Genomic DNA, 111,293 nt, shown 5'->3' on the forward strand with positions numbered 1-111,293 from the left:
GCATGACATCGCCATGATCAGGTTCCGGCGGGTGCGACGGCTGGCGCGGCGGTTCGGCTTTGCCCGCGCGCTGTGCGTCGCGCTGCTGATCGCTCTGGCGCTGGCGCGGATCGCCGACCTCCCGGTGACCGAGGAGCTGCGGCTGCGCACCTTCGACACCTACCAGCTCATCGCCCCGCGCGTGAAGACCGCCCGGCCCGTGGTCATCGTCGATATCGACGAGGCGAGCCTCAGGAAATACGGCCAGTTTCCCTGGCCGCGCACCCGCATCGCCGATCTCGTCACCAACCTGACCCGGCTGAAAGCCGTAGTCATCGCCTTCGACATCGCGTTTCCGGAGCCGGACCGGACCAATCCCGCCATTGCCGCCGACGCCATTGCCGGGCTCGACGACGCCACCCGCGCCATGCTCCGCGCATTGCCGAGCAACGACCGGCTGTTCGCCGACGCCGTGCAGCGCTCACGCGTCGTGCTCGGCGAATCCGGACTGGCGATGGCGGGTCCGGCACTCGACGCGTCGCGGCCGGCGACCGGGCTGGCGATGCTCGGCGGCGATCCGCAGCCGTTTCTCGTAAGTTTTCCGGGACTGCTGCGCAACGTGCCGGAGCTTGAAAAAGCCGCCTCCGGCCGCGGGCTGTTCAGCATCCGCAACGAGCGCGACGGCATCGTGCGCCGCGTGCCCATGATGATGCAGGCGCAGGGCGTCACCATGCCGTCCCTGACCTTCGAGATGCTGCGGGTGGCGACCGGCACCGACACCATCTTCATCAAGTCCGACCGCGCCGGTATCAAGAGCATTGCGGTCAAGGGCTTCGAAATCCCCACCGACCGCAACGGGCAGTTGTGGGTGCATTTCGCGAAAAGCGACCCGGCCATCTACGTCTCCGCCGCCGACGTGCTGGACGGCACGGTGCCGCCGGAGCGCATTGCCGGCAGGCTGGTGCTGATCGGCACTTCGTCGGTCGGGCTGCTCGACACCAAGACCACGCCGATCGATCCGGTGCTGCCCGGCGTCGAGATCCACGCCCAAGTGCTGGAAAGCGCGCTGACCCGCACGGTGCTGTCGCAGCCGAATTACGCGATCGGCGCGGAGTTGTGCACAGCGCTGCTGCTCGGCATTCTCGTCATCTGGCTGGCGCCGATGTTCGGCCCTGTCACCCTGATCGCGGTCGGCGCCCTGATCGCCACATTGCTGGTCGGCACGTCCTGGTATTTCTATTCGCAACACCGTCTGCTGCTCGACTTCACCTATCCGCTGCTGTCGACCACGCTGATCTACCTGACGCTGATCTTCAGCAACTTCGTCCGCGAACAGCGCCAGCGCCGCCGCATCCGCTCGGCGTTCAGCCAATATCTCTCGCCGGCGCTGGTCGAGCAGCTCGCGCAATCGCCGGAGAAGCTGGTGCTCGGCGGCGAGGAGCGCGAGATGACCATCATGTTCTCGGACGTGCGCGGCTTCACCGCGATCTCGGAATCCTACAAGCACGACCCGCACGGCCTGACGACGCTGATGAACCGCTTCCTGACGCCGCTGACCAACGCCATCCTCGACCGCAAGGGCACCATCGACAAGTACATGGGCGACGCCATCATGGCGTTCTGGAACGCGCCGCTCGACGACGCCGAACACGAAATCAATTCCTGCGCCGCCGCCCTCGACATGCTGGAGCGCATCGACGCCCTCAACCGCGAACGCGAGATCGAGGCGCAGCAGGGCGGCCACGTCTATATCCCCATGCAGGTCGGCATCGGCCTCAACACCGGCACCTGCGTGGTCGGCAATATGGGCTCCGACCTGCGGTTCGACTATTCCGTGCTCGGCGACAGCGTCAACCTCGCCTCGCGACTGGAGGGCCAGTCCAAGGAGTACGGCTTTCCCATCATCGTCGGCTCAAAGACGGCGCTGGCTGCGAAAGACAGGTTCGCGATCCTCGAGCTCGATTTCATCATGGTGAAGGGCAAGAAGGAGCCGGAAGTGATCTATGCCGTCGCCGGCCGCGAGGACATGGCGCAGTCGGAACGCTTCCAGCGGCTGCGCAAGCTGACCATCGAGATGCTGGCCTGCTATCGCAGCCGCGACTGGGACGGCGCGCTGTTCGCCATCGAGCGCGGCCGCAAGTCCGACGTCGGTCATCTGCTGGAGCTGCTGTATAACCTGTATGAGAAGCGGCTTCACGCTTACAGGCAGTCGCCGCCGCCGGATGACTGGAACGGGGCTTATGCGCTGCTGACGAAATGACGTGCATCATTCCGGGGCGTGAGCGGCGAAAGCCGACCGGCCACGGGATGACAGGACCATCAGATCTCCCGCAGCCCGCGCGAGTTGGGCAGACTGACCTGAGCCAGCCGCAGCGCGTCCTCGTTCTGGTCGACGGCCACATACTGGCCGTCCCAATAAGTCAGCGCCGAGGTCGGCACCGAGGTCAGCACGTCCCTGACGCGGCCGATGACAATGGCGTGGGAATGTCGCTCGATCACTTCCTCGACCTCGCAATCGATCGAGGCGAGGCCGCCGACCAGCAGCGGCACCCCGGTGGCGCGCGTCACCCATTGCGCGCCGTTGAAGCGGGCAGCGCCTTTCAGGCCGTCCTTGCCGGAAAAGCGTTCGGCAATGTCGAGCTGTTCCGCCGTGAGGATGTTGACGCCGAACGCGCCGTAGCGCTGCAGCAGCGGCCACGACGACGACTGCCGGTTGACGCTGACCATCAAGGTCGGCGGTTCCACCGACAGCGACGACACCGAGGTGACCGTCATACCGGAGATGTCGCTGCCGCGGCCCACGGTGATGACGCTGACGCCGCAGGCCAGCGCGCGCATGGCGCCACGGAATTCGCCGGAGGAAATATCGCGGCCGGTTTTGATGTTGCGCACGACGCAGTTCATGGTGTCCTCACAAATCCGTTGAATCGTCGCCCTTGAGAAGGTCGCGCAGGATGCCGCCTTCAAGGGCGGCGAGGTCAGCCGAGCCGCGCTGCCGTGGTCGCGGCACGTCGACATGGATATCATGAGCGATGCGACCGTCCTCGATCACGAGTACGCGGTCGGCCAGCGCCACGGCTTCCGAAACATCATGCGTGACGAGGATCGCCGTAAATGCCTGATCGTGCCAGACCCGGCCGAGCAGCCGCTGCATCGAGATCCGCGTCAGCGCGTCCAGCGCGCCGAGCGGCTCGTCGAAGGCCAGCACCTTGGGCTGGCTGACCAGCGCCCGCGCCAAGGCCACGCGCTGCTTCTGGCCGCCGGACAGCACCGCCGGCCACTGATCACGCTTGTCCGCAAGACCGACCTCACCGAGCGCGCGTTCGGCGCGCGCTTTCGCATCCGCCGAGGTGCGGTCGCGGCCAAGACCGACTTCCACATTGGACAGCACGCGGGCCCACGGCAGCAGCCGCGGCTCCTGGAACATGACGCGAATGTCTTCGGCGCGCGCCTCTTCGCCGAAGCTGATACTGCCGGCGCTGGGCTTGTCGAGTCCGGCGATCAATCGCAGCAGGGTGCTCTTGCCGCAGCCGCTGCGGCCGACAATGGCGACGAACTGTCCGGCGGGGATGTGCAGGTCGATGCCGCGCAGCACCTCGTTGTCGCCGAAGGATTTTCGCAGGCCGCGGATGGTCAGGCCGAGGCCACGCGACGGTGCCTGCGAGGCGCGGCGCGTGTCACGCGCCTGCCCGACATAATCCTGCGGGTCGGCCAATTCGGCGTCCACGGGAACAAAACGAAGGGGCTGCTGCATGTTCACTCTCAAGCTCTTGCTCACTGTGAGCCCTGCTCACTGTTTCTGGAACGCCGGATGCCAGGACAGCGTCAGCCGCTCCAGCAGGCGCGAGGCGCTGTCGGCGACCTTGCCGAGCAGGGCGTAGATCAGGATGCTCAGCACGACGACGTCGATCTGCATGAATTCGCGGGCCTGCATCGCCATGTAGCCGAGCCCCGACGACGCCGCGATGGTCTCCGCCACGATCAGAGTCAGCCACATGATGCCGAGCGCGAATCGCACGCCGACGAAGATCGACGGCAGCGCGCCGGGGAAGATCACCCGGCGGAACAGCTCGCCATTGCTCATGCCGTAGATGCGGCCCATCTCGATGAGCTGCGGGTCGACGGTGCGGATGCCGTGCAGCGTGTTGAGGTAGATCGGAAAGAACACGCCGAGCGCCACCAGGAACAGTTTTGCGGATTCGTCGATGCCGAACCACAGGATCACCAGCGGGATCAGCGCCAGATGCGGCACGTTGCGCACCATCTGCAGCGTCGTGTCGGTCAGCTTGCTGCTCAGCTGCGAGAGGCCGTTGGCGAGGCCGAAGGCAAAGCCGATGCTGCCGCCGATGAGGAAGCCGACACTGGCACGCCAGAACGACACCCAGATATTCTGCGCCAATTCGCCCGACAGCAGCAATTTCCAGCCGGCCAGCGCCACATCGCTCGGCGCCGGCATCACCCGCGCCGGCATGAAGCCGGTCACCGATGCCGGCTGCCAGACCAGAATGAGGGCCAGTGGCACGATCCACTGGGTTAGACCGTCGACCCGCGGCAGCCTGAACGCACGAACGCGGGGGAGAATTTCAACGATGCTCATGACTGCGAGACCTGCTTGACCAGCGGCTCGTGGCCGTTGGCAATGACTTCACCGATCTGGCTGCGCGAGCGCAGCTCCGTGACATTGTCGCTCTGCCGCAGCGACAGCAGCGGGAACACCAGCTCGGCGAAGCGGTAGGCCTCTTCGAGATGCGGATAGCCGGACATGATGAAGGTATCGACCCCGACGTCCTGATATTCCTTGATGCGCGCAGCCACCGTTTGCGGGTCGCCGACCAGTGCGGTGCCGGCACCGCCGCGCACCAGGCCGACGCCGGCCCACAGGTTGGGGCTGATCTCGAGCTTGTCGCGTCGCCCGCCATGTAGCTGCGCCATGCGTTGCTGGCCGACCGAATCCATGCGCGCAAAACTCTTCTGCGCGGCCGCCACCGTCTCGTCGGTCACGTACTGGATCAATTCTTCCGCCGCCTTCCAGGCGGCCTCGTTGGTCTCGCGCACAATCACATGCAGGCGGATGCCGAATGACAGCTTGCGTCCGCGCTTGTCGGCCACCGCCCTGACGCGCCGGATCTTGTCGGCGACATCCGCCGGCGGCTCGCCCCAGGTGAGATACTTGTCGACGGTGTCGACGGCGACGTCGATGCCCGCATCGGACGAGCCGCCGAAATACAGCGGCGGGCGCGGCGACTGTACGGGTGGGAACAGCAGGCGCCCGTCCTCGATGCTGATATGCTTGCCCTGCACGTTGACCGTCTTGCCCGCGAGCAGGTCGCTGTAGACGTTGAGGAACTCGCGCGTCACCGCATAGCGCTCGTCATGGGCGAGGAACACGCCGTCGCCCTTGTTCTCCACGGGATCGCCACCGGTGACGACGTTGATCAGCAGCCGCCCGTTGGTGACGCGATCGAGCGTCGCGGTCATGCGCGCCGCCACCGTCGGCGACTGCAGGCCGGGCCGGACCGCCACCAGATAGCGCAACCGCTCGGTCCACGGCGCCACCGCCGAAGCCACCACCCAGGAATCCTCGCAGGAGCGCCCGGTCGGCAGCAGCACGCCGTAATAGCCGAGCTGGTCGGCGGCCTGGGCGATCTGCCGGAGATAGTTGAAGTTGACTTCGCGGCCGCCGGTGGTTGTCGCGAGATAGCGGCCGTCGCCGTGGGTCGGCAGGAACCAGAGGACATTGGCGCTGGACGATGCGTTACTCATTGGAATGCCTTTTCAAGATTCGGATTGTCAGGTCTGCGTCGGCTTCCACACGGCGTCGCGCACGACGACCGGCTTCGGAATCAGGCCGAGCTTGAAGAACCGGTCGGCAACACCCTGCTGGGTGGCGACGATGTCGTCGGTCATCGGGCCGACCGCGAAAGACGAGCGCCTGGCGGCGATGGTCTGGATATCCAGCGGAATGCCGGTCACGGCGCTCAGCGATTTTGCCACGTCGTCACGATGGGCTTCCGCCCATTTCGCCGCCTGCGCCGTGACATCGACGATCTGCTGCAGCACCGCGCCATGGTTCTTCGCGAAATCGCGATTGGCGATGTAGAAGGAGTTGGTCTTGGTAATGTCGGAAGCGTTGACCAGGATGCGGCCGTTCTGCTTGGTCTCAGCGATGGCGAAATACGGATCCCAGATCGCCCAGGCATCGATGCTGCCGTTGGCAAAGGCCGGGCCGGCGTCGGGCGGCGTCAGATAGACTGGGGTGATGTCGGCATAGGTCAGGCCGGCTTTCTCGAGCGTCTGCACCACGATGTTGTGCGCGCTCGATCCCTTGGTGAAGCCGATCCGCTTGCCCTTGAGATCGGCAATGCTGCGGATGGCCGATTGCGCCGGCACCAGAATGCCCTGCCCGTTGGTGACCGGCTGGCCGGCGGCGTAGACGATGGCAGCGCCTGCGGACTGCGCGAACACCGGCGGCGAATCGCCGACCGCGCCGTAGTCGACGCTGCCGACGTTCATCGCTTCCAGCATCGGCGGCCCGGATGAGAACTCGACCCATTTGACGGCGACGCCCTGCGGGGCAAAATGCTGCTCCAGCACGGCGCGCTGCCGCGCGATCACCAGCACGCCGTTCTTCTGGTAGCCGATCCGGATCTCCTTCACGGTAACTTGCGCGCGTGCATCCGACCATGCGGCCACGGCGGCGGCGCCAAGCGACAGCTGCAGAAATTCTCGGCGCTTCATTCCATCGCTCCTGCCATGACGTCGCACAATTCCTCGACTGCGAAGATGATGGGAGCGGCCACAGGGAGTGTCGAGAGCTCTGAAAAAATAGCGATGCGCGCACTGCCGGCATGCCGATCGGCGCTGGGTTTGTTTCAGCGATGGGCGTTCAAGAGGCGCATTTTTCTCTGCGGCAATCCCGAGGGAACCATCGATTGCGACGCTCTCCGCGCCGGAGGCGCCGTATCGCATCGTCGCCGCGGCTCCGGGAACTTGCTCTCTGCCCGGCCAGGCATCGTGTCGGCCTGCCCAGATCACAATCGGGATTTCAAACCCGGAATACATCGCCCGGCAACAGCGGATGGCCCCGGGCATACGGCAGCGCCCCATCGAGGTCAGCTTTAGTCCGCCGTATTGACGATCTGTTAAGGACGATTGCCCGCATTTGCAGCAACCCGGTCTTGTATAGCTGGATACCGCAATTTCCGCGATCCGCTTAACCAAACCTACAACGGACTTTGCGAGGGTCCCTCCTTATGCAGGGGCGCGCAAATCATCATCGATCGGACCTCACTCTGGCAGGTGATCCGTTGAGCCGTGGCGACGCCGAATCGCTGACCGCGCTGGCGGGCGATGCGCAGGCGGCGCTGGCATTGCTGAGCGAAATCGTCAGGTTGATGCCTGCGTCGGTCACCGTTCAGGACGGCGACGGTCGTTTCCTGCTGGTCAATGACGCGGCAGCCGCCCAGTTCAACGCGCCTGCGGAAGAATTCAACGCGGACACCTCGCACAGCGATTTCCTGGCGCGGGCTCTCAACCACCGCCGCGACACCGCAGTCGACCTGCTGAACACCGGGCGCTCGGCCGTTTTCGAAGAGCGCGTCAGCGACGGCCAGAACAAGCGGGTGTTCCTCACCAGCCACCGCCCGGTGCAGGTCGGCGACCGGATGCTGCTGCTGTCCAGCGCCAGCGACGTCAGCCAGCAGAAGGCCGTCGAGGACGACCTGTTCCGCCGCGCCTATTTCGATAAACTGACCGGGCTGCCGTCGCGGCGGGTGATCGAGAATCGGGTCTGCGACATCATCGCCAGCAACGCCGCGCCGGAACGCTTCGCGCTGGCCTTTCTCGACATCGATCATTTCAAGCACATCAATGACTATTACGGCCACGCCATCGGCGATTCGCTGCTGGTCGAATTCTCCCGGCGGCTGTCCCTCGACCTGCGCGGCTCCGATATGCTGTCGCGGATATCCGGCGACGAATTCCTGCTGCTGCTGCATCCGATCCAGAGCGACGCGGAAGTGGCGGAGTATATCGACTTCGTCCTGACGCGCCTGCGCGCGCCGTTCTTCATCGACGGCTCGGAACTGTTCGCCTCCGCCTCGATCGGCGTCAGCCTGTATCCCGAGCATGGCCGCAGTTACGACGTTCTGAGCCAGAACGCCGATATCGCGATGTATCGCATCAAGAACGAGACCAAGGGCGCGGCGGCGTTCTTCGATACCGGCATGGAGCGCGAGGCGCTGGCGCGCATGGCGACCGAGCAGGCGCTGCGGCTGGCGATCCTCGACCGCCGGTTCTGCTGCGCATTTCAGCCCAAGGTCGACATCAGGACCCACGAGATCAAGGGCATCGAGGCGCTGGTGCGGCTGCGCGACGACAACGGCGTGATCCAGGCGCCGGGCAGCTTCATCAATCTCGCGGTGGAGCTCGGGCTGATCGACGAACTCACCCATCTCGTCCTCGCCGAAATCATGAAATCGATCGATCTGATCGATGAGACCTTCGGGGCCAGCGCCAGCATCAGCATCAATGTCGCGGCCAAGCAGGCCGGCAATCCGGAATTCATGACGGCGTTTGCGCGGGAGATCGAGGAGACCGGCTGTCCGCAACGCTTCATCGTCGAAGTGACCGAAGATGCCTTCGTCGCCAAGTCGCATTTCCAGGACGACATCCTGCCGCTGTTCCGCAAGCTTGGCATCGGCATCTCGATCGACGATTTCGGCATCGGCTACTCGTCGCTGTCGGCGCTGGCGGACATCACCGCCGACGAAATCAAGATCGACCGTTCGTTCATTACCGATATTCATAAGCGCCCGCGCAGCCAGGGCATCCTCAAGGCGATCGAGTCGCTCAGCGAGGCGCTCGGCATGACGGTGATCGCGGAGGGCGTCGAGACGTTCGAGGAACTTGCCTATCTGCAGGCCGCCACCAAGATCCGCTACGCGCAGGGCTATTACTTTTCCAAGCCGATCTTCCTCGACGAGATGAAGCCGCAGTCCCGCGCGGCCGGCGACACCCGCGGCGGGCCTGCCAGCCGCCCGGTCCCCGAGGCCCGCCCGGCCTATTCGCGTGCCGGCCGCCGCAGCTTCTGATCGCTCCGGTTGACGGTGTCGCAACGGTCCGGCCTCTGCTATGGAAGGCGAGCGCCAAACCCGGGCGCCCTGCTCCTGCGATCGAATGGAATGTCATGCCGCCGGTCTCGCTGTTTCTGAATATCCTCTGGATCCTGTTCGGCGGCCTGTGGATGGCTGCGGCCTGGATGATTGCGGCCATTGTCATGGCCATCACCATTGTCGGCCTGCCCTGGGCACGGGCGGCATTTAACATCGCCGCCTATACGCTGCTGCCGTTCGGCCAGCGCGCCGTGCGCCGCGACCTCGTCACCGGCCAGCGCGACATCGGCACCGGTCTGCTGGGCGTGATCGGCAACCTGATCTGGCTGGTCCTGGCCGGCTGGTGGCTGGCGATCGGACATCTGATCACGGCCGTCCTGCTCGCCGTCACCATCATCGGGATTCCCTTCGCCTGGGCCCATGTGAAGCTGGCGGGCATTGCGCTGTGGCCGATCGGCAAGGTCATCATTCCCGCCTGACGTCAACGCGCCGCCGATCGCTTTTGGGGTCCGCCGGCAGACCGATATTGCGGGAAAGCTCCGCGCGGTATAGTGGCATTGACTGACCTGATCGATCAGCACTCTTGAAGGGAGCAACGTGTCGGCAGCAAAGAAGGCTTCCTCACGCGGCAGCAAAGCGGCGCCTGAACCACGACCGCGCGCCGCCGGAAATATCACGGAGGCAACCTACAAGCAGCTGCAGGACCTCATCGAGACCCGTCAGCTGGTGCCTGGCGAGGTGATCGAGGAGCGACGGCTGGCGCTTCGCCTGAAGGTTTCGAGAACCCCGCTGCGGGCCGGCATCAGCAGGCTGCTGGGCGAGGGCAAGCTCGAGCAGCTGTCCAACGGATCTGTCGTCGTTCGCAACATCGGCATCACCGAGCTGCTCGAACTCATTCACCTGCGCATTGTGCTGGAGAGCGAGGCCGCGTCCATCGCCGCGACCCGCATCGCCCTCGACACCCTGCAGCCGCTCAAGGCGCGGCTCGAGCAGATCATGAGCACGGCCAAGATCACCAAGAGCATGCACTGGAACCTGGACGACGAAATCCACGACCTGATTGCCAGCAACTGCGGCAACCGATCGCTGGAGCGGCTGATCGGCGAGACACGCCTGAAGAGCCGGTTGTGCAATGTGGAGCGGCGGCCGGAGCGCCTGCTCCCGGCCTGCCGCGAACATCTGGCGATCGTCGACGCCATTATCCAGCGCGACGCGCAAGGCGCCCGACAGGCAATGGTCCAGCACCTCGTCAATGTGCGGCAGGGCATGCTGGAGACGTTCGGGATTTTCCTGCCCGCGGGCCACGCCTGACGGCGGGCGCGCTGCCCGGAAGCTCCGCACGTTGCCCGAAATACGACCGCCCGGCGTCCACTATTGACGCAGATCCGGCGCCGCCCACGCTTGACGAACCGCGCGCCGTGCGTTCAACTGGTATACCACTGGAATATTGCATCACGCGCGACCTCACGTTCACGCAAGCTGAAGCTGTTATTGATGATCACAACCGAAGCCGCATCCTACACGATCAAGCTCGAGCCACTGGCGCCGGAGACCTTTGCGGACTTCGGCGACGTGGCCGCCCGTCCAAGCGGTATGCGCCGCCGCTATCTGCCGACTGCGCGGGACAATGCCGTGGACGCCAAAACCCTTTCGCTGTGGATCAGCAGCGCGGCGACCGTCGCCAGCCTGCCGCTGCGGCTGGCGAAGCTGGAGCGCCATCCTTATTCGGCACAGACCTTCGTCCCGCTCGACGCCGGCAGCTATCTGGTGGTGGTGTGCGGCGCGCGGGCCGACGGACGGCCCGACCTCGACAGCCTCCGCGCTTTCGTCGCCGGCTCGCATCAGACCGTCACCTTCGCACGCAACGTCTGGCATCACCCGATGACGGTGCTCGACCGCCACATGGAATTCGCCGTCGCCATGGGCATGACGGGACGCGACGATGACGACGTGTTCTGCAGCCTTGATGTCGCTGTCGACGTCCTTGCGCCACCGGCATTGTGAGGGATCGGCGCATGGCATCGCCGGACGATCATCTGCAACGCGATTTCGTCGGCTACGGCCGGACCCCGCCGCATCCGCGCTGGCCGGGCGATGCGCGCGTCGCCCTGAACTTCTGCATCAACTATGAAGAGGGATCGGAAGCCTCGTTCGGCGACGGTGACGGCGCCAGCGAAGCCGCGTTGACCGAGGGCGGCGCCGGCGGCTTCGACGGACGCGACCTCGCCGCCGAATCCATGTTCGAATACGGCAGTCGCGTCGGCTTCTGGCGGGTGCTGCGCCTGCTCTCCGAGCGCGGGATGACCGCGACGGTGATGGGATGCGCGCTGGCATTGGAGCGCAACGACGAGGCCGCCGCCGCTATTCGCGCCCACGGCTACGACGTCTGCGCCCATGGCTGGCGCTGGGAACGGCACCAGAATCTCAGCGAGGCCGACGAGCGCGAACGTATCGCCAGGACCGTCACAAGCCTTCAGCGCACCACCGGCGCCGCCCCGCTCGGCTGGTATTGTCGCTACGGCGCCGGAATCAATACCCGCCGGCTGATCGTCGAGCACGGCGGCTTTCTGTACGACTCGGACGCCTACAACGACGAACTGCCGTACTGGACCAGGGTGCTCGGCAAGCCGCATCTGGTGGTGCCCTACGGTCTCGCCAACAACGACGCCAAATTCATGCGCGGCGCCATGACCACCGGCAGCGACTTCTTCGACTATCTGCGTGACGCCTTCGACATGCTGTACGCCGAGGGCGCGACCGCGCCGAAGATGATGTCGGTGGGCCTGCATCTCCGGATCATCGGCCATCCCGGCCGCGCCGCCGGATTGCAGCGCTTCCTCGATTACGTGCAGAAGCACCAGCAGGTCTGGATCTGCCGCCGCGGCGATATCGCACGGCACTGGCACGCCACCCATCCACCGACTCCATGATCCCTCCCCACCCATCCCTGCATCGAAGGAGCCCTCGCATGAAGATCAGCATCCGGCACGCCGCACTGGCGCTGCTGTTCTCCACCAGCCTGCCCGGCGCCGCGCTGGCGCAGGAAGCCGACCACCCCTCCGACAAGCCGATGGTGGTGGCGTCGGATTTCGGCGTGGCGCCATGGATGGTGCGCGGCGCCAACGGACCGGAGGGCTTCGGCGTCGATCTGGTCAACGAGATCGGCAAGGACCTCGGCCGTCCCAGGGTCGAGATCGTCGACATCAACTTTTCCGGCCTGTTCGCGGCACTGTTTGCCAAGCGCGCCGAATTCCTCGTCAATCCGCTGAACCTGACTGCCGAACGCTCCGAGCGCATGCTCTACACCGAGCCGCTGTTCTCCACCGGCAACGGCTTCCTGATCCGCGCCGCCGACGAGATGAAGGGATTTGACGACCTCAAGGGCAAGTCGGTTGCGGTCAACAAGGGCACCATTTCCGATACCTGGGCGACGGCAAACGCCGAGAAGTACGGCTTCGAGGTGCAACGCTATGACAGCTTCCCGGATTCGGTGCAGGCGCTGCTGACCCGGCGCGCCTTCGCGTCGCTCAACGAAATCCCCACCACCGTGTTCGCCGCAAGCCAGAACAAGGCCGTCAAGGTCGGCTTCAAGGACTTCAACGGCCGCAACTTCGCCTATGCCTTCCGCCCGGAGGATACCGAATACCGCAACAAGGTCGAAGCGGTGATCGAGTGCATGAAGATGGACGGCCGGCTGCGCAAGCTGCACGAGAAATGGTATGGCGCGGCGCCGGATGCCGGCTCGGCCATCGAAACCGTGTATTTCGGCTTCGGGCCTCCCGGCTTCAAGGGTTTCGAGCCGAGCGCCCACGCGATGAAGTGCAAGTAACCTGAGCCACGCCTGACACCGGACCGGCCCAGCCGGCCCGGTGTCCCGGCAACGGAGCGCCGATGGACCGGATTGCCGAGTATTACTTCAACGCCAAGGTTCTCGCGATCGCCTGGCCGGATGTGCTGGCGGGATTCCGCGTGACCGTGATGGTATCGCTGCTGGTGATCGTCGTGGGCGTGGCGCTCGGCCTGCTGCTGGCGCTAGTGAAATGCGCCAACCTGCGCGCGGTCAACCTGCTCATCACCGCCTATGTCGACGTGTTCCGGACGTTGCCGCAGCTGGTCGTCATCATTTTCATCTATTTCGGCCTGCCCTATCTCGGCGTGACCATGTCGCCGTTCGTCACCACCGTGCTGGCGCTCGGCCTCGTGCTGTCGGCTTTTGCGACCGAGATCTTCTGGTCGGCCATCATGGCGCTGCCGCGCGGCCAGTGGGACGCCGCCAGCGCGCTCGGCTTCAGCCGAACTCGCACCCTGCTGTCGATCATCCTGCCGCAGGCGATCCGGCTGGCCGTGCCGCTGCTGACCAACCGGGCCATCTCCATCAGCAAGGGCACCGCGCTGGGCACCGCCGTCTCGCTGCCGGAAACCCTCGGACAGGCGCAGAGCGTGATGGCGCTGGTGGCCAATCCCTCGCCGCTGACGCTGGCCGCGGCATTCTACCTGTTGTTCTTCCTGCCGCTGGTGATCGCCAGCCGGTTCATCGAATACCGTTACAGCCACGGTCATTGAGCGCACGCCATGGAGCCGTTTCTCGAAAACTTCGCCAATCTCGAGTCGCTGCTGCGGATCTATCCGCTGCTGCTGCAGGGGCTGGTCTATACGCTGTGGCTCTCGGCAGTGGCGTTGCCGCTGGGCATGCTGCTCGGGCTGGCGATCGCCGTGGTCTACAGCTTCCGGTACCGCTGGCTGAATATCGCGCTGCTGATCTACATCGACCTGTTCAGGTCGTTCCCGGTGGTGGTCCTGCTGATCCTGATGTTCTACGGCCTGCCCTTCGTCGGCCTGCAGCTGGGTGGATTCACCGCAGCGGTGCTGGCCATCGCGCTGAACAATTCCGGCTATTACGGCGAGATCTTTCGCGCCGGCATCCTGTCGGTGCCGCCGGGCCAGAGCGACGCGGCGCGCGCGCTCGGGTTCAAGCCGTTGCACGTCGCCGTCTACATCATCCTGCCCCAGGCCATTCGCAATGTGCTGGCGCCGCTGGCCAGCAACTCGCTGGAGCTGGTCAAGACCACGTCCATCGCGGCGCTGGTATCGCTGCCGGAACTGCTGCGCTCGGCCCGGGTAGCACAGGAACAGACCTACAATCCCACTCCGCTGATGGCGGCGGCGGTGATTTTCTTCGTCCTGCTGTATCCGTTCGCGCGCTGGGTCGCGCGGCTGGAGCGCCAGGCCCTCAAGGTCCGCTGACAATGGCAACCCTGATCACCGGAGGCTGCGGCTTCATTGGCCTGGCGATCGCCGAGCGGCTGATTGCCGACGGCGAGATTGTCGTGCTGTTCGACCTCGCCGCGCCCGCCGGCGACGTCCTGTCGCGGCCGGAACTGGCCGGCGCCGAGTTCATCACCGGAGATATCCGGAGCATCGCGGATATCGACCGCGCCTTGGCCGCAGACGGCATCGATCGCGTGATCCATACGGCGGCCATGACTCCCAATGCAGCACGCGAGCGCGACGATCCCCGGGGGATCATCGAGGTCAACACGCTTGGCACCGTCAGCCTGCTCGACCGCGCCGCATCGATGCCCGCCATCCGGCGCGTCACCGTGCTCAGTTCGGTCGCGGTTTACGGTTTCCCGCCGCCGGCGCTGTCCGGATATCTGGAAGAAGACCTGTCGCCCCCCGCGCCCGCGGCGCTCTATGGCATATCCAAGCTGGCCGCCGAACAGGCGGCGCTGCGCATCGCGCAGTTGCGCGGCACCGATGTCCGCGTGGTCCGGCTCGGGCCGGTGTTCGGACCCTGGGAGTTGCCGAGCCGGGTCCGCGACGCCCTCAGCCCGCACCACCAGATCATCAAAATGGCGCGCGACGGTGTCGAAGTCGTCCTGCCGCGCATCATGGCCGGAGACTGGATCTATTCGCGCGACGCTGCCGACGGCATTGCACGTGTCAGCCGGAGCGCCGGTTTGCGCCACGAGCTCTACAATCTCGGCGGCGGCGTCATGACCGATCTGCCGCAATGGTGCGCCATCGTCGCAGGTTGCTTCGAGGGGTTCCGCTGGAGGATGGCCGATGAGGACGTCGGCAACATCGTCTACGGCCTGCCGAAAGACCGCGCCGCACTGAGCATCGCCCGCCTGCAACAGGACACCGGCTTCGCTCCGTCGCGCGATCTCGCCGCTGCCGCGCGCGACTATCTCGACTGGATCGCGGCAGGAGACGCCCAATGAGCCAGCGCCTCGCCCGCAAGTCCGTTCTCATCACCGGGGCTTCGTCCGGCATCGGCCGGGCGATCGCCCGTCGCTTCGCTGCCGAGGGCGCGCGGCTGGTCCTGGCCGATGTCACCGAAGACGTCCGCGAGGGCGGCGAACCCACCGCCGCGCTGCTGCGTGCCGCCGGGCATGAAGTGGCGTTCGTCGAGACCGATGTGTCGCAGGAACGCGATGCCGCTCGCGCGGTGGACCTGGCCATCAGCCGTTTCGGCCGCCTCGACGTGCTGGTCAATGACGCCGCCATCGGCGTCGGCAAGCGGCTGACCGACGTCAGCCTCGACGAGTGGAACAGAACACTGGCGGTGAACCTGACCGGCGTGTTCCTGATGGCCCGCGCGGCCGTGCGCCAGATGCTGACTCAGGACATTCGCAACGAGGCGCGCGGGCGCATCGTCAACATCTCGTCGCAGCACGGCATGATCGCCTGCCCGGAAGACATCGCCTACGGCACTTCGAAATCCGGCGTGGTCTACATGACCCGGCAGATCGCCGCCGATTATGCGGCCGACCACATCATCTGCAACGCGGTGGCGCCCGGCAAGATCGTGACCGGGAAGCCGGGACGCGCGACGGAGCCGCGGTGGATGAACTATTCGACCAGCCGCACGCCGATGCCGCGGCTGGGCCGGCCGGAGGACGTCGCCAATGCCGTGCTGTTCCTGGCCTCCGATGAAGCAACTTTTATCACCGGCGAGAACCTTCTCGTCGACGGCGGCTGGATGGCCGCATGACCTGGCAGGAGAGCGCCATGCCCGACAATACTGCGCGCGATGCAACGCTGGATGCGACGTCGCCCATCATCGAGATGACCGGCGTCAGCAAATGGTATGGCGCCGTCGAGGTGCTCAAGGGCATTGATTTTCGCGTCGCGCGTGGCGAACGGGTGGTGATCTGCGGTCCCTCGGGCTCCGGTAAATCCACATTGATCCGCTGCATCAACCGGCTTGAGGAACATCGCGACGGCCGGATTATCGTCAACGGCGTCGAACTGGATCACTCCACCAGGAATGTCGATGCCGTCCGGCGCGACGTCGGCATGGTCTTCCAGCAGTTCAACCTGTTCCCGCATCTCACTGTGCTGCAGAACCTGACCATCGCGCCGATGAAGATTCGCGGCACCTCAAAGTCCGCAGCCGAGGAACTGGCGCGTTATTTCCTGTCGCGTGTGCGGATTGCCGAACAGGCCGACAAATATCCCAGCCAGCTCTCCGGCGGACAGCAGCAGCGCGTGGCGATCGCGCGGGCTCTGTGCATGACGCCGAAGGTCATGCTGTTCGACGAACCGACCTCGGCGCTGGATCCGGAAATGATCCAGGAGGTGCTCGATGTCATGGTCGGCCTCGCGCGCGAGGGCATGACCATGGTCTGCGTGACCCATGAAATGGGCTTTGCCCGAACGGTCGCCGACCGTGTGGTATTCATGGATGCCGGCCGCATCATCGAGGAGGGCGAGCCGGAGCAATTCTTCGCCAATCCCGGCCATGACCGTACCCGGGCCTTTCTCAAGCAGATCATGCACCGGTAACCTGTGCCCGGACACATTGACCGGACACATTGAATCGACTCGTCGTCACGGCCACCTGGTCGACGACAGGCCCCAGCATCCGCGGTCGCGCCGCTTGATCTAGCGCAATGCCATGCCCCTCATTGCGGCAGATGCTTCACAGCATATTCCGAGAGCAGTGGGAGGGCGACATGACCCCCGAAACCAAACCATACCCCGTGGTCGATATGTTGATCGACATGTTCGGCAACTGGCTGCGCGCGCGACGCGACGTCAACGAACTACGCGAACTCGACAGCGGGGAGTTCGCCCGCGTCGCCCAGGAACTCGGCCTCTCGCCGGATAACCTCGATGCCTTCGTGCGTCAGGGCCCGCACGCCGCCGATGAACTTCCGCATCTGCTCACGGCGCTCGGCATCGACCGGGAAGCGATTGCCCGGACCCAGCCGATGATCTTGCGCGATATGGAACGGGTCTGCGCCATGTGTAAGCACAAGCGCGAGTGCGACGGCGATCTCCTCGCCGGGACGTCGCGGCAGCACTACGAAGAATATTGCTGCAATGCCCAGACCATCGATGGCTTGGCCGCAAGGCCGCACTGAACGACCGATTGCGCTATCGCACCGGCAATGAGGCAGCCGACATGTCGCGGACCATATGGATACGCGTCACTGCAACGGTGCTCATCATCGCTGCTGTGCTGTTCCTGATCCGCTTGCACAATGCGGCAGGCGAGGTCTCGTCGCTCGGCAGCGAGCCGACGGCCGGGCGTCGTCTGGCCCAGGCCATGTGCAGCGAATGCCACACGGTCGAGCCCAATGCCCGGCGCGCCGGTCGGACGGCGCCGGATTTCGTGGCGGTCGCCAACCTGCCCTCGACCACAACCCTGGCCCTGAACGTATTCCTGCGGTCGAGCCACCGGAACATGCCCAACTTCATTCTCGCGCCGGACGATGCCGACCGCATCGTCGCCTACATCATGAGCCTCAAGCGCAACTGATCGAACGGCGATACCAGGCCGTTGCGGGCTGCGCGTCAGCCGACCTGGACGACGCGCAAATTGTTGGTGGTGCCGGCTTCGGCGAACGGGATGCCGGCGACCACGACGATGGCGTCGCCCCGCTTGGCGAAGCCTTCCGCCAGCGCCGTCTGCGTCGCCTTGTCGACCATTTCCTCATAGGTATGGATGTCTTCCGACAGCACGCTGTGCGCGCCCCACAGCAGGCAGAGCTGGCGCGCGACCAGCTGTTCAGGCGTGATCGCAAGAATGGAGACCTTGGGTCGCTTGCGGGCGATGCGCGCCGCAGTGGTGCCGCTGGAGGTAAAGGCAACGATCGCAGACGCATGCAGCGCGGCGGCGAGATCCGCACCGGCAGCGGCCACGGCATGCGGCGGGGTTTCCTCTTCACCCGGCTGCGAGGCATCGAGGATGGGACGATACAGCTTGTGTCGTTCGGTGCTCTCGATGATGCGGCTCATCATCTCCACCGCCTCGCGCGGATAGGCGCCGCTGGCGGATTCGGCCGATAGCATCACCGCATCGGCGCCGTCATAGATTGCGGTGGCGACGTCGGAAGCTTCGGCGCGCGTCGGCGTCGGTGCAGCGACCATCGAATCCAGCATTTGCGTCGCGACGATCACTGGCTTGCCGGCGAGGCGGCAAGCCCTGACCAGCTCCTTCTGGCGCCCCGGCACATCCTCGTGTGGAATTTCCACGCCGAGATCGCCACGCGCCACCATGATGGCGCCGGACAGCCGGATGATGTCGTCGATGTGCTCCAGGGCCGCCGGCTTCTCGATCTTCGACATGATGCCGGCGCGATCGCCGACCAGCGCACGCGCCTCGATGACGTCGCCGGGCTTCTGCACGAAGGACAAAGCGACCCAGTCGACGCCGAGTTCGAGCCCGAAGGCGAGGTCGGCGCGGTCCTTGACCGTCAGCGGCGACAGGTTGAGCACCGCACTGGGCACGTTGACGCCCTTGCGGTTGGAGATGGTGCCGCCGGTGATGATCTTGGCATCGATGAAATCGCCGCCGATGCCGGTGACGCGGACGCGAATCCGGCCGTCGTCGATCAGCAGGTCGTCGCCCGGCGTGACGGCATCGAAGATTTCCGGATGCGGCAGCGGGATCGACATCTTGTCACCGTCGGACCCCGACAGCACGAAGCGCACCGCTTCGCCGGCAACGACCGCGAACTTGCCGTCCCTGATGGTGCCGACCCGGATCTTCGGACCCTGCAGGTCCTGCAGGATGCCAATTGGGCGGCCGACCTTGGTTTCCAGCGCCCGGATCGCGGCATGGACGTTGGCGTGGTCCGCATGGGTGCCGTGGCTGAAATTCAGCCGGAACGTATCGACCCCGGCGAGGAACAGTTGCTCCAGCATTTCCGGGGAGCCGCTCGCGGGCCCCACTGTGGCGACGATCTTGGCCCGGCGATTGCGGCGCATGCTATTTCGGCCGGTAGGCCGTCCCTGGTGACCGGATTGGGTCTGTTATTGTTGACACTGAGGCCATGCGGGCCGGTTAGAATCAGCCCGCCGGATACGATCACCAGATCATAGCCGTGTCGTGTGGCAAAGGCGTGCACAGGGGCCGCCTTTGCGGGTAAATGCCGCGCGCAGGCGCCGCGCGGCGCCCTCGCAGGACCGCAATGCCGGGCCCCAAGCCTTTGAAGTGGCGAGCGAATCATCGACAATGCGGCAGCAGGAGGCTGCTCGATCCCTGCGATCGACGACGCCACCCCGACCCAAGGAGCTTGACCGCGTGCGCTTCAGAGTGATCGACATCGAAACCACCGGCCTGATGCCGCCCGCAGAAGTCATCGAAATCGGTTGCGTGGATGTCGTCGCCGAGAATGGCGTCATCGCCATCGAACCGCCGCGGTCGCAACTGTTCAGGCCGCTGCACGGCATTTCGCCGGAAACCATGGCCGTCCATCACATCACCGAACGGGATTTCCAGCCGGATACCCTGACCTGCAGCGACGCCCTGCTGTTTGCGCTGGTCAATGCCTACCCCGCGCCGGACGTCCTGGTCGCGCATAATTGCGAATTCGAGCAGCGCTTCATTTCCGGCTTCGCCAGCAACGGGCTGCCGTGGATCTGCACCCACAAGGCCGCGCTGCGGGTCTGGCCGGATGCGCCGCGGCACTCCAACCAGGTACTGCGCTATTGGCGCGGGCTGGTGCTCGACGAAGCGATGGCCATGCCGCCGCACCGCGCCGGTCCCGACGCCTGGGTGACGGCGCATCTGCTGGCGGAAATGCTCGAAGACGCCTCCGCGGATGAGATGATCGAATGGGCGTCGCAGCCGGGCAAGCTGCCGAACATCACTTTCGGCAAGCACAAGGGCACCCGCTGGCCCGACGTGCCAACCGACTATCTGCACTGGATGACCCGACAGAAGGACATGAATGCCGATGCGGTGTTCTGCGCCAACGAGGAGATCGCGCGCCGTAACGCGGGCTAGATGCCCGGGCGTTCCCCGCGAAACTGGGACATTTGGGCTCTTCTTGGCATCTCTTGGCATCGAAGTAGCAAAATACCTCGATTTTCCCGCACGATGGCTCGCCTCGCCGGGCCTGCCCGCCTATGTTATCGTGACACCGAAAACTTGCCTGGATTTCCCATGACTGCCCTGAAAGCCGTTGACGCCGGAGCCGACCTGACGTCGCTGATGACCGACCTTGCCCGGGGCGCGCGCGCCGCGGCGCGAGTGCTGGCGCTCGCCCCGACCGCACAGAAGGACCGGGCGCTGGAGGCTATCGAGCGCGCTATCCGCGCCGGGGCGTCGGCAATCCTCGCGGCCAACGCCGAAGATGTCGCCGAGGCCCGCGCCAGCGGCGCCACCTCGGCCTTCATCGACCGGCTGACCCTGACCCAGGCCCGCGTCGACGCGATGGCCGACGGCGTCCGCACCATCCGTGACATTGCCGACCCCGTGGGCACCGTCACCGAGAGCTGGCAGCGGCCCAACGGCATGACCATCGAACGCGTCCGGGTGCCGCTCGGCGTCATTGCGGTGATTTTCGAGAGCCGCCCCAACGTCGCCGCCGACGCCGGCGTGCTGTGCCTGAAGTCCGGCAACGCCGTGATCCTGCGCGGCGGCTCCGACAGTTTCCGCTCCTGCCGCGCCATCCATGCCTGCCTGACGCAGGGCTTGCGCGAGGCCGGCCTGCCTGAGGCCGCGATCACTTTGGTGCCGACGCGCGATCGCGCCGCAGTGGGATTGCTGCTGACCGGATTGAACGGCGGTGTCGATGTGATAGTGCCGCGCGGCGGCAAGAGCCTCGTCGCCCGCGTCGAGGCCGAAGCGCGGGTGCCGGTGTTCGCCCATCTCGAAGGCGTCAACCACGTCTATGTCGACCATGCCGCCTCGCTGGAGATGGCCAGGTCGATCGTGCTGAATGCCAAGATGCGCCGCCCCGGCGTCTGCGGCGCGGCGGAAACGCTGCTGGTCGACCGCGCGGTGGCCGCGACCCATCTCAAGCCGCTCGTCGAGATGCTGATCGACGCCGGCTGCGAAGTGCGCGGCGACGCTTCTGTGCAAGGCATCGACGCACGCGTGAAGCCTGCGACCGACGAGGACTGGGACACCGAATATGAAGACGCAATCATCGCTGCCCGCGTTGTCGATGGCGTGAGCGGCGCGTTGCTGCATATCCAGCAGCACAGCTCGCATCACACCGACGCCATCGTCACCGAGGACGCCGCGACGGCCGAGAGATTTCTCAACGAGGTCGATTCGGCGATCGTGCTGCACAACGCCTCGACGCAGTTCGCCGACGGCGGCGAGTTCGGCTTTGGCGCCGAGATCGGCATCGCCACCGGGAAATTCCACGCCCGCGGCCCGGTCGGCGCCGAACAGCTCACCAGTTTCAAGTACCGGATTCACGGCACCGGACAGACCCGGCCGTGATCATTTCAGTTTGTGCGTTTGGAGACTGACTTGGCGCCACCTTCAGTCTCCGCCCACGGTATTCCGTTTCATACCGACGGCATGCGCATCGGCCTGCTCGGCGGCTCGTTCAACCCGCCGCACGCTGCGCATCGCGCCATCAGCCTGTTCGCCATGAAACGGCTGCAGCTCGATCGGGTCTGGTGGCTGGTGTCGCCGGGCAACCCGCTGAAGGATCCGGGCAACCTGCACGATCTCGCCGAACGCGCCGCCGCCGCGCGGCGGGTCGCCAACGATCCGCGCATCGACGTCACCTGCCTCGAATCGGTGATCGGCACGCGCTACACCGTCGACACCATCAACTACCTGCGCCGCCGCTGTTCGGGCGCGCGCTTCGTCTGGATCATGGGCGCCGACAATCTCGCGCAATTCCACAAATGGGAAAACTGGCAACGAATCGCTGCCGAAGTACCGTTCGCGGTGATCGACCGGCCGCCACAAAGTTTCCACGGGTTGGCCGCAACGGCGTCGCAAGCCCTGGCGCGCTACCGGATACCGGAAACCGCCGCCGCCACCCTCGCCGATCGCGCGCCCCCGGCCTGGGTCTTCCTGACCGGCATGAAACTGAATTTGTCGTCCACCCGGTTGCGGAACCCGGACGGCAGCTGGAAAACGTGATATAGTCGAGAAAATCGCGGTCTGGCTGGTTTCTTGAAACCGTCAAGACCACATGCCTAATATGAGCGGGCGCCCTCGATTCGGCGCTCGCGATACAGTGAAAGGAATGGTCCCTGGCCACATCTGTATTGTCCAAGTCTGTTTTGCCGAAGGCTGGCAAGGCATCGACTCGTAAGACACCCGCCCCGAAGACTTCAACGACCAAGACTTCGGATCTCAAGACTTCGGACCTGAAGGTCCTGGCGACCAAGGCTGCAAAGCCCAAGGCCGCTGCCAAGGCCCCGGCTTCCAAGACCTTGAAAGCCAAGGCTTTAAAGCCTGCAACGACAAAGCCGAAGATCGCCAAGAAGGGGTCCATCGCTCCCGCCGCTGTGGAAGCACAGTCGGAGGCCAGCAAGACCCTGAGCCTGATCCTCGCCCGCCTCGACGACATGAAGGCCGAGGAAACCGTGACCATCGACCTGCGCGGCAAATCGGCGTTCTCCGACTACATGGTCGTGACCTCCGGCCGGTCGAACCGCCACGTCGGCGCCGTCGCAGAAAACCTCGCCAAGGGCCTCAAGGAAACCGGCATCAAGAAGATCCATGTCGAGGGTCTGCCGAACTGCGACTGGGTGCTGATCGATTCCGGCGACGTGATCGTTCACGTTTTCCGGCCGGAAGTGCGCGAATTCTACAACCTGGAACGGCTGTGGTCGCAGACCCCGACGCCGCTTCAGGTGGTCTGAGCAACGGTTCGGGCCATCCTCGCCATGTGCAACGATGGCGCGCGTGATAGCGTGCGTCCATGCGTCTGATGTTGATTTCGATCGGCCGGCTGAAGCAGGGCCCTGAGCGCGAACTCGCGGAGCGCTATCGCGAGCGATTTGACGATATCGGCCGCAAGCTCGGCTTTCGCGGCCTCGATATTCATGAACTTGCGGAAAGCCGCGCCCGCGATGCCGCCACCCGGATCCATGAGGAAGCCGCGGCGATCGCGGCGCTGATCCCCGACAAGTCGGTTCTGGTCGCGCTCGACGAGCGCGGCAGCAATATCGACAGCCCGACTTTCGCCCGCAATCTCGGCCGCTGGCGCGACGAGTCGGTGTCACATAATGTTTTTGTCATCGGCGGTGCGGACGGACTTTCGCCCGATTTGCGGCGCAAAGCCAAGATTACCATGGCATTCGGCGCGGCGACCTGGCCGCACCAGATGGTGCGGGTCATGGTTCTTGAACAGATTTACCGGGCGGCGACGATTTTGGCCGGCCATCCCTATCACCGCGTTTAGCAAGGTCTGAACTCTCGATGCGGGCCCCGCGGCAATCCGATTGGTTTCCAAGCGCTGTCCGCCGCGGGCCGTCGTTTTCCGGCCGCTTTCCGCTGTCGCTGCTGCTGGCGTCGGCCAGCCTGGCGACAGCCGTGGCGGCACCGGCCGTGGCGCAGACCGCCCCGCCAACGGTGCAGCAGGTCAACGCGCCGCCGACGGAACTGATCCGACAGCGCGAACAGGAGCTTGCGGCCGCCCGCGCGCAGCAGCAGAGCGCCGCCGAATTGCGCGAAAAGCTCAAGGCCGACATCGCCGCGCTCGGCCAGGACCGCAGCAAGCTGACCCAGCAGGTGATCGACATCGCCGCACGCGTGCGCAGTGTTGAAACCCGGATCGAGGATGCCGAGACACGGCTGCGTCCGCTCGATGCGCGCGAGCAACAGATTCGCGCATCGCTAGACGCTCGCCGCGCCGAAATCGCCGAAGTGCTGGCCGCGCTGCAGCGCGCCGGACGGCGCGCACCGCCGGCGCTTCTGGTACGCCCCGAAGACGCGCTGAAATCGCTGCGCACTGCCATTCTGCTCGGATCCGTCGTGCCCGAGATGCGCGGACGCGCCGAAAAGCTGGTCGACGATCTCGGCGAGCTTGTGACTCTGCGCAAGGCTATCGGTAGCGAACGCGACCAACTGGCACTCGATCGCGACAAGCTCAAGGACGACCAGACCCGCCTCGCGTCCTATGTCGACGAACGCCAGAAGAAACAAAGCGTCGCAGAGAAGGATATGGAGGCGGAGGCTGCACGCGCGCTCACGCTCTCCAAGCAGGTAGACAGCCTGCAGGGCCTGATCGCGAAAATGGAGCTGGACGTCAAGAGCGCCGCGAAGGCCGCCGAGACAGCCAGCCTGCAGGGGGCACCGGCGGCGCTCGGCAATGGCAAACCGAATCTGGGCGGCCTCAAGGACGCCGGGCGACTCAGTCCGGCCATCGCTTTCGCCTCTGCCAAGGGACTGTTCGCGCTTCCGGTCAACGGCACCCGGATCCGCAATTTCGGCGGGTCCGACGGCGTCGGTGGCGTCGAAAAAGGCATGTCATTGTCCAGCCGGCCCGGTGCCCAGGTCACAACACCGTGTGACGGCTGGGTTGTCTATGCCGGCCCATTCCGCAGCTACGGACAACTCTTGATCCTCAACGCCGGTGGCGGGTATCATGTCCTGATCGCCGGGATGGAGCGAATTTCGGTGAACATCGGCCAGTTCGTGCTGACGGGGGAACCGGTGGCGGTCATGGGATCGACCTCCCGGGTAGCCTCCATTCTCGCGGCCGATGTCAGCCAGCCTGTGCTCTATATCGAGTTCCGTAAGGACGGTACTCCCATTGATCCTGGCCCATGGTGGGCCGCAAACGAAGGCGAAAAGGTTCGCGGATGATGCGCAAGACTTCAATAATCCTGCTGAGTGCTGCCACCGGCGCCGCCTTGACGCTGTTCGTGACCCAGCCGCGCGCTGTGTTCATGGGGACGAGCGCACGCGCTGCCACGTCCGATACCTATCGCCAGCTCAATCTGTTCGGCGATGTGTTCGAACGGGTGCGCAGCGACTATGTCGAGAAGCCCGATGACAGCAAGCTGGTGGAGTCGGCGATTTCCGGCATGCTCACCGGCCTCGATCCGCATTCGAGCTACATGGACGCCAAGAGCTTCCGCGACATGCAGGTGCAGACCCGCGGCGAATTCGGCGGCCTCGGCATCGAAGTCACCATGGAAGACGGCCTGATCAAGGTGGTGTCGCCGATCGACGATACGCCGGCGTCGAAGGCCGGCATCATGGCCAATGATATCATCACCAGCCTCGACGACGAAGCCGTGCAGGGCCTCACTTTGAACCAGGCCGTCGAGAAGATGCGCGGCCAGGTCAATACCAAGATCAAGCTGAAGATCGTCCGCAAGGGCAAGGACGATCCGCTCGACGTCACCCTGGTGCGTGACAACATCCGCGTCCGCTCGGTGCGCGCGCGCGTGGAAAGCGATGACATCGCCTATATCCGCATCACCACCTTCAACGAGCAGACCACTGAAGGCCTGAAGCGCGAGATCGCGGCGCTGACCACGCAGATCGGCGCCGACAAGATCAAGGGCTTCATCATCGATCTCCGCAACAATCCGGGCGGCTTGCTTGAAGAAGCCGTCACCGTCTCGGATGCGTTCCTGGAGCGCGGCGAGATCGTTTCGACCCGCGGTCGCAACGCCGAGGAAACCCAGCGCCGCACCGCGCACGCAGGCGATCTCACCAAGGGCAAGCCGGTGGTCGTGCTGATCAACGGCGGCTCCGCCTCGGCGTCGGAAATCGTCGCCGGCGCATTGCAGGACCATAAGCGCGCCACCACCATCGGCACGCGTTCGTTCGGCAAGGGATCGGTGCAGACCATCATCCCGCTCGGCTCCGGCAACGGCGCGCTCCGCCTCACCACGGCGCGCTACTTCACGCCGTCGGGCAAGTCGATCCAGGCCAAGGGCATCGTGCCCGACATCGAGATCACCCAGGATGTGCCCGACGAATTGAAGTCGCGCACTGATACCAAGGGCGAAGCCTCGCTGCGCGGCCACTTGAAGAACGACGGCGACGAGAAGACCGGCTCGCAGTCCTACGTGCCGCCGGACGTCAAGGACGACAAGGCGCTGAAGGCGGCGGCCGACCTGCTGCACGGCATCAAGGTCACCGCCAACACCACCGCGCCGGCAGCGGCCGATACGGCCAAGGCAGCCGACCCCAAGGCGAAGCCGGCCGACGATACGCCGGCCAGCAAGAAGAACTGAGTTCCCGGCATCGGTGGATTTGAATCGGGCGGCCTGCGGGCCGCCCTTTTTGTTGCCGCCAGCCATTGGGGATCCAGACGGTGCCGCCGGTTTGAATGGGCGTGGTATTGTCTCCCCGGCTGATTCGGGAGATTCATGGCATTGTCGACGGACGATCTGAGCACCCCGCTTGGACAAAAATCGACGCGCAAGCGGCGGTTCCGGCTGCCGTTCACGGCCACGCAGGCGCTCGCCGTGATCCTTGGCCTGTTTCTGGTCGGCTTCGTCGGCTTTGCCATTTTCAACGACGATCCGATGGGCGGCGAACCAAGCGTCCGCGTCGCGATCGCTCCGGGCAAACCGGCCGGCGAGAAAGCTGCTGCCGCTCCGCCGGCAAAGGCCGAAGCGAAGCATGACAGCGAGCCGGCCAAGGCAGCCGCCACCGCAGGGCAGAAGACCGTCACCATCATCGACGGGTCGAGCGGCGCCCGCCACGATGTCGTCCTGCCCGCCGACGGAAGCGGCAAAAGCGAGCCGGATGGCCCGCTCGCAGCGCCCACGGGAATCGTTCCCCGCCTGCTGGAGAAGACTCGCTACGGCATGGTCCCGGTGGCGGCAGATGGATTGAAGCCACTCACCGCCTATGCCGCCGGCTCCGATGCCGACCGCGCCAAGGGTGCGCAGGTTCCGAGCATTGCCATCGTGATCGGCGGTCTCGGCGTCGGCGCGGCGAAGACCACCGATGCGATCATGAAGCTGCCGGCAGCGGTCACGCTGGGCTTCACGCCCTACGGTTCGGACCCCGGCAAATTGGTGGAGCGCGCCCGCGCCCAGCACCACGAAGTGCTGCTGCAGGTGCCGATGGAGCCGTTCGACTATCCCGACAACGACCCCGGCCCGCAGACCCTGCTGGCCACCGCCAGCACCGAACAGAATCTCGACCGGCTGATGTGGCACATGAGCCGATTCCAGGGCTATGTCGGAATTGCCAATTTCATGGGCGCGCGTTTTGTCGCCACCGATACCGCGATGCAGCCCGTGATTGGCGACGCCGCCAAGCGCGGGCTCGGTTACTTCGATGACGGATCGACGCCCCGCAGCACCGCCGGGGTTGTCGCCGAGGCGCTGGCCATGCCGTTCGCGCGCGCCGACCTCACCATCGACGCGGTGCCGAGTTCGGCGGAGATCGACCGCGCGCTGGCCAAGCTCGAGACCCTGGCAAAAGAGCGCGGCACGGCGATCGGCGCCGCCTCGGCGCTGCCGATCTCCATCGAGCGCATCGGAGCCTGGGCCAAAGCGCTGGAGAGCCGCGGTGTGTTGCTTGTGCCATTGACAACAGCCATGCTGAAATCAAAATCAAGCTAGGGCGTTGATGGGCTAAGGTGAATTCGGCGCGGCCGAATCGCCTCATATATCCGGCTCGAACCAACGCGAGAGGCATTGACGGAATGGCGCGCTACGAAGACCTACCGTACCGAACTTGCGTTGGAATGATGCTGCTTAACCCGGAAGGCCTTGTTTTCATCGGCCGCCGCTCGGGCGGCATCGAGCACGTCGATGAAACCCACGTCTGGCAGATGCCGCAGGGCGGCGTCGATCCCGGGGAGGACACTTGGGAAGCCGCCAAGCGCGAGCTCTATGAGGAAACCAGCGTTCGTTCGGTGGAGAAACTGGGCGAGGTCCCGGACTGGCTGATCTACGACATCCCGCGCACTGTCGCCGGCCGCGCCTGGAAAGGCCGCTACCGCGGCCAGCGCCAGAAGTGGTTTGCCGTGCGCTTCACCGGCAATGACAGCGAGATCAACGTCACTCATCCGCCGGCCGGCCACAAGGCCGAGTTCGTGAACTGGCGATGGGAGCCGATGAAGAATCTGCCGGAGCTGATCGTGCCGTTCAAGCGTCCGGTTTACGAACGGGTGGTGAAGGAATTTTCCCGGTTGTCGGGTAAATAATCAGGCCATGACCGAGAAGCCCTATCGCCCCAATGTCGGGGTCGCGCTGTTTAATGCGGATGGTCTGGTCCTGATCGGGCGGCGCTTCAAGGACGATGGCCCCGAGATCATCCTGCCCGGGCTGGAATGGCAGATGCCCCAGGGCGGCATCGACGCCGGCGAGAATCCACGCGACGCGGCGATGCGCGAGTTGTGGGAAGAGACCGGCGTGGTCAACGCCGATTATCTCGATGAGACGGACTGGCTGACCTACGACTTCATCCCGTTCGACGATCCGACGCACCGCTTCGGAAAATTCCGCGGCCAGCGCCAGAAATGGTTCGCGCTGCGCTTCACCGGCCGCGACGACGAGGTCGACCCGCTGGCGACACGCAACGGCCAGCCGGCCGAGTTCGATTCATGGCGTTGGGAGAAACTCGACGGCGTCGCTGACTTGGTCGTTCCGTTCCGTCGCGAGGTGTATCGCGCGGTGGCGGAGCGATTTGCGAAATTTGTGTGAGCTGGGTGTTGTGAGCCACAAACTCTGCTGTCATCACCCGCCTTGACCGGGTGATCCAGTAGACGGAGCCGTCACGGCTTTATCTGCGATGCCGGTGATTACTGGGTCGCCCGGACAAGCCGCGCGACGACAGTCCGCGCTTAGTGCATCGCCGTCGAGTTGACGTGCATCTGGATGGTCTTGAAGTGGTCGAGGCGCTCGATGGCGCGGTCGAGCTGCGACCCTTCCTTCTCGGCCAGCTTGGCTTCCATGGCGGCGATCTGGTCGGCCAGCGCGGCGCGATCGAGATCCTGCATGGAGGTGGCGACGTCGGCCAGCACGTTGAGGCCCTTGTCGGACACTTCGGCGAGGCCGCCGAGCACGATGATCATCTGCTTGATGCCGCCCGACGTGATGGTCAGGATGCCCGGACGCAGCGCCGCAACCATCGGCGCCGCACCGGCCATCACGCCGAAATCGCCTTCGGCGCCGGGGATGTCGACCTGATCGACTTCACCCGAGAAGGCAAGCTTTTCAGGCGAAACAAGATCGAAGTGGAAGGTGGCCATGAGATACCTGCGTGCAGCAATAACAAACAATCAGAGAGGAAGCAGCGAACACGCCTGAGGTCGTTCGCTGCTTTCCGTTGGTCTCTTAAGCGGCTTCGGCAGCCAGCTTCTTGCCCTTTTCGACGGCCTCTTCGATGGCGCCGACCATGTAGAAGGCGGCCTCCGGGAGGTGGTCGTACTTGCCTTCGCAGATTGCGCGGAAACCCTTGATGGTATCGGCGAGGTCGACGAACTTGCCCGGCGAACCGGTGAAGATTTCAGCGACGAAGAACGGCTGCGACAGGAAGCGCTCGATCTTGCGGGCGCGGGCGACGGCGAGCTTGTCCTCTTCCGACAGTTCGTCCATGCCGAGAATGGCGATGATGTCCTGCAGCGACTTGTACTTCTGCAGCACCTGCTGGACCATGCGCGCGGTCTGGTAATGCTCCTCGCCGACGATCAGCGGCGAAAGCATGCGCGAGGTGGAGTCGAGCGGATCCACCGCGGGGTAGATGCCCTTTTCCGAAATCGCGCGGTTCAGCACGGTCGTTGCGTCCAAATGCGCGAACGAGGTTGCAGGTGCCGGATCGGTCAAGTCGTCGGCCGGCACGTAGATGGCCTGCACCGAAGTGATCGAACCCTTATGCGTGGTGGTGATGCGTTCCTGCAGCGCGCCCATGTCGGTCGCCAGGGTCGGCTGATAACCCACCGCCGAGGGGATGCGGCCGAGCAGAGCGGACACTTCCGAACCCGCCTGGGTGAAGCGGAAGATGTTGTCGATGAAGAACAGCACGTCCTGGCCCTGGTCGCGGAAATGTTCCGCGACGGTCAGGCCCGACAGCGCGACGCGCATGCGGGCGCCCGGGGGCTCGTTCATCTGGCCGAACACCAGCGCGCACTTCGACTTCACCGACGGATCGGGATTGTGCGGATCGGCGTTGACCTTGGACTCGATGAACTCGTGATAGAGATCGTTGCCTTCGCGGGTACGCTCGCCGACACCGGCGAACACCGAGTTGCCGCCGTGCGCCTTCGCGACGTTGTTGATCAGTTCCTGGATCAGCACGGTCTTGCCGACGCCGGCGCCGCCGAACAGGCCGATCTTGCCGCCCTTGGCGTAAGGCGCCAGGAGATCGACGACCTTGATGCCGGTGACGAGAATTTCAGCCTCGGTGGACTGCTCGGTGTACATTGGCGCTTCCTGATGGATCGCGCGCATGCCTTCCGAAGCGATCGGACCGCCTTCGTCGATCGGCTCGCCGATCACGTTCATGATGCGGCCGAGGGTGCCGACGCCGACCGGCACCATGATCGGGTTGCCGGTGTCGGTGACTTCCTGGCCGCGGACCAGACCCTCGGTGGTGTCCATCGCAATGGTGCGCACCGTGGATTCGCCGAGATGCTGGGCGACTTCGAGCACCAGCTTGTTCTTGCCGTTCATGGTGGTGACGGCGCTGAGAATCGCGGGGAGCGCGCCTTCGAACTGCACGTCGACGACGGCGCCGATGACCTGGGTGATGCGTCCGGTCTGGTTGGCGGGGGTAGCCATGAAAACTTCTCCTTGAAGTCCAAAACTTGAAACGACGGCCTTGCGACCGGAATGCTGTTGTTAGATCGCCTCGGCGCCGGAGATGATCTCGATCAGCTCCTTGGTAATCATCGCCTGGCGGGTGCGGTTGTAGATCAATGTCTGCTTGCGGATCATGTCGCCGGCGTTGCGCGTGGCGTTATCCATCGAGCTCATCTGCGCGCCATAGAACGACGCATTGTTCTCCAGCAACGCGCGGAAGATCTGCACCGCGAGATTGCGCGGCAACAGGCCGGTGAGGATCTCGTCTTCGGCGGGTTCGTATTCGTAGATCGGCTTCGGCGCATCGCTGGCCGCGGCCGGCGCCTGCACCACCAGCGGAATGATCTGCTGCGCGGTCGGGATCTGCGCGATCACCGTCTTGAAACGCGAGAAGAACAGGGTGCAGACATCGAACTCGCCATTGTCGAAGCGGGCGAGAACCTTCTTGGCGATGTCCTCGGCATTGACGAAGCCGAGCTGCTTCACCGAACGCAATTCGAGATGCTCGACGATCTGCTTGTCGAAGGTACGGCGCAGGCTGCTCGTAGCCCTTGCGGCCGACGCAGAAGAACTTGACCTCTTTGCCCTGATTCATCAGCGCCAGCGCGCGTTCGCGCGCGAGGCGTACGATCGAGGAGTTGAACGCGCCGGACAGGCCGCGCTCGCCGGTGCAGACCAGCAGCAGGTGAACCTGGTCACGACCGGTGCCGCCCAGCAGCGCCGGGCCGGTGCCGGATCCGGCGGCCGCGCCGGCAATGGAGGCGATGACCGCATCCATCCGCTCGGCGTAAGGCCGCGCAGCTTCGGCAGCCATCTGCGCGCGGCGCAGCTTCGACGCCGCCACCATCTGCATGGCCTTGGTAATCTTCTGCGTCGCCTTGGTGGAGGCGATGCGGACGCGCATGTCTTTAAGTGAAGCCATTCTCAGTCCACCCCGGCGATCAAGCCCTCGGCCCGATCGCAAACCTCTCGTTCGTGACGCGCAGCCTCGTGCCGCGCATCAAACGTGGATGGCCGGCACAAGGCCGGCCATTTCGGCAAGTTTAAGCAGCGTAAGTCTTCGCAAAGCCTTCGACGACGGCCTTGAGCTTGGCGGCGACGTCGTCCTTGAGATCACGGCTGTCGCGGATCGCTTCGAGAACGTCGACGTTCTTGCCGCGCAGCAGCGACAGCAGGCCGTCTTCGAAGCCGCGCACCTTGGCGATCGGCAGATTGTCGAGGTAGCCGTTGGTGCCGGCCCAGATCACGCAGACCTGCTCTTCCATCTTCAGCGGCGAGAACTGCGGCTGCTTCAGGAGTTCGGTCAGGCGGGCGCCGCGATTCAGCAGGCGCTGGGTCGAGGCGTCGAGATCGGAGCCGAACTGCGCGAACGCCGCCATTTCGCGGTACTGCGCGAGCTCGCCCTTGATCTTGCCGGCGACCTTCTTCATCGCCTTGGTCTGCGCGGCGGAGCCGACGCGCGACACGGACAGACCGACGTTCACGGCCGGACGGATGCCCTGGAAGAACAGGTCAGTCTCCAGGAAAATCTGGCCGTCGGTGATCGAAATCACGTTGGTCGGGATGTAGGCCGACACGTCGTTGGCCTGGGTTTCGATGATCGGCAGCGCCGTCAGCGAACCATTGCCCTGGGAATCGTTGAGCTTCGCAGCGCGCTCGAGCAGGCGCGAGTGAAGATAGAACACGTCGCCGGGATAAGCTTCGCGGCCCGGCGGACGGCGCAGCAACAGCGACATCTGGCGGTAGGCGACGGCCTGCTTCGACAAATCGTCATAGATGATGACGGCGTGCATGCCGTTGTCGCGGAAGAATTCGCCGATGGTGCAGCCGGTGAACGGCGCGATGTACTGCATCGGGGCCGGATCGGACGCGGTGGCGGCGATGACGACGGAATATTCCAGCGCGCCCTGCTCCTCGAGCACCTTCACGAACTGCGCGACGGTGGAGCGCTTCTGGCCGATCGCGACGTAGACGCAATACAGCTTCTGGCTTTCCGGAGCGCCGGCAACGTTCAGCGACTTCTGGTTCAGGATGGTGTCGAGGGCGATCGCGGTCTTGCCGGTCTGACGGTCACCGATGATCAGCTCGCGCTGGCCGCGGCCGACCGGGATCAAAGCGTCGACCGACTTCAGGCCGGTGGCCATCGGCTCGTTGACCGACTTGCGCGGGATGATGCCCGGCGCCTTGACGTCGACGCGCATGCGCTTGTCGGCCTGGATCGGGCCCTTGCCGTCGATGGGGTTGCCGAGCGCATCGACGACGCGGCCGAGCAGACCCTTGCCGACCGGCGCGTCCACGATGGCGCGGGTGCGCTTAACGGTCTGACCTTCCTTGATCTCGCGGTCAGCGCCGAAGATCACGATGCCGACGTTGTCGGTTTCGAGATTCAGCGCCATGCCGCGGGTGCCGTTTTCGAACTCGACCATTTCGCCCGCCTGGACGTTGTCGAGGCCGAAGACGCGGGCAATGCCGTCGCCGACGGACAGAACCTGTCCAACTTCGGAAACTTCAGCTTCCTGGCCGAAGTTCTTGATCTGATCCTTGAGGATCGCGGAAATTTCCGCGGCGCGGATGTCCATCAGCCTGCCTCTTTCATCGCGTGCTTAATCGAGTTGAGTTTGGTGCGGAGCGAAGAGTCCACCATGCGGCTGCCGAGCTTGACGACAAGCCCGCCGATGATGGCCGGATCGATCTTCACGTTGAGCGCGACATCCTTGCCCGTCACTGATTTCAGCGCGGTCTTGAGGGCGTCGAGATTCTTGTCACTGAGCGGCTCGGCGACGGTAACGTCTGCCGTGGCCTCGCCCTTGAACTTGGCCACCAGCGCACGGAAGGCGCGGATCACATCGCGGACCGCGAACAGCCGGCGATTGGCGGTGAGAAGCTTGAGGAACTTGGCGCTGATGCCGCCGATGCCGGCCTTGTCGAGAACGGCGGACAAAGCCTGGGACTGGACTTCGGCGCCGAAGACCGGGCTGCGCACCAGCCGGGTCAGGTCGGCGCTGTCGGCCAGCATGGCCTCGAACTTGGTGAGATCGGCCATCACCGCATCGACGGACTTTTCATCGCGCGCGAGGTCGAACAAGGCCGTCGCATAGCGACCGGACACTCCCGAAACTGACGGATCTTCTGCTGCCACTACTGCGCTCTTCAGGCTGTCAAATCCGCAAGGGAATAACTATCGCCAGAATACGGCGCCTAGCGATCCAAGTCCTTGGAATTCAAGCGGGACTTCGATTTTCGAGCCGCAGCGTCGTGCCCCGGCCCGTCCAAATCGCGGCTTTGCTAACATAGCGCGCGCGCGGGTGCAACGCGGCGAAGACGATTGGCGATGCCTTGTCGCAGCCTTGCGCAAGAATCGTTTCCCGAGGGCGGGCGGCCCCTGGGGCTTCGCCCTGCTCCGGATTGCAACGCAGCCGAAGCGCGTTGCCGGATGCCGGGATCCGGCACGCGACCTGAAAACCGGGATCGCCGACCGAGCACCGCCAGCGCGACGCCTTTGTCGCCCGGCCAGCGCCAAGGTTCACTCAACATGACATTTACTTGTCAAAGTCCGGCGATTCCACAGAACGACTTAGCTCTTCAGTAAAGCAAAGTAATAAAAAGTAATATCACCGACAATAATTCAGCAATCGATAGGTATCAACGTCCCGCCGATCGGTCAAAAGATGTTTCAGCTCGTAATGGAACGAATTGCCCGCCTAGATTACGCCTCATTAACCCTTCAACGGTGCAGCCATCAACGGGACGGGGGTTCCACTTGTCGCATTTGCGATAATACTGTCTGAGGATCGATTTAATATGCTGCAATATGGAATTTCAAAATTGGGCAAGCTGCCCCGGTCGCACTCCGCACTTGCCATGCTCGCCGCGACCCTTGTTCTGGGCGGGTCCATTTCGGAAGCTTCGGCCAAATCCCGGCACCATCACGGCCAGCGCCATCACGTTCATCACCGCCACCACGGCCACCATGTCAGCAAGGCTTCGCCGCTCGACGCCAATGCGTCGATCCCGTCGCTGTTCGAGAGCGCCGTGCAGGCGCCGGTCCGCGCTTTGGCCAGTGCCGGCCGCAGCTTTGCCGGCATGGCCTCGTATTACGGCAACGAAGCCGGCAGCCGCACCGCCTCGGGCCAGCGCTTCAACCAGGGCGCCATGACCGCCGCTCATCGCTCGCTGCCGTTCGGCACCAAGTTGCGTGTCACCCATGGCGGCCGCAGCGTCGTCGTCACCATCAACGACCGCGGCCCGTTCATCCGTGGGCGCGTGCTTGACCTCTCCAAGGGCGCTGCCAGCGCCATCGGCCTGACCAGCCGCGGCGTCGGCCGCGTCGTCGCCGAGGTCATGTAAGCAACATCACAGCAAGCCGGCTGATCTTTCGGGTTCAGTAAGCGTTGCGTTGAGTAACAAAGCCTGCCGTCAGCGATGACGACAGGCTTTGTTGATCGACGCACAACCGTCATTACAGAAAACTCTGCGGATCGACGTCAACTTCGAGCTTCAGATTGCCCGATGTCTTCGGCCCGGCCGCGAGCCACTGGCGCAGATAGCTGGACAGATCGACGTTGCGCGGCGACTTCACCAGAATGCGGAATCGATAGCGGCCCTTGATCACCGCCAGCGGCGCCTCCGCCGGTCCCAGCACCAGCACCCGTTCGTCGATCGGCGCGACGCTGACGAGTTTCCGCGCAAAACCTTCCGCGCTCGGGCGATCGCCGGCCGAGATGATCAGGCTGGCCAAGCGGCCGAACGGCGGATAGCCGGCGCGCTCGCGCGCCTCGATCTCGGTGGCGTAGAAGGCTTCGCGATCGGCGGCCACCAGCGCCTTCATCACCGGGTGTTCGGGCTGATGGGTCTGCAGATAGCCGACACCCCTGCCCTGCTCGCGGCCGGCGCGGCCGATCACCTGGTTGAGCATCTGGAAGGTGCGCTCGGCGGCGCGCGGATCGCCATTGCCGAGCCCGATATCGGCATCGATCACCCCGACCAGATTGAGCCGCGGAAAGTTGTGGCCCTTGGCCACCAGTTGGGTGCCGATGATGATATCGACGCGGCCCTCGGCGATCTCGGTCAGCTCGGCGCGCATGGCATCGATCGAGGTGACGAGGTCGCTCGACAGCACCATGGTGCGCGCCTCGGGAAACAGCTTTGACGCCTCTTCCTGCAGCCGCTCGACGCCGGGGCCGATCGCCGCCAGGGATTCCTCGACGCCGCAATGCGGGCAGAGATGCGGACGCGGCGTCGAGAAGCCGCAGTGATGGCAGACCAGCCGCTGGCGAAACCGGTGATCGACCAGCCAGGCATCGCAAATGTTGCAGGAGAAGCGGTGGCCGCAACTGCGGCACAGGGTCAGCGGCGCGTAGCCGCGGCGATTGAGGAACAACAGCGCCTGTTCCTTGCGCTCAATGGCAAAGCCGACCTGCTCGGCGAGTTGCTGCGAGATGAAGTGGCCGCGCATCGGCCCCTGACTGCGCAGATCGATCGCCTCGATGTGCGGCATGTGCTGGCCGCCGAACCGCGACGGCAGCGCGACGCGCTGGTAGCGGCCCTTGCGCGCATTGACCTCGCTTTCGACGGAGGGCGTCGCGGAGGCCAGAATGATCGGGATTTTGGCCAGGTTGGCACGCACCACCGCCATGTCGCGGGCGTGATAGTGGGCGCCCTCGCTCTGCTTGTAGGCTTGGTCGTGCTCCTCATCGACGATGATCAGGCCGAGTTTGGCATAGGGCAGGAACAGCGCCGAGCGCGCGCCGACCACCACATGGGCCTCGCCGCTGGCGATGGCCGCAAAGTTTCGCGCCCGGGTGCGCGGCGTCAGTTCGGAATGCCATTCCAGCGGGCGAACACCGAAGCGCAGTGCAAAGCGATCGAGAAATTGACCGGTGAGCGCGATCTCCGGCATCAGGATCATCACCTGCTCGCCACGGCGGATGGTCTCCGCCACCGCCTCGAAATAGACTTCGGTCTTGCCGGAGCCGGTGACACCGTCGAGCAATGCCACATGAAACGCGCCGCTGGCGGCCAGCGTCTGCAGTGCGGTGGCGGCGGCGCGCTGTTCCGGCGAAAAATCCGGCTCGCAAAACAGGGGATCCGGTGCCGGCGGCGCCGATGGTCGCGCCATCGCCTCGACCACCAGCGTGCCCTCATCGACCAGCCCGTCGATGACGCCGCTGCCGCAGCCGGCTTCCTTCACCAGATCCGACTTGGCGTGCAGCAGCCCGTCGGACAGGATCTCGATCAGGCGCTGGCGCGCCGGGGTCATGCGCTTTGGCGCCTCGCCCACCAGCCGCACGCCGAGCCTCACCCTTTCGGGGCCGAGTTCGCCCATGCGCAGCGTCATCCGCAGCACCATGCCCCGTGCGGAGAGCGTGTAATTGGCGACCCAGTCGACCAGGTCGCGCAATTCCTGCCGAAAGCGCGGCACGTCGAGTTTCTCGCCGACATCCTTCAGCCGGTTGTGCAGCCGCGGATCGGGATTGGGGTTTTCCGCCCACACCACGCCGACCACGTCGCGGGCGCCGAGCGGCACGGTAACGACATCGCCGGGCTGCAGGTCGACGCCCCGGGGCACCCGATAGGAATAGGCCTGGTTCAGCGCCACCGGCACCAGCACGTCGACCACGCGCGGCGCCAAAGACGGGAACAGACTGGGCGCGGAATCGTCCATGGAAGAATCGGGCTCTGCGGGAGGTGGGGCTAACTTAAGGACTGGCGGGGGCAAATAGAAGCCGCGCCTTTTCCCTCTCCCCGCCCGCCTAGCGAAGCTTCGCTAGGCGGGGAGAGGGTGGATCGAACACGCGGAGCGGGTTCGAGACGGGTGAGGGGGACTATCGAGTAAAACACCGGCTCCCCCTCACCCGGAGTCCTTCGCTTCGCTCAGGACTCCGACCTCTCCCCGCAAGCGGGGCGAGGTAAGGAAGCGCGACCGGTTCACCAAAGTGAAACGCGGTCTGTGTGTTAATATGCCCCTGTTCGCGCATCGCGCCTTGCAAGGCAAACTCATGGCCAAGCCGATTTCTGCCAAGCCGATCTCGCCCGCCCCCATCGAAATGGCCTGCGCCGACGAGAGCACGTCGCTGCAGATGACGCGCTGGCTGTCGCATCTGCGCGCCGAGCGGCGGCTGTCGCCGAAGACGCTGGAGGCCTATGCCCGCGATGTCCGGCAATTCCTGGGCTTCCTCGCCGAACATTGGGGCACGCGCGTCACCCTGTCACGCTTCGCCGCGCTCGAAGCCAGCGATGTCCGTGCCTTCATGGCCTCGCGCAGGGCCGACGACATCGGCGGTCGTTCGCTGATGCGGGCTTTGGCCGGAATGCGTTCGTTCGGGCGTTTCCTGGAACGCGAAGGCCAGGGCAGCGTCGGCGCCCTTTCCGGCATTCGCGCGCCGAAGATCGGCAAGAGCCTGCCGAAGCCGATCCAGATGGCCGCCGCCCGCCGGCTCACCGACGCCGACGAACGCGCCGGGGAGAATCGCGAACCGTGGATCTGGGCCCGCGACGCCGCCGTGATGGCTCTCTTATATGGCTCCGGCCTGCGCATTTCCGAAGCGCTCGGCCTGAAGCGCCGCGAGGTGCCGGCGCCGGGCGCCGGCGACGTGCTGATCGTCAACGGCAAGGGCAACAAGACCCGCATGGTACCGGTACTGCAGAACGTGCTGGCGCTGATCGCCGACTACGCGAAAATGTGCCCGCATCCGCTGGCGCCGGAAGGCCCAATGTTCGTCGGCGCCCGTGGCGGCCCGCTCTCGCCGCGCATCATCCAGCTCACCATGGAGCGGCTGCGCGGCGCCTTGGGGCTGCCCGACAGCGCCACGCCGCACGCGTTGCGGCACTCCTTCGCAACCCATCTGCTGACCCGCGGCGGCGACCTGCGCGCGATCCAGGAGCTCCTTGGCCACGCCTCGCTATCGACCACACAGATATATACCGGCATCGACACCGAGCGGCTGTTCGAAGTGTACCGGACCGCACATCCGAGGGGGTGAGCACGTCTGGCGTTCGGGTGTCGTCCAATCGTCATCCGGCAGCCCCTTGCGCGGCGCGCCCGGTTCGGTCAAATCGGTGTTCCAATCAACCGGAGAGGGGTCCCCGATGAGCGCGCACGAGAGTATGGAGCACGCCGAACACGCCGAGCATGCATCCGGATCGAACAAGAACATCGCGTTGCTGATTGCGGTGATCGCGCTGTTCCTGGCGCTGTCGGAAACCCTCGGCAAGGGCGCGCAGACCGAATCCATCAGCAAGAACGTCGAGGCGTCCAACCTGTGGGCGTTCTTCCAGGCCAAGAGCATCCGCCGCACCGTGGTGCAGGCGACCTCGGACCAGGCCCGCTTGAGCCTCGGCCAGATGGGCGACGATGCCGCCAAGGCCGCGCTGACCAAGCAGATCGAGGACTGGAAGAAGACGGCGGACCGCTACCGTTCGGAGCCGGAGACCGGCGAAGGCTCGGAGCAGCTCGCCGCCCGCGCCAAGGAAGCCGAGCACGCCCGCGACTTGGCGATGGCCCGCTATCATCATTACGAGGTCGCCTCTGCGGCGTTCCAGATCGGCATCGTGCTGGCGTCGGCCACTATCATCACCGGCATGATCGCATTGGCCTATGTGTCCGGCTTCCTCGCCATCGCCGGCATCGCCTTCACCCTGATCGGCCTGTTCGCGCCGCACGCCGTGCATCTGATGTGAGCTACTCGCTTGCCCCGGGCGCGATGCAACCTAGCGAAGCGAAGCTTCGCGCGGCAGTGTTGCTTCGCAGAGCCGGGGCCGTTCCGGGCGCCGGCGTTTGAAACGATCCCGGTTCTGAGCAGCAGCACTTCGTGCTGCTGCGCGCCCGGGAAACACAACTACGCCTGCTTCCTGCACATCTCGATCACAGCATCCGCAAATGCACGCGGATCTTCCTGCGGCACGTTGTGGCCGACACCGGGCAGGACACGACGCTCATAGTCCGACGTAAAATGCCGGCCGTGATTATCCGAACCATGCACCGGCATCACATTGTCATCGGCGCCGTGCAGCGCGATGGTCGGGACATCGATGGCCGGTTGTGCGGCGAGACGGGTTTCCGACAGTAGATAGCGCGGATCGCCAGCCACACTGCCCGTGCGATGTTGGTAGGAGTGGATCACGACATCGACGAAATCGTCGTTGTCGAAGGCCGATGCCGAGCGGGCAAAAGTGGCGTCGTCGAACGCCCATGACGGCGACCACATCTTCCACAGCAGCTTCGCCACCGCCGCACGGTTCTGCGTCAAGCCATTGCGGCCGCGCTCGGTGTTGAAGTACCAGACATACCACATGCGCGCTTCCTGCTCGGGGTCGGCCGGCCGCGCGGAATTCGGGATGTCCTGAACGTTGTAGGCGGTGCAACTGACGAGACCGTGGACCCGCTCCGGCCACAGCGCCGACACCACGCAAGCGGCGCGGCCGCCCCAGTCATAGCCGGACACGACCGCTCTTTCGATCCGCAGCGCATCCATCAATTCCAGCAAATCCTCGCCCAGCGCGGCCTGCTGGCCGGAACGGATGGTGTCTGCGGAAAGGAATCGCGTCGGGCCGTAGCCGCGCAAATAGGGCACGATCGTGCGATAGCCGGCAGCGTTGATCAGCGCCACGGCATCGTCATAGCCGCGGACATCGTAGGGAAAACCGTGCAGCAGGAGAACCGGCAGGGTGCCTTCCGGGCCGCTGTGCTCATAGGCGACATCAAGCAGCGACGTTCGCACGCGGGCAAGTTCAGCCACGACGACCTCCCGTTACGACCTACCTGGCATGGGCGCGGCTGCGCATACGCTGGATCATCCGCAGCCAGCGCGATGACGAGCCGGAGCGAACCATCGTCATGATCGATTTGATCCGCGCCGTGACGGGCGCGACCAGCTCGCCGGCGCGGCGGCGAATATCGAGGATCAACTCATACAGCCTGCGGAACCAGACCAGTTGCAACAGCTTCGACCGCGTCACGTCGAAGATGAAGGCCAGCACACCGAGACCGATGAACTTCGACGCCACAATCAGCGCGATGGCAGCGATCCAGTAGTGGTGCGTGAGCAGCCAGACCTCGACCAGTTTCAGCGGAAACAGCAGCAGCAACGGGATCGCGAATACCACCAGCGTCTGCGCCGGCGACAGCCGGTTGACGCACGCTGCCAGCCACGCCTTGAACGCGCGCAGCGGAATCAGTGCCACGACGCGCGCGACAATGGGCTCGAGATGATCCCACAGCCACGCCTCGATCAAGAAGATCAGCGCAAGCAGCACCAGAAACGGTTGAAGCAGGCGACGCATCATCGCGCGTTGTCCCCCCGCCCGGCGCTGCGCCGGACGCCATTCACATATGGATGGCGCGTTTGCCCACCGCAAGCGCGGCTTCCTTGACCGCCTCGGACCGGGTCGGATGGGCGTGGCAGGTGCGCGCCAGATCCTCGGCGGAGCCGCCGAATTCCATCAGCACGCAGGCCTCGTGGATCAACTCGCCGGCCTCGAGGCCAATGATGTGCACGCCGAGCACGCGGTCGGTCTTCGCATCTGCGAGAATCTTCACGAAGCCATCGGTGCTCTGATTGACCTTGGCGCGACCGTTGGCGGTGAACGGAAACTTGCCGACGGTATAGGCGATGCCGGCCTGCTTCAGCTCTTCCTCAGTCTTGCCGACCGAAGCCACTTCGGGCGTGGTGTAGACGACGCCGGGGATGACATCATAGTTCACATGACCGGCCTGGCCGGCGAGGATCTCGGCGCAGGCGACGCCTTCGTCCTCGGCCTTGTGCGCCAGCATCGGACCGACGACGACGTCGCCGATGGCATAGATGCCCTTCACGCTGGTCGCGAAATGGGCGTCGGTCTTGACCCGGCCGCGCTCATCGAGCACCACGCCGGCTTCCTTCAGCCCGAGGCCTTCAGTGTATGGAATGCGGCCGACCGCCACCAGGACGACATCGGCCTCGATGGTCTCCGCCGCGCCGCCGGCGGCAGGCTCGACCTGCGCCTTCAGCCGCTTGCCTGACGAATCGATGCTGGTGACCTTGGCGCCGAGCTTGAAGACAAAGCCCTGCTTCTCGAGGATGCGCTGGAAGGACTTCGCGACCTCGCCGTCCATGCCGGGCAGGATGCGGTCGAGGAATTCCACCACGGTAACTTCAGCGCCGAGGCGGCGCCACACAGAGCCGAGCTCGAGGCCGATCACGCCGGCGCCGACCACGATCATCTTCTCCGGCACCTTGTCGAGCGACAGGGCGCCAGTGGACGAGACAATGCGCTTCTCGTCGATCTCGATGCCCTTCAGCCGGGTCACGTCGGAGCCGGTGGCGATCACGATATTCTTGGTTTCCAGCACCTGGGTCTTGCCGTCGGCGCCCTTGACCTCGACCTTGCCGGTTCCGAGCACCTTGCCGGTGCCCATCACCACGTCGACCTTGTTCTTCTTCATCAGGAAGTCGACGCCCTTGACGTTGCCGTCGATGCCCTGCTGCTTGAAGGTCATCGGCTGCGGCAGGTCGATCGTCGGCGCGGGCACCTTGATGCCCATCTTGGCGAAGCCATGACCGGCCTCCTCGAACATTTCGGAGGCATGGAGCAGCGCCTTCGACGGCATGCAGCCGATGTTCAGGCAGGTGCCGCCAAGGGTGGCGTTTTTCTCGACGACGGCGACCTTCATGCCAAGCTGCGCCGCGCGGATCGCGCAGACATAGCCGCCGGGACCGGTGCCGATGATGATGAGATCGTAGGAGGCCATGGTGAGATCCTGTCTTCAGATAGATGGGGTGTCGACGACCTAGCGGCCGCCGGACACGTCGAGAATGGATGAGGTGACGTAGGACGCCTCGTCCGACAGAAGCCAGACGATGGCGTTGGCGATTTCATCGGCGGTGCCGACGCGTTTCATCGGCACGAGGCCGGCCATGCGATGCGCGCGATCGGGCTCGCCGCCGGACGCGTGGATCTCGGTGTCGATCAGGCCGGGCCTGATGCCGACGACACGAATGCCTTCGTTGGCGACCTCCTGGGACAGGCCGACGGTAAAGGTGTCGATGGCGCCCTTCGAGGCCGCGTAGTCGACATAGGTGTTTGCCGCGCCAAGCTTCGCCGCCACCGACGACAGGTTGACGATGACGCCGCCCTGGCCGCCATGCTTGGTCGACAAGCGCTTCACTGCCTCGCGGGCGCACAGAAAGCTGCCGGTGACGTTGACTGCCAGCATGCGCGCGATGCGCTCGGCGGTCATGTCCTCGACGCGAATGGAGGGGCCGACAATGCCGGCATTGTTGACCAGCGCGCCGAGCGGACCGAAGGCGTCGGCCGCCTTGAACAGCGCCAGGATGTCGGCCTCGCTGCCGACGTCGCATTTCACGGCGATCGCCTTGCCATTGCCGGCTTCGATCGCCGCCACGACTTCATTCGCCGCCGCCTCGTTGCTGGCATAGCCGACGACGACCTTGAAGCCGGCGGCAGCGGCCTTCAACGCAGCGGCGCGGCCGATGCCGCGACTGCCGCCGGTGATGATGACGACGCTGTTGGGGTCAGCACTCATGCAAGCAGCTCCGGCTTCGATTGGCGCCGTCACGCCCGTTCTGTTGGCGGGCATCCACATCTTGCCGGCAAACGGAGGCAGGCGTGGATGGCCGGGGCAAGCCCGGCCATGACGCGATGGATTTGATCAGAGATCCAGAACGAGACGCGCGGGATCTTCCAGGCTTTCCTTGACGCGGACCAGGAACGTCACGGCTTCCTTGCCGTCGATCACGCGATGATCGTAGCTGAGCGCCAGATACATCATCGGGCGAATCTCGACCTTGCCGGCGATGGCGACCGGACGCTCCTGGATCTTGTGCATGCCGAGGATGGCGGACTGCGGCGCATTCAGGATCGGGGTCGACATCAGCGAACCGTAGATGCCGCCATTGGTGATGGTGAAGGTGCCGCCCTGCATTTCGTCGATCTTGAGCTGGCCGTCGCGGGCGCGTTTGCCGAAATCCGCGATGGTCTTCTCGATATCCGAAATCGACTTACTGTCGCAGTCGCGCACCACGGGGACCACGAGGCCCTTGTCGGTGCCGACGGCGACGCCGACGTGATAGTAGTTCTTGTAGATCAGGTCGGTGCCGTCGATCTCGGCATTCGCCGCCGGAATGTCCTTCAGCGCCTGCACGCAGGCCTTGGTGAAGAAGCCCATGAAGCCGAGCTTGGCGCCGTGCTTCTTCTCGAACACGTCCTTGTACTGGCTGCGCAGCGCCATGATGTGGCTCATGTCGACCTCGTTGAAGGTCGTGAGCATGGCGGCGGTGTTCTGCACATCCTTGAGGCGGCGCGCGATAGTCTGGCGCAGACGGGTCATCTTGACGCGCTCTTCGCGGGCGGCGTCATCGGCCGGCGACGGCGCGCGGACCTGCACGGCAGCGGCGGGCTGGTTGACCGGGGTCGGCGCGGAAGCCGCCTTCTCGATGGCGGCCAGCATGTCGCCCTTGGTGACGCGCCCGTCCTTGCCGGAGCCCGGCACGGTGGCTGCGTCGACGCCGCTCTCGGCAGAAATCTTGCGCACCGACGGGGCCAGCGGCGCATCGACCGGCGCGGACTTCTGGGCCGGCGCGGGTGCGGCAGCAGCCGGAGCCGCGGCAGGGGCCGGAGCGGCGGCCTTTGCGGGCGCAGCAGCAGGAGCGGCCTTGGCGCCGGCGGCGCCATCAGTGATCTGGCCGAGCAGCGCGCCGACGGCGACGGTCTCGCCATCCTTGGCGACGATCTCGCCGAGGATGCCGGCGGAGGGCGCCGGCACTTCGATCGTCACCTTGTCGGTTTCGAGTTCAACCAAGGGCTCGTCGACGGCCACGGAATCGCCGGCCTTCTTGAACCACTTGCCGATGGTGGCTTCGGTGACGGACTCGCCGAGCGTGGGAACACGAATTTCAGTCATTGTATCTTTCCTCTTGCGTCATGGCGGGGCTTGTCCGGCCATCCACGCCTGAATTCGATCGAGTGATGCGGGTGCGCGAATGCCCCGCTGACGCGGGGCATCGCCGAAATGCGGATGGTTAGCTCAGCGCCTCGTCGAGGAAGGCCTTGAGCTGCGCGAGATGCTTGGACATCAGGCCGGTGGCGGTGGCTGCAGACGCCGCACGCCCGGCGTAACGGGGACGCTTGTTGGTGGCGTTGACCTGGTTGAGCACCCATTCGAGATAGGGCTCGATGAAGTGCCACGCGCCCATGTTGCGCGGCTCTTCCTGACACCAGACGAATTCCGCACCCTTGAAACGGCTCAGTTCCTGCACCAGCGCCTTCAGCGGCACCGGATAGAGCTGCTCGAGGCGCAGCAGGTAGATGTCGTCGACGCCGCGTTTCTCGCGCTCCTCGTAGAGGTCGTAATAGACCTTGCCGGAGCACAGCACGACGCGACGGATCTTGGCGTCGGGCTGAAGCTTGATCTTCTCGTCCGGCAGCTTCTCTGCATCGTCGAACAGGATGCGGTGGAAGGTCGAGCCGGGGCCGAGCTCGTCGAGGGTCGAAACCGCACGCTTGTGGCGCAGCAGCGACTTCGGCGTCATCACGATCAGCGGCTTGCGGATCTCGCGCTTCGGCTGGCGACGCAGCACGTGGAAATAGTTCGCCGGCGTGGTGACGTTGACCACCTGCATGTTGTCTTCGGCGCACATCTGCAGGAAGCGCTCGAGGCGCGCGGAGGAATGCTCCGGACCCTGGCCTTCGTAGCCGTGGGGCAGCAGGCAGACCAGGCCGGACATGCGCAGCCACTTGCGTTCGCCCGAGGAGATGAACTGGTCGAACACCACCTGAGCGCCGTTGGCGAAGTCGCCGAACTGCGCTTCCCACATGGTCAGCGCCGTCGGCTCGGTCAGCGAATAGCCGTATTCGAAACCGAGCACCGCGACTTCGGACAGCAGCGAGTTGATGACTTCGTAGTGGCCCTGCTTCGGTCCGAGATGGTTGAACGGCGTGTAGCGACTTTCGTCTTCCTGATCAAACAGCACCGAGTGGCGCTGCGAGAAGGTGCCGCGCTCGGAGTCCTGGCCAGACAGGCGGACGTGGTGGCCCTCCTCCATCAACGAGCAGAACGCCAGCGCCTCGCCGGTTGCCCAATCGATGCCCGCGCCACTGTCAATGGTCTTGGCGCGGTTGTCGAGATAGCGCAGGACGGTGCGATGAGCGCGGAAGCCGTCGGGAACCTTGGTGATCTTCCTGCCGATATCCTTCAGCACATCAAGCTCAACGCCGGTCACGCCGCGGCGCGGATCCTCTTCCTGGTCGGCCGACTTGAAGCCTGCCCACTTGCCGTCGAGCCAGTCGGCCTTGTTCGGCTTGTAACCGGAGCCGGCTTCCAGCTCGGCGTCGAGACGGGCGCGCCAGTCGGCCTTGGCCTTCTCGATCTCGCCATCGGTCATCACGCCGTCGGCGACCAGCCGCTTGGAATAGATGTCCAGCGTCGACGGATGCGCGCCGATCTTCTTGTACATCACCGGCTGGGTGAAGCCCGGCTCGTCGCCTTCGTTATGGCCGTGGCGGCGATAGCAGAACATGTCGATGACGACAGGCTTGTGGAACTTCTGCCGGAATTCGATTGCGATCTTGGCGGCGAACACCACCGCTTCCGGATCGTCGCCGTTGACGTGGAAGATCGGCGCATCGATCATCTTCGCCACATCCGACGGATAGGGCGACGAGCGCGAGTAGCGCGGATAGGTGGTGAAGCCGATCTGGTTGTTGACGATGAAGTGGATCGAACCGCCGGTGCGGTAGCCCTTCAGGTCGGACAGCGCGAAGCATTCCGCAACCACGCCCTGGCCGGCGAACGCCGCGTCGCCATGCATCAGCAGCGGCAGCACCGAAATGCGCTGGTCCGGCGGATCGCCGTTCTGGTCCTGCTTGGCGCGCACCTTGCCGAGCACCACGGGATCGACGATCTCGAGATGCGATGGATTGGCAGTCAGCGACAGATGGATCTTGTTGTTGTCGAACTCGCGGTCGGACGACGCACCGAGGTGGTACTTGACGTCGCCGGAGCCTTCGACCTCGTCGGGATTGGCTGAGCCGCCCTTGAATTCATGGAACAGCGCGCGGTGCGGCTTGCCCATCACCTGGGTCAGCACGTTGAGGCGGCCGCGGTGCGGCATGCCAACCACGATGTCGCGGACGCCGAGATTGCCGCCGCGCTTGATGATCTGCTCGAGCGCCGGGATCAGCGACTCAGCACCGTCGAGACCGAAGCGCTTGGTGCCGGTGAACTTGACGTCGCAGAACTTCTCGAATCCTTCGGCCTCGACCAGCTTCATCAGGATGGCGCGACGGCCTTCGCGGGTGAAGCTGATTTCCTTGTCCGGCCCTTCGATGCGCTCCTGGATCCACGACTTCTGCGCGGGATTGGAGATGTGCATGAATTCGACGCCGAGCGTCTGGCAATAGGTGCGCTGGCAGATCGCGACGATCTCGCGCAGCGTGCCGTATTCAAGGCCGAGCACGTGATCGAGGAAGATCTTGCGGTCATAGTCCGCATCGCTGAAGCCATAGGAACGCGGATCGAGTTCCTCGTGGTCCTTCTGGCCCTCGATGCCTAGCGGATCGAGATTGGCATGGAAGTGGCCGCGCATGCGGTATGCGCGGATCAGCATCAGCGCGCGGACCGAATCGCGGGTCGCCTGGAAAATGTCCGGCGAGCCGGGCTCGGCGCTCTGCGCCTTGGCGCCGTCGGACTTGGCGGCACCAGCCTTGGCCGCGATCTTGGCGCCCATCGCCTTCTCGACCTGCGCCCAGTTGCCGTCGAGCGCGGAGGTGAGATCGTCACTCGGCGTCAGCGGCCAGTTGGCCTTTTCCCAGGACGGCCCCTGGGCATTCTTCTGCACGTCGGCAGGCGCGTCCTTCAGGCTCTTGAAAAACTCCTGCCACTCGGGATCGACCGAGGCGGGGTCCTTCTCAAAGCGGGCATAGAGTTCGTCGATGTAGGTAGCATTGGCTCCCTGCAAAAAGGAGGAGAGGGCAAATGCGGCATTCGCGTCCTGGCGAGACATGATTGCGTCCTGATGATGAGCGTCGCGCGGAAATAGGCCGATCAGTTTCCCGGCGGCCGGAGTGGCGGATCTTCTAACCTATTTAAGCCAAATATACCCGCCGAAAAGAGCGAAACTCTGAATAGAAATTCAACATCTTGTGCGAATGGGATCGGGGTTAGCGGACGGTAAAATTATCTTGTGTCGCCAACGCCTTGGTGGCGGAGCGCCGGGCGGATCTGCGGGGCGCCCGACCACAGGCTTCGTTCAACAGGGCATTGGCAGCGATGCCTGCCGAATCGGCAATCCCGGGGTCGCGGGTGACCATCGCGGCGACGATGGCGCCGTCCATCAGGATGCCGAGCTGGTGGGCGAGCGCGCCGGGATCGCCGGCGCCGGCGCCGCGAGCCAGACCGGCAATGTAATCGAGCACGAACGACTTGTGCTGCAGGGTGATCGCACGCAGCCGGGTCTCATCCTTGTCGTGCTCGCCCACCGCATTGATGAACACGCAGCCATAATAGTCTTCCTCGCTGAACCAGCTCTTCAGCACCGGGAAGATGGAGTCGAGCTTTGCCCGCGGAGAGCCGCCGACTTCGACGGCGGCGACGAACCAGTCACGCCAGATCCGGCTTTCGGACAGCAGGACGGCCTCGACGAGATCGCTCTTGGAGCCGAACAGCTTGTAAAGGGTGGTTTTCGCCGTCCCGGCTTCATGGACGATGGCGTCGATGCCGGTGGCGTTGATGCCGTGCTTGCAGAACAGCCGCGTCGCCGCCTGCATCAAGCGGTCGCGCGGCGTTACGCGCGGCACATCCGGGACGTCGGTGAACGCCTCAAGCGGGATCGCATCGGTCATATCCGTTCATATGACATGGCGTGCACACGGCGCAAGCAGCGTTCTCCCGCTGCGTAAAATAGGTGCTGGCTAACGCTCGACTGGCGCGTTTCACAGCAGCGACGGTCGCCCCGACCGCACCCCGGAATCTTAACCAATTGGAAATCAACGCCTATTTCGCGGACGCAGTCGTGGCACGCTTTCTGCAAAGCTACAGAACGTTCTGTATCTATTTGCCCAAGGGAGAAATCAACATGACTGCACTCGCCCCCAAAACCGTGCTGACCGGATGCCTCGCGCCCATCGACAAAGGCGGTCTCGAGCAACTGATCGCCAACGGCAAAGCCAATCCCAACGTCATCAAGACGCTGAAGTGCAAGACGGTGGCCGAGGGCAAGTTCCGCCACGCCAACTACATCCGCAACCTGCCGCCCTATATCGTCGACGAACCGCCGGCGCTGCTCGGCGACGATACTGCGCCGAACCCGTCGGAAGCCTCCCTGGCCGCGCTGGGTTCGTGCATTGCCGTCGGCCTGCACGCCAACGCTGTGCACCGCGGCTGGATCGTCAACAAGCTCGAACTGCAGCTCGAAGGCGACCTCAACATCACCGCGGTGTGGGGCACCGGCGATGTCAGCGAGAAGCCGGTCGGCTTCACCGACGTGCGCATCAAGGTCGACATGGAGTGCGAAGGCGTGCCGCAGGCCGAGATCGACGCGCTGATCGATCACGTCAAGAAATGGTCGCCGGTCGCCAACACCTTTACCCGGCCAGTCAATCTCGAAGTCTCTGCGTAACGCTGTCGACTTCGCCTCTCCCCGCTTGCGGGGAGAGCTCGGAGCCGAGCGACAGCGAGGCTACGGGTGAGGGAGAGCCGCTATCACCGCCCCGCCCCCTCGCTCGGCACGAAGGCCACCGGCCGCAGCCATGCGACCGCAACGTTCCTCTTCCCGTGACGGAGATGACGATGACCACCATGGCGGCCTTGCGAAAACCCGATGACCTTATTGAAGATACAGCCTCGCTCGCCGAGCGCGTGGCCGCTCTCGCGAGAACCGAGCTGGCGCCGATCGCTGCGGAGATCGATGACGGCAGCATCTATCCCGACCAGGCGCTGCGGAAGTTCGGCGAGATCGGCGCCTGGTCGGCGCATGACGATTTGCGCGCGACCATCGGTGGCATTTCCGCCATCGCCGAAACCTGCGGCGCCAGCGCCTTCATGGCGTGGTGCCAGGACACGCTGGTCTGGTACATCCTGAATTCCGACAACGCCGCGTTGAAAGCGAAGTATCTGAGCAAGGCCGCGAGCGGGACATTGCTCGGCGGCACCGGGCTGTCGAATCCGATGAAGAGCTTCTTCGGCATCGAGAAGCTCAAGCTGAAGGGCCGCCGCGTCGAAGGCGGCTATCAGGTGCGCGGCGCCCTGCCCTGGGTGTCCAATCTCGGCCCCGACCATATGTTCGGCACCATCTTCGAGACCGAGGACGACGGCGAGCAGGTCATGTTCCTCGTCAATTGCGCCGATCCCGGCGTCACGCTGACGCCCTGCAAACCCTTCCTGGCGATGGACGGCACCGGCACCTACGCCGTGCAATTGCGCGATGTGTTCATTCCCAACGACCAGGTGCTGGCCGCGCCGGCGATGCCTTTCGTCAAGAAGATCCGCGCCGGCTTCATCCTGATGCAGATGGGCATGGGGCTCGGGCTGGTACGCGACTGCGTCGCCATCATGCAGAGCGTCCAGCCCGCGCTGGCCCACGTCAATTGCTTCCTGCCGCAGCAGCCGGCGGATTTCGCCGCCGTCCTCGCCGGCATGGAGGCCGAGACCATGCAGCTCGCCGCCACGCCGTATGACACCAGCAACGCCTACTGGCGCCAGGTGGTCGACCTGCGGCTGCGCGGCGGCGATGCCGCGGTCGCCGCGGCGCATGCCGCGATGCTGCATTGTGGCGCGCGCGGCTATCTGAAATCGCACCGCGCCCAGCGCCGGCTGCGCGAAGCCTACTTCGTGGCGATCGTCACCCCCGCCACCAAGCAACTCAGAAAAATGCTCGCAGACAATGCGCGCGAACACCCGGGAGAGACCCAAGGCGCTTGATCCACCTCACGGCACGACGGTCCTAATTCGGCAGAACATCAACCCAGTGGAGGCTTTGCTAATGGCTGAAATCCTGATTTCCGCAGATGAACTCGCGACGTTCATGAAGTCCGATCCCTGCGTCATCATCGACACCCGCAACCCCGATGCCTACGCCGCGGGCCATATCCCGGGCGCCGTCAATCTGCATGAGATCTTTACCTTTCTCGCGACCTCCACGCCGGAAGGCATGGACGAGCTGAAGAAGAAGTTCGCCGACGCCTTTGGCGGCGCCGGCCTGTCGGGCTCCGAGACCGCGGTGATCTACGAGCAGTCGATGAATTCCGGCTTCGGCCAGTCCTGCCGCGGCTATTTCCTGCTCGAGTTCCTGGGCTATCCAAAGATCAAGGTGCTGCACGGCGGCTACGACGCCTGGACTGCCAAGGGCCTGCCGACCACCACCGAGGTGCCGACGCCGAAGCCAGCCTCGTTCACGGTCAAGCCCGAGGCTGGCTCGATCCTGATCGACGCTGCCACCATGATGGCAGCGCTCGACAACCCCTCGATCGCGCTGCTCGACGTGCGCGACGTCGATGAATGGATCGGTGAGAGCTCGTCGCCTTATGGCAAGGACTTCTGCCCGCGGATGGGCCGCATCCCCGGCGCCGTCTGGATCGAATGGTATCGCATGATGAAGCCAACCGGCGAAGGCCCGCGCTTCAAGTCGAAGAACGAGATCCTGGCCGAATGCGCCACTGTCGGCATCACGCCGGCGAGCACGGTGTATCTCTACTGCTTCAAGGGCGCGCGTGCATCGAACACATTCCTGGCGCTGAAGAACGCCGGCGTCGCCGACGTCAGGATGTATTTCGGCTCGTGGAACGAATGGTCGCGCGACAACAAGTATCCGATCGAGGAGGGGCTTCCGACAGTTGGCGAGAAGCAGCTGCAGGCGGCGGAGTAAGCTACTACCCTCTCTTGTCCCGGACGCGGTGCGGCATTCTTATGCCGCTCCGCAGATCCGGGACCCATCATCTCATCGCCCGGAAGTGTGAGCCCGGATCTGCGGCGCACCACCATCGCTGCGCGATGGCAGCGCACCGCGTCCAGGGAACGAAACACATCTACAAATCAAAAGGCCCGCTCTTTCGAGCGGGCCTTTCATTTTGATACCGGCCGCCGAAGCGACTAGCCCTTCAGCAATTCCACCAGCGTGGTGCCGAGGCGCGCCGGGGACGGCGACACCGCGAAGCCAGCGGACTTCATTGCCGCGATCTTCGACTGCGCATCGCCCTTGCCGCCCGACACGATGGCGCCAGCATGACCCATGCGACGGCCGGGAGGTGCGGTGACGCCGCCGATGAAGCCGACGATGGGCTTCTTGCGACCGCGCTTGGCTTCGTCCTTGATGAACTGCGCGGCGTCTTCTTCCGCCGAGCCGCCGATCTCGCCGATCATGATGATCGAGTGGGTGGCGTCGTCGGCGAGGAACATCTCGAGGATGTCGATGAACTCGGTGCCCTTGACCGGATCGCCGCCGATGCCGACCGCCGAGGTCTGGCCGAGGCCGGCCATGGTGGTCTGGAATACCGCTTCATAGGTCAGCGTGCCGGAGCGCGACAGGATGCCGACATTGCCGGGCTTGAAGATGTTGGCCGGCATGATGCCGATCTTCGATTCGCCGGCGGTGACGACGCCCGGGCAGTTCGGCCCGATCAGGCGCGATTTGGAGCCGGACAGCGAACGCTTGACGCGCACCATGTCGAGCACCGGGATGCCTTCGGTGATGCAGACGATCAGCGGGATTTCCGCGTCGATGGCTTCGCAGATGGCATCGGCGGCGCCCGGCGGCGGCACGTAGATCACCGAGGCGTCGGCGCCGGTCTTGTCGCGCGCTTCGGCCACGGTGTCGAACACCGGCAGGTTGAGATGGGTGGAGCCGCCTTTGCCCGGCGAGGTGCCGCCGACCATCTTGGTCCCGTACAGGATCGCCTGCTCGGAATGGAAGGTGCCGTTCTTGCCGGTGAAGCCCTGGCAGATGACCTTGGTGTTCTTGTCGATGAGGACTGACATCGGCTTACTTTCCCTTCACGGCGTTGACGATTTTTTGCGCGGCATCGTCGAGGTCGTCGGCGGGCAGCACGTTCAGGCCGGATTCACGAATGATCTTCTTGCCTTCCTCGACATTGGTGCCTTCGAGGCGGACCACGAGAGGCACCTTGAGGCCGACGGTCTTCACCGCGGCGACGACGCCGGCGGCGATGATGTCGCACTTCATGATGCCGCCGAAGATGTTGACCAGGATGCCCTTCACGCTGGGATCGGAGGTGATGATCTTGAACGCCGCGGTCACCTTCTCCTCGGTGGCACCGCCACCGACGTCGAGGAAGTTGGCCGGGCTTTCGCCGTACAGCTTGATGATGTCGAGGGTGGCCATGGCGAGGCCGGCGCCGTTGACCATGCAGCCGATGGTGCCGTCGAGCGCGATGTAAGCGAGGTCGTATTTCGACGCCTCGATTTCCTTGGCGTCTTCCTCGGAGGTGTCACGCAGCGCGACGATCTCAGGATGGCGATACAGCGCGTTGCTGTCGAACGACATCTTGGCGTCGAGGCACTTCAATTCGCCGGTCTTGGACACGATCAGCGGATTGATCTCCAGCATGTCCATGTCCTTGGCGATGAACGCGGTATAGAGCTGGGTGATCAGCTTCTCTGCCTGCTTGGCGAGATCGCCCTTCAGCCCGAGCGCCTGCGCCACGGTGCGGCCGTGATGCGGCATCACGCCGGTAGCCGGATCGACCGAGAAGGTGATGATCTTCTCAGGGCTGTCGTGGGCGACGTCCTCGATGGACATGCCGCCTTCGGTGGAAACCACGAAGGCGACCCGCGAGGTCTCGCGATCGACCAGCAGCGACAGGTAGAATTCCTTCTCGATGTCGGAGCCGTCCTCGATGTAGAGGCGGTTGACTTGCTTGCCGGCGGGGCCGGTCTGCACGGTCACCAGCGTCGCGCCGAGCATTTCCTTGGCGAACTGGTTGACCTCCTCGATCGACTTGGCGAGGCGAACGCCGCCCTTGTCGCCGGCGGAGGCTTCCTTGAACTTGCCCTTGCCGCGGCCGCCGGCATGGATCTGGCTCTTCACCACCCAGATCGGACCGCCGAGCTGCTTGGCGGCCACGTCGGAATCTTCGGCGCGCAGGATCGGCACCCCCTTTGAGACGGGCACGCCGAAATCCTTCAGCACGGCCTTCGCCTGATATTCATGAATGTTCATATAGTTGCTCCCGAACCTCGGTGTGAACTTGGAATGGATGCCACCCGTCAACTGGCATACCGTATACCACGGATGCAGCGAGTCAAAAGGCGGCGAAACTCGATTGCGAAACGGTTGGCAGCCCAGGTTCGCGAAAATGGCGGCCAGCAACCCCAGATGCAGAACCGGCACCCAAGGGGTGCCGGTTTATCTCGTTGAAACTTAGCCGCCGAGCAGGTCCGGCGCGATCTTCTTGCAGGCATCGACCAGGCCCTGCACCGAGGCGACCGACTTGTCGAAGCCTTCGCGGTCCTTGCCGACCAGCTCGATCTCGACGATGCGCTCGACGCCCTTAGCACCGATCACCACGGGAACGCCGACATACATGTCCTTCACGCCGTATTCGCCGTTGAGATAGGCGGCGCAGGGCAGCACGCGCTTCTTGTCGCGCAGGTAGCTCTCGGCCATGGCGATGGCCGACGCGGCGGGGGCGTAGAACGCCGAGCCGGTCTTCAGCAGGTTGACGATCTCGGCGCCGCCGTTGCGGGTGCGGTCGACGATCTCGTCGAGGCGGGCCTGCGAGGTCCAGCCCATCTTGATCAGGTCGGGCAGCGGAATGCCGGCCACCGTCGAATACTTCACCAGCGGCACCATGGTGTCGCCGTGGCCGCCGAGCACGAAGGCAGTGACGTCTTCCACGGAGACGTTGAACTCATCGGCGAGGAACAGGCGGAAGCGCGACGAATCCAGCACGCCGGCCATGCCGACGACCTTCTTGGCGGGCAGGCCGCAGGACTTCTGCAGCGCCCAAACCATGGCATCGAGCGGGTTGGTGATGCAGATGACGAAGGCGTCGGGGGCATATTTCTTGATGCCGGCGCCGACCTGCTCCATGACCTTCAGATTGATGCTGAGCAGGTCATCGCGGCTCATGCCGGGCTTGCGCGGCACGCCGGCGGTGACGATCACGACGCTGGCGCCCTCGATCGCTTCATAGGAATTGGCGCCGGTGAACTTGGCGTCGAAGCCGTCGACCGGCGAAGACTGCGCGATATCCAGCGACTTGCCCTGCGGCACGCCCTCGGCGATGTCGAACATCACCACGTCGCCCAGTTCTTTCAGGCCGATGAGGTGAGCAAGCGTTCCGCCGATCTGGCCGGAGCCAATCAATGCAATCTTGTCGCGCGCCATGAGAAATCTGTCCTTTGAGCCCGGATGGGGAGGGAGGAGGAATTGCTGGTGGCTGGTTATCCCTTTCGCAGGAACCGTTCAAGTCGCGGCCAGCTCAATAATTGGCCGTACAGGACCGGCGACCAACCGCGCCGGGCTGCATTGCAATTTTGGGCGGCCCATCCTGCCATTCCGGGGCGAGAGCAGCGCCAACTGCGAGCGAACCCGGAAGACAGGGGGTTAGGTCTCGACCAGCCCGCTGCTGGAACCGCTGGCAGTGGAATCCTTGCGGCCATGCGGCAGAGCCAGGTAAGATTCCGACCCCATCTCGATCAGCCGCGAGGCGGTGCGCTGGAACTCCATCGCCTCAAAGCCATCGGTCGCCTGATAGAGCGACTGTGGCTCGCCCGCCGCCGAGGCCATCAGCTTCACGGCATTGTCGTACAAGGTGTCGATCAGCGCGATGAAGCGCTTGGCGGCGTTGCGGTCGCCATAGTCCATCATCGGAACCCGGTCGATGAAGATGGTGTGGTAATCATGCGCCAGCCGCAGGTAGTCCGACGCGCCGAGCGGCTTTTCGCACAAATCGGCAAAGCTGAACCGCGCCACGCCCTGGGCGGCGCGCGGCACATGCAGCACGCGGCCCTTGATCGAAATGTCATGGGCGTGGCCCGGCGCGCCGCCGGTGAGCTTCGCCCAGGCCTGGTCGAGCGCGGCCTCCGCGGCGCGATCCGCCGGCACCAGCCAGGTCTTTATGCCGGCCAGTTTCTCGAGCCGGAAATCGGTGCGCGAGTCGAGCCGGATCACATTCATATGGGCTTCGATCTGCTTGATGAACGGCAGGAACAGCGCGCGGTTGAGACCGCCCTTGTAGAGATCGACCGGCTCGACGTTGGAGGTAGCAAATACCACCGTGCCGAGTTCGAACAGCCGCGAGAACAGCCGCCCCAGGATCATCGCATCGGCGATGTCGGTGACGTGGAATTCGTCGAAGCACAGCAGCCAGGCCTCGTCGAAGATCGAATTCGCCGTCAGCGCGATGACGTCGCCATCGGGCAGCTCGCCGCGCGCGATCTTCTCGCGGAAACCATAGATCCGCTCATGCACGTCTGCCATGAATTCGTGAAAATGCGCGCGGCGCTTGTGCTGGACGTCGCTGCTGTCGAAGAACAGATCCATCAGCATCGTCTTGCCGCGGCCGACTTCGCCGTGAACGTAGAGACCATCAGGCGGTCCGCCGTTCTTGTCGGCGAACAGGCGGCCGAGAAAGCTCTGCTTGCGCAGCGGCGTGTAGCCGGACAGCGATTCGTCGAAGGCCGCGATGGTCTCCACCGCAGCCGCCTGCGCCGGATCCGCCTCGATGGCGCCGGAGGAAACGAGAGCCTGGTATTGCTGGCGGAATGAACTGGGCGGGGCAGACGACATGGCGCCTAACGGCCCCACGCCGCCGCAAAATGCAAGATGCGAATTGGGAGGGGGGATATGCGCTGTCTATCGCCCACACTCGGCTGTCATCCCCGCGCATGCGGGGATCCAGTAAACGCTGTCGCATCGGCTCTATCACCGCGCACTGCGTATACTGGGTCACCCGGTCAAGCCGGGTGACGACAGCCTTACACCCTCTACGCACTCAGCGCGTAGGCATCCTCCACCACATAGGGCCCGCCGCCGGTGGAGGCGCGCGACGAGAACAGCACGAAGCGTTGCGCCTTGAAGGTCTTGGTGGGGAAATAGCCGCGCACCGAGAGATAATCGGCGACGTCCTGGTTGGAGGCGTCGCGCAACCGCGCCAACGTCACGTGCGGGATGAATTTGCGGCCCTCGGGATCGAGCCCGCATTTGCGGATCAACCGTTCGAGTTCGGCCTGCAACTCGATCAGCGGCCGGCTTGGCACCACCTGCGCCACCACCGCGCGCGGCTTCTTGCCGCCGAAGCTGGACAGCCCTTGCAGAGCGACATCGAACGGCTTGCGGTTGACCCGGTCCAGCAGCGAGGCGATTTCATTCGCCGCAATGCCGTCGATGTCGCCGATGAAGCGCAGGGTGACGTGATAGTTCTCGGGGTCGATCCAGCGTGCGCCGGGGAGGCCGCCACGCAAATTGGAGAGGGTCTGGCCGATCTCGGCCGGTATTTCCAGTCCGGTGAACAAACGCGGCATTGTAAGCTCCTCAATGCAGGGGCGCGATCTTCGCCGAAGAGTGGCTTGCACTTCTCGGCGAAGATCATGCCCGAACAAAAGGGCCGGTGACGAATCACCGATGGCTTTTTTTAGCGTAGTTATGTGACTCTGCGAAGCATCGGACTCCGGATCGGATCGTCGCTCCGGGGAAATCTCCTGTTAAGGTTGAGGCTGCCTGCTTTTCAACTGCGTTGCCCAACGATAGTGCCGAGAAATGCCTCGACGCTGGGCAGGATTTTCTGGACGATCACGTCGACGCCCTCGGCGGTCGGATGCAGGCCATCCTCGAGTTTCAGCTTGGCGTTGTCGACCACGCCGTCGAGAAAGAATGGGTACAGCGGCACGGCGAACTGCTTCGCCAGGTCCGGATAGATCGAATTGAACTTCTCCGCGTAATCGGCGCCGTAATTGGGCGGAGCCAGCATGCCGCACAGCAGGACTGGAATTTTCCGCGCCTGCAGGCGCTGGATGATTTCCGTCAGCGCGGCACGAGGCACCTTGGGGTCGGTACCGCGCAGAGCGTCGTTGGCACCCAGTTCGAGGATCACGCCCTCGGTGCCATCAGGGACCGACCAGTCAAGCCGGCCAAGCCCGCCCGAGGTGGTGTCGCCGGACACCCCCGCATTGCCGATTTCGGTCGCTATCCCCTTGTCCTTGAGGGCTTTTTGCAGCCGGGCGGGGAACGCGGCCGGCCCCGGAAGCAGGTAGCCCGCGCTGAGGGAATCGCCGAGCACCACCAGCTTGACCGGCTTCGCGGCGTCGACCGCGGCCGGCTGCGCCGATGCGGGCGTCGCCGCGACCATGGACGTCATGCTGAACGCCAGCAGGCACAGAAACGTGCGCGCCAGCCCCTCGACCGCCGCAAAGGAAGTGCCATATGAAGCCCGCATGGACAGTATCATCGAAGCCTCATCACTGGCCGGACTTGGTCCGGACACCATTTCCATTTCGAACGTCAACCTCTCGCTCGGCAGCGGCGCGGCGCGGGTTCATATCCTCAAGGATATCAGCCTGCGCGTGGGCTCGGGCGAAGCGATCGGCCTGATCGGGCCGTCGGGATCCGGCAAATCCACCCTGCTGATGGTGATGGCCGGCCTCGAACGTCCTGACAGCGGACAGGTGGTGGTCAACGGTACCGCATTCAATGATCTGGACGAGGACGGCCTCGCACGGTTTCGTGGTCGCCATGTCGGCATCGTCTTCCAGTCCTTCCATCTGATCCCGACCATGACCGCGCTGGAAAACGTCGCGGTGCCCTTGGAACTCGCCGGTCGCGCTGACGCCACTGAGCGCGCCGCGCGCGAGCTGACCTCCGTGGGCCTCGGTGCGCGATTGCATCACTATCCCACGCAGCTGTCCGGCGGCGAGCAGCAGCGCGTGGCGCTGGCCCGCGCGCTGGCGCCGGATCCCGCCATCCTGGTGGCCGACGAGCCGACCGGCAATCTCGACGAGAGCACCGGCAAGCAGATCGTCGACCTGCTGTTCGCACAGCATGCCGAGCGCGGCATGACGCTGGTGCTGGTGACCCATGACACCGCGCTGGCGCAACGCTGCGACCGGGTAGTGCGACTGCGGTCCGGCCGGATCGAGACGGCCTGACATGACCATCGCCATTGAGACCATTCCCGCCAGCCGCGGCCCGTCGCTGGCGCTGCGCTACGCCTTGCGCGAAATGCGCGGCGGGCTGTCCGGCTTCTACGTGTTCGTGGCCTGCATCGCGCTCGGCGTGATGGCAATTGCCGGCGTCGGTTCGGTGGCGGCCTCCCTCAGCGAAGGGCTGGCGCGCGAGGGCCGCACCCTGCTCGGCGGCGATGCCGCCTTCGCGCTGATCCAGCGCGAAGCCAAGCCTGACGAACTGGCCTGGCTCAACGCCCGCGGCAAGGTCTCGGTGGCCGCAACGCTGCGCGCCATGGCGAAAGCGCCCGATGGCCGTCTTGGCCTCGTCGAGCTGAAGGCGGTCGACGACACCTATCCCATGCTTGGCCAGCTCACGCTGGCCCCCGACATGCCGGTCGGCGACCTGCTGGCCGAACGCGACGGCGCCTACGGCGCTGCCGCCGACGCCACGTTGCTGGCGCGGCTCGACCTCAAGGTCGGCGATCGCGTCAGCATCGGCAATGCCAGCTTCGCGATTCGCAGCGTCATCAGCGCCGAGCCGGACAAGCTGTCCGGCGGCGTCGGCTTCGGTCCGCGCTTCCTGATCAGCGAGGCGGCGCTGCGCGCCACCGGCGCGCTGCAGCCCGGCAGCCTGGTACGCTGGACCTATCGCGTCCGGCTGCCCGACGCCGCCGCCAGCAGCGGCGCGGCCAATGCGCTGGCCGACGACGCGCGAAAGGCGCTTCCGCAGGCCGGCTGGGAGATCCGCACCCGCGACAATGCCTCGCCGCAGCTCGAGCGCACCATCACCCGCTTCACCCAGTTCCTGACCTTGGTCGGCCTTGCCGCGCTGCTGGTCGGCGGCGTCGGCGTCGCCAATGCAGTGAAGAGCCATATCGACCGCCGGCGCGACGTGATCGCCTCGTTCAAGGCGCTCGGCGCCACCGGCCGGGATGTGTTCGCGATCTATCTCACCCAGGTGCTGGTGCTCGCCGGCGTCGGATCGCTGATCGGCCTCGCACTCGGCGCGGCGCTTCCGTTCGCCATCGTCGGCCTGTTCGGCAGCCTGCTGCCGCTGCCGGTGGTGCCCGCGGTGCATCCCGGCGAACTGGCGCTGTCGCTGCTGTACGGCCTGCTGACCGCGCTGGCCTTCGGGCTGTGGCCGCTGGCCCGCGTGCATGAAGTGCCGGTAGCCGCCTTGTTCCGCGACGTCGCCAGCAGCGAGGGCCACCGGCCGCGGCCGCGTTACCTCGCATGGATGGCGCTGGTGATCGCGCTGCTGATCGCCGTGGTGATTGGCCTCGCTTATGACAAGCGCGTCGCGGCGGTGTTCGTGGTCTCCTCGATCGTGGTGTTCGGCCTGCTGCGCGGCATCGCCTCCGCCCTGATGGCGCTGGCACGCCGGCTGCCGCGTCCGCGAATCACCATGCTGCGGCTGGCGATCGCCAATATCTACCGGCCCGGCGCGCTGACGCCCTCGGTGGTGATGTCGCTGGGTCTTGGCCTGACCGTGCTGGTGACCATCACCCAGATCGACGGCAATCTGCGCCGCCAGTTCATGGCGGCGCTGCCGGAGAGAGCGCCGTCGTTCTTCTTCATCGACATCCCCTCCACCGAGGCCGACCGCTTCAGCGCCTTCCTAGCGGACAAGGCGCCGGGATCGACCGTCGAGGACGTGCCGATGCTGCGCGGCCGGATCGTGTCGGCGCGCGGCGTCAAGGCCGAGGACCTCAAGCCGTCGTCGGACGCCGAATGGGTGCTGCAGAGCGACCGCGGCCTCAGCTACACCGGCGAGGTGCCCAAGGGCTCGAAAGTGGTCGAGGGCCAATGGTGGGCGCCGGACTACAACGGCCCGCCGCTGGTGTCGTTCGAGAAGAAGCTGGCCGACGGGCTCGGACTCAAGATCGGCGACCCCGTGGTGGTCAACGTGCTCGGCCGCGACATCTCCGCGACCATCAGCAACATGCGGACGGTGGACTGGCAGAGCCTCGGCATAAACTTCGTGCTGGTGTTCTCGCCCAACACGTTTCGCGGCGCGCCGCACACCCACATCGCCACCCTGACCGACGCCCATGGCGCCGACCCCGCCAAGGATGCCGGGCTCGTCAAGGCCGTGGCCGACGCGTTCCCAATGATCACCAGCGTGCGGGTCCGCGAGGCGCTCGACACCATCGGCAACGTCGTCACCAACCTGACGCTGGCGATTCGCGGCGCCAGCGCGGTCACGCTGCTGTCGGCGATTTTGGTGCTTGGCGGCGCACTGGCTGCCGGCCACCGTCACCGCGTCTATGACGCGGTGATTCTGAAGACCCTCGGCGCGACCCGGGTCCGGCTGCTCGGCGCCTACGCGCTGGAATACCTGATGATCGGCCTGGCCACCGCGGTGTTCGGCGTGCTCGCCGGTTCGGTCGCAGCCTGGATGATTGTGACACGACTGATGACGCTGAGCTTCGTCTGGCAGGCCGGCAGCGCCGCCGGTGTGGTTCTGGCCGCGCTTATTGTCACAGTGGGCCTCGGCCTTGCCGGCACGCTGGTCGCGCTTAATCAGAAGCCGGCAACGGTCCTGAGGAATTTGTGACCCGTTTTGGCACGGATCGCCCTTCATCCGGCTGGTTTCGGGTGAATTCTCTATAGAGTCAGGGCTTCGCGGGCTGGCTGGCCGGTAACCTTGCTGGCGCGCGGGCCCTCTGGAGCGACATTCCGCCACGCGTGGAAGCTTGCGCGAAATGTGTTAGTTTACCACATACCAGATTGGGTCAGACGCCGGATCGATTGCTGAAAATTAATAGCAGCGAGAACGGTATCTGGGATAGATTTCGTGCCGACAGTGCAAACCCTTTGCACGCTGCCGGACAACTTCGAGGTTTCGACCATGTCGGACTTAGACCGCAATTACGCTTCTCCTTTCGGCCGGGCGGCCGGGCGTGTTGACGCCGCTGCCGTCGATGCCGGACTGCGCGCCTACATGCTGCGCATCTACAACTACATGACCATCGGCCTGGCCATCACCGGCCTGGCCGCGCTGGGCGTGTACATGGCTGCAGTGACGGCCGATCCGTCGGGCGCCGCGGCCCGGATCGGAAGCTCCTATCTGACGCCGTTCGGCTACGCGATGTTCGTGAGCCCCCTGAAGTGGGTGTTCATGCTGGCACCGCTGGCGATGGTGTTCGCCATCTCGTTCGGCATCAACCGGCTGAAGCCGGCGACCGCACAGCTGCTGTTCTGGGCCTTCTCGGCCTTGATGGGCATCTCGCTGTCGTCGATCTTCCTGGTCTACACGCACACTTCCATCGTGCGGGTGTTCTTCATCACCGCCGCCTCGTTCGGTGCGCTCAGCCTTTACGGCTACACCACCAAGCGTGACATGACGGGCATGGGATCGTTTCTGCTGATGGGCCTGTTCGGTATCATCATCGCCAGCGTCGTGAACATCTTCGTGGCGAGTTCGATGCTGCAGTTCATCGTGTCGGTGGTGGGCGTGCTGGTGTTCGCGGGCCTCACCGCCTGGGATACCCAGCGCCTGAAGAACGATTACATCTACGGCTACGCCTCCCAGGGTGGCGACGTGGCGGAACGGGCGGCGATTACCGGTGCGCTGTCGCTGTACCTGAACTTCATCAACCTGTTCACGCTGCTGCTGCAGCTTCTGGGACAGAAGGAATAACCTTCCGTTTCCTCGCAAAATGCAAAGCCCCGGCCGCAAGGCCGGGGCTTTTTGCTTGTCGGCTGCATGGCCGCTAGATCTCGACCCGGCGCAATGCCGCCCATTCGCGCAGTTGCAGCAGCGCCGGGCGCAGCGCGCGCCCCGCCCCGGTCAGGGCATATTCGACCGCGGCCGGTACCTCGGCTTCGCCTGCCCGCCGCACCAGCCCGTCCCGCTCGAGCTCGCGAAGCTGCTGAATCAGCAGCTTCTGGGAGGCCGCCGGAATCACCCGCTCGAGCTCGGCGAGTTGCAGCACCGGCTCGGCAAGGAGGTGGAAGATGATTCGCGTCTTGTCCTTGCCCTCAAGAATCTTCAGCGCCCCTTCGACGTCGCGCGCCGCGCCGGCAGGCACCGCGCCGGCGGCCTTGCTCTCGGCGGACGAGCCGAGCTTCTTGTTTGTCTTGACCATTCCGCAATCCACCCGATCTGGCAAAGCCACGCCGCGCTGAGCATGACGCCGACGGCAGAATAAATGAAGGACCCGACGGTTGGCGAGTGGCTGCTACGCAGCGAGGCCCTCGCCCGCAACGCGCCCGACCTGCGCAGGCCGGTCGGCGGGGCTTTTATTTTGCCAACGGTATCATTAGGCTCGACGCCATGCCCGACCTTGAAATACGCCCCGCCACCGCCGCCGACCTTGCCGCCATCACCGCGATCTACGACGAGGCGGTGCAGTTCGGCACCGCGACCTTCGAACTGATCCCGCCGGACCTCGCGGAAATGACCCGGCGCTTCGACACGCTCGTCGCCGCCGGCTTCCCCTATCTGGCGGCGCTGCAGGACGGCCAGGTCGCCGGCTACGCCTATGCCGGGCCCTACCGGCCGCGGCCGGCCTATCGCTTCACCGTGGAGAATTCGGTCTATCTCGACCCGGCGGCGCAGCGGCGCGGCATCGGCACGCGGCTGCTGCACCGACTGATCGCGGACTGCGAGGCAGGCGGCTTCCGCCAGATCATCGCGGTGATCGGCGATTCCGCCAATGCCGGCTCCATCGCCCTGCATCGCAATGCCGGCTTCCAGATGATCGGCACCCACCCCGCCGTCGGCCTCAAGTTCGGCCGCTGGCTCGACACCGTGATGATGCAGCGAGCGCTTGGCGAGGGCGGGCAGACGCTGCCTTAGGGGCAGACAGCGAAAAGCTGCCTCACAAGCGCGCTGTCATCGCCCGGCTTGCGCGCATTTGCGCGCCGGACCGGGCGGCCCAGTCAATGCAGGCGTTGGTGATAGAGCCGCAAAGCCTGTGTCTACTGGGTCCCCGCATACGCGGGGACGACAACAGAGCTTGTGGCCCCTCACACCACCGCCAACTTGCGGTCGATCACCAGCAGCACTCGATCCAGCTCATGGCCGCGGCGCAGGATCATGCCGCTGGCCGAGATCACGCTGTAGGCGCCCTGCTTGCGCGACAGCCGCGGGTCCTTCTCGATGCGATAGATCGGCACTTCCGAGGCGCGTCGGAATACCGAGAACACCGCGCGGTCGCGAAGGAAATCGATGGCGTAGTCACGCCATTCGCCGGCGGCGACCATGCGGCCGTAAAGATTGAGAATGCGGTTGAGTTCGAGTCGATTGAAGGTGACCAGCGCGTTCGCGGCGTGGCGATCCGCGGCCCGCGGCTCGCTGGGATCCATTTCCTCCGACGTCGAACTCATGGGCGCCTCCCCGTCATGTGACTGACATGATCGCGCCGTCGGCGCGCCGCCGCAAGGGGCTCGCCGGCCGGCTTTCTCGCGTCGAAACGCCATGTAACGGGATCGTTAGAAGAATCTTATTGCCGCCCGATTTCCGCCCATCGACCGCCCATCTGGGTTGCGACAAGAAGCTACTGCGTTGGGCCCGGTTCTTCCGGTCTCGGATTCCTCAGCCCCCAGCCCCCCGTGGCCATTGGGATCGGGCCCGTCGCAGGACTACAGACTATTCAGGGGCCAACGCGAGTTGGTCCTTTTTCTTTTTGGGGGCGACATGGGGCCCGGACGCGCCGCGGGCGCGGTTTGTCATCGCCCGGCCTGCGCGCACTTGCGCGCAAGGACCGGGCCACCCAGTAATCGCTGTCGTCTGTGATTGAGCCGCAACGGCTGCGTTTACTGCGTCCCCGGATGCGCGGGGACGACAGCCGGTGCATAATGCTACTGTAGCAGCGTGAACGCCGCGCCGAGCATGGCGCCGGGCTTTTCGCGACTGCCGTTCTGCACATAGACCACCGCCGCGTCGACGCCATCGCGCGACACGTTTTCCAGCGGCACCGTCCAGTTCGCCGCGGCGCCGGTCCAGTCGCCGACCTTCAGCCAGCCGCGCACCACGTTGTTGTAGGTCAACTGGCGGCCGCGATTCTCGCCGCGTCCGATGGTGATCGGCACCGAGCGCGACACCGAACAGATCCACACTTCACCATGCGAGAGCACGGCGCTCTTGCCCGCAGCCGCCACCGATACCTTGACCTCTTTGCCTGCGACCGTCATCGCGACCGGCACTGACATCACGGCCTCGCTTTTGCGGGTTTCCTCGATGGCGCTATCGATGCGCGCGCGATCGCTGCCGATCACCTGGCGCTCGCCATTGACGATCATCTGCGGCGTATAGACGTCGCGATCGCCCCGCATGTGGGAATAGGCCTTCTGGCGGGCGCTGAAGCGTGAATCCGCCAGCGTGTCCTTCCAGCCGAGATAGTCCCAGTAATCGATCGGCATGCTGAGCGCGATGACCGACGGATCCTTCGCCAGTTCGCCGACAACCTTGTCCGCGGGAGGGCAGGATGAGCAACCCTGCGACGTGAACAGCTCGACCACCGCGCGCGGTTCGGCGGACGCGGAACTCACCCAAGTAACGATGGCGCAGGCGCTGATCGCAACCGACCATCGAGATATGCCGCTACAGGCCATCATCATTGCTGCCACGTTAAAACCAGAACAAACCCTCCGCCGACGCCTGGCACGCCCAAGCCCTAATGCGGGAAGGCGGCCCTTCATAGGCCGCCTTCCGTTCACTCACCACTCACTTCGCAGTGAGGCAATGGGTCGCATCGCCCGTGTCAGGCCACCAGCCGGCGCAGCACGTACTGCAGGATCCCGCCGTTGCGGTAGTATTCGAGCTCGTCGAGCGTATCGATGCGGCACAGCAGCGGCACCTTGCGCAGGTTGCCATCGGCCGACACGATCTCGGCGGTCAGCATCTGCCGGGGCTTCAGGTCGCCCTGCAGGCCGCGGATCGTGACCTTCTCGTCGCCCTTCAGATCGAGCGACTTCCACGACGTGCCGTTCTCGAAGGTCAGCGGCAGCACGCCCATGCCGACCAGGTTCGAGCGATGGATGCGTTCGAAGCTCTCGCAGACCACGGCGCGCACGCCGAGCAGACGGGTGCCCTTGGCGGCCCAGTCGCGCGACGAACCGTTGCCGTATTCGGCGCCGGCGAACACCACCAATGGCACCTTCTCGGCCTGATACTTCATCGCGGCATCGTAGATCGACATCTGCTCGCCGTCGGGCCAGTGCTTGGTGAAGCCGCCTTCCGGAATGTTGCCGTCGGCGCCCTTCAGCATGAAGTTCTTGATGCGGATGTTGGCGAAGGTGCCGCGCATCATCACCTGATGGTTGCCGCGCCGGGTGCCGTACTGGTTGAAGTCGGCGGGACGCACCTGGTGCTCCGACAGATACTTGCCGGCCGGCGAGGTCAGCTTGATGGCGCCGGCGGGAGAGATGTGGTCGGTGGTGATCTTGTCGCCGAACACCGCGAGAATGCGCGCATCGATCACGTCCACGATGGCTTCCGGCTCGCGCTTCATGCCTTCGAAGTAGGGCGGGTTCTGCACATAGGTCGAGCCCATGTTCCAGCGGTAGGTCTCGCTCTCCACGGTCTTGATCTTGCGCCAGTTGGTGTCGCCCTTGAACACGTCGGCATACTTCTTCTTGAAGATCGCCGCGGTGACGTACTTCTTCATGAAGGCGTTGATCTCCTTCGTGGTCGGCCAGATGTCCTTGAGATAGACCGGCTTGCCATCCTTGCCGGTACCGATTGGCTCGACCGCGAGGTTCTTGGTGACCGAACCGGCGAGCGCATAGGCAACCACCAGCGGCGGCGAAGCCAGGTAGTTGGCCTGCACGTCCGGCGAGACGCGGCCTTCGAAGTTGCGGTTACCCGACAGCACGGCAGCGGCGATGATGCCGTTGTCGTTGATCGACTTGGAGATCTCCTCCGGCAGCGGACCGGAATTGCCGATGCAGGTGGTGCAACCGAAGCCGATCAGGTTGAAGCCGACCTTGTCGAGATCCTTCTGCAGACCCGAATTCGCCAAATATTCGGCGACCACCTGGCTGCCTGGAGCCAGCGAGGTCTTCACCCACGGCTTGGTCTTGAGGCCCAGCGCCACTGCCTTGCGCGCCAGCAGGCCGGCACCGATCAGCACCGAGGGATTCGAGGTGTTGGTGCATGACGTGATCGCGGCGATCGCCACGTCGCCATGGCCGAGGTCGAAATTCTTGCCCTCGACGGTGAAGCGCGCGTCGTGGTCAGTGGCCTTCTTGTATTCCGCGGTCATGGCAGCGGCGAAGCCTTCGGCGATCGCCGGCAGCGCGACGCGGCCTTCCGGACGCTTCGGGCCGGCCATCGACGGCACGACGTCGCCGAGATCCAGCTTCAGCGTTTCGGTGAATACCGGATCCGCCGACTTGGCAGTGCGGAACAGGCCCTGCGCCTTGGCATAGGCGGTGACCAGCGCCACGCGGTCCGCCTTGCGGCCCGAGGTTTTGAGATAATCGAGCGTCGCGGCGTCGACCGGGAAGAAGCCGCAGGTGGCGCCGTATTCCGGCGCCATGTTGGCGATGGTCGCCTTGTCCGCGACCGAGAGGAAGTCGAGGCCGGGTCCGAAGAACTCGACGAACTTGCCGACCACGCCCTGCTTGCGCAGCATCTGCGTGACGGTGAGCACGAGGTCGGTGGCGGTGACGCCTTCCTTGAGCGCGCCCGACAGCTTGAAGCCGATCACTTCCGGCAGCAGCATCGACTGCGGCTGGCCGAGCATCGCGGCTTCCGCCTCGATGCCGCCGACGCCCCAGCCGAGCACGGCGAGACCGTTGACCATGGTGGTGTGCGAATCGGTGCCGACCAGCGTGTCAGGATAGGCGACCTCATAGGTCGCGGTCTTCTTGCCGACGGTCATCTTCTGCTTCTTGGTCCAGACCGTCTGGGCCAGGTATTCGAGATTGACCTGGTGGCAGATGCCGGTGCCGGGCGGCACCACGGAGAAGTTCGAGAACGCCTTCTGGCCCCACTTCAGGAATTCGTAGCGCTCCTGGTTCTGCTTGTATTCCTCGGCGACGTTCTTGCCGAACGCCTTGTTGTCACCGAAGAAGTTCACGATCACCGAGTGATCGATGACGAGATCGACGGGGACCAGCGGGTTGATCTTCTCGGCGTCGCCGCCGAGCGCCTGCATGGCGTTGCGCATGGCGGCCAGATCGACCACCGCGGGGACGCCGGTGAAATCCTGCATCAGCACGCGCGCGGGGCGGAACGACACTTCATGTTCGAGCTTGCGCTTCTTCAGCCATTTGGCGACAGCGAGAATGTCGGCCTTCTTGACGGTGCGGTCGTCCTCATGGCGCAGCAGGTTTTCCAGCAGCACCTTCATCGAATAGGGCAGCTTGGAAATGCCCGTCAGACCGTTCTTTTCGGCCAGCGGAAGGCTGTAATAGACATAGGTCTTGGCGCCAACCTTGAGGGTCTTCTGGCACTTGAAGCTGTCGAGCGAGGTCATGTGAGGCGGTCCCAATTCATCGTTTCAGGGATACCCGGCAAAAGGTATCAATACACCGTTGCAACCACAGCCTGATTGGCTTGCAGGCGCCGATTGTGTGCTGCATCAAGTTCCGGCTTATAGAATCTTTCCAGACGCGCCGCCACAGCGACAATCGTCTCGAAGCAATGCGATGGCCGGGGCGCGGATCGAACATGAAATGGGGATCCATGCGGCTTTCGGGACGCGGCGTCAGGTGCATCAGGGGCGGCCGCGAGGTCTTCGCCGGGCTCGATTTTCACGCCGAGGCCGGCGAGGCGCTGGCGATTGTCGGCCCCAACGGCGCCGGAAAGACCTCGCTGCTGCGCCAGATCGCCGGCCTGCTGGCCATCGCGGACGGCAGCATCGACCTCGCCGGCGGTGACGCCGAGCTGACCCTGATCGAACAGGCGCACTACCTCGGCCACCGCGACGCCATGAAGCCGGCGCTGACGGTGACGGAAAACCTGACCTTCTGGGCGGACTTTCTCGGCGGCGAAGTCACCGCCCCCTCCGAATGCATCGCAGCGGTCGGCCTCGGCCACGCCGCGCGGCTGCCGGCCGGCTTTCTCTCCGCCGGCCAGCGCCGCCGGCTGTCGATCGCCCGGCTGCTGACGGTGTGGCGCCCGATCTGGCTGCTCGACGAGCCGACTTCGGCACTCGACCTCGCCAGCCAGCGCATCTTCGCCGGCCTGATGACCACGCATCTCGGCCGCGGCGGCATGATCATCGCCGCCACCCACGCCCCGCTCGGCATCGACGCCCGCGAGTTGGTGATCGGGGGGCGGGATGACCGCCCTCGGGGCGCTGATTCGGCGCGACATCCGGATCGCCATGCGGGTCGGCGGCGGTGCGCTGATCGGCGTGCTGTTCTTCCTTACGGTGGTGGTGCTGATGCCGTTCGCGCTCGGCCCCGACCTCGCTTTGCTGGCGCGGCTCGGCCCGGCGATCCTGTGGCTCGGCGCCCTGCTCGCCAGCCTGCTGACCCTCGACCGGCTGTTCATGGCCGATCACGAGGACGGCTCGCTGGACCTGCTGCTGATGAGCCGCACCCCGCTGGAACTGGCTTGCGCCGCCAAGGCGCTGGCGCACTGGATCGCCGCCGGCCTGCCGCTGATCCTCGCCACCCCGGTGCTCGGCCTGCTGCTCAACCTCGACGGCAACGCCACTTTGGCGGTGGCCGTCACCCTGCTGGCGGGAACCCCGGCGCTTACCTTCACCGGCATGATCGGCGCCGCTTTGGCGGTCACGCTGCAGCGCGGCGGGTTGCTGCTGGCGGTGCTGGTTTTGCCGCTGTCGATCCCGGTGCTGATTTTTGGCGTCGCCGCATCAAACGCGGCCATCACCGGCCCGTTATCGTTCGGCACGCCGTTCTCCATTCTCTGCGCGCTGTCGCTGGCCAGCCTCGTCATCGGACCGTTCGCGGCGGCGGCCAGCCTGCGCCACGGGCTGGATTGATCCCGGCGATTGTCAGGCGCTTAAAAACGGCGACAATACAGCCGGTTGGAACCGAGGCGAGCAAGGCACGATGAACCTCTTCAATGCTCATGGACCGTCATGCGGCTGCGGCGTCAGCCGGCGCCGTCTCCTCGCCGGCGGCGCGGCACTGGCCGTCGCTTCCGCCCTGCCCGGCGCGGCAACCGCGCAAACCCCGCCGCCGTTCCGCGTCGACGTGCATCACCACCTGACCCCGCCCGACTACATCGCCGCGGTCAATCCGCGGATCAAGCTGTCGCCACCGTCGCTCGGCTGGAGCGTGCAGAAATCCCTCGACGACATGGACGCCGCCGGCGTGCAGACCGCCGTGCTGTCGATCACCACCCCCGGCCTGTGGTTCGGCGACGCCGCTGCCGCAGCAAAGCTGTCGCGCGGCTGCAACGACTACGCCGCTCGATTGATAACAGACCATCCGGGCCGCTTCGGCTCGTTCGCGGCATTGCCGATGCTCAATGCCGACGCCACCCTGGGCGAGATCGCTTACGCCTTCGACACGCTGAAGGCCGACGGCGTCTGCGTGTTCACCAGCTATGACGGCAAGTGGCTGGGCGACGCCGCCTTCGTGCCGATCTTCGACGAATTGAACCGGCGCAAGGCGGTGGTCTCGGTGCATCCCACCACGGCGGCCTGCTGCGGCAATCTGATGCCGTTCATTCCCGACACGGTGATCGAATTCGGCACCGATACCTCGCGCACAATTGCCAGCTTGGTGTTTTCCGGCGCCACCGACCGCTGGCCGGACATCAGGTTCATCTTCTCCCATGCCGGCGGCACCATGCCGTTCCTGATCGAGCGTTTCGAGTTTCTCGCCCGCCAGCCGCAAGCGGCCAAGATGGTGCCGGGAGGGGTGCGAGCCGCGCTGCGAAAACTGTTTTACGACACCGCGCAGGCCTCCAACCCCGCCGCCATGGGCGCGCTGCGTGACCTGGTCGAAACGTCGCAGATCGTGTTCGGCACCGACTTCCCTTACCGAACCGGGCCGGAGCACGTCACCAACCTCGCCAATTGCGGCTTCGAGGCGCGCGATCTCCGCCGAATCGAGCGCGACAATGCGCTCGGCCTGCTGCCGCGGCTGCGCGCCTGACCGCGCAAATGACCGCAACGACGTCGCCAAACATTGATCTGGATCCACCTGACATCGCCCGCCGGGCTGCTATAACCCCGCCATGACCCTGACCGACCTCGCCAATCCCACAAAATTCCTGTCGCTGACCACACGGCTGCTGCCGTGGCTGGCCGGCGTGACCGCTGTCCTGCTCGCGATCGGGCTCTATCAGTCGGCGATGGCGCCGGACGACTATCAGCAAGGCGCCACCGTCAAGATCATGTTCATCCACGTGCCCAATGCCTGGCTGTCGATGTTCGTCTGGGGCGTGATGAGCCTGGCTGCCCTGGGCACGCTGGTGTGGCGGCATCCGCTCGCCGACGTCGCCGCCAAGGCTGCCGCGCCGATCGGCGCGGCCTTCACCTTTCTGGCCCTGGTCACCGGCTCCCTGTGGGGCCGGCCGATGTGGGGCACCTATTGGGAATGGGACGCGCGGCTGACCTCGGTGCTGATCATGTTCCTGATGTATCTCGGCCTGATCGCGCTGTGGCGCGCGGTGGAGGATCCCTCGCGCGCCGCCCGCGCAGCCGCGATCCTCACTTTGGTCGGCGCCATCAATATTCCGATCATCAAGTTCTCGGTCGACTGGTGGAATACGCTGCACCAGCCGGCCTCGGTGATGCGGATGGGCGGCTCGTCGCTCGACAAGGCCTTCCTGATTCCGCTGCTGGTGATGGCAGTGGCCTTCTCGCTGCTGTTCGTCACGCTGCACCTCGCCGCCATGCGCAACGAGATCCTGCGCCGGCGCGTGCGCGCGCTGCAGATGCAGCAGGCCAGCCAGCGACCGGCGCTGTCGTGATGGCGCTCGGTCCCTACGCCAGCTTCATCGTTACCTCCTACCTGCTGGTGGCAGCCGTGGTGCTGATCCTGATTGTCTGGATCGCCATCGACCATCGCCGCCAGAAGCAGCATCTGCGCGCGCTCGAAGCCAGCGGCATCGTCCGCCGCTCCGGCCGCAGCGCCACGGACATGTCATGAGCGAGCAGGCCCTCCCCAAGCGCCGCTCCTGGCTGATGGCGCTGCCGCTGCTGGCCTTCGCGGTGATGGTGGCGCTGTTCTGGTTCAAGCTCGGCTCGGGCGATCCCTCGAAGCTTCCCTCGGCCCTGATCGGCCGGCCGGCGCCGCAGACCGCACTGCCGGCGCTGGACGGACTCACCAATAACGGCGCGCCAGTGTCCGGCCTCGATCCCGCAGCCTTCATGGGCAAGGTCAGTCTGGTCAATGTCTGGGCGTCGTGGTGCGTGCCTTGTCACGAGGAAGCGCCGCTGCTGACCGAGCTTGGCAAGGACAAGCGGCTGCAGCTGGTCGGCATCAACTACAAGGACGCAGCCGACAATGCCCGGCGTTTCCTCGGCCGCTACGGCAATCCGTTCGGCATTGTCGGCGTCGACGCCAACGGCCGCGGCGCCATCGAGTGGGGTGTCTACGGCGTGCCGGAGACCTTCCTGGTCGGCCGCGACGGCCGCATCGCCTACAAGCTGGTGGGCGGCATCACGCCGGAGAATTTCGAGCGCGTGCTGAAGGTCGAGATCGACAAGGCGCTGAAGGCGGGGAGCTAGCTCCGCGTCGTCCCGGACAAGTGAGCGCAACGAACGCGATCCGGGACCCATAACCCCGCCTTCTCGCTTCTCGTGGTATCTTTCTGCCTGAACACGTCATCGGAGGTGATGGGCCCGCGCTCGCGCTGGCGCGCGACTTGCCGGGACGACAGAAATAATCTTTTGCTTTTATCTGCGGTTCATTTCACCGCCTTGCGTCCGCCATGAATGGACCGCTAGCTTGGATTGTTACTTAAACAGTCCTTGGAGGACATCCCATGCGTCACTTCTCGATTGCTTCACTCACTGCCGCTGCACTCACCCTCGGCCTGCTCGCCGCCTCGCCCTCGATGGCCCAGACCGCGCAGCCCGCGGCGCCTGCCACCAAGATGGCGCCTGCTGCCACGGGCAAGATGGCTCCCGCCACTGAATCCAAAATGGCGCCGGCACCTAAGGCCGAACTGATCGACATCAATTCCGCCAGCGCCGACGTGCTCGACGCGCTGCCCGGTATCGGCAAGGCCTATTCGGCCGCGATCATCAAGGGCCGCCCCTACAAGGGCAAGGACGAACTGGTCCAGAAGAAGATCGTGCCGGAAAAGACCTATGACGGCATCAAGGACAAGATCATCGCCAAGCAGAAGAGCTGATCGATCTGTTACTTGAGTTGATCTTCAAACGCATCGGCGCACCCGCGCCGGTGCGTTTTGCTTCGGAGACGAATGCCGAACGGGGCCCCGTCCTCGTTCCCCGGACGCGGTGCACTGCGCCGCTCCCGACGATGCGAAGCATCGTTTGGGGCGGCGTGGTGCGCCGCAGATCCGGGGTCCAGGCGATGCGCAGAACAAGCCGGGATCCCGGATCTGCGCAGCAGCGTGAAGAACGCTGCAGCGCGTCCGGGACACGAGGGAGGCGCTATTTCGTGACGTCACCTTCGTCGACCGCGCTCTCGGCGAGCGACACCGGCTCCAAATGATAGCGCTTCACCAGCGGCATCTGCGACACCGCAAAGATCATCGTCAGCGGGATCACGCCGAACGCCTTGAACGCTACCCAGAAATCGGTGGTCTGGGTCCGCCAGATAATCTCGTTCAAGATCGCCATGGCGAAGAAGAACATCGCCCAACGCAACGTCAGCGCCCGCCATCCGGCCGGCGTCAGGTTGAACATCTGGTCGAACATGATGGCGATGAACGAGCGGCCGAACAGCAATCCGCCGCCGAGGATCGCTGCGAACAACCCATAGATGATGGTCGGCTTGACCTTGATGAACGTCTCGTCGTGCAGAACCAGCGTGAGGGTGCCGAACACGATGACGATCACGCCGGTGACCAGCGCCATGATCGGCACGTGCTTCGTCACCACATAGGACGCGATCATCGCCACCACGATGGCCACCATGAAGGCGCCGGTGGCGATGAACAGATTGCCCTTGGCGTTGGCGATGAAGAAGATCACCAGCGGCCCCAGTTCGGTGGCGAGCTTGAAAAGCGGGTGCGGCTGGGTTTTTGTCATCGTGTCCATCGATCGTCGTTTGGTGAGGAAGAAGCTTGAGCGATCTTGTCAGAATTCTGCTGGAAAGGCTGTTGGGCTGGGCGCAAAAGCATCTCTACCGAGGCCCTTCGCGCCATTGGAACGAGATCGATGCCATCGACCGGCTAGGGCGGCTCGCCTTGATGGCCATTGTGCTGATCGTGATCTTTGCCCCACTTGGCTGGCTTCTGTTTGGCTAGTCGATACCCGCAATCGCCTGGGCGAAATCCCGCGCGGTGAACGGCGCGAGATCGTCGATGCCCTCGCCGACGCCGATGAAATGCACCGGCAGTTTGAACTTCTCCGCCAGCGCCACCAGGATGCCGCCGCGCGCGGTGCCGTCGAGCTTGGTCATCACCAGGCCGGTGACCCCAGCCATACGATGAAACGCCTCGACCTGCGACAGCGCGTTTTGTCCCACCGTGGCGTCGAGCACCAGCAGCACCGCATGCGGCGCCGACGCGTCGACCTTTTTGATGACGCGGACGACCTTCTCCAGCTCGACCATCAGCTCGGCCTTGTTCTGCAGCCGGCCGGCGGTATCGATCAGCAGCACGTCGCGGCTGTTGGCGCGGGCTTCGGTGACGGCGGTAAAGGCGAGGCTCGCCGAATCCGAGCCCTGCGCGGCGGCGATGACCGGTGTCTTTGTCCGCTCGCCCCAGACCTTCAACTGCTCGATCGCCGCTGCGCGAAACGTGTCGCCGGCGGCGAGCATGACCTTGCGGCCTTCGGCGGAGAATTTTGCGGCGAGCTTGCCGATGGTGGTGGTCTTGCCGGAGCCGTTGACGCCAACCACCAGGATCACAAAGGGCTTCTGCTGGGAGTCGACGACCAGCGGCTTGGCCACCGCCGACAGCACCTTTTCGACCTCGGTGGCGACCACGCCCTTCACGTCGTCGGCGGAGATCGCCTTGTCGTAGCGACCGTGGCCGACTGCCTTGGCGATCCGCGCCGCCACCTCGGTGCCGAGGTCGGCGCGCAGCAGCACGTCCTCGATATCCTCGAGCATGGCGCGGTCGAGCTTGCGCTTGGTGACGAGGTCGGCGACCGCGGTTCCCAGCGAGCTCGAGGTGCGTTTCAGGCCGCTGGACAGCCGCCGCCACCAGCTCAGTTTCGGCGTTTCAGGAGTGTCGTTCATGTCGGGGCTGTGTTAGCCGTTTCGCGCCATGAACGAAAGCCAAGACGAAATAGAAGCCGAAGCCCGGCTGCCGCGCACCGACGCGGTTGAGCTGACCGAGGCGGAGATCCTGTCCCGGGTGCTGCACCGCGACGGCTTGATGCTGGTGATCGACAAGCCGGCCGGGCTGCCGGTGCACCGCGGCCCCAAGGGCGGCGCCAACCTGGAAACCGCGTTCGAGTTCCTGCGCTACGGCCTGCCGCGGCCCCCGGTGCTGGCCCACCGGCTCGACCGCGACACGTCCGGCTGTCTGGTGCTCGGCCGCCACCGCAAGGCGACGGCGTCCCTGGGCCTGCTGTTCAAACACAGCCGGATTTCCAAGACCTACTGGGCGGTTGTCGAAGGCGGCCCGGTCGAGGACGAGGGCACCATCGACATGCCGCTCGGCCGGCTCAACGCCGAGCGCGGCTGGTGGATGAAGCCGGACGCCGAGGGACTGAAGGCCGTTACCAATTTTCGGGTGATGGGGCGCGGCGACGGGCTCGCCTGGATGGCGCTGGAGCCGGTCACCGGCCGCACCCACCAGTTGCGGGTCCACAGTTCAGCCTCGGGCTGGCCTATCGTCGGCGACAATATCTACGGTACCGGCCCGCGCTTCGGCGAGCCCACCCTGCATCTGCATGCCCGCGAGATCGTGATCCCGATCTCCCGCAACAAGGACCCGATCCGCGTGGTCGCCCCCGCCCCGCCGCACCTGCATGCGCGGCTGCGGGCCTGCGGCTGGAACGGGGAGTGACACGGCGGGCTTGACGGCTATACGACCAGCCCCTGCTGGATATCCCAGTTCTGATTGGGTGTGAGCGTTGCGGTCATGGCCGTGACATTGGGCGGGAACGCCACCTGTGTCTTTTCCGCGAGCTGGGACAGGTCCATCACCTCGCCCTGCGTCACATCGGCAACCGTCACCCAGTATTCGGGAACGGGCGTGAAGACACATCTGATGTTCGGCACCGCCTGAACCACCATGATGGGCGAGCCGCTCATGCCGATGCCGACACCCAGCGTGTTCATGGGGATCGTGCCGTCGCAGGAAACGATCAACTCGTTGGCCGGGCCGCCGAAATTCTGGCCGGTGAAGCTGAACGCACCGTCGGCGCCGGTCAGCGTGATGCTGTTGCCGGCCGTGACCGGCACGACCTGGACGCGGCGTACTGCACGCCCGGCGCCAGCAGGCCCGTCTCCAGCCAGGCCAGATCGTAGGCCTGCCGCCACCTGAAATTAACCTCGACGCCGCTGGCGATCGGCATCGCGAACCAGGCCAGCGCATGGCCGTTCGGGTCGCGTCCGGGCGCCTGGTAGCAAACGAAGGTCTGCGTCCTGCCGCTGTTGTTGTGAAAGCGCAGCGTGTGCACCGGCGGCTGCCCCGGCGCCGCCTCGAAGATCACCACGTGGCTGTTGTCGATATCGCTGCTGCGGTTGATGAAATCGATCGAAATGGCCGACGGCATTGTCCCCTCCCCCAAATGGAGCGACCCTCTCTCGCCGCGTGGCGGAACGGTATCACTATCTTGGGTTGAGGCAACTGCTAGACCGCCAGCCGTGCGCCGTCGTGCCCCGCCACGGTCGGCTGCCGCACCGCGCCGGGCGTGTCGCCCGCGATCGCCACCGGGATGAAATGCTCGGTGCGGCCCTGCGTCGCGCTCTCGATCAGCACGTTTCGCACGGCGCCGATTTCCGTCGCAAGCCGCCGCTGCAAGGCCGTCTCGCCGGTGGCGCGCAGACGTTTTGCCCGGTCCTTGATGACGGCGCCCGCCGGCTGCGGCATGCGCGCCGCCGGCGTGCCCGGCCGCGGCGAATAGGGAAACACGTGCAGGAAGGTCAGGTCGCACTCCGCGACCAGATCCTGCGAGCGCGCGAACATGCCTTCCGTTTCAGTGGGAAAGCCGGCGATGATGTCGGCGCCGAAGGCGATGTCCGGCCGCAGCCGCCGCACCTGGGCGCAGAAACCGATGGCGTCGGCGCGCAGATGACGGCGCTTCATGCGCTTCAGGATCATGTCGTCGCCCGACTGCAGTGACAGATGCAGATGCGGCATCAGCCGATCATCGTCCGCGATGACGTCGAGCAGGTCGCGGTCGACCTCGATGGAATCGATCGACGAGATCCGCAGCCGGCGCAACTCCGGCACATGGCGCAGGATCTGCTTGACCAGGAAACCGAGCTTCGGCGCGCCCGGCAGGTCGGCGCCATAGCTGGTGAGATCGACGCCGGTCAGCACGATCTCGGCGTGGCCGGCTTCGACCAGAGCGCGGACCTGATCGACCACGCCGCCCATCGGCACCGAGCGCGAATTGCCGCGGCCATAGGGAATGATGCAGAAGGTGCAGCGGTGATCGCAACCATTCTGGATCTGCACGAACACCCGCGGCAGCCCGCTCTGGAAGCCGTCAAGCAGATGCGGCGCCATTTCGCGCACGGCCATGATGTCGGCCACCGCGATCTTTTGCTCGTCGCCGGTGCCGAAGGCGGGCTGGTCCAGCGCCGCGCGCGCATCCCGCCAGGCCATGCTGCGCATCTTGTCGCCATTGCCGACCACGCGGTCGACCTCGGCCATGCCGGCGAATGTTAAAGGCTCGGTCTGCGCCGCGCAGCCGGTGACCACGATGCGGGCATTCGGCCGCTCCCGCTTTAGCCGACGGATCGACTGCCGGGCCTGGGCCACCGCCTGGGACGTGACGGCGCAGCTGTTGATGACGATGGTATCCGACATGCCGGCACCTTCCGCCTCTCGGCGGATCACCTCCGACTCGTAGCTGTTGAGGCGGCAGCCGAAGGTGACGACCTCGACGCTCATGTCACGCGACGGACTTGAACAGCGCCGGATCGAATCGCCCCGCGTATTCGAAGGTGGCGGGACCGGTCATCAGGACGTGATCGTCGCGCTCGCGCCACTCGATGGTCAGTTCGCCGCCGGGCAGCGTCATGTGCACGATGCGGTTGGTGCGCTTCAACCGGGCTGCCGCCACCGCGGTGGCGCAGGCCGCCGAACCGCACGCCTTGGTCAGCCCGGCGCCGCGCTCCCAGGTCCGCATCCCGATGTGATCGCGGTCGACGACGTGGGCCAGCGTGATGTTGGCGCGGTCGGGAAAGATCGGATGGTTTTCCAGCAGCGGTCCGAACTTTTCGAGTTCGTAGGCGGCGATGTCGTCGACCCAGAAGATCGCATGCGGATTGCCCATGCTGACCACCGACGGCGTATGCAGGATCGGCGCGTCGATCGGCCCGATCTGCAATTCGATGCCGCGGGTGTCGCGAAACTCCTCGGCCAGCGGGATGTCCTGCCAGCCGAACTTCGGCACCCCCATGTCGACGGTGTAGAGGTCCGCGGCCGGCCCCTGCCAGCAATTGATCAGCCCAGCCTTGGTCTCGAAGGTGAGCGCGGTCTTGCCGCCATCGGCAAAGGTCTGCTGCGCCACGCAGCGCATGCCGTTGCCGCAGGCGCCGGCCTCCGAGCCGTCATTGTTGTAGATCGACACGAAGGCATCCGTGCCCGCCAGCCGCGGCTTCTGCAGCACCATCAGTTGGTCGAAGGGCACGCCGCCGGGGCCGGCCACCGCGCGGGCCTCGTCCGGCGTCACGGCGGCCGTGCTATCGCGCAGGTCGATCACGACGATCTCGTTGCCGATGCCGTTCATCTTGGCAAATGCGTGGTTGGCCAGCGCGCTCATGTCATGTCCCGGTTTCGCCCGCTTTATATGGCGAAGCTGGCTGGATTGGCCAGTGCGGCGAATCCGGCCTGCCATTTGACGACGTATTGGCCGATCTCGCATGGGACGAAATGCGGAACTGCGTGTTAACGTATTGCCGGATCGCGCATCGCCAGCGCGTCGGATCTGCCGCATGTTGCGGCGCTGGAGACGATTTGAATGAATGGTTCTCGCTTGTTTCGCCTTGCCATCGCTGCGCTGATCCCGGCCGCGGCGCTGTTGCCGGATCTCGCTCTGGCGCAGGCGCCGCCCGCGACCCCGCCGGCCGCCACCGCTCCCGCAACCCCACCTGAAACGCCCGCGCCGGCAGTGCCTGCCACGCCCGCCCCGGCCACGCCGGCAGCGCCAGCCGCCCCGGCGGCACCGGCCACTCCTCCGGCGTCGACGGCGGCTCCGGTCGTGCCGGCCGTCCCCCCGGTGCAGACCGCCGACCCGTTCGGCGAGGAGATCACCCTGACGCCCAAGGCGGTGCTGACCTTCAACGGCAAGGCCAACTGGGACTCGGCGTTCGACACCCTGATGGATTCGTTCAAGCAGCTCACCGCGCTGCTCGACAAGCAGGGCATCAAGTCATCGGGCAATTCGATGATCGTCTACACCTCCACCGACGACACCGGCTTCACCTTCCTGGCCGAAATCCCGGTCGACCAGGAGCCGAAGAACCTGCCCAAGGCCATGACCATGGGCAAATCGCCCGAAGGCAAGGCGCTGAAGTTCGTGCATCGCGGCTCCTACGACAACATGGACAACACCTATGAGGCGATCACCAATCACCTCGACAACAAGAAGCTGGAAGCCAAGGACACTTTTATCGAGGAATACATCACCGATCCGCTGAAGACCGCGGAGGACAAGCTGGTGATCAACGTCTATGTGCCGTTGAAGTAGCGATGCGACGGACCGCCCTAAAGAAATCGCCATAAAGAAGCCTTGGACAGGTCAGAAGGATCGGGAATGAAACAGCATCTCATTCTCGCCGCACTGGCCGGCACGCTCGCCGTCACCCCCGCACTTGCGCAGGTCATTCCACCGCCGACGATCTCCGTGACAGGCGAAGGCACCGTCTCGGTGCCGCCGGACATGGCTGTCATCGATGGCGGCGTCACGTCGGAAGCGAAGACCGCGCGCGCGGCTTCCGAGGCCAACAACAACGCCATGGGCAAGGTGCTGCTGGAGCTGAAGAGCGCCGGGATCGATCAAAAGGACGTCCAGACCTCGCGGCTGTCGCTGCAGCCGCAATATGCGCAGCAGACAAAGCCCGGCCCCAACGTCGTGACCGGCTATCGTGCCAGCAATCGCGTCACCATCCGGCTGCGTGACGTCACCAAGGTGGCGGCCACCATCGATACGCTGGCGGCCTCCGGCGCCAACGAGATCGGCGGCATCAATTTCATGGTCGAGAAGGCGTCGAAGCTACTCGACGAAGCCCGTGACCAGGCGATCGCCGATGCCCGTCGCAAGGCCGAAATCTACGCCAAGGCGGCAGGGGTCACCCTCGGCGCGCCGGTCAGTATTTCCGAAGAAGGCGGCGGCGCTCCCGCACCGATGATGTACCGCAAGATGGCTGACATGGCGGCTTCGGCGCCGATCGCGCAGGGTGAAGAAACGCTGCGGGTGACGGTCAGCGTTTCCTGGGCCATCAAGCCGGCGCAGTAGTAACATCGGTCTCGTGTCCCGGACGCGGTGCGGCATTCTCAGGCGATGCACTTGCATCGCCGCTATGCCGCACCGCAGATCCGGGATCCAGCTTCCTGCGATAGGGGGCCCCGGATCTGCGGTGCACAACGCCGCAAGAGCGGGGCAGTGCACCGCGTCCGGGGAACGAGCCCTTCGCTAGCCTAAATCTCAAACACCTGCCCGGGCTTCAGCGCGACAAAGCGCTCGCGCGGCACCTCGGCCCCGTCGAGTGCCTGATGCAATCCGGTCACCGGCGCATCGATGGCCTCGTCGGTGAGTTGGAACGTGCCGTGGTGGTGCGCCAGCGCCTGCTCGGCGCCGCAATCCGCCAGCGCCATCACGGCGTCCTCGGGATTCATGTGCTGGTCCTTCATGAACCAGCGCGGCTCGTAGGCGCCGATCGGCAGGATCGCCAGCCGCAGCGGGCCGTGGGTGTCGCGCACCCGCTTGAAATGGGTGCCGTCGCCGTAGCTGGAATCGCAAACGATGTAGAGCTTGCCAGCCGGCGTCTCCAGCACGAAGCTCGCCCACAATGACTTGTTGCGGTCGAACAGCCCGCGCGCGGTCCAGTGCCGCGTCGCCACCAGCGTGACGCCGACGCCGGAACCGAGGTCCACCCGATCGTTCCAGTCGAAGGCATCGACCCGGATACTGGCGTCGTTGCTGCGCATGGTGGCGTCATTGCCGAGCGGCGTGATGAATCGCGGCGCAATCTGCGCATTCAGCTTCGACAGCGTGGGAATATCGAGATGGTCGTAATGGCCATGGGACACCAGCACGACATCGATCTTCGGCAGCGCGTCGAAGGCGATGCCCGGCGCATGGTGCCGCCTGGGGCCGGCAAACGACACCGGTGAGACCCGATCGGACCACACCGGATCGACCAGAATGTTCAGCCCCGCCGTCTGGATGAGCCAGCTTGCATGGCCGACATAGGACAGCCGCGCGCCTGTCGTCACCGCCGACGGCGGCGCATCGGCATGCTGATTCTCGACCCACTCCGGCCAGGCTTCGCGCTTTCGGCCGCCGCCGAACTGCCAGCGCAGCACCTCGCCAAGTTTCTTCGGCGGCACGCCGTCCGGATCGAAGAAGGTCTTGCCGTCGAAATGGTCGGAGACGGGACCATCATAGTTGCTCATGCGGGAGATCCAGGCGGTCGACAGGCCCGCGGTCACGGCGAGCCCGGCCAGCGATGTCAGAAGACGGCGGCGCGTGAGCGGCATGAGGCGAGACAGGTCCATGCGAAACAAGCCACGCCTTGGGGAGGCGCGGCTTGCATCAGATGTAAATGGCCGGCCTGTTTGGCAAGCCGGGCAACGGGTTTAGTAGCCGACCGTGAAGCGCGCGCGGGAATGCGCCGGCTTTTCGATCTCGTCAGCCATGGCGATGGCATAGTCCTCGAACGAAATGCTGCTGCCCTTGTCGTTGGCCAGCAACTGATCGCCGCCGAGCCGGAACTTGCCGGTGCGCTCGCCGGGGATGAACAGCGCTGATGGCGACAGGAAGGTCCAGTCGAGGCTCGGTTCCTTGCGCAGCACATCGAGGAATACGCCACCGGCAGCGGCCTCGGCCTTGTAGATTTCCGGAAACTCCGGGGTATCGATCAGCTTCACGCCGGGCGCGACCTCCAGGCTGCCGGCGCCGCCGACCACCAGATAGCGCGGAACACCAGCCGATTTGACGGCCTCGATCAGCTTGTGCGGGTCGCTGGCGAGGAAATGCACCGAACTGATCACGGCGTCGTGGCCCTTCAGGACCGGCACCAGGGTGGCGGCGTCGTTGGCGTCGGCCTGCACCGGCGTCACCCCGGGCAACGCCGGTGTCTTCGCCGGATTGCGGGAAATAGCCGTCACGTGGTGGCCGCGGCGGCTGAGTTCGGCGAGAATTTGCGAGCCGGCACGGCCGGTGGCGCCGATCAGGGCGATTTTCATTGGATTCTCCATGTAGTAACTATTCGGTACTAGCTATGGAATTTGTTAGCGAGCTGTGAAGAAGGCACCCTCACATAAGCTGGTTACCACCAGGAGACCGCCTTCATGTCGCAGACCCCCAACGCCTATTCGGACAACTGCCCGACCCGCATCGTGCTGGACCGGATCGCCGATAAATGGGCCGTTCTGGTGCTTGGCCTGCTTGGCGACGGACCGGTCCGCTTCAACCGGCTGCGGCGCCAGATCGAGGGCATTTCGCAGAAGATGCTGTCGCAAACCCTGAAAAGCCTGGAGCGCGACGGGCTGGTCAGCCGCAGGGCCATCGCCACCGTGCCGGTGACGGTGGAATATTCCATCACGCCGCTGGGGGCGACCTTGTCGGCCACCGTCGATAGCCTGCGGATCTGGGCCGAAACCCATATCGGGCAGGTTCTGGCCTCGCAGCAGCAATACGACGCGGGTGCAGGCAGGGCGGCCTGATCAGGCTGATATCAACGGCACCGCTTCGGCCGACGCCGCGCGCGCCAGCGCCTGATCCAGCGTCGCCAGCGCGACCTTTTCGCGCTGCGCCAGTTCGAGATAGGCGGCGTCGTAGAAGGTGAGATGGTGGCGGCGAGCCAAATTCAGGATTGCATTTGGATCCGCAATCGGAGCGATTGTGATAGGCAGTTCACCTATCAGGTCCTGGAACTGCGCTGTTTGCTGTAGCGTCGAACGTCCCCGTCGTTCGCCACGCACCAGGACATTGTAAATCTCGAACCACCAGATCCCGGGAACCCGCGCCTCGTGCTTCCTGCCGCGCAGCATCTCAAGGATCGCGGCACTCTCAACGTTGTATTCGTCAGGGAAATGCCAGCTCGCCATGACGGACACGTCGATGACGAGCGGCATCTGCTATTCTCGCCCTTCGTTCTTCCAGGCGATGATTTCTTCTATAGAAGCAGGTTTGACATGCTTGCGAAGTTCAAGAATGCCATCAATGGCGCGATTGGTCCGCGCGATACGGTCTGCCTCAGCCTCGACAGACGGATCGGGATTGATGGTCACGGCATGCCCCCGCGCGACCTCGGCAAACACTTGGCCGATATCGGCTTTTGCTTCGCTTAAACTCACATGTTTCATGGCATTTGCCCTCATGAAGCCCATAATATAACAGTTTTTCGGTCGTTTCGGGAGCCATTCCGGCCTCCCCCACCTCAAAACATTGACTTCCCGGCAGTTTGCCGTATTGATGCCCTCAAATCTCGGAAAGTTCTCTTTTCGACCCGCCGACCGGCCCGTGAGGCCGGAGGTCAACGCCCGACAGCGCGATGCGCCCTCGGGCGCAAAAGTGTTTGGTTACTCGTCCATCATCCGGATGGCGACGCAGGGTGCGATGATCTGATGTTCGACAATCTGTCGGAAAAGCTTGGCGGAATTCTCGACCGGTTGACCGGGCGCGGCGCGCTGTCGGAAGCCGATGTCGATGCCGCCATGCGCGAGGTGCGCCGCGCGCTGCTCGAGGCCGACGTCTCGCTCGACGTGGTCAGCGACTTCGTTGCGCGTGTCCGCGAACAGGCCATCGGCGCCACCGTCGTCAAGTCGGTGACCCCCGGCCAGATGGTCGTCAAGATCGTCCATGACGAGCTGGTCAAGACCCTTGGCGCCGACGGCGAAGGCGGCATCGATCTCGTCGCCGTGCCGCCCGTGGCCATCATGATGGTCGGCCTGCAGGGCTCCGGCAAGACCACCACCACCGCAAAACTCGCCCGCCGCCTGACCCAGCGCGACAAGCGCAAGGTGCTGATGGCCTCGCTCGACATCTATCGCCCGGCGGCGATGGAGCAGCTCGCGGTGCTCGGCCGCGACCTCGACATCCAGACCCTGCCGATCGTTGCCGGCCAGAAGCCCGCCGATATCGCGCGACGTGCGCTGTCGGCCGCAAAACTCGGCGGCTACGACGTGGTGCTGCTCGACACTGCCGGCCGCACCACCCTCGACGAAGACATGATGGCGGAAGCCGCGGAGATCAAAGCCGCCGCCAACCCGCATGAGGTGCTGCTGGTGGCGGATTCGCTGACCGGTCAGGACGCCGTCAATCTGGCGCGCTCGTTCGACCAGCGCGTCGGCCTCACCGGCATCGTGCTGACCCGCGTCGACGGCGACGGCCGCGGCGGCGCGGCGCTGTCGATGCGCGCCGTGACCGGCAAGCCGATCAAGCTGATCGGCACCGGTGAAAAGACCGACGCGCTGGAAGACTTCCACCCCAGCCGCATCGCCGGCCGCATCCTCGGCATGGGCGACGTCGTCTCGCTGGTGGAAAAGGCCGCCGCCCATATCGACGCCGAGAAGGCCGCGCGCACCGCGGAACGCATGCGCAAGGGCCAGTTCGATCTCTCGGACATGCGCGAGCAGCCGATCCAGATGACCAACATGGGCGGCCTCAGCGGCCTGATGGGCATGATGCCCGGCATCGCTAAGCTGAAGAACCAGATCGCCTCCGCCAATCTCGACGACAAGATCGTCAAGCGTCAGATCGCGGTCATCGACTCGATGACGCGGCAGGAACGCAAGAACCCCGACATCCTCAAGGCCAGCCGCAAGAAGCGCATCGCCGCCGGTGCCGGCCTGAAAGTCGAGGAAGTCAACAAGGTGCTGAAAATGCACCGCAACATGGCCGACATGATGAAGGCCATGGGTCAGGGCAAGCGCGGGCCGATGGCCGGCATCGCCCAGGCCATGGGCTTTGGCGGCGGTGGCATGCCCTCGCCGGAGCAGATGAAGGCGATGGCCGAGAAGATGCCCGGCGGACTGCCGCAGGGCATGCCGTCGCTGCCCAAGGAATTTCCGGGTCTCGGAGGACTCGGCAAGCCGACGCTTCCGGGCCTCGGCGGTTTTCCCGGTTTCGGGAAAAAGAAATAAGCGTTTCCAATCACTCACATTCAAACGAACACACTCAGGAGAATCCCATGTCCGTCGTCATCCGTCTTGCCCGTGCCGGCACCAAGAAGCGTCCCGTCTATCACGTCGTCGTCGCCGACTCGCGCTTCCCCCGCGATGGTCGCTTCATCGAGCGTCTCGGCTACTTCAACCCGCTGCTGGCCAAGGACAACGACCTGCGCCTGAAGCTCGACATGGAGAAGGTCAAGACCTGGCTCGCCAAGGGCGCGCAGCCCTCGGATCGCGTCGCGCGCTTCCTCGATGCCGCCGGCGTTGCCAAGCGCGAAGCCCGCAACAATCCGGAAAAGGCCGTGCCCCGCAAGGAGCGCAAGGCCGCTGCCGAAGCCGCTGCCAAGAAGTAAGGGCTGATGCCCGCCGCACAGATCTGCGTCGCGCGCATCGGCGCGCCGCATGGCATCCGCGGCGCGGTCAAGCTCTGGACGTTTACCGAAGATCCGCTGACCGTGATGACTTACGGCCAGCTCAAGACCAAAGATGGCGGCCGCACCTTCGAAGTGGCCACCGCCCGCGAGGGCAAGGGCCATCTGGTGGCGACCTTCAAGGGCGTCAGCAGCCGCGAGGACGCTGAACGCCTCAACGGCATCGAACTGTACATCCCGCGCGACCGGCTGCCCGAGACCGACGATGACGAATATTACCATGCCGATCTGATCGGGCTGGCGGCTGTCGATGCAGCGGATGCACCGATCGGCCGCGTCATCGCCATCCACGATTTCGGCGCCGGCACCATCATCGAGATCGCCCCGCCCGAGGGCAACACCTTGATGCTGCCGTTCACCAATGCGGTGGTGCCGACCGTCGACCTGAAGGCCGGCAAGGTCATCATCGAACTGCCCGGCGAGATCGACGGCGATTCGCCGGACGAGGCGGAAGGGTAGAACTCTCGTGTCCCGGACGCGGTGCGGCATGGCGATGCGCAGCATCGCATGCTGCTCCGCAGATCCGGGATCCCGGTTTCCAGAACGAGCTGGACCCGGATTAGCAGCGCACTACGCCGCTGCGCGACGTATTGCGCAGCATCCGGGGCACAAGGCCGGCGCCTCACCGTTTGACGCTCTCGCCGAGACACGCCATGGAAAGCGATGACCTCCACCCACACCCCCATATGGCGCGCCACCGTGCTGACCTTGTTTCCCGAGATGTTTCCCGGGCCGCTGGGCATCAGCCTGGCCGGCCGTGCACTGGCCTCCGGCCTGTGGACGCTGGAAGCCCGCGACATCCGGGCCTCCGCCACTGATCGCCATCGCAGCGTCGACGACACCCCGGCCGGCGGCGGGCCGGGGATGGTGCTGCGCGCCGACGTGCTGGCGGCGGCGATCGATGCCACAGGTTTGCCGCAAGACCATCCTCGGCTGGTGATGAGCCCGCGCGGTCGGCCATTGACCCAGGCGCGGGTGGCGGAACTGGCCGCCGGACCGGGACCGTTGATCGTCTGCGGTCGCTTCGAGGGCATCGACCAGCGTGTCATCGACGCCCGCGGTCTCGAGGAAGTCTCGATTGGCGATTACGTGCTGTCCGGCGGCGAAATTGCCGCCATGACCGTGATCGACGCCTGTGTGCGGCTCTTGCCCGGCGTGATGGGCAAACTCGAATCCGGGACCGACGAGAGCTTTTCCGACGGTCTGCTGGAATACCCGCAATATACCCGGCCGCAAATCTTCGAAGACCGCGGGATTCCGGAGGTATTGGCCTCCGGTGACCACGCCAAGGTTGCCAAATGGCGGCGTGCCGAGGCGGAAAGACTGACCGAAAGCCGCAGGCCTGATCTTTGGGCGGCACGTCCGATTGCGCCAGAATCGGGCAAAAAACGAAAACCACCAAAAATCACGACGGACGGGTGACAACCGCTTTGGTTTCCCGTATAGCAGCGCCAAATCCGTGCAATGGCAGGGTATGAGTTTCGAGCGCAGCCCGCGCGACGTCTGGGCGCGCCGCCGATGGAGATTTCGATGAACCTGATTCAGACGCTCGAAAAAGAGCAATACGACAAGCTGATCGCCGGCAAGACCATTCCGGAGTTCGGTCCCGGCGATACCGTCATCGTCAACGTGAAAGTTGTCGAAGGCGAGCGTTCGCGCGTGCAGGCCTATGAAGGCGTCTGCATCGGCCGCAACGGCGGCGGGCTCAACGAGAGCTTCACCGTCCGCAAGATTTCCTACGGCGAAGGCGTCGAGCGCGTTTTCCCGGTGATGTCCCCGATGATCGACTCGATCAAGGTTGTGCGTCGCGGCAAGGTGCGTCGCGCCAAGCTGTATTACCTGCGCAACCTGCGCGGCAAGTCGGCCCGCATCGTCGAGAAGAAGACCGAGCGCCCGGTCGCTGCGGCTGCCAAGTAACTTCCGAAACTACCTCGAAATCATCGCGTCGCTGCATTGATTTGGTACAGAAAGCGTGGCGCAAGCCGCGCTTTTTTGTTGGCTGCGTGGGGCTGACTGCGGAGCTCCCAATCACCCCTCGGCATTGGCGTAACCGCCCGCGGGTGCTATATGGTTGGAATGTTTCCAGACCTGTACCAGCGCGCTGCCCGCATCGTGATCGACGATCACTGCCGGCTGCCGGGAAGATTCTTCGGGCGTTTCACGACGTCGATCGCCGCCGAACTTCGAAAGCTCTGACGCTGTCCGTCTAGCCGCCGCTTTTTCAGCGCGTGCCTCGCCGCCATACGGCAACCACCTTGCGCGACACACCCGCTGGCTCACCCATCCTTTCGAGGCTTGATCCAATGACCGACTCCGCAAAACCGACCACCCTGTACGACAAGATCTGGAACGACCATCTGGTGCATGAGGCCGATGACGGCACCTGCCTGCTCTACATCGATCGCCACCTGGTCCATGAAGTGACTTCGCCGCAGGCCTTCGAGGGGCTGCGCACCGCAGGCCGCAAGGTCCACGCCCCCGAGAAGACGCTGGCCGTGGTCGACCATAACGTGCCGACCACCGATCGCTCGAAGCCCAATCCGGATCCGGAGAGCACCGAGCAGATCGCGACGCTGGCGGAGAACGTCCGCGAATTCGGCATCGAATATTACAACGAATTCGACAAGCGCCAGGGCATCGTCCACGTCATCGGCCCCGAGCAGGGCTTCACCCTGCCGGGCACCACGATCGTTTGCGGCGACAGCCACACCTCGACCCACGGCGCATTCGGTGCGCTGGCCCATGGCATCGGCACCTCCGAAGTGGAGCACGTGCTGGCGACCCAGACGCTGATCCAGAAGAAGGCGAAGAACATGCGCGTCACCGTCGACGGCGCGCTGCCGGACGGCGTCACCGGCAAGGACATCATCCTGGCGATCATCGGCGAGATCGGCACGGCCGGCGGCACCGGCTATGTGCTGGAATATGCCGGCGAGGCGATCCGCGCGCTGTCGATGGAAGGCCGCATGACCGTCTGCAACATGTCGATCGAGGGCGGCGCCCGCGCCGGGCTGATCGCGCCGGACGAGAAGGCCTACGCATTCCTAAAGGGCCGTCCGATGTCGCCGAAGGACGCCATGTGGGACGAAGCCCAGCGCTATTGGGAAACCCTGCGTTCCGATGAAGGCGCGTTCTTCGATCACGAATTGCGCCTCGACGCAGCCAGGCTGCCACCCATCGTGACCTGGGGCACGAGCCCTGAGGACGTCATCTCGATCAGCGGCAAGGTGCCTGATCCTGCCGAGATCGCCGACGAGGCAAAGCGCCTCTCCAAGGAACGCGCGCTGGCCTATATGGGCCTGGTCGCGGGCACGAAGATCACCGACATCAAACTCGACCGCATCTTCATCGGCTCCTGCACCAATGGCCGCATCGAGGATCTGCGCGCCGCCGCCAAGGTCGTCGAAGGCAAGACGGTGAACGGGAATGTCAGCGCCATGATCGTGCCGGGCTCAGGTCTGGTGAAGGAGCAGGCGGAAGCCGAAGGCCTCGACAAGATCTTCCTCAAGGCGGGCTTCGAATGGCGCGAGCCGGGCTGCTCCATGTGCCTGGCGATGAACCCGGACAAGTTGTCGCCGGAAGAGCGCTGCGCCTCGACCTCGAACCGCAACTTCGAGGGACGTCAGGGCCACAAGGGCCGCACCCATCTGGTGTCGCCGGCGATGGCTGCGGCCGCAGCGATCGCCGGACACTTCGTCGATATCAGGGAGTGGCGCTGAGGCGACGCCTTACACGCTCCTCATACGCGAACTGTCGTCCCCGCGTATGCGGGGACCCAGTAAACGCGATCTTGAGACTTTATTCCCGACGACAACGTTTACTCGATCGCCCGGTCCTGTCGCGCAATTGCGCGCAGGGCGGGCGATGACAGCTGCGTTGTTTGGTTACGGCGACGGTTAGCTACCAATACACATTGAAGCGCCGGTGATGGTGCCGCCAGTGATGGCGTACCCACGGGCGATGGCGACAGATTTTTCGCGGTCCGTAGTAGGTCATCACGATCCGACAGAAGCGGCGCGGATGATAGTAACGGGGCCCGTAGTAGACCGGCGCATAGCCGTAGTAGCGCGGGCGGAAGTGATGCCGGCGAGAACCATAGTAGGGCGCGGGTGCATAGACATGGCGCCGCGCGATGAACGGCGCGCCGTAGCGCAGGCCGCCGCCATGGAAACCGTGGCCGTGCCGGAAGCCGCCGCCGTGAAAGGCCGGACCGGCGCGAAAGGACGGCGCAGCCCTGAACCCGCCGCCCCCACCGTGGAATGCCGGTGCTCCGCCGCGGAATCCACCGCCACCATGAAAGCCACCTCCGCCGCCGTGGAAACCGCCACCGCCATGGTGACCGCCGAAACGGATCTGCGTCGTCAACGCGTCTGGCGCCTGCCGTGCGGCCGGCGATCCACCCGCGCCGATCGGCGACAGCGCCTGCGCCGCAGGCGCGGCTGATATCACAAAGGCGGCTGCTGCAGCCGCGCCGAACGCGCGCACCAGCCCACGCCTGACGATTCGCATGTTCATCATCGAGGTTCCTCCCAACGGCCGAGATTGTGCCCTTGGGAAAGGGCTACCGAAGCCGAGGTGAATGCATCATGAATGCTGCGACGGCCGAAACGAAATGGGCGCCCGATGGGCGCCCGTTGATGTTTACGTGAGTGACGAGGTCCTGCTACCAGCCGCCGAAGCCGAGACCAAATCCGACACGGAGCGGTCCGCCACCGAAGCCATATCCGCCGCCGTAACCGTAGGCGCCATAGGCATAGCTGCGATACGGGCGATAGCCGCCGTAACCATACGGCCGCGGGCCATAGAACGAGCTGCCGTAATAGGCCGGCCGGGCATAACCATAGGATCCGTAGTACGGGGAGCCGCTATAATATGTCGGGCCGACATAGGAGCGATAGTAAGGACGCGCGTAACCGTAGCGTGGACCGTAGTAGCGCGAATGGTAGCCGTGGTGCCTGTGGTGATGGTGCCGGCGGCGCGCGCTGACATCGGTGGCCTTGGTTGCCTTCGACTTGCTGGCAGCGTCGGCTTTTTGCTGCGCTTGCGGCGCCGCATTCGCCGATCCGGCTGTCAGACCGCCGCTCAAACTGACCGTTGCCGCGATGAAGGCTGCGCCAATCCAGGTTTTCATGTCTGTCCTCGTCGTCGTTGGTGACATCTCATATAATTCACATAATGCATTTCGCCGCATATCGTTTCCGCGACAACGCGACGCGCGGCACAGTGCAACGGGCCCGCAAGCGGGCCCGTTGGTGTTCGATCGTGAGTCGATCAATAGCGGAAATGACGGCGGTGATGCGGACGGCCGTGATGCCAGCCGTGGTGCCGACGGATCACGGGCGGGCGGTGCCAGCCATGGTGACGACGGTAGCCGTGATGCGGGCGATAGCCGTGGTGATGACGCCGATACTGCACCTCGGTGGTGAGTTTTTCACCGGCACCATTCTGCACGGCTGCGGCAACACCGGGGCTACCGAGCGACATCGCGCTGGCCTGCTGCGCCGGGGCCGTCACGAACAGCAGTCCCGCGACGGCAAACAAGCCGAAAATCTTTTTCACGTTCATGTGGTGTCGCTCCTTCGTTGGGCATCATTGCAGTGTTGTTTCATCGCCCGTGAAGCAACGCTAGGTCGCCGGACGTGAATACAAAGTGAATGGCTGATGCGACAACAAGATGCGGGATGTTCTGTCGCAGCGACGGAACAAATCGACGCGATCGTGAATGCGAGTCGGCGGACCGAGACGATTTAGCCCGGACGCCAGAAGCAGTTCATGCGCGGAACGATGACCGTGCCGCTCGGGCGGAACTCCTGCACATAAGTGGCAGTGCAATCGCGCACGGCGTTGGGCCCGGGATTGTAGCGCGGGGAAACATCAGGCCTGCCATCGTTGCGATAGATCCGCACCCGCGCGCGCGGCCTTCGGCTTTGCGCCGGGAGTTCCGCCTGCTGCGCCTGCGCCAGGCGCGGCGCTGCGGTCTGGGCCTGCGCCGAGGCTGACGGCAGCGATGCCATCGCCAGCGATCCCGTCGCCATCGCAAACCCGATCATTGCTGCTGTAAGCCGCATCATAACGCCCCGAACCGAACCCATTCGGAGGGCAAAGTCCCCGATTGTCGCCCCGCCGTCAACCGCATCCGCCGGCCGGAAACCCGGCTTTTGCGCAATCCGCCGCGATCTCCTAAGAAGACGGCATGTGGCCGTCAGCAAGATCCCCGACCCTCGCCGAAATGGAAGAGATGGCGCACGACATGTTCGCGCGCCTGCCCCAGACCTTTCGCGCGCTGTGCGAGGGTGTGATCATCCGGGTCGACGACTTTCCCACCGAGGAGGTGCTGGAAGAGATGCAGGCCGAGACCGAATTCGACCTGCTCGGCCTGTTCCAGGGCGTCGGCCTGCCGTTCCAGAGCCACGACAACACCGGGCAGCCGCCCAACATGATCTGGCTGTATCGCCGGCCGATCCTGGATTACTGGGCCGAACACGACGAGACCCTGGGCCATATCGTCCGCCATGTCCTGATCCACGAGATCGGCCACCATTTCGGCCTGTCGGATGACGACATGGAGGCCATCGAGGCGCAGGTGAAGGACTAGCCCTGCGCAAATCGGCCTTGGACCCCAGCCCCGATCGGGCTAAAACGCCACCTCAATCTGGGAAAACGCTCATGGAAAAGTTCACCACGCTGGAAGGCGTCGCCGCGCCGATGAAGGTGATCAATGTCGACACCGATATGATCATCCCGAAACAGTACCTGAAGACAATCAAGCGCACCGGTCTCGGCAAGGGCCTGTTTTCCGAAGCGCGCTACAAGGACGACGGCAGCGAGAACCCGGACTTCATCCTCAACAAGCCGGCCTATCGCAACGCCAGGATCCTGGTCGCCGGCGACAATTTCGGCTGCGGCTCGAGCCGTGAGCACGCGCCCTGGGCGCTGCTCGACTTCGGCATCCGCTGCGTGATCTCGACCTCGTTCGGCGACATCTTCTACAATAACTGCTTCAAGAACGGCGTGCTGCCGATCCGCGTCTCCCAGGACGACCTCGACAAGCTGTTCGACGACGCCGAGCGCGGCGCCAACGCCACCGTCTCCATCGATCTGGCGGCCCAGGAAATCCGCGGCCCCGACGGCGGCACGGTGCATTTCGAGATCGACGCGTTCCGCAAGCACTGCATGCTCAACGGCCTCGACGACATCGGCCTGACCAAGGAAAAGCAGACCTCCATCGACGCCTACGAAGCCAAGGCGAAGACCGAACGCGCCTGGGCGTAAGCACCGAACGCGGGATGGGTTGAGCGCTTGCGAAACCCATCCCGCTATTGACTGCTGCGATGGGTTTCGCGGAGTTTATCATCGGGCGCGCTTCGCGCGACCCGTTGGCTCACCCCATCCTACGGCAGCAATGTCCTCGTCACCCCATGGCCGCGATCGCATCCGCAATCGCGATGGTGCGCTTGGCCATCTCGGCGTGCAGCCGCTCCACCATCTTGCCGTCAAGCTGAATAGCGCCGCGCGAGGCGTTTTCCGGCTGTGCGAAGGCCGCGAGGATGCGACGCGCCTGCGCCACTTCGTCGTCCGGCGGCGTAAAGATCCGGTTGCAGGCCTCGATCTGGCCGGGATGGATCAGCGTCTTGCCGTCGAAGCCAAGGTCGCGGCCCTGGGCGGCTTCTTCGGCAAAGCCCTCGGCATCGCCGATGCCGCTATAAGGGCCATCGAGGATGTCGAGGCCGTACAACCGTGACGCCAGCACGCAATGGGTGATCATCGGCAGCATGGCCGCGCGGCCGGGCCGCATCGCGATGCGGGTCTCGCGGGCGATGTCGTTGGGGCCGAACACGAAGCCGGCCAGCCGCATCTCGGAATCCTTCGAACACGCCGCCAGTTCCTCACAATGCAGGATGGCGCGCGAGGTCTCGATCATCGCCCAGACCTTGATCGCCATGTCGGCATTGATGTCGCTGAGCCGGTCGGCGATCGCCGACAAATCCTCCACGCTGGACACCTTGGGCACCAGGATGCCGTCGGGCCTGACCTTGCCGGCCATGGTCACGTCGTCGATCCACCAGGGGAATCCAGCGCGTTGATGCGGATAATCACCTCGCGCTTGCCGAAGCCGCGGGCGGCAACCGCCGCGGCGATGTTGTCGCGCGCGGCGGCCTTGGCGTCCGGCGCCACTGCGTCCTCGAGGTCGAGGATGACGCCGTCCACCGGCAGGGTGCGGGCCTTTTCCAGCGCACGCGGGTTCGATCCCGGCATGAACAGCAGACTGCGGCGCGGACGGATCATGGCGTTCTTCCCTCGGTTTATGGCCATGCCGCGATAACATTTCGGCCGGCGGCCCGAAAGGCTTGTTCGCGGCTGCGTCCTATGGTGAATCGGGGCAACCCATGAGGTACCCATGACCTTCCCAGCGAACCTGATCTCCGGCTACCAGACCTTCACCGCGCAGCGGCTGCCCACCGAGCAGTCGCGCTATCGCGAACTGTCGGAGCGCGGGCAGTCCCCGGAAGTGATGGTGATCGGCTGTTGCGATTCACGCGTGTCACCGGAGGTCATCTTCGACGCCAGCCCCGGTGAACTCTTTGTGGTGCGCAACATCGCCAACCTTGTGCCGGTGTATCAGCCCGACGGCGGCGCCCACGGCGTTTCGGCGGCGCTGGAATATGCCGTTCAGGTGCTGAAGGTGAAGCACATCGTGGTGCTCGGCCACGCACAATGCGGCGGCATCCGCGCCTTCGTCGACAACGCCGCGCCGCTATCGCCCGGCGATTTCATCGGGCGCTGGATGTCGATGTTCATCAAGCCCGGTGAGAAGGTCGAGATCCGCGGCCATGAGACCATGACGGATTTTGCCACCCGCATCGAAAAGGCCGCGGTGATGCGCAGCCTGGAAAATCTGCTGACCTTCCCGTTCGTCAAATCCGCCATCATCCGCGGCGAGCTGCAGCTGCACGGCGCCTATTTCGGCGTCGCGGTGGGCTCGCTGTCGGTGCTGGATCAGGAAGCGAAGGAATTCGTGTCGGTGAGGTAACTTCACCCTCCCCTGGAGGGGGAGGGTCGACGTGCGGCACGCGAAGCGTGATGCGCGTCGGGGTGGGGTGAAGCTCCGATCGCAGTCCGAACCAATGGTCAAAGAAGCGGGCAGAGCAGGAGGAGAGACCATCGTCTCACCGAGGCGCTGTCACCCCACCCCGCTCGCTGCCGGCTCCGCCGGCAACAAACGACCCTCCCCCTCTCGCGCAGCTTCGCTGCGCTAAGGGGAGGGTAAGCAAGTTACGCCGCTTTCTTCTTCGCGCTGATCAGCTTGCGGTTGATCAGGCATTCCGCGATCTGGATCGCGTTGAGCGCCGCACCCTTGCGCAGGTTGTCGGACACGCACCACAGCACCAGGCCGTTTTCCACCGTGTTGTCCTCACGGATGCGGCTGATGTAGGTGGCGTCCTCGCCGGCGGATTCATAGGGCGTGACGTAGCCGCCGGGCTCACGCTTGTCGATCACCAGGCAACCCGGCGCGTTGCGCAGGATGTCGCGGGCTTCATCGGCCGAGATCGGGTTCTCGAATTCGATGTTGACCGCTTCGGAGTGGCCGACGAACACCGGCACGCGCACGCAGGTCGCGGTCAGCCTGATTTTGGGATCAAGAATCTTCTTGGTCTCCATCATCATCTTCCACTCTTCCTTGGTGAAGCCGTCTTCCATGAACACGTCGATCTGCGGGATGACGTTGAAGGCGATCCGCTTCGGGAATTTGGTGTTGACCAGTTCGCTGTTGGTGTAGACGGCCTTGGTCTGCGAGAACAATTCGTCCATCGCTTCCTTGCCGGCGCCCGACACCGACTGATAGGTCGAGACCACCACGCGCTTGATCACAGCCTTGTCGTGCAGCGGCTTCAGCGCCACCACCAGCTGCGCGGTCGAGCAGTTCGGATTGGCGATGATGCCCTTCTTGGTGAAGCCGGCAACCGCGTCGGCGTTCACCTCCGGCACGATCAGCGGCACGTCCGGATCCATCCGCCACTGCGACGAATTGTCGATCACCACGGCGCCGGCCGCGGCGATCTTCGGCGACCATTCCTTGGACACGGCGCCGCCGGCCGACATCAGGCAGATGTCGACGTCGCTGAAGTCGTAATGCTCCAGCGCTTTGCATTTCAGGGTACGGTCGCCATAGGACACTTCGACGCCCATGCTGCGGCGGGAGGCCAGCGCCACCACCTCGTCAGCGGGGAATTTACGTTCGTCCAGGATGTTGAGCATTTCACGCCCGACATTGCCGGTCGCTCCGACCAGCGCGACTTTGTAACCCATCGTTCACTCTCCGAAGAAAAATGCTTCGCCCCCGCTCACAGCGGAAAGGGAAGAGGCAGCGCTTCTATGCGAAAAACGCGAGCAAGACAACTTCCGACGATTTCGCGCCCACCTGTGTGTTCTGATGCGTTCAATTCCAGCCGAACATCGTGCCCGCCATGCCGGCATCCACCCGGCCTTGCAGAGCTTTGCCGACGACTGCCAGCGCACCATCGTGCACTTGGTGGCCTATATGGGGGGCCTGGCCTTCCTTGTCATCGTCGCCGTCACCCTGTTCGACCGCATCGAACTGGAGACGCCCACGGAGCCGGCCCGGACAGGCTGGAGCGTGGCTGCGCGTTCGCATCCGGCTTTTGCCGTCAGCCAGTTCGATTCTTCTGGCAAAACAGAGACTTACGAAATCCTTCGGCATCCGGATGGCGGCCGCAAGGATATCCTGCGCTGGGCCGCCCCCCATGAAAGGCCGATTGCCGAGCTGGAATTGTACCGCCCCGGCGCCGAGGCCAGCGCTGACGGGCCGCCGGCCGCCGCCGTTGCCGCCCGCATGGACCCCGACGGCACCAGGGAAATCGCCGGTGAAGGCATCGTCGACAGCAAGTTCGGCCCGGTGTCGCTGTTCGGCTTCGCCGATCGCATGAATGACGTCCAGCGCTGCCTCGGCTTCATGAAAAACCTCGACACCGCCAACCTGCGGATTTCCGGCTGGTCCTGCCAGGGCGACAGCCTGCCGGCGCGCCGCGCCGCCATCGCCTGCACCCTCAATCGGCTGATCCTGCTGACCGCCGGCGGTGACCCGAAACTGGCGGAATTGTTCGCCCACGCCGAACTCAAGCGCGGCAGTTGCTCCACCGGGTCGGCGCTGAGCGCGACCTCTGCCGACTGGGTCACCGGCGCCCAAAATCCGCTGCTGCGCGGCAGTTTGTGAACATCGAAGCGCCCGATCAGGCTCAAGCCTCTGGTCCTGATGCAACATTCCGCCGCGGCGGGCATTATGTGATGGGGTGTGGCCGGATTGACCTTGTGGCCCTATACCTGCGGCAGCTAAACTGGCAGCAAATCAGGGTGCGCCGCATCGCTCGCCCCACCTGACGCCCATGAGGATGTAATGACCGTGAAATTCCCCGCCGCGAAGACGATTGCAAAGCTGCTCGCGGCGATCGCCGTGGTTGCGGTGGGCCTTGGCGCCACCCAGGCCGATGCCGCCAAGCGCAAATATGACGACCGCGGTCGCCCGATTGCCTACGGCCGCAGCGGCCCCAACACCTCCTACATGTCCGGTCCGCGTACCCGCGTGTTCGTGACCAAGCGGTCCTGGCTCGATGCCGGCGTCGAAGTGCTGCCCGGCGACCGCAAGTTCAGCGATTACGCCTTCCCGCCGGGCTACTCCTTCGCCCGCGAAAACCTGAACCGCCCGACCGACCGCCAGCCCTTGAATTCGCAGTGGGATCTCGGCGGCTATCCGGAGCGCTTCCCGCTGTACTGAGCGCAGCAACATCGATTGACGAAAAATGCCCGGCTGAGCCGGGCATTTTTATTTGCGTGCGCCAAAAGCACCAGCATCGTCATCCTGAGGCGCTCGCCGCCTTCGGCGAGCCTCGAAGGATGCGGCCACCGGTGTCGGCGCTCCATCCTTCGAGGCGCGCAAGAGCGCGCTCCTCAGGATGACGTCGGAGATAGCGGCGGGAACGACTGCGGAGGCGCGACTTACCCGTGCAGCGCCTGCAGCTCGGCCAGCAGTGCCTCGCCCATTTGCGCCGTGCTGACCGTCGCGGATCCCGCAGTTGCGATATCCGCCGTGCGCAGGCCCTTGGCCAGCACCGCGGCGATGGCTTCATCGACCTTGTCGGCGAGCTCACCGAGTTCCAACGAATAGCGCAGCGCCATGCCGAACGAGGCGATCATGGCCAGCGGATTGGCCTTGCCGGTGCCTGCGATATCCGGTGCCGAGCCGTGCACCGGCTCATACATCGCCTTGCGTTTACCGGTCTTGGCATTGACTTCGCCGAGCGAGGCCGACGGCAGCATGCCCAATGACCCCGTCAGCATCGCCGCGATGTCGGAGAGCATGTCGCCGAACAGATTGTCGGTGACGATGACGTCGAACTGCTTCGGCCATTTCACCAGGTTCATGCCGCCGGAATCCGCGAGCTGGTGCTCGAGCTTGACGTCCGTGTATTCACGGCCGTGCACCTGCGTCACCACCTCGTTCCACAACACGCCGGATTTCATGACGTTGCGCTTTTCCATCGACGTCACCTTGTTCTGACGCTTGCGCGCCAGATCGAAAGCGACGCGCGCGATGCGCTCGATCTCGTAGGTGTCGTAGACTTGGGTATCGATGGCGCGCTTCTGGCCGTTGCCGAGATCGGTGATGGTCTTCGGCTCGCCGAAATACACGCCGCCGGTCAGCTCGCGCACGATCATGATGTCGAGGCCCTCGACGATCTCGCGCTTCAGGCTCGATGAATCCGCCAGCGCCGGATAGCACACTGCCGGCCGCAGGTTGGCGAACAGGCCGAGATCCTTGCGCAGGCGCAGCAGGCCGGCCTCGGGGCGCGCCTCATAGGGCACGGCGTCCCATTTCGGTCCGCCCACGGCGCCGAAGATAATGGCATCGGCGGCTTCCGCCCGGGCCATCGTGGCATCCGTGATGGCCAGCTTGTCGGCGTCATAGGCGGCGCCGCCCACCAGGCCGTCTTCGGTGGTGAAATGCGCGATGCCCTGGGCGTCGATCCAGTCGATCAGCCGCTTCACCTCCGCCATCACTTCGGGGCCGATGCCGTCGCCGGGGAGAAGCAGCAGTTTGTGGGTCGCCATGGTCGATATCCCTGAAATTTCTTGATGCGCGCGGAGTGCTAAAGCGCCATTGCACGGTTGGCAAGACAGCGTTGCCGGTTCGCTGCCTTGCAGTGTGCGGCGCACAGCCGACAGACTGCGGCGAAGCCGGAGTTTCCCTTGACAGTCCGCGTCCAGTCGCCTTCGCCCGCATCCCCCGCCGGGTTGATCCTGATGCTGTCGCTGTCCCCGGCGATCGGGCTGGGCGTCGGGCGGTTTGCCTATTCGCTGGTTCTGCCGGATATGCGCGACAGCCTGCACTGGTCCTATTCGGCGGCGGGATTCATGAACACCGTCAACGCCGCCGGTTACCTGGCCGGCGCGCTGGCGGCAGCAAGCCTCGGCAAGCGCTACGGGCTGTTTGCCTTGGTGCGGGCCGGCACGCTCGCTTGCGTGATGTCGCTGCTGCTATGCGGCCTGTCGGCCGATTTTACGGTCCTGAGCGCGGCCCGGCTGCTGGCCGGCTTCGGCGCCGCGGTGGGCTTCGTTGCCGGCGGCACGCTGGCGGCGACCATCGCGCAGCGCACGCCGGCCCGGGCCAGCTTCCTGCTCAGCCTGTTCTATGCCGGGCCCGGCCTGGGCATCCTGGTATCCGGGCTGATGGCCCCGTTCCTGCTGCAGGGGTTCGGAGCCGGATCGTGGTGGATCGTGTGGCTGGCGCTGGCGCTCGTCACCGCAATGCTGACGGTGCCGCTGTTTATCGTCGCCTTCGACGACACGGCCGGACGCCCCGAAGCCACGCCGGCGCCGTTCGCGATCCGGCCGGTATGGATCTATCTGGCCGGCTATTTCCTGTTTGGCGCCGGCTACATCGCCTACATGACCTTCATGATCGCCTACGTCCGCGATCTCGGCGGCGGCGCCGCGGCGCAGAGCGCGTTCTGGTCTCTGATCGGGCTGTCCGCCTTCGTCACGCCATGGGTCTGGCGCGGCGTCCTTGCGCGCGGCCGCGGCGGCAGCGCCACTGCGATCATTCTCGGCGTCAACGCCGTCGGTGCGACCTTGCCCCTGCTTGGTCACTCCGTGTGGTGGCTGGCGGCATCGGCTGCCGTGTTCGGCGTCGCCTTCTTCGCCGTGGTGGCCTCCACGACCGCCTTCGTCCGCTTCAACTATCCGCCGGAGGCGTGGCCCCGGGCGATCGCCGCGGTCACCATCGTGTTCGGCATCGGCCAGATCCTCGGCCCGATCGCCATCGGCGCCCTCACCGACGCCACCGGAAGCCTCACCTCGGCGCTCGTGGTGTCAGCCGCCGCACTGGCCATCGGCGCGGTGGCGGCGGCGTTCCAGAAGCCGCTCAGCTTCCGCTGAAGTCGTTGTAGCCCTGATCTTCCCAGTAGCCGCCCTTGTAGTCGTTGGTGACTTCCATGGAGACCACGTATTTCGGATTCTTGAAGCCGAGCTTTGTCGGCACCCGGATCTTCATCGGGAAGCCATAGGCGCGCAGGAGGATCTTGTTGTCGAACTTGAAGGTCATCTGGGTCTGCGCATGCAGCGCGGTAGGCATGTCGAGCGGGCTCGTATAGCCCTCTGCGCAGCGGAACCAGACATATTTCGCCTTGGTGTCAGCACCGACCAAAGCGAGGAAATCGCGCAGCGGCGTGCCCTGCCATGAGCCGATGGCGCTCCAGCCCTCGACGCAGATGTGGCGGGTGATCTGGCTCACCTCGGGCAGCTTGTAGAGCTCCGGCAGGGTCCATGACTTCTTGTTCTGCACTAGGCCGGAGACCTCGAGTTTCCAGTGTGCGCCATCCACCTCGGGCGCCTCGTCCTCCTGGTAGTAGGCATTGAACGGGAACGGCCGCTTGATGTCCTTTTCCGAAAAGGTCGGCGCCAGTGCGTTGGGATTGAAGATCGCCGCCTGCACGCCATCGTTGAACTTGGAGATCTGCGCCAGCATGCTTTCGGCGGAAAAACTGTCGGAGACGTCGCAGCCGGTGAGAAAGGTCAGCGCGCCCAGGCTGGCGCCCGACGCGATGAAACGGCGCCGCGACAGGTCGGGCATGAGCCGGGTGGCGTCGCGCACCAGCAGATTCTTGTCGACGCCGGGGATGATGAGCGAGCGAATTGTCTTGATCATGTTCGTTCTCCCTAGCGTCCGATGATCATGGCGCGCAGGCTCTTCGGAACCAGCAGCGCCAGCGCGACGTGGATGACGAGAAAGGCGCAGATCAATGCCATCATGGTGAAATGCACGTAGCGGGCGATGTCGTAGCCGCCGAACAACGCGGTGAGGTACTGGAACTGGACCGGCTTCCAGATCGACAGGCCGGACAGCACGATCAGGATGCCAACCACGATGATCCCGGCATAGAGCAGCTTCTGCACGTTGTTATAGCGCGTCAGGTCGTCATGAGAGAGCTTGCCGGTGAGCGCCGCTCTGGCGTCGCCCAGCACGCCCGCCGGCGTGATCGGCAGCAGCTTCCTGCGGAAGCGGCCGGTGGCGAGGCCTGCGACGAGATAGACGAGGCCGTTGATCATCAACAGCCACATTGCCGCGAAATGCCACTGGATCGCGCCGCCGAGCCAGCCGCCCAGGGTAATCGCATGGGAAAAGGTAAAATCGAACAGCGGCGAGGCGTTGTAGATCTGCCAGCCCGACATGATCATCAGCACCATGGCAACGGCGTTGACCCAATGCAGGATGCGCACCCAGGCCGGCTGGATTACCCTGGTGGATGCTGGCGCCGCGTGTTCGTCGGTAGCTGACATGGTCGACATCGGGGAATCCATCGGAAGTGATCGATACGGACAGTTCGTCGGCAATCTAGCATTTGTTACGCGACAGCGAGCCATCCGTTTTTGTGGCGCGCCTCAAACCGATCACGAAAAAGCGAGCCAGGTTGCCCTGGCTCGCTCGTTGCGCGCCCCGTAAGGGACGCACGCGCATCCTGTGGGGACAAGTCAGGGTGCGCAACACACTCCCATGTCATCACCCGCGAAAGCGGGTGATCCAATACACGCTGGACACGCGGCTCCTTCACCGGGACTCGTGTTTACTGGATCGCCCGGTCCTGGCGCGCAATTGCGCGCAGGCCCGGGCGACGACAGTGAGCTTGTCGCTGAACAGATCTTACGCCCTCGGCATCAGCACGGTGTCGACAACGTGGATCACGCCGTTCGACTGGTTGACGTCCGGGATCGTGACGGTCGAGGATCCGCCCTTGGCGTCGACGATCATGACCTTGCCGCCCGAAGCCTTCACGGTCAGCTCTTCGCCTTCCACGGTCTTCAGCTTCTGGCCGTCCTTGAGGTCAGCGGCGTTCAGCTTGCCGGCGACCACATGATAGGTGAGGATCTTCGTCAGTGTCGCCTTGTTCTCGGGCTTCACCAGCGTATCGACGGTGCCGGCCGGCAGCTTGCCGAAGGCGGCGTTGGTCGGGGCGAACACCGTGAACGGACCCTTGCTCTCAAGGGTATCGACCAGGCCGGCGGCCTTCACGGCGGCGACCAGCGTGGTGTGATCCTTGGAATTGACGGCGTTCTGAACGATGTTCTTCGATGGGAACATGGCGGCGCCGCCGACCATCACGGTCTTCTCGCCGGACATTTCGCTCTTCATCATCTTCTTGTCTTCGGCAGATGCGGGGGCCAGCAGGCTGCCGGTGATGGCGAGGGTGCTGAATGCGATGGCCGACAGAAGTGCAATGCGCTTGGACATGGATCGTCTCCCAAATGGATTTCATGATCGGCGGATATTCGCCGATGCGGTGAAGAGGTCGTTACAGCGGCGCAGACTGCTTGGAGGACCGGACTGCGCCGCCGATGCCCGAGCTACGGCAGCGTTTTCGGCCGGTTTCAGCGTAAATTTTTCGCCTTGGCTGAAACTTTCCGGACGCGGCGACGTTCGCGCGACTAAATTGCCTTGGGGGTGGTGTTCTTGCTAATGAAGACGCGTCAGTTTGACGCGACCCTTCGCGGTCGCTCCCCGCCTCGAAAAAATGCGTGACACCATGACCGCTGCATTGAACGCCAATCTGTTTTCCCGCCTGTTCGACGATCTCGACGATGCCACCCGCCTGGCGATCGAAACGCCGGAAGGACTGCGCATCACCTATGGCGACCTGATCGCGCTGTCCGGGCAGATCGCGAATGTGCTGGTGAGCCGTGGCGTCAAGGTTGGCGACCGCGTCGCAGCCCAGACCGAGAAGTCGGTGCCGGGGTTGGTGCTGTATCTCGCCACCGTGCGTGCCGGTGCCGTCTACCTGCCGCTCAACACCGCCTATACGCTCAACGAACTCGATTACTTCATCACCGACGCCGAGCCGTCGCTGATCGTCTGCGATCCCGCCAAGGCCGAGGGTCTTGCCGCAATCGCCGCCAAGGTCGGCGCAAAGGTCGAAACGCTCGGGGCCGACGGCAAGGGATCGCTGACCGAAGCCGCGGCGACGCAGAAGCCGGACTTCACGACGGCGCCGCGCGAAAATGACGATCTGGCCGCGATCCTCTACACGTCGGGCACCACCGGCCGTTCCAAGGGCGCGATGCTGACCCACAACAATCTCGCATCGAACTCGCTGAGCCTGGTCGACTTCTGGCGCTTCACCGACAAGGACGTGCTGATCCACGCGCTGCCGATCTATCACACCCACGGCCTGTTCGTGGCTAGCAACGTCACGCTGTTCGCGCGAGCGTCGATGATCTTCCTGCCCAAGCTCGATCCCGAACTGATCATCAAACTGATGGCGCGCGCCACGGTGCTGATGGGCGTGCCGACCTTCTACACGCGGCTGCTGCAGAGCCCGAACCTGACCAAAGAGTCCACCGCGCATATGCGGCTGTTCATCTCGGGCTCGGCGCCGTTGCTGGCGGAAACCCATCGCGAATGGTTCGCGCGCACCGGCCACGCCGTGCTGGAGCGCTACGGCATGACCGAAACCAACATGAACACCTCGAATCCCTATGACGGCGAGCGCGTGCCCGGCGCCGTCGGCCAGGCGCTGCCCGGCGTTTCGGTGCGCGTCACCGATCCCGAGACCGGCAAGGAGCTGGCCGCCGACACGATCGGCATGATCGAGGTCAAGGGCTCCAACGTGTTCAAGGGCTACTGGCGGATGCCGGAGAAGACCAAGGCGGAATTCCGCGACGACGGCTTCTTCATCACCGGCGACCTCGGCAAGATCGACGCCAAGGGCTACGTGCACATTCTCGGCCGCGGCAAGGACCTGGTGATCTCCGGCGGCTTCAACGTCTATCCGAAGGAAATCGAGAGCGAGATCGACGCCATGCCCGGCGTGACCGAATCCGCTGTCATCGGCGTGCCGCATGCCGACTTCGGCGAGGGCGTCACCGCCGTTGTGGTGACCAACAAGGGCGCCGAGGTCAGCGAAGCCGAAGTGCTCGGCGCGCTCGACGGCCGCATCGCCAAGTTCAAGATGCCGAAGAAGGTGATCTTCGTCGACGACCTGCCGCGCAACACCATGGGCAAAGTGCAGAAGAACGTGCTGCGCGACACCTATGCGGGGATCTACAAGAAATAGAGCCGCTCTCGAGAACCGTTCACACCATGTGATCCGGCGCCAGTGCGCAGGGCGAGTTGGGATCGGTCTCGACTTGGATGGTGGCGTGCTCGATGCCGAAATCGCGATGCAGGCGGCGCGCCACTTCCATCAGCCAGGCGTCGCCCGGCGAACCCGCCGGGATCACCAGGTGGCAGGTCAGCGCGACCTCGGTCGTGCTCATCGGCCAGATGTGCAGGTCGTGAACCTGCACCACACCGCTGCACCGTTCGAGATAATCGCGCACGGCGTGGGGATCGATGCCGCGCGGCACGGCGCTTAGCGACATCGCGGTGGAGTCGCGCAGCAGGCTCCACGTGCCCCAGACGATGACACCGGAAATCACCAGGCTGACTGCCGGATCGAGCCAGTTCCAGCCGGTATAGAGAATGAGCAGACCGGCGAGCACCACGCCGGCCGACACCGCGGCGTCAGCCACCATGTGCAGGTAGGCGCCACGGATGTTGAGGTCGCCCTTGCGGCCCGACGCAAACAGCCAGGCCGTAACGCCATTGATGGCGATGCCGATGCCGGCCACGACCATCACCGTGACTCCGGCCACCGGCTCCGGAACGAGCAGGCGCTGGATGGCCTCCCAGGCGATGGCGCCCACCGCCACCAGCAGGAACACGGCATTGAACAAGGCCGCGAGGATCGACGAGCCGCGCAGTCCATAGGTGAAACGTGGCGAGGGCGCCCGCTTCGACAGGATCGCCGCGGTCCACGCCGCCATCAGGCCAAGCACGTCGGACAGGTTGTGCCCGGCGTCGGCGACCAGCGCCATTGAGCCGGACGTATAGCCATAGATCGCCTCCACCACGACGAAGGCGCTGTTGAGGCCGATGCCGATGGCAAAGGCCGCGCCGAAACTGGCGGGCGCATGCACATGGCCAGCGCCGGGCGCGTGGGTGTGCGGGTGGTCGTGGTCGTGATCATGGGCGTTCATGCCCCGGCATAAACAGCAGAACGGAATCGAATACTATCACGCCCGGCATCACGGCGACGCGGGCGAACGCCGAAGCCTGTTCCGCCTGTTGGAATGGCGCGAAGCACCGCTTGAGTACGCCTGTGCCCTTCATAATGTACGGGCGCGAGACCTCGCCCTCTGCCGCCGGCTCAGCCGCCTGTGCAGCGGAAAGAACAAAAGACTTGGAGGGAGCCCATGAAAACCAGCGGAAAGCTGAAGCCACTCGCCGCCGCGCTGTTGCTGGCCGGACTGGGCCATCCGGCGCTCGCACAGGCGGAAGGCCCTAAGCCGCCGATCGTGCTGGACTCAACGGGTGCTTTTGAAGTCGGGGGCAAGGTCATCAGCAAGCCGGATGACCCCAGCCAGACCCTGTCCTGCGACCACGGTTACGTCGAATATTTCATTCCCGCCAAGCGGCGTAGCGTCGGCCTGATCATGTGGCACAGCTCGAGCACCAAGGTGTGGGAAAACAACTGGGAGGGCGGCGAAGGCTACAAGAGCATTTTCCTGCGCAAGGGCTATCCGGTCTATCTATGGGACGGCCCGCGCGTCGGCCGCGCCAACTGGAGCTGCGAGCCGATCACCTATACGCCCGAGTATTTCGACCAGCGCAACTTTGCCGCCTGGCGGTTCGGTATCACCTATCCGAACTGGCATCCGGGGCTGCAATTCCCCACGGCCAATGCCGAAGCCTGGAACCAGGCGACACGCGCCCGTTACGACGAGTTCGATACGCTCGAGAATGCCTTGCTGCAGGCAGAAGCGGGCGGCCAGGCCATCGACAAGATCGGACCGGTCGTCGCCCTGACCAATTCGGCCGGCGGCTGGCGTGCGCTGTTGTCGGCACTGAAGGCCAAGAGCGGAAACATGAAAGGCATCGTCGCCTACGAGACCCCCGGCTTTGTCTTTCCGGAAGGCGAGGGGCCGGCCCCCGAGCCCAAGGCCCCCTATGGCCCCAATTCCGTGCCGCTGTCGGAGTTCATGAAGCTGACCAAGTTTCCGATCCAGATGGTGTTCGGCGACTACACCGACACGCGTCCGCTCTGGGCAACGTCGGTCAAGCTGGCCCGGACCTTCTGCGAGATCGTCAATCGTCACGGCGGAGATTGCGAAGTCCTGCTGCTCCCGGATGCCGGTCTGCGGGGCAATTCACACATCGCCTTTGCCGATCTCAACAACCAAGCGGTTGCCGACGAGCTGTCAAAATGGCTGCAGCGCAAGGGCCTCGACAAGTTCGCGCAGCCATAGCGCCTACAGCAGCGCGATGACGAAGCGGCTGCCGACGATGAACAGGTAGCAGCCGAAGGCGGTTTCCAGCGTCCGCTTCGACATGGCATGCGCCGCCCTGACACCGAGCGGCGCTACCATCAGGCTGGTCGGCATTACCAGAACGGCGCCGATCAGCGATACGTAGCCCAGTGCGAACGGCCACTGCAGCGGGACCACGGCCGGATAGGCTGCCGCTGCCGGCCATCCGGCATAGACATAGCCGAGCGCGCCGGGGATCGAGATCAGCACTGCCAGTGCTGCGGAGGTCGCCACCGACTGATGGATGGTGCGGCCGTGAAACGTCATCAGCAGATTGGAAAACAGGCCGCCGCCGATGCCCATCAGCGTCGACAGCAGACCGATGACGAAGCCATAGGCCTTCATCAGAGCGCCCTGCGGCATTTCCTCGCCGAGCCGCCAGCTGTCCTTGCCGAGCAACAGCCGCGCAGCTGCCGACCACGCCACCGCCACGAACACGATCTTGAACAGCCGCTCCGGGGCGTAGCGCGCAATCACGCTGCCGAGGACCACGCCGGCCAGCACCGGCAGCCACCATTGCCTGATGATCGCATGATCGACCGCGCCGCGGGCATGATGGGCCCGCCAGGAGCGGATCGAGGTCGGGATGATGATCGCCAGCGAGGTGCCGATGCAGAGCGGCATCCGCACTTCCAGCGGCACGCCGGCGAGGCGGAAGCATTCGTAGAACACCGGCACCAGGATGGCGCCGCCGCCGATCCCGAATACGCCGGCGAGAAAACCCGCGAGGGCACCGACGCCGATCAGCAACACGGCCAGTTCCAGTAGTTGGGAAAGCTCAAGCCCGGCCATGCGATGTTCCGCCCCTGCGCGCTGTACCCTTGTGAATCGCGCTTCACCGGCGATTGCCATCAATACTGGCGGAAGCTGTCAATACCTTCAAATGCAAGCCTCATCCGAAGCTATGAACCTGCATTCGAAAAATGCAATTTCGGCGTTGCACTGGCTGTTTCGACTTCGTAAATAGAATTGCTCTACGCGATCCCCCACGGGCGCTTTCGCTCGCCCGCAAACCTGTCAAAGTTGCTGATGACCGCCAGGATCGAACGCCCGCTTTCGCCGCATTTGCAAGTCTATCGCTGGACCCTGACGATGGCGCTGTCCATCGTGCATCGTGCCACCGGCGTTGCCCTTTATGCCGGCACGCTGCTGCTGGCCTGGTGGCTGATCGCCGCCGCCTCCGGCCCCGCCGCCTACGCCAATGTGCAGGCCTTCACCGGCAGCTTCATCGGCCGCTTCATTGCCTTCGGCTACACTTGGGCGTTGATGCACCATATGCTGAGCGGCGTCCGCCATCTGGTCTGGGATCTCGGCTACGGGTTCAAGGCCTCGGAGCGCGAATGGCTCACCTGGGCGGCGCTGATCGGCGGCATCTCGCTGACCATCGTGCTGTGGCTCGCCGCCTATGCCCTGGGAGCCGGACGATGAGCGCACCTGACACCCATTCCGCCAAATCCATGCGCACGCCGCTCGGCCGCGTCCGCAGCCTCGGTTCGTCGCATTCCGGCACCAGCGATTTCTGGCGCCAGCGCATCACGGCCGTGGCCATGGTGCTGCTGATGATCCCGGTGGTCGTGATCGTGATGATGCTGCTCGGCCGCAACCAGGCCGGCGCCGCACAGATCCTCGGCTCGCCCTTCGTTGCGCTGATCATGCTGTTGTTCATCATTGCCAGCGTCTGGCACATGAAAATCGGCATGCAGGTCGTGCTGGAAGACTATGTGCAGAACGAAAAGCTGAAGCTGGTCTCGATCATGGCCAACAACTTCTTCTCGGCCGCCGTCGCGCTGGCCTCGATCTACGCCATCCTCAAATTGTCATCTGGAGTGTAGCGCATGGCCGCGAACGGCAACGGCGCCAACGGGGCGGGCATCGCCGCCTACCCGATTGAAGATCATACCTACGACGTCGTCGTGGTGGGTGCCGGCGGCGCCGGCCTGCGCGCCGTGGTCGGCTGCGGCGAGGCCGGGCTGCGTACCGCCTGCATCACCAAAGTGTTTCCGACCCGCTCGCACACTGTCGCGGCGCAGGGCGGCATCTCCGCTTCGCTCGGCAACATGCATGCCGACGACTGGCGCTGGCACATGTACGACACCGTCAAGGGGTCGGACTGGCTGGGCGACCAGGATTCCATCGAATACATGGTGCGCAACGCGCCCGACGCCGTCTACGAGCTCGAACACTGGGGCGTGCCGTTCTCGCGCACCGAAGACGGCAAGATCTATCAGCGCCCGTTCGGCGGCATGACGCTGGACTACGGCAAGGGCCAGGCGCAGCGCACCTGCGCCGCCGCCGACCGTACCGGCCACGCCATGCTGCACACCATGTACGGCCAGGCGCTGCGCCACGCCGCCGAGTTCTTCATCGAATACTTCGCCATCGACCTGATCATGGATGACCAGGGCGTCTGCCGCGGCGTCATCGCGCTCAAGCTCGACGACGGCACGCTGCACCGCTTTAAGGCGCAGACCACCATTCTGGCCACTGGCGGCTACGGCCGCGCCTACGCTTCCTGCACCTCGGCGCACACCTGCACCGGCGACGGCGGCGCCATGGCGCTGCGCGCGGGCCTGCCGCTGCAGGACATGGAGTTCGTCCAGTTCCACCCGACCGGCATCTACGGTTCGGGCTGTCTGGTGACCGAAGGTGCCCGCGGCGAAGGCGGCTATCTCGTCAACGCCGAGGGCGAACGCTTCATGGAGCGCTATGCGCCGTCCGCCAAGGATCTCGCCTCCCGCGACGTCGTTTCGCGCGCAATGACCATCGAGATCCGCGAAGGCCGCGGCGTCGGCAAGAAGAAGGATCATATCTTCCTGCACCTCGACCATCTCGATCCCAAGGTACTCGCGGAACGTCTGCCGGGCATTTCCGACTCCGCGCGCATCTTCGCCGGCGTCGACGTCACCAAGCAGCCGATCCCGATCGTGCCGACGGTGCACTACAACATGGGCGGCATCCCGACCAACTTCCACGCCGAGGTCGTCACCAAGAAGGACGGCGACGACAATGCCGTGGTGCAGGGCCTGATGGCGGTCGGCGAAGCCGCCTGCGTCTCGGTGCACGGCGCCAACCGGCTCGGCTCCAACTCGCTGATCGATCTCGTGGTGTTCGGCCGCGCCGCAGCCTTGCGCTGCGCCGAGAAGCTGACGCCCAACGCCAAACAGCCGGACCTGCCGGCCGGTTCCGCCGACAAGGCGCTGAACCGTCTCGACCACTACCGCTATGCCAAGGGCGGCACGCCTACGGCGAAGCTGCGCGAAAACATGCAGCATGTGATGCAGACCAACTGCGCCGTGTTCCGCACCGGCGAGGTCCTGAGCGAAGGCAAGGAGCTGATCCACAAGGTGCACAGCGGCATCGTCGATGTCAGCGTGTCGGATCGTTCGCTGACCTGGAATTCGGACCTGATCGAGACGCTGGAATTCGACAACCTGATCGTTCAGGCCGTCGTTACCATGGACTCGGCGGCCAACCGCACCGAGAGCCGCGGCGCCCATGCCCGCGAGGATTTCTCGGCGCGCGACGACGTCAACTGGATGAAGCATACGCTGGCGTGGCTCGATGGCGGCGGCAAGACCGACATCAAGTATCGCCCGGTGCACGATTACACGATGACCAACGACGTGCAGTACATCCCGCCCAAAGCGCGCGTCTACTAATGACCGCGCGTGTACTGATGACAGCGAAGGCTTGAGACCATGGTCGAGTTCGCACTTCCGAAGAATTCCAAGATCACCGGCGGCAAGGAATGGCCGAAGCCGGCCGGCGCCACCGAGACGCGCGAGTTTCGCGTCTATCGCTGGAATCCCGATGACGGCAAGAATCCGGGCGTCGACACCTATCACATCGACACCAAGGACTGCGGTCCGATGGTGCTCGACGGCCTGATCTGGATCAAGAACAACATCGATCCGACCCTGACCTTCCGCCGCTCCTGCCGCGAAGGCGTGTGCGGCTCCTGCGCCATGAACATCGACGGCCAGAACACGCTGGCCTGCACCATGGCCATGGACGACGTGAAGGATGGCCCGGTGAAGGTCAATCCGCTGCCCCATCAGCCGGTGGTGAAGGACCTGATCCCCGACCTCACCAACTTCTACGCCCAGTACGCCTCGATCGAACCGTGGCTGCAGACCACCACGCCGACCCCGCAGAAGGAATGGAAGCAGAGCCACGCCGACCGCGAGAAACTCGACGGCCTCTACGAATGCATCCTGTGCGCCTGCTGCTCGACCTCGTGCCCGAGCTACTGGTGGAACAGCGAC

General features: G+C 64.7%; 112 protein-coding genes and 3 pseudogenes (1 of these 115 cut by a window edge). 64 read left to right on the plus strand and 51 right to left on the minus strand.

Going from position 1 to position 111,293, the window contains the following annotated elements; translation table 11 throughout:
• Positions 1-13 precede the first annotated feature (13 nt).
• Entirely contained in the window at positions 14-2,239 is a 2,226-nt protein-coding gene (locus ACUXVA_RS05005; RefSeq protein ID WP_265081262.1) for a CHASE2 domain-containing protein, read from the plus strand.
• A 59-nt stretch (positions 2,240-2,298) separates the two neighbouring features.
• Here ACUXVA_RS05005 and ACUXVA_RS05010 read toward each other — a convergent pair whose 3' ends face one another.
• Genes ACUXVA_RS05010 through ACUXVA_RS05030 form a run of 5 tightly spaced genes read right to left on the minus strand, consistent with a single transcriptional unit; the run spans position 2,299 to position 6,717 of the window.
• Positions 2,299-2,883, minus strand: coding sequence for a flavin reductase family protein (locus ACUXVA_RS05010; protein ID WP_265081261.1), 585 nt, complete (start codon positions 2,881-2,883; stop codon positions 2,299-2,301).
• Positions 2,884-2,890: 7 nt separating this feature from the next.
• Positions 2,891-3,733, minus strand: a complete 843-nt coding sequence (locus tag ACUXVA_RS05015) for an ATP-binding cassette domain-containing protein (protein ID WP_265081260.1) — start codon at positions 3,731-3,733, stop codon at positions 2,891-2,893.
• A gap of 36 nt (positions 3,734-3,769) precedes the next feature.
• A complete protein-coding gene (gene ssuC, locus ACUXVA_RS05020; RefSeq protein WP_445491109.1) occupies positions 3,770-4,576 on the minus strand; it encodes an aliphatic sulfonate ABC transporter permease SsuC in 807 nt (268 codons plus the stop codon).
• Entirely contained in the window at positions 4,573-5,742 is a 1,170-nt protein-coding gene (ssuD, locus tag ACUXVA_RS05025; protein WP_445491111.1) for an FMNH2-dependent alkanesulfonate monooxygenase, read from the minus strand. The genes ssuC and ssuD overlap by 4 nt, the downstream gene beginning before the upstream one ends.
• A gap of 27 nt (positions 5,743-5,769) precedes the next feature.
• Positions 5,770-6,717: a sulfonate ABC transporter substrate-binding protein gene (locus tag ACUXVA_RS05030; protein WP_265081258.1), complete on the minus strand. Its 948-nt coding sequence runs from the start codon at positions 6,715-6,717 to the stop codon at positions 5,770-5,772.
• Positions 6,718-7,232: 515 nt separating this feature from the next.
• On the opposite strand from ACUXVA_RS05030, the gene ACUXVA_RS05035 reads away from it, so the two are divergent.
• The 13 genes from ACUXVA_RS05035 to ACUXVA_RS05095 all read left to right on the plus strand — a co-directional run bounded on the left by ACUXVA_RS05035 (position 7,233) and on the right by ACUXVA_RS05095 (position 17,862).
• Positions 7,233-9,071, plus strand: a complete 1,839-nt coding sequence (locus ACUXVA_RS05035; RefSeq protein ID WP_445491114.1) for a putative bifunctional diguanylate cyclase/phosphodiesterase — start codon at positions 7,233-7,235, stop codon at positions 9,069-9,071.
• Between the two features lie 95 nt (positions 9,072-9,166).
• A complete protein-coding gene (locus tag ACUXVA_RS05040) occupies positions 9,167-9,571 on the plus strand; it encodes a YccF domain-containing protein (RefSeq protein ID WP_265081257.1) in 405 nt (134 codons plus the stop codon).
• A 118-nt stretch (positions 9,572-9,689) separates the two neighbouring features.
• A complete protein-coding gene (locus ACUXVA_RS05045) occupies positions 9,690-10,403 on the plus strand; it encodes a GntR family transcriptional regulator (RefSeq protein WP_265081256.1) in 714 nt (237 codons plus the stop codon).
• 183 nt (positions 10,404-10,586) lie between these two features.
• Positions 10,587-11,096, plus strand: a complete 510-nt coding sequence (locus tag ACUXVA_RS05050; protein ID WP_265081255.1) for an ureidoglycolate lyase — start codon at positions 10,587-10,589, stop codon at positions 11,094-11,096.
• Positions 11,097-11,107: 11 nt separating this feature from the next.
• On the plus strand, positions 11,108-12,022 hold the full coding sequence (locus tag ACUXVA_RS05055) for an allantoinase PuuE (RefSeq protein WP_265081254.1): 915 nt from the start codon (positions 11,108-11,110) through the stop codon (positions 12,020-12,022).
• A 38-nt stretch (positions 12,023-12,060) separates the two neighbouring features.
• Positions 12,061-12,921: a substrate-binding periplasmic protein gene (locus ACUXVA_RS05060; RefSeq protein ID WP_265081253.1), complete on the plus strand. Its 861-nt coding sequence runs from the start codon at positions 12,061-12,063 to the stop codon at positions 12,919-12,921.
• A gap of 62 nt (positions 12,922-12,983) precedes the next feature.
• Complete coding sequence (locus ACUXVA_RS05065) at positions 12,984-13,655, plus strand: amino acid ABC transporter permease (protein WP_265081252.1); 672 nt, start codon at positions 12,984-12,986, stop codon at positions 13,653-13,655.
• 9 nt (positions 13,656-13,664) lie between these two features.
• A complete protein-coding gene (locus tag ACUXVA_RS05070; RefSeq protein WP_265081251.1) occupies positions 13,665-14,336 on the plus strand; it encodes an amino acid ABC transporter permease in 672 nt (223 codons plus the stop codon).
• A gap of 2 nt (positions 14,337-14,338) precedes the next feature.
• On the plus strand, positions 14,339-15,316 hold the full coding sequence (locus tag ACUXVA_RS05075; protein WP_445491119.1) for an NAD-dependent epimerase/dehydratase family protein: 978 nt from the start codon (positions 14,339-14,341) through the stop codon (positions 15,314-15,316).
• The gene (locus tag ACUXVA_RS05080) at positions 15,313-16,089 is read left to right on the plus strand and encodes an SDR family NAD(P)-dependent oxidoreductase (protein WP_265081249.1); all 777 of its coding nucleotides are present in this window, start codon (positions 15,313-15,315) and stop codon (positions 16,087-16,089) included. The genes ACUXVA_RS05075 and ACUXVA_RS05080 overlap by 4 nt, the downstream gene beginning before the upstream one ends.
• Before the next feature lie 17 nt (positions 16,090-16,106).
• Complete coding sequence (locus ACUXVA_RS05085) at positions 16,107-16,883, plus strand: amino acid ABC transporter ATP-binding protein (RefSeq protein ID WP_413776426.1); 777 nt, start codon at positions 16,107-16,109, stop codon at positions 16,881-16,883.
• 170 nt (positions 16,884-17,053) lie between these two features.
• Entirely contained in the window at positions 17,054-17,464 is a 411-nt protein-coding gene (locus ACUXVA_RS05090; RefSeq protein WP_265081248.1) for a hypothetical protein, read from the plus strand.
• A 41-nt stretch (positions 17,465-17,505) separates the two neighbouring features.
• Positions 17,506-17,862 (plus strand): c-type cytochrome, encoded by a 357-nt coding sequence (locus tag ACUXVA_RS05095; RefSeq protein WP_265083507.1) that lies wholly within the window; start codon positions 17,506-17,508, stop codon positions 17,860-17,862.
• Positions 17,863-17,897: 35 nt separating this feature from the next.
• Here the strand turns inward: ACUXVA_RS05095 and pyk are convergent, their stop codons facing one another.
• A complete protein-coding gene (pyk, locus tag ACUXVA_RS05100; RefSeq protein ID WP_265081247.1) occupies positions 17,898-19,313 on the minus strand; it encodes a pyruvate kinase in 1,416 nt (471 codons plus the stop codon).
• A 316-nt stretch (positions 19,314-19,629) separates the two neighbouring features.
• Between pyk and ACUXVA_RS05105 the strand changes: the two genes are divergently transcribed.
• From ACUXVA_RS05105 to ACUXVA_RS05150, 10 genes are all read left to right on the plus strand, one after another.
• Positions 19,630-20,334 carry an exonuclease domain-containing protein gene (locus tag ACUXVA_RS05105; RefSeq protein WP_445491123.1) on the plus strand — a complete coding sequence of 235 codons (705 nt, stop codon included), beginning with the start codon at positions 19,630-19,632 and terminating at the stop codon, positions 20,332-20,334.
• A gap of 159 nt (positions 20,335-20,493) precedes the next feature.
• A complete protein-coding gene (locus ACUXVA_RS05110) occupies positions 20,494-21,783 on the plus strand; it encodes a glutamate-5-semialdehyde dehydrogenase (RefSeq protein WP_265081245.1) in 1,290 nt (429 codons plus the stop codon).
• A 30-nt stretch (positions 21,784-21,813) separates the two neighbouring features.
• The gene (locus ACUXVA_RS05115) at positions 21,814-22,440 is read left to right on the plus strand and encodes a nicotinate-nucleotide adenylyltransferase (RefSeq protein WP_445491126.1); all 627 of its coding nucleotides are present in this window, start codon (positions 21,814-21,816) and stop codon (positions 22,438-22,440) included.
• A gap of 371 nt (positions 22,441-22,811) precedes the next feature.
• Entirely contained in the window at positions 22,812-23,168 is a 357-nt protein-coding gene (rsfS, locus tag ACUXVA_RS05120; protein WP_265083505.1) for a ribosome silencing factor, read from the plus strand.
• Between the two features lie 59 nt (positions 23,169-23,227).
• Positions 23,228-23,710: a 23S rRNA (pseudouridine(1915)-N(3))-methyltransferase RlmH gene (rlmH, locus tag ACUXVA_RS05125; RefSeq protein WP_265081244.1), complete on the plus strand. Its 483-nt coding sequence runs from the start codon at positions 23,228-23,230 to the stop codon at positions 23,708-23,710.
• 146 nt (positions 23,711-23,856) lie between these two features.
• Positions 23,857-25,116 (plus strand): murein hydrolase activator EnvC family protein, encoded by a 1,260-nt coding sequence (locus ACUXVA_RS05130; protein ID WP_445491128.1) that lies wholly within the window; start codon positions 23,857-23,859, stop codon positions 25,114-25,116.
• On the plus strand, positions 25,113-26,501 hold the full coding sequence (locus ACUXVA_RS05135; RefSeq protein WP_265081243.1) for a S41 family peptidase: 1,389 nt from the start codon (positions 25,113-25,115) through the stop codon (positions 26,499-26,501). Before ACUXVA_RS05130 ends, ACUXVA_RS05135 begins: the two co-directional genes overlap by 4 nt.
• A 135-nt stretch (positions 26,502-26,636) precedes the next feature.
• A complete protein-coding gene (locus tag ACUXVA_RS05140; protein ID WP_265081242.1) occupies positions 26,637-27,845 on the plus strand; it encodes a divergent polysaccharide deacetylase family protein in 1,209 nt (402 codons plus the stop codon).
• A gap of 83 nt (positions 27,846-27,928) precedes the next feature.
• Positions 27,929-28,432, plus strand: coding sequence for an RNA pyrophosphohydrolase (locus ACUXVA_RS05145; RefSeq protein WP_265081241.1), 504 nt, complete (start codon positions 27,929-27,931; stop codon positions 28,430-28,432).
• A 7-nt stretch (positions 28,433-28,439) separates the two neighbouring features.
• Positions 28,440-28,931, plus strand: coding sequence for an RNA pyrophosphohydrolase (locus ACUXVA_RS05150; protein ID WP_265081240.1), 492 nt, complete (start codon positions 28,440-28,442; stop codon positions 28,929-28,931).
• 140 nt (positions 28,932-29,071) lie between these two features.
• Here the strand turns inward: ACUXVA_RS05150 and ACUXVA_RS05155 are convergent, their stop codons facing one another.
• The 5 genes and pseudogenes from ACUXVA_RS05155 to ACUXVA_RS05175 all read right to left on the minus strand — a co-directional run bounded on the left by ACUXVA_RS05155 (position 29,072) and on the right by ACUXVA_RS05175 (position 34,167).
• On the minus strand, positions 29,072-29,479 hold the full coding sequence (locus ACUXVA_RS05155; RefSeq protein ID WP_265081239.1) for a F0F1 ATP synthase subunit epsilon: 408 nt from the start codon (positions 29,477-29,479) through the stop codon (positions 29,072-29,074).
• A gap of 85 nt (positions 29,480-29,564) precedes the next feature.
• Positions 29,565-31,007, minus strand: a complete 1,443-nt coding sequence (gene atpD / locus ACUXVA_RS05160) for a F0F1 ATP synthase subunit beta (protein WP_265081238.1) — start codon at positions 31,005-31,007, stop codon at positions 29,565-29,567.
• 60 nt (positions 31,008-31,067) lie between these two features.
• Positions 31,068-31,950, minus strand: a pseudogene (locus ACUXVA_RS05165) (F0F1 ATP synthase subunit gamma).
• Positions 31,951-32,071: 121 nt separating this feature from the next.
• Entirely contained in the window at positions 32,072-33,607 is a 1,536-nt protein-coding gene (atpA, locus tag ACUXVA_RS05170) for a F0F1 ATP synthase subunit alpha (RefSeq protein WP_265081236.1), read from the minus strand.
• A complete protein-coding gene (locus tag ACUXVA_RS05175) occupies positions 33,607-34,167 on the minus strand; it encodes a F0F1 ATP synthase subunit delta (RefSeq protein WP_265081235.1) in 561 nt (186 codons plus the stop codon). Before ACUXVA_RS05175 ends, atpA begins: the two co-directional genes overlap by 1 nt.
• Positions 34,168-34,829: 662 nt before the next feature.
• Between ACUXVA_RS05175 and ACUXVA_RS05180 the strand changes: the two genes are divergently transcribed.
• The gene (locus ACUXVA_RS05180; RefSeq protein WP_265081234.1) at positions 34,830-35,375 is read left to right on the plus strand and encodes a septal ring lytic transglycosylase RlpA family protein; all 546 of its coding nucleotides are present in this window, start codon (positions 34,830-34,832) and stop codon (positions 35,373-35,375) included.
• Between the two features lie 112 nt (positions 35,376-35,487).
• On the opposite strand, the gene ACUXVA_RS05185 is transcribed toward ACUXVA_RS05180, so the two are convergent.
• Positions 35,488-37,692, minus strand: coding sequence for a primosomal protein N' (locus ACUXVA_RS05185; protein WP_265081233.1), 2,205 nt, complete (start codon positions 37,690-37,692; stop codon positions 35,488-35,490).
• Positions 37,693-38,026: 334 nt separating this feature from the next.
• Between ACUXVA_RS05185 and ACUXVA_RS05190 the strand changes: the two genes are divergently transcribed.
• Entirely contained in the window at positions 38,027-39,010 is a 984-nt protein-coding gene (locus ACUXVA_RS05190; RefSeq protein WP_445491134.1) for a tyrosine recombinase XerC, read from the plus strand.
• Between the two features lie 106 nt (positions 39,011-39,116).
• Positions 39,117-39,707: a DUF4337 domain-containing protein gene (locus ACUXVA_RS05195; RefSeq protein WP_320109737.1), complete on the plus strand. Its 591-nt coding sequence runs from the start codon at positions 39,117-39,119 to the stop codon at positions 39,705-39,707.
• Positions 39,708-39,865: 158 nt separating this feature from the next.
• Here the strand turns inward: ACUXVA_RS05195 and ACUXVA_RS05200 are convergent, their stop codons facing one another.
• The 7 genes from ACUXVA_RS05200 to ACUXVA_RS05230 form a co-directional block, all read right to left on the minus strand.
• Positions 39,866-40,765 (minus strand): alpha/beta fold hydrolase, encoded by a 900-nt coding sequence (locus ACUXVA_RS05200; protein WP_265081232.1) that lies wholly within the window; start codon positions 40,763-40,765, stop codon positions 39,866-39,868.
• A 19-nt stretch (positions 40,766-40,784) separates the two neighbouring features.
• On the minus strand, positions 40,785-41,312 hold the full coding sequence (locus ACUXVA_RS05205; protein WP_265081231.1) for a hypothetical protein: 528 nt from the start codon (positions 41,310-41,312) through the stop codon (positions 40,785-40,787).
• Between the two features lie 40 nt (positions 41,313-41,352).
• Complete coding sequence (lpdA, locus tag ACUXVA_RS05210; RefSeq protein ID WP_445491137.1) at positions 41,353-42,756, minus strand: dihydrolipoyl dehydrogenase; 1,404 nt, start codon at positions 42,754-42,756, stop codon at positions 41,353-41,355.
• 39 nt (positions 42,757-42,795) lie between these two features.
• Positions 42,796-43,551, minus strand: a complete 756-nt coding sequence (locus ACUXVA_RS05215) for an SDR family oxidoreductase (RefSeq protein WP_265081229.1) — start codon at positions 43,549-43,551, stop codon at positions 42,796-42,798.
• A 126-nt stretch (positions 43,552-43,677) separates the two neighbouring features.
• Positions 43,678-44,928 carry a 2-oxoglutarate dehydrogenase complex dihydrolipoyllysine-residue succinyltransferase gene (gene odhB, locus ACUXVA_RS05220; protein ID WP_265081228.1) on the minus strand — a complete coding sequence of 417 codons (1,251 nt, stop codon included), beginning with the start codon at positions 44,926-44,928 and terminating at the stop codon, positions 43,678-43,680.
• A gap of 118 nt (positions 44,929-45,046) precedes the next feature.
• Entirely contained in the window at positions 45,047-48,028 is a 2,982-nt protein-coding gene (locus ACUXVA_RS05225; RefSeq protein WP_445491140.1) for a 2-oxoglutarate dehydrogenase E1 component, read from the minus strand.
• 157 nt (positions 48,029-48,185) lie between these two features.
• Positions 48,186-48,791: a TetR/AcrR family transcriptional regulator gene (locus ACUXVA_RS05230; RefSeq protein WP_265083503.1), complete on the minus strand. Its 606-nt coding sequence runs from the start codon at positions 48,789-48,791 to the stop codon at positions 48,186-48,188.
• A gap of 308 nt (positions 48,792-49,099) precedes the next feature.
• Between ACUXVA_RS05230 and ACUXVA_RS05235 the strand changes: the two genes are divergently transcribed.
• The 3 genes from ACUXVA_RS05235 to ACUXVA_RS05245 all read left to right on the plus strand — a co-directional run bounded on the left by ACUXVA_RS05235 (position 49,100) and on the right by ACUXVA_RS05245 (position 51,886).
• Positions 49,100-49,642 carry an OsmC family protein gene (locus ACUXVA_RS05235; protein ID WP_265081226.1) on the plus strand — a complete coding sequence of 181 codons (543 nt, stop codon included), beginning with the start codon at positions 49,100-49,102 and terminating at the stop codon, positions 49,640-49,642.
• A 170-nt stretch (positions 49,643-49,812) separates the two neighbouring features.
• The gene (locus ACUXVA_RS05240) at positions 49,813-50,943 is read left to right on the plus strand and encodes an acyl-CoA dehydrogenase family protein (protein WP_265081225.1); all 1,131 of its coding nucleotides are present in this window, start codon (positions 49,813-49,815) and stop codon (positions 50,941-50,943) included.
• Between the two features lie 61 nt (positions 50,944-51,004).
• A complete protein-coding gene (locus ACUXVA_RS05245) occupies positions 51,005-51,886 on the plus strand; it encodes a sulfurtransferase (RefSeq protein WP_265081224.1) in 882 nt (293 codons plus the stop codon).
• A gap of 224 nt (positions 51,887-52,110) precedes the next feature.
• On the opposite strand, the gene sucD is transcribed toward ACUXVA_RS05245, so the two are convergent.
• From sucD to ACUXVA_RS05275, 6 genes are all read right to left on the minus strand, one after another.
• Positions 52,111-52,995 (minus strand): succinate--CoA ligase subunit alpha, encoded by an 885-nt coding sequence (sucD, locus tag ACUXVA_RS05250; protein WP_265081223.1) that lies wholly within the window; start codon positions 52,993-52,995, stop codon positions 52,111-52,113.
• Between the two features lie 4 nt (positions 52,996-52,999).
• Complete coding sequence (gene sucC, locus ACUXVA_RS05255) at positions 53,000-54,196, minus strand: ADP-forming succinate--CoA ligase subunit beta (protein WP_445491144.1); 1,197 nt, start codon at positions 54,194-54,196, stop codon at positions 53,000-53,002.
• A 201-nt stretch (positions 54,197-54,397) separates the two neighbouring features.
• The gene (gene mdh, locus ACUXVA_RS05260; RefSeq protein ID WP_265081222.1) at positions 54,398-55,366 is read right to left on the minus strand and encodes a malate dehydrogenase; all 969 of its coding nucleotides are present in this window, start codon (positions 55,364-55,366) and stop codon (positions 54,398-54,400) included.
• A 219-nt stretch (positions 55,367-55,585) separates the two neighbouring features.
• A complete protein-coding gene (gene zapE, locus ACUXVA_RS05265; RefSeq protein WP_265081221.1) occupies positions 55,586-56,770 on the minus strand; it encodes a cell division protein ZapE in 1,185 nt (394 codons plus the stop codon).
• A gap of 197 nt (positions 56,771-56,967) precedes the next feature.
• Positions 56,968-57,504, minus strand: coding sequence for an RNA 2',3'-cyclic phosphodiesterase (gene thpR, locus ACUXVA_RS05270; RefSeq protein WP_265081220.1), 537 nt, complete (start codon positions 57,502-57,504; stop codon positions 56,968-56,970).
• A gap of 203 nt (positions 57,505-57,707) precedes the next feature.
• The gene (locus tag ACUXVA_RS05275; RefSeq protein ID WP_265081219.1) at positions 57,708-58,328 is read right to left on the minus strand and encodes an arylesterase; all 621 of its coding nucleotides are present in this window, start codon (positions 58,326-58,328) and stop codon (positions 57,708-57,710) included.
• Between the two features lie 85 nt (positions 58,329-58,413).
• Here ACUXVA_RS05275 and ACUXVA_RS05280 point away from each other — a divergent pair, with 85 nt between their 5' ends.
• From ACUXVA_RS05280 to ACUXVA_RS05290, 3 genes are all read left to right on the plus strand, one after another.
• Positions 58,414-59,124, plus strand: a complete 711-nt coding sequence (locus tag ACUXVA_RS05280; RefSeq protein WP_265081218.1) for an ABC transporter ATP-binding protein — start codon at positions 58,414-58,416, stop codon at positions 59,122-59,124.
• Position 59,125: 1 nt separating this feature from the next.
• Positions 59,126-61,699: an ABC transporter permease gene (locus ACUXVA_RS05285; RefSeq protein ID WP_265081217.1), complete on the plus strand. Its 2,574-nt coding sequence runs from the start codon at positions 59,126-59,128 to the stop codon at positions 61,697-61,699.
• A 294-nt stretch (positions 61,700-61,993) separates the two neighbouring features.
• Complete coding sequence (locus ACUXVA_RS05290; protein ID WP_265083502.1) at positions 61,994-62,785, plus strand: Bax inhibitor-1/YccA family protein; 792 nt, start codon at positions 61,994-61,996, stop codon at positions 62,783-62,785.
• A 73-nt stretch (positions 62,786-62,858) separates the two neighbouring features.
• Here ACUXVA_RS05290 and ACUXVA_RS05295 read toward each other — a convergent pair whose 3' ends face one another.
• Entirely contained in the window at positions 62,859-63,233 is a 375-nt protein-coding gene (locus ACUXVA_RS05295; protein WP_265081216.1) for a winged helix-turn-helix transcriptional regulator, read from the minus strand.
• 188 nt (positions 63,234-63,421) lie between these two features.
• Here ACUXVA_RS05295 and ACUXVA_RS05300 point away from each other — a divergent pair, with 188 nt between their 5' ends.
• Positions 63,422-63,946: a GNAT family N-acetyltransferase gene (locus tag ACUXVA_RS05300; protein ID WP_265081215.1), complete on the plus strand. Its 525-nt coding sequence runs from the start codon at positions 63,422-63,424 to the stop codon at positions 63,944-63,946.
• A gap of 170 nt (positions 63,947-64,116) precedes the next feature.
• Here ACUXVA_RS05300 and ACUXVA_RS05305 read toward each other — a convergent pair whose 3' ends face one another.
• From ACUXVA_RS05305 to acnA, 3 genes are all read right to left on the minus strand, one after another.
• Positions 64,117-64,476 (minus strand): DUF2794 domain-containing protein, encoded by a 360-nt coding sequence (locus tag ACUXVA_RS05305; RefSeq protein WP_265081214.1) that lies wholly within the window; start codon positions 64,474-64,476, stop codon positions 64,117-64,119.
• A gap of 474 nt (positions 64,477-64,950) precedes the next feature.
• Positions 64,951-65,706 carry a DUF1223 domain-containing protein gene (locus tag ACUXVA_RS05310; RefSeq protein WP_413776483.1) on the minus strand — a complete coding sequence of 252 codons (756 nt, stop codon included), beginning with the start codon at positions 65,704-65,706 and terminating at the stop codon, positions 64,951-64,953.
• A 146-nt stretch (positions 65,707-65,852) separates the two neighbouring features.
• Positions 65,853-68,573, minus strand: a complete 2,721-nt coding sequence (gene acnA, locus ACUXVA_RS05315) for an aconitate hydratase AcnA (RefSeq protein WP_445491150.1) — start codon at positions 68,571-68,573, stop codon at positions 65,853-65,855.
• Positions 68,574-68,782: 209 nt separating this feature from the next.
• Here acnA and ccmA point away from each other — a divergent pair.
• The 7 genes and pseudogenes from ccmA to ACUXVA_RS05350 all read left to right on the plus strand — a co-directional run.
• Positions 68,783-69,376 (plus strand): annotated as a pseudogene (gene ccmA, locus ACUXVA_RS05320) (heme ABC exporter ATP-binding protein CcmA); the annotation flags it as partial.
• Between the two features lie 4 nt (positions 69,377-69,380).
• Positions 69,381-70,049: a heme exporter protein CcmB gene (gene ccmB, locus ACUXVA_RS05325; RefSeq protein WP_265083501.1), complete on the plus strand. Its 669-nt coding sequence runs from the start codon at positions 69,381-69,383 to the stop codon at positions 70,047-70,049.
• 70 nt (positions 70,050-70,119) lie between these two features.
• Complete coding sequence (locus ACUXVA_RS05330; protein ID WP_265081212.1) at positions 70,120-71,172, plus strand: amidohydrolase family protein; 1,053 nt, start codon at positions 70,120-70,122, stop codon at positions 71,170-71,172.
• Between the two features lie 82 nt (positions 71,173-71,254).
• On the plus strand, positions 71,255-71,992 hold the full coding sequence (locus ACUXVA_RS05335) for a heme ABC transporter permease (protein ID WP_265081211.1): 738 nt from the start codon (positions 71,255-71,257) through the stop codon (positions 71,990-71,992).
• Positions 71,992-72,171 carry a heme exporter protein CcmD gene (ccmD, locus tag ACUXVA_RS05340; RefSeq protein WP_265081210.1) on the plus strand — a complete coding sequence of 60 codons (180 nt, stop codon included), beginning with the start codon at positions 71,992-71,994 and terminating at the stop codon, positions 72,169-72,171. Before ACUXVA_RS05335 ends, ccmD begins: the two co-directional genes overlap by 1 nt.
• Entirely contained in the window at positions 72,168-72,752 is a 585-nt protein-coding gene (locus ACUXVA_RS05345) for a DsbE family thiol:disulfide interchange protein (RefSeq protein WP_265081209.1), read from the plus strand. Before ccmD ends, ACUXVA_RS05345 begins: the two co-directional genes overlap by 4 nt.
• Positions 72,753-73,009: 257 nt before the next feature.
• On the plus strand, positions 73,010-73,381 hold the full coding sequence (locus ACUXVA_RS05350) for a ComEA family DNA-binding protein (RefSeq protein ID WP_265081208.1): 372 nt from the start codon (positions 73,010-73,012) through the stop codon (positions 73,379-73,381).
• A 265-nt stretch (positions 73,382-73,646) separates the two neighbouring features.
• On the opposite strand, the gene ACUXVA_RS05355 is transcribed toward ACUXVA_RS05350, so the two are convergent.
• A complete protein-coding gene (locus ACUXVA_RS05355; protein ID WP_265081207.1) occupies positions 73,647-74,246 on the minus strand; it encodes a septation protein A in 600 nt (199 codons plus the stop codon).
• Positions 74,247-74,281: 35 nt separating this feature from the next.
• Between ACUXVA_RS05355 and ACUXVA_RS05360 the strand changes: the two genes are divergently transcribed.
• Positions 74,282-74,464, plus strand: a complete 183-nt coding sequence (locus ACUXVA_RS05360) for a hypothetical protein (RefSeq protein ID WP_265081206.1) — start codon at positions 74,282-74,284, stop codon at positions 74,462-74,464.
• Here ACUXVA_RS05360 and ftsY read toward each other — a convergent pair.
• Positions 74,461-75,402: a signal recognition particle-docking protein FtsY gene (gene ftsY / locus ACUXVA_RS05365; protein ID WP_445491156.1), complete on the minus strand. Its 942-nt coding sequence runs from the start codon at positions 75,400-75,402 to the stop codon at positions 74,461-74,463. The genes ACUXVA_RS05360 and ftsY overlap by 4 nt on opposite strands.
• 139 nt (positions 75,403-75,541) lie before the next feature.
• Here ftsY and ACUXVA_RS05370 point away from each other — a divergent pair, with 139 nt between their 5' ends.
• On the plus strand, positions 75,542-76,177 hold the full coding sequence (locus ACUXVA_RS05370) for an RluA family pseudouridine synthase (protein WP_265083500.1): 636 nt from the start codon (positions 75,542-75,544) through the stop codon (positions 76,175-76,177).
• Between the two features lie 17 nt (positions 76,178-76,194).
• Here the strand turns inward: ACUXVA_RS05370 and ACUXVA_RS05375 are convergent, their stop codons facing one another.
• The 4 genes from ACUXVA_RS05375 to dapF all read right to left on the minus strand — a co-directional run bounded on the left by ACUXVA_RS05375 (position 76,195) and on the right by dapF (position 79,109).
• Positions 76,195-76,575 carry a hypothetical protein gene (locus ACUXVA_RS05375; protein WP_265081204.1) on the minus strand — a complete coding sequence of 127 codons (381 nt, stop codon included), beginning with the start codon at positions 76,573-76,575 and terminating at the stop codon, positions 76,195-76,197.
• A complete protein-coding gene (locus ACUXVA_RS05380) occupies positions 76,542-76,889 on the minus strand; it encodes a hypothetical protein (protein WP_265081203.1) in 348 nt (115 codons plus the stop codon). The genes ACUXVA_RS05375 and ACUXVA_RS05380 overlap by 34 nt, the downstream gene beginning before the upstream one ends.
• Positions 76,890-76,966: 77 nt before the next feature.
• Complete coding sequence (mtaB, locus tag ACUXVA_RS05385; protein WP_445491159.1) at positions 76,967-78,235, minus strand: tRNA (N(6)-L-threonylcarbamoyladenosine(37)-C(2))-methylthiotransferase MtaB; 1,269 nt, start codon at positions 78,233-78,235, stop codon at positions 76,967-76,969.
• 1 nt (position 78,236) lies between these two features.
• Positions 78,237-79,109 (minus strand): diaminopimelate epimerase, encoded by an 873-nt coding sequence (gene dapF, locus ACUXVA_RS05390; RefSeq protein ID WP_265081201.1) that lies wholly within the window; start codon positions 79,107-79,109, stop codon positions 78,237-78,239.
• Between the two features lie 198 nt (positions 79,110-79,307).
• On the opposite strand from dapF, the gene ACUXVA_RS05395 reads away from it, so the two are divergent.
• The gene (locus ACUXVA_RS05395; RefSeq protein WP_445491161.1) at positions 79,308-80,036 is read left to right on the plus strand and encodes a GyrI-like domain-containing protein; all 729 of its coding nucleotides are present in this window, start codon (positions 79,308-79,310) and stop codon (positions 80,034-80,036) included.
• A gap of 66 nt (positions 80,037-80,102) precedes the next feature.
• Positions 80,103-80,804, plus strand: a complete 702-nt coding sequence (locus ACUXVA_RS05400) for an SIMPL domain-containing protein (protein ID WP_265081200.1) — start codon at positions 80,103-80,105, stop codon at positions 80,802-80,804.
• Positions 80,805-80,986: 182 nt separating this feature from the next.
• Here ACUXVA_RS05400 and ACUXVA_RS05405 read toward each other — a convergent pair whose 3' ends face one another.
• Positions 80,987-82,048: an MBL fold metallo-hydrolase gene (locus tag ACUXVA_RS05405; RefSeq protein ID WP_265081199.1), complete on the minus strand. Its 1,062-nt coding sequence runs from the start codon at positions 82,046-82,048 to the stop codon at positions 80,987-80,989.
• 99 nt (positions 82,049-82,147) lie between these two features.
• On the minus strand, positions 82,148-82,756 hold the full coding sequence (locus ACUXVA_RS05410) for an NAD(P)-dependent oxidoreductase (RefSeq protein WP_265081198.1): 609 nt from the start codon (positions 82,754-82,756) through the stop codon (positions 82,148-82,150).
• A 105-nt stretch (positions 82,757-82,861) separates the two neighbouring features.
• Here ACUXVA_RS05410 and ACUXVA_RS05415 point away from each other — a divergent pair, with 105 nt between their 5' ends.
• The gene (locus ACUXVA_RS05415; protein ID WP_445491165.1) at positions 82,862-83,236 is read left to right on the plus strand and encodes a winged helix-turn-helix transcriptional regulator; all 375 of its coding nucleotides are present in this window, start codon (positions 82,862-82,864) and stop codon (positions 83,234-83,236) included.
• On the opposite strand, the gene ACUXVA_RS05420 is transcribed toward ACUXVA_RS05415, so the two are convergent.
• Both ACUXVA_RS05420 and ACUXVA_RS05425 read right to left on the minus strand, forming a co-directional pair.
• The gene (locus ACUXVA_RS05420) at positions 83,237-83,647 is read right to left on the minus strand and encodes a type II toxin-antitoxin system VapC family toxin (protein ID WP_265081196.1); all 411 of its coding nucleotides are present in this window, start codon (positions 83,645-83,647) and stop codon (positions 83,237-83,239) included. It abuts the gene before it with no gap.
• Positions 83,648-83,650: 3 nt separating this feature from the next.
• Positions 83,651-83,878 carry a prevent-host-death protein gene (locus ACUXVA_RS05425; protein WP_265081195.1) on the minus strand — a complete coding sequence of 76 codons (228 nt, stop codon included), beginning with the start codon at positions 83,876-83,878 and terminating at the stop codon, positions 83,651-83,653.
• 261 nt (positions 83,879-84,139) lie between these two features.
• Here ACUXVA_RS05425 and ffh point away from each other — a divergent pair, with 261 nt between their 5' ends.
• From ffh to leuC, 6 genes are all read left to right on the plus strand, one after another.
• Positions 84,140-85,657: a signal recognition particle protein gene (gene ffh, locus ACUXVA_RS05430; RefSeq protein WP_445491168.1), complete on the plus strand. Its 1,518-nt coding sequence runs from the start codon at positions 84,140-84,142 to the stop codon at positions 85,655-85,657.
• 47 nt (positions 85,658-85,704) lie between these two features.
• Positions 85,705-86,037: a 30S ribosomal protein S16 gene (gene rpsP / locus ACUXVA_RS05435; RefSeq protein ID WP_265081193.1), complete on the plus strand. Its 333-nt coding sequence runs from the start codon at positions 85,705-85,707 to the stop codon at positions 86,035-86,037.
• A 6-nt stretch (positions 86,038-86,043) separates the two neighbouring features.
• Positions 86,044-86,574, plus strand: coding sequence for a ribosome maturation factor RimM (gene rimM / locus ACUXVA_RS05440; RefSeq protein ID WP_265081192.1), 531 nt, complete (start codon positions 86,044-86,046; stop codon positions 86,572-86,574).
• A gap of 204 nt (positions 86,575-86,778) precedes the next feature.
• Positions 86,779-87,537: a tRNA (guanosine(37)-N1)-methyltransferase TrmD gene (gene trmD, locus ACUXVA_RS05445; RefSeq protein WP_445491171.1), complete on the plus strand. Its 759-nt coding sequence runs from the start codon at positions 86,779-86,781 to the stop codon at positions 87,535-87,537.
• A 108-nt stretch (positions 87,538-87,645) separates the two neighbouring features.
• Positions 87,646-88,032, plus strand: a complete 387-nt coding sequence (gene rplS / locus ACUXVA_RS05450) for a 50S ribosomal protein L19 (protein WP_445491173.1) — start codon at positions 87,646-87,648, stop codon at positions 88,030-88,032.
• A 386-nt stretch (positions 88,033-88,418) separates the two neighbouring features.
• Positions 88,419-89,834, plus strand: a complete 1,416-nt coding sequence (gene leuC, locus ACUXVA_RS05455; RefSeq protein ID WP_445491175.1) for a 3-isopropylmalate dehydratase large subunit — start codon at positions 88,419-88,421, stop codon at positions 89,832-89,834.
• A 181-nt stretch (positions 89,835-90,015) separates the two neighbouring features.
• On the opposite strand, the gene ACUXVA_RS05460 is transcribed toward leuC, so the two are convergent.
• From ACUXVA_RS05460 to ACUXVA_RS05475, 4 genes are all read right to left on the minus strand, one after another.
• Positions 90,016-90,630 (minus strand): hypothetical protein, encoded by a 615-nt coding sequence (locus ACUXVA_RS05460; protein ID WP_445491177.1) that lies wholly within the window; start codon positions 90,628-90,630, stop codon positions 90,016-90,018.
• Between the two features lie 148 nt (positions 90,631-90,778).
• Positions 90,779-91,246 carry a hypothetical protein gene (locus tag ACUXVA_RS05465; protein ID WP_265081189.1) on the minus strand — a complete coding sequence of 156 codons (468 nt, stop codon included), beginning with the start codon at positions 91,244-91,246 and terminating at the stop codon, positions 90,779-90,781.
• A gap of 140 nt (positions 91,247-91,386) precedes the next feature.
• Positions 91,387-91,680: a hypothetical protein gene (locus tag ACUXVA_RS05470; RefSeq protein WP_265081188.1), complete on the minus strand. Its 294-nt coding sequence runs from the start codon at positions 91,678-91,680 to the stop codon at positions 91,387-91,389.
• A gap of 182 nt (positions 91,681-91,862) precedes the next feature.
• Positions 91,863-92,186, minus strand: coding sequence for a hypothetical protein (locus ACUXVA_RS05475; RefSeq protein WP_445491180.1), 324 nt, complete (start codon positions 92,184-92,186; stop codon positions 91,863-91,865).
• A gap of 122 nt (positions 92,187-92,308) precedes the next feature.
• Between ACUXVA_RS05475 and ACUXVA_RS05480 the strand changes: the two genes are divergently transcribed.
• Both ACUXVA_RS05480 and leuD read left to right on the plus strand, forming a co-directional pair.
• The gene (locus ACUXVA_RS05480; protein WP_445491182.1) at positions 92,309-92,710 is read left to right on the plus strand and encodes a metallopeptidase family protein; all 402 of its coding nucleotides are present in this window, start codon (positions 92,309-92,311) and stop codon (positions 92,708-92,710) included.
• 71 nt (positions 92,711-92,781) lie between these two features.
• On the plus strand, positions 92,782-93,387 hold the full coding sequence (leuD, locus tag ACUXVA_RS05485; RefSeq protein ID WP_265081185.1) for a 3-isopropylmalate dehydratase small subunit: 606 nt from the start codon (positions 92,782-92,784) through the stop codon (positions 93,385-93,387).
• Positions 93,388-93,526: 139 nt separating this feature from the next.
• On the opposite strand, the pseudogene ACUXVA_RS05490 reads toward leuD, so the two are convergent.
• Positions 93,527-94,401, minus strand: a pseudogene (locus tag ACUXVA_RS05490) (HpcH/HpaI aldolase/citrate lyase family protein).
• A gap of 112 nt (positions 94,402-94,513) precedes the next feature.
• On the opposite strand from ACUXVA_RS05490, the gene ACUXVA_RS05495 reads away from it, so the two are divergent.
• Positions 94,514-95,146, plus strand: a complete 633-nt coding sequence (locus ACUXVA_RS05495) for a carbonic anhydrase (protein WP_265081184.1) — start codon at positions 94,514-94,516, stop codon at positions 95,144-95,146.
• A 242-nt stretch (positions 95,147-95,388) separates the two neighbouring features.
• On the opposite strand, the gene ACUXVA_RS05500 is transcribed toward ACUXVA_RS05495, so the two are convergent.
• The gene (locus ACUXVA_RS05500; protein WP_265081183.1) at positions 95,389-96,423 is read right to left on the minus strand and encodes an aspartate-semialdehyde dehydrogenase; all 1,035 of its coding nucleotides are present in this window, start codon (positions 96,421-96,423) and stop codon (positions 95,389-95,391) included.
• Between the two features lie 124 nt (positions 96,424-96,547).
• Between ACUXVA_RS05500 and ACUXVA_RS05505 the strand changes: the two genes are divergently transcribed.
• Positions 96,548-97,348, plus strand: a complete 801-nt coding sequence (locus ACUXVA_RS05505; protein ID WP_265081182.1) for a hypothetical protein — start codon at positions 96,548-96,550, stop codon at positions 97,346-97,348.
• Between the two features lie 180 nt (positions 97,349-97,528).
• Positions 97,529-97,906, plus strand: a complete 378-nt coding sequence (locus tag ACUXVA_RS05510; protein ID WP_265081181.1) for a hypothetical protein — start codon at positions 97,529-97,531, stop codon at positions 97,904-97,906.
• Between the two features lie 221 nt (positions 97,907-98,127).
• On the opposite strand, the gene leuB is transcribed toward ACUXVA_RS05510, so the two are convergent.
• Entirely contained in the window at positions 98,128-99,240 is a 1,113-nt protein-coding gene (gene leuB, locus ACUXVA_RS05515; RefSeq protein WP_265081180.1) for a 3-isopropylmalate dehydrogenase, read from the minus strand.
• Between the two features lie 192 nt (positions 99,241-99,432).
• On the opposite strand from leuB, the gene ACUXVA_RS05520 reads away from it, so the two are divergent.
• Positions 99,433-100,566: a YbfB/YjiJ family MFS transporter gene (locus tag ACUXVA_RS05520; RefSeq protein WP_265083499.1), complete on the plus strand. Its 1,134-nt coding sequence runs from the start codon at positions 99,433-99,435 to the stop codon at positions 100,564-100,566.
• On the opposite strand, the gene ACUXVA_RS05525 is transcribed toward ACUXVA_RS05520, so the two are convergent.
• The 3 genes from ACUXVA_RS05525 to ACUXVA_RS05535 form a co-directional block, all read right to left on the minus strand.
• Complete coding sequence (locus ACUXVA_RS05525) at positions 100,553-101,335, minus strand: molybdopterin-dependent oxidoreductase (RefSeq protein WP_265081179.1); 783 nt, start codon at positions 101,333-101,335, stop codon at positions 100,553-100,555. The two genes, ACUXVA_RS05520 and ACUXVA_RS05525, sit on opposite strands and share 14 nt — an antisense overlap.
• Positions 101,336-101,346: 11 nt before the next feature.
• On the minus strand, positions 101,347-101,976 hold the full coding sequence (locus ACUXVA_RS05530; protein ID WP_265081178.1) for a cytochrome b/b6 domain-containing protein: 630 nt from the start codon (positions 101,974-101,976) through the stop codon (positions 101,347-101,349).
• A 352-nt stretch (positions 101,977-102,328) separates the two neighbouring features.
• A complete protein-coding gene (locus ACUXVA_RS05535; RefSeq protein ID WP_445491187.1) occupies positions 102,329-102,916 on the minus strand; it encodes a fasciclin domain-containing protein in 588 nt (195 codons plus the stop codon).
• 292 nt (positions 102,917-103,208) lie between these two features.
• Here ACUXVA_RS05535 and ACUXVA_RS05540 point away from each other — a divergent pair, with 292 nt between their 5' ends.
• Positions 103,209-104,735, plus strand: coding sequence for a malonate--CoA ligase (locus ACUXVA_RS05540; protein WP_265081177.1), 1,527 nt, complete (start codon positions 103,209-103,211; stop codon positions 104,733-104,735).
• Between the two features lie 19 nt (positions 104,736-104,754).
• Here the strand turns inward: ACUXVA_RS05540 and ACUXVA_RS05545 are convergent, their stop codons facing one another.
• A complete protein-coding gene (locus ACUXVA_RS05545; RefSeq protein ID WP_265081176.1) occupies positions 104,755-105,699 on the minus strand; it encodes a cation diffusion facilitator family transporter in 945 nt (314 codons plus the stop codon).
• A gap of 216 nt (positions 105,700-105,915) precedes the next feature.
• Between ACUXVA_RS05545 and ACUXVA_RS05550 the strand changes: the two genes are divergently transcribed.
• Positions 105,916-106,968 (plus strand): alpha/beta hydrolase, encoded by a 1,053-nt coding sequence (locus tag ACUXVA_RS05550; RefSeq protein WP_445491190.1) that lies wholly within the window; start codon positions 105,916-105,918, stop codon positions 106,966-106,968.
• Positions 106,969-106,971: 3 nt separating this feature from the next.
• On the opposite strand, the gene ACUXVA_RS05555 is transcribed toward ACUXVA_RS05550, so the two are convergent.
• On the minus strand, positions 106,972-107,820 hold the full coding sequence (locus tag ACUXVA_RS05555; RefSeq protein WP_445491192.1) for a sulfite exporter TauE/SafE family protein: 849 nt from the start codon (positions 107,818-107,820) through the stop codon (positions 106,972-106,974).
• 237 nt (positions 107,821-108,057) lie between these two features.
• Between ACUXVA_RS05555 and sdhC the strand changes: the two genes are divergently transcribed.
• The 4 genes in view from sdhC to ACUXVA_RS05575 are tightly spaced (at most 39 nt apart) and all read left to right on the plus strand, a layout consistent with a single transcriptional unit that may run on beyond the window.
• The gene (gene sdhC, locus ACUXVA_RS05560; RefSeq protein WP_265081172.1) at positions 108,058-108,456 is read left to right on the plus strand and encodes a succinate dehydrogenase, cytochrome b556 subunit; all 399 of its coding nucleotides are present in this window, start codon (positions 108,058-108,060) and stop codon (positions 108,454-108,456) included.
• Entirely contained in the window at positions 108,453-108,860 is a 408-nt protein-coding gene (sdhD, locus tag ACUXVA_RS05565; RefSeq protein WP_265081171.1) for a succinate dehydrogenase, hydrophobic membrane anchor protein, read from the plus strand. The genes sdhC and sdhD overlap by 4 nt, the downstream gene beginning before the upstream one ends.
• Before the next feature lie 3 nt (positions 108,861-108,863).
• A complete protein-coding gene (gene sdhA / locus ACUXVA_RS05570; RefSeq protein WP_265081170.1) occupies positions 108,864-110,687 on the plus strand; it encodes a succinate dehydrogenase flavoprotein subunit in 1,824 nt (607 codons plus the stop codon).
• A 39-nt stretch (positions 110,688-110,726) separates the two neighbouring features.
• A protein-coding gene (locus ACUXVA_RS05575; protein WP_265081169.1) for a succinate dehydrogenase iron-sulfur subunit crosses the window boundary here: on the plus strand, positions 110,727-111,293 show its 5' portion. 216 nt of this gene lie beyond the right edge of the window; 567 of the gene's 783 nt are visible here — the first part of the coding sequence; its start codon is at positions 110,727-110,729; the stop codon falls past the right edge of the window.

It is taken from the genome of Rhodopseudomonas sp. RCAM05734, from assembly GCF_052658035.1.

Excerpts from the sequence above, each read along its gene's own strand:
- ACUXVA_RS05305 (WP_265081214.1), bottom strand. The coding sequence starts at position 64,476 with ATGAGTTCGACGTCGGAGGAAATGGATCCCAGCGAGCCGCGGGCCGCG.
- ssuC (WP_445491109.1), bottom strand. The coding sequence starts at position 4,576 with ATGAGCATCGTTGAAATTCTCCCCCGCGTTCGTGCGTTCAGGCTGCCG.
- atpA (WP_265081236.1), bottom strand. The coding sequence starts at position 33,607 with ATGGACATCCGCGCCGCGGAAATTTCCGCGATCCTCAAGGATCAGATC.
- ACUXVA_RS05275 (WP_265081219.1), bottom strand. The coding sequence starts at position 58,328 with ATGGTCGCGGCGACGCCCGCATCGGCGCAGCCGGCCGCGGTCGACGCC.
- ACUXVA_RS05095 (WP_265083507.1), top strand. The coding sequence starts at position 17,506 with ATGTCGCGGACCATATGGATACGCGTCACTGCAACGGTGCTCATCATC.
- ACUXVA_RS05065 (WP_265081252.1), top strand. The coding sequence starts at position 12,984 with ATGGACCGGATTGCCGAGTATTACTTCAACGCCAAGGTTCTCGCGATC.
- acnA (WP_445491150.1), bottom strand. The coding sequence starts at position 68,573 with ATGACCTCGCTCGACAGCTTCAAGTGCCAGAAGACCCTCAAGGTTGGC.
- odhB (WP_265081228.1), bottom strand. The coding sequence starts at position 44,928 with ATGACTGAAATTCGTGTTCCCACGCTCGGCGAGTCCGTCACCGAAGCC.
- ACUXVA_RS05470 (WP_265081188.1), bottom strand. The coding sequence starts at position 91,680 with ATGAACGTGAAAAAGATTTTCGGCTTGTTTGCCGTCGCGGGACTGCTG.
- ACUXVA_RS05110 (WP_265081245.1), top strand. The coding sequence starts at position 20,494 with ATGACTGCCCTGAAAGCCGTTGACGCCGGAGCCGACCTGACGTCGCTG.
- ACUXVA_RS05245 (WP_265081224.1), top strand. The coding sequence starts at position 51,005 with ATGGCTGAAATCCTGATTTCCGCAGATGAACTCGCGACGTTCATGAAG.
- ACUXVA_RS05540 (WP_265081177.1), top strand. The coding sequence starts at position 103,209 with ATGACCGCTGCATTGAACGCCAATCTGTTTTCCCGCCTGTTCGACGAT.
- ACUXVA_RS05415 (WP_445491165.1), top strand. The coding sequence starts at position 82,862 with ATGTCGCAGACCCCCAACGCCTATTCGGACAACTGCCCGACCCGCATC.
- ACUXVA_RS05345 (WP_265081209.1), top strand. The coding sequence starts at position 72,168 with ATGAGCGAGCAGGCCCTCCCCAAGCGCCGCTCCTGGCTGATGGCGCTG.
- ACUXVA_RS05185 (WP_265081233.1), bottom strand. The coding sequence starts at position 37,692 with ATGGACGATTCCGCGCCCAGTCTGTTCCCGTCTTTGGCGCCGCGCGTG.
- rpsP (WP_265081193.1), top strand. The coding sequence starts at position 85,705 with ATGTCCGTCGTCATCCGTCTTGCCCGTGCCGGCACCAAGAAGCGTCCC.
- ACUXVA_RS05285 (WP_265081217.1), top strand. The coding sequence starts at position 59,126 with ATGACCATCGCCATTGAGACCATTCCCGCCAGCCGCGGCCCGTCGCTG.
- leuC (WP_445491175.1), top strand. The coding sequence starts at position 88,419 with ATGACCGACTCCGCAAAACCGACCACCCTGTACGACAAGATCTGGAAC.
- ccmB (WP_265083501.1), top strand. The coding sequence starts at position 69,381 with ATGACCGCCCTCGGGGCGCTGATTCGGCGCGACATCCGGATCGCCATG.
- ACUXVA_RS05380 (WP_265081203.1), bottom strand. The coding sequence starts at position 76,889 with ATGCCGTCGGCCATTTCGATCGATTTCATCAACCGCAGCAGCGATATC.
- ACUXVA_RS05010 (WP_265081261.1), bottom strand. The coding sequence starts at position 2,883 with ATGAACTGCGTCGTGCGCAACATCAAAACCGGCCGCGATATTTCCTCC.
- ACUXVA_RS05155 (WP_265081239.1), bottom strand. The coding sequence starts at position 29,479 with ATGGCCACCTTCCACTTCGATCTTGTTTCGCCTGAAAAGCTTGCCTTC.
- ACUXVA_RS05460 (WP_445491177.1), bottom strand. The coding sequence starts at position 90,630 with ATGAACATGCGAATCGTCAGGCGTGGGCTGGTGCGCGCGTTCGGCGCG.
- ACUXVA_RS05035 (WP_445491114.1), top strand. The coding sequence starts at position 7,233 with ATGCAGGGGCGCGCAAATCATCATCGATCGGACCTCACTCTGGCAGGT.
- ACUXVA_RS05525 (WP_265081179.1), bottom strand. The coding sequence starts at position 101,335 with ATGATCAAGACAATTCGCTCGCTCATCATCCCCGGCGTCGACAAGAAT.
- ACUXVA_RS05190 (WP_445491134.1), top strand. The coding sequence starts at position 38,027 with ATGGCCAAGCCGATTTCTGCCAAGCCGATCTCGCCCGCCCCCATCGAA.
- ACUXVA_RS05215 (WP_265081229.1), bottom strand. The coding sequence starts at position 43,551 with ATGAGTGCTGACCCCAACAGCGTCGTCATCATCACCGGCGGCAGTCGC.
- ftsY (WP_445491156.1), bottom strand. The coding sequence starts at position 75,402 with ATGAACGACACTCCTGAAACGCCGAAACTGAGCTGGTGGCGGCGGCTG.
- ACUXVA_RS05080 (WP_265081249.1), top strand. The coding sequence starts at position 15,313 with ATGAGCCAGCGCCTCGCCCGCAAGTCCGTTCTCATCACCGGGGCTTCG.
- ACUXVA_RS05145 (WP_265081241.1), top strand. The coding sequence starts at position 27,929 with ATGGCGCGCTACGAAGACCTACCGTACCGAACTTGCGTTGGAATGATG.
- ACUXVA_RS05550 (WP_445491190.1), top strand. The coding sequence starts at position 105,916 with ATGAAAACCAGCGGAAAGCTGAAGCCACTCGCCGCCGCGCTGTTGCTG.
- ACUXVA_RS05395 (WP_445491161.1), top strand. The coding sequence starts at position 79,308 with ATGAATGGTTCTCGCTTGTTTCGCCTTGCCATCGCTGCGCTGATCCCG.
- ACUXVA_RS05140 (WP_265081242.1), top strand. The coding sequence starts at position 26,637 with ATGGCATTGTCGACGGACGATCTGAGCACCCCGCTTGGACAAAAATCG.
- ACUXVA_RS05015 (WP_265081260.1), bottom strand. The coding sequence starts at position 3,733 with ATGCAGCAGCCCCTTCGTTTTGTTCCCGTGGACGCCGAATTGGCCGAC.
- ACUXVA_RS05335 (WP_265081211.1), top strand. The coding sequence starts at position 71,255 with ATGACCCTGACCGACCTCGCCAATCCCACAAAATTCCTGTCGCTGACC.
- ACUXVA_RS05530 (WP_265081178.1), bottom strand. The coding sequence starts at position 101,976 with ATGTCGACCATGTCAGCTACCGACGAACACGCGGCGCCAGCATCCACC.
- ACUXVA_RS05225 (WP_445491140.1), bottom strand. The coding sequence starts at position 48,028 with ATGTCTCGCCAGGACGCGAATGCCGCATTTGCCCTCTCCTCCTTTTTG.
- ACUXVA_RS05410 (WP_265081198.1), bottom strand. The coding sequence starts at position 82,756 with ATGAAAATCGCCCTGATCGGCGCCACCGGCCGTGCCGGCTCGCAAATT.
- ACUXVA_RS05480 (WP_445491182.1), top strand. The coding sequence starts at position 92,309 with ATGTGGCCGTCAGCAAGATCCCCGACCCTCGCCGAAATGGAAGAGATG.
- mtaB (WP_445491159.1), bottom strand. The coding sequence starts at position 78,235 with ATGAGCGTCGAGGTCGTCACCTTCGGCTGCCGCCTCAACAGCTACGAG.
- leuD (WP_265081185.1), top strand. The coding sequence starts at position 92,782 with ATGGAAAAGTTCACCACGCTGGAAGGCGTCGCCGCGCCGATGAAGGTG.
- pyk (WP_265081247.1), bottom strand. The coding sequence starts at position 19,313 with ATGCGCCGCAATCGCCGGGCCAAGATCGTCGCCACAGTGGGGCCCGCG.
- sdhD (WP_265081171.1), top strand. The coding sequence starts at position 108,453 with ATGAGCGCACCTGACACCCATTCCGCCAAATCCATGCGCACGCCGCTC.
- atpD (WP_265081238.1), bottom strand. The coding sequence starts at position 31,007 with ATGGCTACCCCCGCCAACCAGACCGGACGCATCACCCAGGTCATCGGC.
- sdhC (WP_265081172.1), top strand. The coding sequence starts at position 108,058 with ATGACCGCCAGGATCGAACGCCCGCTTTCGCCGCATTTGCAAGTCTAT.
- ACUXVA_RS05070 (WP_265081251.1), top strand. The coding sequence starts at position 13,665 with ATGGAGCCGTTTCTCGAAAACTTCGCCAATCTCGAGTCGCTGCTGCGG.
- ACUXVA_RS05500 (WP_265081183.1), bottom strand. The coding sequence starts at position 96,423 with ATGGGTTACAAAGTCGCGCTGGTCGGAGCGACCGGCAATGTCGGGCGT.
- ACUXVA_RS05075 (WP_445491119.1), top strand. The coding sequence starts at position 14,339 with ATGGCAACCCTGATCACCGGAGGCTGCGGCTTCATTGGCCTGGCGATC.
- ACUXVA_RS05090 (WP_265081248.1), top strand. The coding sequence starts at position 17,054 with ATGACCCCCGAAACCAAACCATACCCCGTGGTCGATATGTTGATCGAC.
- zapE (WP_265081221.1), bottom strand. The coding sequence starts at position 56,770 with ATGTCGTCTGCCCCGCCCAGTTCATTCCGCCAGCAATACCAGGCTCTC.
- ACUXVA_RS05355 (WP_265081207.1), bottom strand. The coding sequence starts at position 74,246 with ATGACAAAAACCCAGCCGCACCCGCTTTTCAAGCTCGCCACCGAACTG.
- ACUXVA_RS05205 (WP_265081231.1), bottom strand. The coding sequence starts at position 41,312 with ATGATGCGTCGCCTGCTTCAACCGTTTCTGGTGCTGCTTGCGCTGATC.
- lpdA (WP_445491137.1), bottom strand. The coding sequence starts at position 42,756 with ATGGCCTCCTACGATCTCATCATCATCGGCACCGGTCCCGGCGGCTAT.
- mdh (WP_265081222.1), bottom strand. The coding sequence starts at position 55,366 with ATGGCGCGCGACAAGATTGCATTGATTGGCTCCGGCCAGATCGGCGGA.
- rimM (WP_265081192.1), top strand. The coding sequence starts at position 86,044 with ATGCCCGCCGCACAGATCTGCGTCGCGCGCATCGGCGCGCCGCATGGC.
- ACUXVA_RS05005 (WP_265081262.1), top strand. The coding sequence starts at position 14 with ATGATCAGGTTCCGGCGGGTGCGACGGCTGGCGCGGCGGTTCGGCTTT.
- ffh (WP_445491168.1), top strand. The coding sequence starts at position 84,140 with ATGTTCGACAATCTGTCGGAAAAGCTTGGCGGAATTCTCGACCGGTTG.
- ACUXVA_RS05085 (WP_413776426.1), top strand. The coding sequence starts at position 16,107 with ATGCCCGACAATACTGCGCGCGATGCAACGCTGGATGCGACGTCGCCC.
- ACUXVA_RS05405 (WP_265081199.1), bottom strand. The coding sequence starts at position 82,048 with ATGCCGCTCACGCGCCGCCGTCTTCTGACATCGCTGGCCGGGCTCGCC.
- ACUXVA_RS05505 (WP_265081182.1), top strand. The coding sequence starts at position 96,548 with ATGCGTTCAATTCCAGCCGAACATCGTGCCCGCCATGCCGGCATCCAC.
- ACUXVA_RS05240 (WP_265081225.1), top strand. The coding sequence starts at position 49,813 with ATGACCACCATGGCGGCCTTGCGAAAACCCGATGACCTTATTGAAGAT.
- trmD (WP_445491171.1), top strand. The coding sequence starts at position 86,779 with ATGACCTCCACCCACACCCCCATATGGCGCGCCACCGTGCTGACCTTG.
- ssuD (WP_445491111.1), bottom strand. The coding sequence starts at position 5,742 with ATGAGTAACGCATCGTCCAGCGCCAATGTCCTCTGGTTCCTGCCGACC.
- ACUXVA_RS05150 (WP_265081240.1), top strand. The coding sequence starts at position 28,440 with ATGACCGAGAAGCCCTATCGCCCCAATGTCGGGGTCGCGCTGTTTAAT.
- ACUXVA_RS05510 (WP_265081181.1), top strand. The coding sequence starts at position 97,529 with ATGACCGTGAAATTCCCCGCCGCGAAGACGATTGCAAAGCTGCTCGCG.
- ACUXVA_RS05280 (WP_265081218.1), top strand. The coding sequence starts at position 58,414 with ATGGACAGTATCATCGAAGCCTCATCACTGGCCGGACTTGGTCCGGAC.
- ACUXVA_RS05135 (WP_265081243.1), top strand. The coding sequence starts at position 25,113 with ATGATGCGCAAGACTTCAATAATCCTGCTGAGTGCTGCCACCGGCGCC.
- ccmD (WP_265081210.1), top strand. The coding sequence starts at position 71,992 with ATGGCGCTCGGTCCCTACGCCAGCTTCATCGTTACCTCCTACCTGCTG.
- thpR (WP_265081220.1), bottom strand. The coding sequence starts at position 57,504 with ATGCCGCGTTTGTTCACCGGACTGGAAATACCGGCCGAGATCGGCCAG.
- ACUXVA_RS05040 (WP_265081257.1), top strand. The coding sequence starts at position 9,167 with ATGCCGCCGGTCTCGCTGTTTCTGAATATCCTCTGGATCCTGTTCGGC.
- ACUXVA_RS05520 (WP_265083499.1), top strand. The coding sequence starts at position 99,433 with ATGCTGTCGCTGTCCCCGGCGATCGGGCTGGGCGTCGGGCGGTTTGCC.
- ACUXVA_RS05195 (WP_320109737.1), top strand. The coding sequence starts at position 39,117 with ATGAGCGCGCACGAGAGTATGGAGCACGCCGAACACGCCGAGCATGCA.
- sdhA (WP_265081170.1), top strand. The coding sequence starts at position 108,864 with ATGGCCGCGAACGGCAACGGCGCCAACGGGGCGGGCATCGCCGCCTAC.
- ACUXVA_RS05310 (WP_413776483.1), bottom strand. The coding sequence starts at position 65,706 with ATGATGGCCTGTAGCGGCATATCTCGATGGTCGGTTGCGATCAGCGCC.
- sucD (WP_265081223.1), bottom strand. The coding sequence starts at position 52,995 with ATGTCAGTCCTCATCGACAAGAACACCAAGGTCATCTGCCAGGGCTTC.
- ACUXVA_RS05420 (WP_265081196.1), bottom strand. The coding sequence starts at position 83,647 with ATGCCGCTCGTCATCGACGTGTCCGTCATGGCGAGCTGGCATTTCCCT.
- ACUXVA_RS05495 (WP_265081184.1), top strand. The coding sequence starts at position 94,514 with ATGACCTTCCCAGCGAACCTGATCTCCGGCTACCAGACCTTCACCGCG.
- ACUXVA_RS05230 (WP_265083503.1), bottom strand. The coding sequence starts at position 48,791 with ATGCAGGCGGCGACGCGGCTGTTCTGCAAGCACGGCATCAACGCCACC.
- ACUXVA_RS05475 (WP_445491180.1), bottom strand. The coding sequence starts at position 92,186 with ATGATGCGGCTTACAGCAGCAATGATCGGGTTTGCGATGGCGACGGGA.
- ACUXVA_RS05295 (WP_265081216.1), bottom strand. The coding sequence starts at position 63,233 with ATGGTCAAGACAAACAAGAAGCTCGGCTCGTCCGCCGAGAGCAAGGCC.
- ACUXVA_RS05555 (WP_445491192.1), bottom strand. The coding sequence starts at position 107,820 with ATGGCCGGGCTTGAGCTTTCCCAACTACTGGAACTGGCCGTGTTGCTG.
- ACUXVA_RS05235 (WP_265081226.1), top strand. The coding sequence starts at position 49,100 with ATGACTGCACTCGCCCCCAAAACCGTGCTGACCGGATGCCTCGCGCCC.
- ACUXVA_RS05030 (WP_265081258.1), bottom strand. The coding sequence starts at position 6,717 with ATGAAGCGCCGAGAATTTCTGCAGCTGTCGCTTGGCGCCGCCGCCGTG.
- ACUXVA_RS05330 (WP_265081212.1), top strand. The coding sequence starts at position 70,120 with ATGAACCTCTTCAATGCTCATGGACCGTCATGCGGCTGCGGCGTCAGC.
- ACUXVA_RS05060 (WP_265081253.1), top strand. The coding sequence starts at position 12,061 with ATGAAGATCAGCATCCGGCACGCCGCACTGGCGCTGCTGTTCTCCACC.
- ACUXVA_RS05350 (WP_265081208.1), top strand. The coding sequence starts at position 73,010 with ATGCGTCACTTCTCGATTGCTTCACTCACTGCCGCTGCACTCACCCTC.
- ACUXVA_RS05180 (WP_265081234.1), top strand. The coding sequence starts at position 34,830 with ATGCTGCAATATGGAATTTCAAAATTGGGCAAGCTGCCCCGGTCGCAC.
- ACUXVA_RS05545 (WP_265081176.1), bottom strand. The coding sequence starts at position 105,699 with ATGAACGCCCATGATCACGACCACGACCACCCGCACACCCACGCGCCC.
- leuB (WP_265081180.1), bottom strand. The coding sequence starts at position 99,240 with ATGGCGACCCACAAACTGCTGCTTCTCCCCGGCGACGGCATCGGCCCC.
- ACUXVA_RS05055 (WP_265081254.1), top strand. The coding sequence starts at position 11,108 with ATGGCATCGCCGGACGATCATCTGCAACGCGATTTCGTCGGCTACGGC.
- sucC (WP_445491144.1), bottom strand. The coding sequence starts at position 54,196 with ATGAACATTCATGAATATCAGGCGAAGGCCGTGCTGAAGGATTTCGGC.
- ACUXVA_RS05050 (WP_265081255.1), top strand. The coding sequence starts at position 10,587 with ATGATCACAACCGAAGCCGCATCCTACACGATCAAGCTCGAGCCACTG.
- ACUXVA_RS05300 (WP_265081215.1), top strand. The coding sequence starts at position 63,422 with ATGCCCGACCTTGAAATACGCCCCGCCACCGCCGCCGACCTTGCCGCC.
- ACUXVA_RS05465 (WP_265081189.1), bottom strand. The coding sequence starts at position 91,246 with ATGAAAACCTGGATTGGCGCAGCCTTCATCGCGGCAACGGTCAGTTTG.
- ACUXVA_RS05370 (WP_265083500.1), top strand. The coding sequence starts at position 75,542 with ATGCTGGTGATCGACAAGCCGGCCGGGCTGCCGGTGCACCGCGGCCCC.
- rplS (WP_445491173.1), top strand. The coding sequence starts at position 87,646 with ATGAACCTGATTCAGACGCTCGAAAAAGAGCAATACGACAAGCTGATC.
- rlmH (WP_265081244.1), top strand. The coding sequence starts at position 23,228 with ATGCGTCTGATGTTGATTTCGATCGGCCGGCTGAAGCAGGGCCCTGAG.
- dapF (WP_265081201.1), bottom strand. The coding sequence starts at position 79,109 with ATGAGCGCGCTGGCCAACCACGCATTTGCCAAGATGAACGGCATCGGC.
- ACUXVA_RS05290 (WP_265083502.1), top strand. The coding sequence starts at position 61,994 with ATGTCGGACTTAGACCGCAATTACGCTTCTCCTTTCGGCCGGGCGGCC.
- ACUXVA_RS05535 (WP_445491187.1), bottom strand. The coding sequence starts at position 102,916 with ATGTCCAAGCGCATTGCACTTCTGTCGGCCATCGCATTCAGCACCCTC.
- ACUXVA_RS05425 (WP_265081195.1), bottom strand. The coding sequence starts at position 83,878 with ATGAAACATGTGAGTTTAAGCGAAGCAAAAGCCGATATCGGCCAAGTG.
- ACUXVA_RS05400 (WP_265081200.1), top strand. The coding sequence starts at position 80,103 with ATGAAACAGCATCTCATTCTCGCCGCACTGGCCGGCACGCTCGCCGTC.